The organism is Ensifer sp. 2TAB8 (assembly GCF_052115125.1).
Classification (GTDB): Bacteria; Pseudomonadota; Alphaproteobacteria; order Rhizobiales; family Rhizobiaceae; genus Ensifer.
Genome location: NZ_JBFRGB010000012.1, coordinates 1 through 110,680 on the forward strand (window position 1 = coordinate 1; position 110,680 = coordinate 110,680).

116 protein-coding genes, 1 tRNA gene and 10 pseudogenes (1 of these 127 cut by a window edge) are annotated in these 110,680 nt (G+C 58.8%); 67 read left to right on the forward strand and 60 right to left on the reverse strand.

Features of this window, described 5'->3' with window-relative positions; translation table 11 throughout:
* Positions 1-898: 898 nt before the first annotated feature.
* Both AB4Z53_RS19615 and AB4Z53_RS19620 read left to right on the forward strand, forming a co-directional pair.
* On the forward strand, positions 899-2,053 hold the full coding sequence (locus AB4Z53_RS19615) for an amidohydrolase (protein ID WP_441597331.1): 1,155 nt from the start codon (positions 899-901) through the stop codon (positions 2,051-2,053).
* A gap of 119 nt (positions 2,054-2,172) precedes the next feature.
* Positions 2,173-2,454 carry a hypothetical protein gene (locus AB4Z53_RS19620; protein ID WP_441597333.1) on the forward strand — a complete coding sequence of 94 codons (282 nt, stop codon included), beginning with the start codon at positions 2,173-2,175 and terminating at the stop codon, positions 2,452-2,454.
* Positions 2,455-2,511: 57 nt separating this feature from the next.
* On the opposite strand, the gene AB4Z53_RS19625 is transcribed toward AB4Z53_RS19620, so the two are convergent.
* The 8 genes from AB4Z53_RS19625 to AB4Z53_RS19660 all read right to left on the reverse strand — a co-directional run bounded on the left by AB4Z53_RS19625 (position 2,512) and on the right by AB4Z53_RS19660 (position 9,220).
* Positions 2,512-3,324: a plasmid partitioning protein RepB C-terminal domain-containing protein gene (locus tag AB4Z53_RS19625; protein WP_441597335.1), complete on the reverse strand. Its 813-nt coding sequence runs from the start codon at positions 3,322-3,324 to the stop codon at positions 2,512-2,514.
* Positions 3,325-3,388: 64 nt separating this feature from the next.
* Positions 3,389-4,291, reverse strand: coding sequence for a ParB/RepB/Spo0J family partition protein (locus AB4Z53_RS19630; RefSeq protein WP_441597337.1), 903 nt, complete (start codon positions 4,289-4,291; stop codon positions 3,389-3,391).
* Entirely contained in the window at positions 4,291-5,868 is a 1,578-nt protein-coding gene (locus tag AB4Z53_RS19635; protein WP_441597339.1) for a recombinase family protein, read from the reverse strand. Before AB4Z53_RS19635 ends, AB4Z53_RS19630 begins: the two co-directional genes overlap by 1 nt.
* 415 nt (positions 5,869-6,283) lie before the next feature.
* Complete coding sequence (locus AB4Z53_RS19640; RefSeq protein ID WP_441597341.1) at positions 6,284-6,565, reverse strand: helix-turn-helix domain-containing protein; 282 nt, start codon at positions 6,563-6,565, stop codon at positions 6,284-6,286.
* Between the two features lie 227 nt (positions 6,566-6,792).
* Positions 6,793-7,035 (reverse strand): hypothetical protein, encoded by a 243-nt coding sequence (locus AB4Z53_RS19645; RefSeq protein ID WP_441597343.1) that lies wholly within the window; start codon positions 7,033-7,035, stop codon positions 6,793-6,795.
* Between the two features lie 8 nt (positions 7,036-7,043).
* On the reverse strand, positions 7,044-7,766 hold the full coding sequence (locus AB4Z53_RS19650; RefSeq protein WP_441597345.1) for a hypothetical protein: 723 nt from the start codon (positions 7,764-7,766) through the stop codon (positions 7,044-7,046).
* 618 nt (positions 7,767-8,384) lie between these two features.
* Positions 8,385-8,948: a cytochrome b/b6 domain-containing protein gene (locus tag AB4Z53_RS19655; protein WP_441597346.1), complete on the reverse strand. Its 564-nt coding sequence runs from the start codon at positions 8,946-8,948 to the stop codon at positions 8,385-8,387.
* Positions 8,945-9,220 (reverse strand): PepSY domain-containing protein, encoded by a 276-nt coding sequence (locus AB4Z53_RS19660; protein WP_441597348.1) that lies wholly within the window; start codon positions 9,218-9,220, stop codon positions 8,945-8,947. Before AB4Z53_RS19660 ends, AB4Z53_RS19655 begins: the two co-directional genes overlap by 4 nt.
* A 131-nt stretch (positions 9,221-9,351) precedes the next feature.
* On the opposite strand from AB4Z53_RS19660, the gene AB4Z53_RS19665 reads away from it, so the two are divergent.
* From AB4Z53_RS19665 to AB4Z53_RS19680, 4 genes are read left to right on the forward strand one after another with little or no spacing between them, the layout of a single operon-like run.
* Positions 9,352-9,693 carry a PepSY domain-containing protein gene (locus AB4Z53_RS19665; protein ID WP_291158361.1) on the forward strand — a complete coding sequence of 114 codons (342 nt, stop codon included), beginning with the start codon at positions 9,352-9,354 and terminating at the stop codon, positions 9,691-9,693.
* Positions 9,690-10,361 (forward strand): response regulator transcription factor, encoded by a 672-nt coding sequence (locus AB4Z53_RS19670; RefSeq protein WP_291158393.1) that lies wholly within the window; start codon positions 9,690-9,692, stop codon positions 10,359-10,361. Before AB4Z53_RS19665 ends, AB4Z53_RS19670 begins: the two co-directional genes overlap by 4 nt.
* Positions 10,358-11,728, forward strand: a complete 1,371-nt coding sequence (locus tag AB4Z53_RS19675) for a sensor histidine kinase (RefSeq protein ID WP_441597350.1) — start codon at positions 10,358-10,360, stop codon at positions 11,726-11,728. The genes AB4Z53_RS19670 and AB4Z53_RS19675 overlap by 4 nt, the downstream gene beginning before the upstream one ends.
* Positions 11,729-11,731: 3 nt before the next feature.
* Positions 11,732-13,576: a heavy metal translocating P-type ATPase gene (locus AB4Z53_RS19680; protein ID WP_441597352.1), complete on the forward strand. Its 1,845-nt coding sequence runs from the start codon at positions 11,732-11,734 to the stop codon at positions 13,574-13,576.
* Between the two features lie 26 nt (positions 13,577-13,602).
* Here AB4Z53_RS19680 and AB4Z53_RS19685 read toward each other — a convergent pair whose 3' ends face one another.
* The 6 genes from AB4Z53_RS19685 to AB4Z53_RS19710 all read right to left on the reverse strand — a co-directional run bounded on the left by AB4Z53_RS19685 (position 13,603) and on the right by AB4Z53_RS19710 (position 17,064).
* Positions 13,603-13,803: a hypothetical protein gene (locus AB4Z53_RS19685; protein ID WP_162768648.1), complete on the reverse strand. Its 201-nt coding sequence runs from the start codon at positions 13,801-13,803 to the stop codon at positions 13,603-13,605.
* A 155-nt stretch (positions 13,804-13,958) separates the two neighbouring features.
* Positions 13,959-14,345 (reverse strand): DUF302 domain-containing protein, encoded by a 387-nt coding sequence (locus AB4Z53_RS19690; protein ID WP_441597354.1) that lies wholly within the window; start codon positions 14,343-14,345, stop codon positions 13,959-13,961.
* Between the two features lie 97 nt (positions 14,346-14,442).
* Positions 14,443-15,234 carry a sulfite exporter TauE/SafE family protein gene (locus AB4Z53_RS19695; protein ID WP_441597356.1) on the reverse strand — a complete coding sequence of 264 codons (792 nt, stop codon included), beginning with the start codon at positions 15,232-15,234 and terminating at the stop codon, positions 14,443-14,445.
* Between the two features lie 17 nt (positions 15,235-15,251).
* Entirely contained in the window at positions 15,252-15,704 is a 453-nt protein-coding gene (locus AB4Z53_RS19700; protein WP_441597358.1) for a DUF6691 family protein, read from the reverse strand.
* Positions 15,701-16,132 (reverse strand): YeeE/YedE family protein, encoded by a 432-nt coding sequence (locus AB4Z53_RS19705; RefSeq protein WP_441597360.1) that lies wholly within the window; start codon positions 16,130-16,132, stop codon positions 15,701-15,703. The genes AB4Z53_RS19700 and AB4Z53_RS19705 overlap by 4 nt, the downstream gene beginning before the upstream one ends.
* A 5-nt stretch (positions 16,133-16,137) precedes the next feature.
* Positions 16,138-17,064, reverse strand: coding sequence for an MBL fold metallo-hydrolase (locus AB4Z53_RS19710; RefSeq protein WP_441597362.1), 927 nt, complete (start codon positions 17,062-17,064; stop codon positions 16,138-16,140).
* 119 nt (positions 17,065-17,183) lie between these two features.
* Between AB4Z53_RS19710 and AB4Z53_RS19715 the strand changes: the two genes are divergently transcribed.
* The 4 genes from AB4Z53_RS19715 to AB4Z53_RS19730 all read left to right on the forward strand — a co-directional run bounded on the left by AB4Z53_RS19715 (position 17,184) and on the right by AB4Z53_RS19730 (position 19,900).
* A complete protein-coding gene (locus AB4Z53_RS19715) occupies positions 17,184-17,828 on the forward strand; it encodes a peroxiredoxin (RefSeq protein ID WP_441597364.1) in 645 nt (214 codons plus the stop codon).
* The gene (locus tag AB4Z53_RS19720; protein ID WP_441597366.1) at positions 17,825-18,253 is read left to right on the forward strand and encodes an ArsR/SmtB family transcription factor; all 429 of its coding nucleotides are present in this window, start codon (positions 17,825-17,827) and stop codon (positions 18,251-18,253) included. The genes AB4Z53_RS19715 and AB4Z53_RS19720 overlap by 4 nt, the downstream gene beginning before the upstream one ends.
* Before the next feature lie 233 nt (positions 18,254-18,486).
* Positions 18,487-18,849 carry an EF-hand domain-containing protein gene (locus AB4Z53_RS19725; protein WP_113536149.1) on the forward strand — a complete coding sequence of 121 codons (363 nt, stop codon included), beginning with the start codon at positions 18,487-18,489 and terminating at the stop codon, positions 18,847-18,849.
* 349 nt (positions 18,850-19,198) lie between these two features.
* Positions 19,199-19,900: a DUF4010 domain-containing protein gene (locus AB4Z53_RS19730; RefSeq protein ID WP_441597555.1), complete on the forward strand. Its 702-nt coding sequence runs from the start codon at positions 19,199-19,201 to the stop codon at positions 19,898-19,900.
* 209 nt (positions 19,901-20,109) lie between these two features.
* Here the strand turns inward: AB4Z53_RS19730 and AB4Z53_RS19735 are convergent, their stop codons facing one another.
* The 4 genes from AB4Z53_RS19735 to AB4Z53_RS19750 all read right to left on the reverse strand — a co-directional run bounded on the left by AB4Z53_RS19735 (position 20,110) and on the right by AB4Z53_RS19750 (position 25,082).
* Positions 20,110-20,766, reverse strand: a complete 657-nt coding sequence (locus tag AB4Z53_RS19735; protein WP_441597368.1) for a BON domain-containing protein — start codon at positions 20,764-20,766, stop codon at positions 20,110-20,112.
* Positions 20,767-21,322: 556 nt separating this feature from the next.
* Positions 21,323-22,156 carry a universal stress protein gene (locus tag AB4Z53_RS19740; protein WP_441597370.1) on the reverse strand — a complete coding sequence of 278 codons (834 nt, stop codon included), beginning with the start codon at positions 22,154-22,156 and terminating at the stop codon, positions 21,323-21,325.
* Positions 22,157-22,434: 278 nt separating this feature from the next.
* Positions 22,435-24,309 (reverse strand): PAS domain S-box protein, encoded by a 1,875-nt coding sequence (locus AB4Z53_RS19745; RefSeq protein ID WP_441597371.1) that lies wholly within the window; start codon positions 24,307-24,309, stop codon positions 22,435-22,437.
* A gap of 17 nt (positions 24,310-24,326) precedes the next feature.
* Positions 24,327-25,082, reverse strand: a complete 756-nt coding sequence (locus AB4Z53_RS19750) for a Crp/Fnr family transcriptional regulator (RefSeq protein ID WP_441597373.1) — start codon at positions 25,080-25,082, stop codon at positions 24,327-24,329.
* Positions 25,083-25,215: 133 nt separating this feature from the next.
* On the opposite strand from AB4Z53_RS19750, the gene AB4Z53_RS19755 reads away from it, so the two are divergent.
* On the forward strand, positions 25,216-25,962 hold the full coding sequence (locus AB4Z53_RS19755) for a response regulator (RefSeq protein ID WP_113536154.1): 747 nt from the start codon (positions 25,216-25,218) through the stop codon (positions 25,960-25,962).
* A 22-nt stretch (positions 25,963-25,984) separates the two neighbouring features.
* On the opposite strand, the gene AB4Z53_RS19760 is transcribed toward AB4Z53_RS19755, so the two are convergent.
* Positions 25,985-26,425 (reverse strand): hypothetical protein, encoded by a 441-nt coding sequence (locus tag AB4Z53_RS19760; RefSeq protein ID WP_113536155.1) that lies wholly within the window; start codon positions 26,423-26,425, stop codon positions 25,985-25,987.
* A 210-nt stretch (positions 26,426-26,635) separates the two neighbouring features.
* Between AB4Z53_RS19760 and argF the strand changes: the two genes are divergently transcribed.
* Genes argF through AB4Z53_RS19775 form a run of 3 tightly spaced genes read left to right on the forward strand, consistent with a single transcriptional unit; the run spans position 26,636 to position 29,561 of the window.
* Positions 26,636-27,643 (forward strand): ornithine carbamoyltransferase, encoded by a 1,008-nt coding sequence (gene argF / locus AB4Z53_RS19765; protein ID WP_441597376.1) that lies wholly within the window; start codon positions 26,636-26,638, stop codon positions 27,641-27,643.
* 15 nt (positions 27,644-27,658) lie between these two features.
* Positions 27,659-29,254 (forward strand): MBL fold metallo-hydrolase, encoded by a 1,596-nt coding sequence (locus AB4Z53_RS19770; protein ID WP_441597378.1) that lies wholly within the window; start codon positions 27,659-27,661, stop codon positions 29,252-29,254.
* 55 nt (positions 29,255-29,309) lie between these two features.
* On the forward strand, positions 29,310-29,561 hold the full coding sequence (locus AB4Z53_RS19775) for a CBS domain-containing protein (RefSeq protein WP_441597380.1): 252 nt from the start codon (positions 29,310-29,312) through the stop codon (positions 29,559-29,561).
* 107 nt (positions 29,562-29,668) lie between these two features.
* Here the strand turns inward: AB4Z53_RS19775 and AB4Z53_RS19780 are convergent, their stop codons facing one another.
* The 4 genes and pseudogenes from AB4Z53_RS19780 to AB4Z53_RS19795 form a co-directional block, all read right to left on the reverse strand.
* A complete protein-coding gene (locus AB4Z53_RS19780; protein ID WP_113536159.1) occupies positions 29,669-30,499 on the reverse strand; it encodes a universal stress protein in 831 nt (276 codons plus the stop codon).
* 68 nt (positions 30,500-30,567) lie between these two features.
* Positions 30,568-31,090: pseudogene (locus AB4Z53_RS19785) on the reverse strand (Hsp20/alpha crystallin family protein).
* 209 nt (positions 31,091-31,299) lie between these two features.
* A complete protein-coding gene (locus tag AB4Z53_RS19790; RefSeq protein WP_291164131.1) occupies positions 31,300-31,842 on the reverse strand; it encodes a CYTH domain-containing protein in 543 nt (180 codons plus the stop codon).
* Positions 31,843-32,044: 202 nt separating this feature from the next.
* Complete coding sequence (locus AB4Z53_RS19795) at positions 32,045-32,365, reverse strand: c-type cytochrome (RefSeq protein ID WP_113536162.1); 321 nt, start codon at positions 32,363-32,365, stop codon at positions 32,045-32,047.
* Between the two features lie 522 nt (positions 32,366-32,887).
* On the opposite strand from AB4Z53_RS19795, the gene AB4Z53_RS19800 reads away from it, so the two are divergent.
* Positions 32,888-33,229, forward strand: a complete 342-nt coding sequence (locus AB4Z53_RS19800) for a DUF5335 family protein (protein WP_441597383.1) — start codon at positions 32,888-32,890, stop codon at positions 33,227-33,229.
* Between the two features lie 269 nt (positions 33,230-33,498).
* Here the strand turns inward: AB4Z53_RS19800 and AB4Z53_RS19805 are convergent, their stop codons facing one another.
* Positions 33,499-34,125: an adenylate/guanylate cyclase domain-containing protein gene (locus tag AB4Z53_RS19805; protein ID WP_441597386.1), complete on the reverse strand. Its 627-nt coding sequence runs from the start codon at positions 34,123-34,125 to the stop codon at positions 33,499-33,501.
* A 733-nt stretch (positions 34,126-34,858) separates the two neighbouring features.
* The gene (locus tag AB4Z53_RS19810) at positions 34,859-35,362 is read right to left on the reverse strand and encodes a hypothetical protein (protein WP_441597388.1); all 504 of its coding nucleotides are present in this window, start codon (positions 35,360-35,362) and stop codon (positions 34,859-34,861) included.
* 609 nt (positions 35,363-35,971) lie between these two features.
* Between AB4Z53_RS19810 and AB4Z53_RS19815 the strand changes: the two genes are divergently transcribed.
* Both AB4Z53_RS19815 and AB4Z53_RS19820 read left to right on the forward strand, forming a co-directional pair.
* Entirely contained in the window at positions 35,972-36,217 is a 246-nt protein-coding gene (locus AB4Z53_RS19815; protein ID WP_441597390.1) for a hypothetical protein, read from the forward strand.
* A 169-nt stretch (positions 36,218-36,386) separates the two neighbouring features.
* Entirely contained in the window at positions 36,387-37,103 is a 717-nt protein-coding gene (locus AB4Z53_RS19820) for an IS6 family transposase (RefSeq protein WP_441597392.1), read from the forward strand.
* Positions 37,104-37,297: 194 nt separating this feature from the next.
* On the opposite strand, the gene AB4Z53_RS19825 is transcribed toward AB4Z53_RS19820, so the two are convergent.
* The gene (locus tag AB4Z53_RS19825) at positions 37,298-37,906 is read right to left on the reverse strand and encodes a hypothetical protein (protein ID WP_441597394.1); all 609 of its coding nucleotides are present in this window, start codon (positions 37,904-37,906) and stop codon (positions 37,298-37,300) included.
* A gap of 427 nt (positions 37,907-38,333) precedes the next feature.
* Here AB4Z53_RS19825 and AB4Z53_RS19830 point away from each other — a divergent pair, with 427 nt between their 5' ends.
* Entirely contained in the window at positions 38,334-38,684 is a 351-nt protein-coding gene (locus AB4Z53_RS19830) for a hypothetical protein (RefSeq protein ID WP_441597564.1), read from the forward strand.
* A gap of 224 nt (positions 38,685-38,908) precedes the next feature.
* Here the strand turns inward: AB4Z53_RS19830 and AB4Z53_RS19835 are convergent, their stop codons facing one another.
* Entirely contained in the window at positions 38,909-39,256 is a 348-nt protein-coding gene (locus AB4Z53_RS19835; protein ID WP_441597396.1) for a hypothetical protein, read from the reverse strand.
* Complete coding sequence (locus AB4Z53_RS19840; RefSeq protein ID WP_441597398.1) at positions 39,211-39,525, reverse strand: hypothetical protein; 315 nt, start codon at positions 39,523-39,525, stop codon at positions 39,211-39,213. The genes AB4Z53_RS19835 and AB4Z53_RS19840 overlap by 46 nt, the downstream gene beginning before the upstream one ends.
* Positions 39,526-40,119: 594 nt before the next feature.
* Between AB4Z53_RS19840 and AB4Z53_RS19845 the strand changes: the two genes are divergently transcribed.
* Positions 40,120-41,190, forward strand: coding sequence for a medium chain dehydrogenase/reductase family protein (locus tag AB4Z53_RS19845; protein ID WP_441597400.1), 1,071 nt, complete (start codon positions 40,120-40,122; stop codon positions 41,188-41,190).
* A gap of 533 nt (positions 41,191-41,723) precedes the next feature.
* Here the strand turns inward: AB4Z53_RS19845 and AB4Z53_RS19850 are convergent.
* From AB4Z53_RS19850 to AB4Z53_RS19860, 3 genes are read right to left on the reverse strand one after another with little or no spacing between them, the layout of a single operon-like run.
* A complete protein-coding gene (locus tag AB4Z53_RS19850) occupies positions 41,724-42,455 on the reverse strand; it encodes a hypothetical protein (protein WP_441597402.1) in 732 nt (243 codons plus the stop codon).
* A complete protein-coding gene (locus AB4Z53_RS19855) occupies positions 42,445-43,164 on the reverse strand; it encodes a hypothetical protein (RefSeq protein WP_441597404.1) in 720 nt (239 codons plus the stop codon). The genes AB4Z53_RS19850 and AB4Z53_RS19855 overlap by 11 nt, the downstream gene beginning before the upstream one ends.
* Entirely contained in the window at positions 43,161-43,730 is a 570-nt protein-coding gene (locus tag AB4Z53_RS19860) for a hypothetical protein (RefSeq protein ID WP_441597406.1), read from the reverse strand. The genes AB4Z53_RS19855 and AB4Z53_RS19860 overlap by 4 nt, the downstream gene beginning before the upstream one ends.
* Before the next feature lie 302 nt (positions 43,731-44,032).
* On the opposite strand from AB4Z53_RS19860, the gene AB4Z53_RS19865 reads away from it, so the two are divergent.
* From AB4Z53_RS19865 to AB4Z53_RS19875, 3 genes are all read left to right on the forward strand, one after another.
* The gene (locus AB4Z53_RS19865; RefSeq protein ID WP_441597407.1) at positions 44,033-46,183 is read left to right on the forward strand and encodes an McrB family protein; all 2,151 of its coding nucleotides are present in this window, start codon (positions 44,033-44,035) and stop codon (positions 46,181-46,183) included.
* Positions 46,184-46,242: 59 nt separating this feature from the next.
* Complete coding sequence (locus tag AB4Z53_RS19870) at positions 46,243-47,430, forward strand: McrC family protein (RefSeq protein WP_441597409.1); 1,188 nt, start codon at positions 46,243-46,245, stop codon at positions 47,428-47,430.
* Positions 47,431-47,677: 247 nt separating this feature from the next.
* On the forward strand, positions 47,678-50,341 hold the full coding sequence (locus AB4Z53_RS19875; protein ID WP_441597411.1) for a UvrD-helicase domain-containing protein: 2,664 nt from the start codon (positions 47,678-47,680) through the stop codon (positions 50,339-50,341).
* Positions 50,342-50,496: 155 nt separating this feature from the next.
* Here the strand turns inward: AB4Z53_RS19875 and AB4Z53_RS19880 are convergent, their stop codons facing one another.
* Both AB4Z53_RS19880 and AB4Z53_RS19885 read right to left on the reverse strand, forming a co-directional pair.
* A complete protein-coding gene (locus tag AB4Z53_RS19880) occupies positions 50,497-50,880 on the reverse strand; it encodes a type II toxin-antitoxin system VapC family toxin (protein WP_441597413.1) in 384 nt (127 codons plus the stop codon).
* Positions 50,877-51,077, reverse strand: a complete 201-nt coding sequence (locus AB4Z53_RS19885) for a type II toxin-antitoxin system VapB family antitoxin (protein WP_017958375.1) — start codon at positions 51,075-51,077, stop codon at positions 50,877-50,879. Before AB4Z53_RS19885 ends, AB4Z53_RS19880 begins: the two co-directional genes overlap by 4 nt.
* A gap of 501 nt (positions 51,078-51,578) precedes the next feature.
* Between AB4Z53_RS19885 and AB4Z53_RS19890 the strand changes: the two are divergent.
* A pseudogene (locus AB4Z53_RS19890) lies at positions 51,579-52,801 on the forward strand (ATP-binding protein).
* 308 nt (positions 52,802-53,109) lie between these two features.
* On the opposite strand, the gene AB4Z53_RS19895 reads toward AB4Z53_RS19890, so the two are convergent.
* Positions 53,110-53,949, reverse strand: coding sequence for an alkaline phosphatase family protein (locus AB4Z53_RS19895; RefSeq protein WP_441597415.1), 840 nt, complete (start codon positions 53,947-53,949; stop codon positions 53,110-53,112).
* Between the two features lie 65 nt (positions 53,950-54,014).
* Positions 54,015-55,598: an ABC transporter substrate-binding protein gene (locus tag AB4Z53_RS19900; protein WP_441597417.1), complete on the reverse strand. Its 1,584-nt coding sequence runs from the start codon at positions 55,596-55,598 to the stop codon at positions 54,015-54,017.
* A 205-nt stretch (positions 55,599-55,803) separates the two neighbouring features.
* Here AB4Z53_RS19900 and pdxR point away from each other — a divergent pair, with 205 nt between their 5' ends.
* The 5 genes from pdxR to AB4Z53_RS19925 all read left to right on the forward strand — a co-directional run bounded on the left by pdxR (position 55,804) and on the right by AB4Z53_RS19925 (position 61,085).
* The gene (pdxR, locus tag AB4Z53_RS19905; protein ID WP_441597556.1) at positions 55,804-57,255 is read left to right on the forward strand and encodes a MocR-like pyridoxine biosynthesis transcription factor PdxR; all 1,452 of its coding nucleotides are present in this window, start codon (positions 55,804-55,806) and stop codon (positions 57,253-57,255) included.
* Positions 57,256-57,944: 689 nt separating this feature from the next.
* Positions 57,945-59,033, forward strand: coding sequence for a nucleotidyltransferase family protein (locus AB4Z53_RS19910; protein WP_441597419.1), 1,089 nt, complete (start codon positions 57,945-57,947; stop codon positions 59,031-59,033).
* A 405-nt stretch (positions 59,034-59,438) separates the two neighbouring features.
* On the forward strand, positions 59,439-60,086 hold the full coding sequence (nthA, locus tag AB4Z53_RS19915; RefSeq protein ID WP_441597421.1) for a nitrile hydratase subunit alpha: 648 nt from the start codon (positions 59,439-59,441) through the stop codon (positions 60,084-60,086).
* The gene (nthB, locus tag AB4Z53_RS19920; RefSeq protein ID WP_441597423.1) at positions 60,086-60,742 is read left to right on the forward strand and encodes a nitrile hydratase subunit beta; all 657 of its coding nucleotides are present in this window, start codon (positions 60,086-60,088) and stop codon (positions 60,740-60,742) included. The genes nthA and nthB overlap by 1 nt, the downstream gene beginning before the upstream one ends.
* Entirely contained in the window at positions 60,729-61,085 is a 357-nt protein-coding gene (locus AB4Z53_RS19925; protein ID WP_291164218.1) for a nitrile hydratase accessory protein, read from the forward strand. Before nthB ends, AB4Z53_RS19925 begins: the two co-directional genes overlap by 14 nt.
* Positions 61,086-61,532: 447 nt before the next feature.
* On the opposite strand, the gene AB4Z53_RS19930 is transcribed toward AB4Z53_RS19925, so the two are convergent.
* Genes AB4Z53_RS19930 through AB4Z53_RS19940 form a run of 3 tightly spaced genes read right to left on the reverse strand, consistent with a single transcriptional unit; the run spans position 61,533 to position 62,922 of the window.
* Complete coding sequence (locus AB4Z53_RS19930; protein WP_441597425.1) at positions 61,533-61,856, reverse strand: helix-turn-helix domain-containing protein; 324 nt, start codon at positions 61,854-61,856, stop codon at positions 61,533-61,535.
* On the reverse strand, positions 61,846-62,205 hold the full coding sequence (locus tag AB4Z53_RS19935; protein ID WP_441597557.1) for a type II toxin-antitoxin system RelE/ParE family toxin: 360 nt from the start codon (positions 62,203-62,205) through the stop codon (positions 61,846-61,848). Before AB4Z53_RS19935 ends, AB4Z53_RS19930 begins: the two co-directional genes overlap by 11 nt.
* A 57-nt stretch (positions 62,206-62,262) precedes the next feature.
* Positions 62,263-62,922, reverse strand: coding sequence for a hypothetical protein (locus AB4Z53_RS19940; protein ID WP_441597565.1), 660 nt, complete (start codon positions 62,920-62,922; stop codon positions 62,263-62,265).
* A 143-nt stretch (positions 62,923-63,065) separates the two neighbouring features.
* On the opposite strand from AB4Z53_RS19940, the gene AB4Z53_RS19945 reads away from it, so the two are divergent.
* On the forward strand, positions 63,066-63,977 hold the full coding sequence (locus tag AB4Z53_RS19945; RefSeq protein ID WP_441597427.1) for an HNH endonuclease: 912 nt from the start codon (positions 63,066-63,068) through the stop codon (positions 63,975-63,977).
* 181 nt (positions 63,978-64,158) lie between these two features.
* On the opposite strand, the gene AB4Z53_RS19950 is transcribed toward AB4Z53_RS19945, so the two are convergent.
* Positions 64,159-64,680: a DUF6428 family protein gene (locus AB4Z53_RS19950; RefSeq protein WP_441597429.1), complete on the reverse strand. Its 522-nt coding sequence runs from the start codon at positions 64,678-64,680 to the stop codon at positions 64,159-64,161.
* Positions 64,681-64,723: 43 nt separating this feature from the next.
* Between AB4Z53_RS19950 and AB4Z53_RS19955 the strand changes: the two genes are divergently transcribed.
* The 3 genes and pseudogenes from AB4Z53_RS19955 to AB4Z53_RS19965 all read left to right on the forward strand — a co-directional run bounded on the left by AB4Z53_RS19955 (position 64,724) and on the right by AB4Z53_RS19965 (position 67,123).
* The gene (locus tag AB4Z53_RS19955; protein ID WP_441597430.1) at positions 64,724-65,065 is read left to right on the forward strand and encodes an ArsR/SmtB family transcription factor; all 342 of its coding nucleotides are present in this window, start codon (positions 64,724-64,726) and stop codon (positions 65,063-65,065) included.
* 13 nt (positions 65,066-65,078) lie between these two features.
* Positions 65,079-66,280, forward strand: a pseudogene (gene arsK / locus AB4Z53_RS19960) (arsenite efflux MFS transporter ArsK).
* A 56-nt stretch (positions 66,281-66,336) separates the two neighbouring features.
* A pseudogene (locus tag AB4Z53_RS19965) lies at positions 66,337-67,123 on the forward strand (sulfite exporter TauE/SafE family protein).
* Positions 67,124-67,178: 55 nt separating this feature from the next.
* Here AB4Z53_RS19965 and AB4Z53_RS19970 read toward each other — a convergent pair.
* From AB4Z53_RS19970 to AB4Z53_RS20020, 11 genes are all read right to left on the reverse strand, one after another.
* A complete protein-coding gene (locus AB4Z53_RS19970; RefSeq protein ID WP_441597431.1) occupies positions 67,179-67,949 on the reverse strand; it encodes an SDR family NAD(P)-dependent oxidoreductase in 771 nt (256 codons plus the stop codon).
* 259 nt (positions 67,950-68,208) lie between these two features.
* The gene (locus tag AB4Z53_RS19975) at positions 68,209-68,400 is read right to left on the reverse strand and encodes a DUF6494 family protein (protein WP_060583661.1); all 192 of its coding nucleotides are present in this window, start codon (positions 68,398-68,400) and stop codon (positions 68,209-68,211) included.
* 107 nt (positions 68,401-68,507) lie between these two features.
* A complete protein-coding gene (locus AB4Z53_RS19980; protein WP_441597558.1) occupies positions 68,508-68,735 on the reverse strand; it encodes a GDCCVxC domain-containing (seleno)protein in 228 nt (75 codons plus the stop codon).
* 236 nt (positions 68,736-68,971) lie between these two features.
* Positions 68,972-69,700 carry an arsenical resistance protein ArsH gene (arsH, locus tag AB4Z53_RS19985; protein ID WP_441597559.1) on the reverse strand — a complete coding sequence of 243 codons (729 nt, stop codon included), beginning with the start codon at positions 69,698-69,700 and terminating at the stop codon, positions 68,972-68,974.
* The gene (gene arsC, locus AB4Z53_RS19990; RefSeq protein WP_441597432.1) at positions 69,675-70,097 is read right to left on the reverse strand and encodes an arsenate reductase (glutaredoxin); all 423 of its coding nucleotides are present in this window, start codon (positions 70,095-70,097) and stop codon (positions 69,675-69,677) included. Before arsC ends, arsH begins: the two co-directional genes overlap by 26 nt.
* Before the next feature lie 2 nt (positions 70,098-70,099).
* On the reverse strand, positions 70,100-71,158 hold the full coding sequence (gene arsB, locus AB4Z53_RS19995) for an ACR3 family arsenite efflux transporter (protein ID WP_441597433.1): 1,059 nt from the start codon (positions 71,156-71,158) through the stop codon (positions 70,100-70,102).
* Positions 71,158-71,685: an arsenate reductase ArsC gene (locus AB4Z53_RS20000; RefSeq protein WP_441597434.1), complete on the reverse strand. Its 528-nt coding sequence runs from the start codon at positions 71,683-71,685 to the stop codon at positions 71,158-71,160. The genes arsB and AB4Z53_RS20000 overlap by 1 nt, the downstream gene beginning before the upstream one ends.
* A 15-nt stretch (positions 71,686-71,700) precedes the next feature.
* Complete coding sequence (arsN2, locus tag AB4Z53_RS20005) at positions 71,701-72,141, reverse strand: arsenic resistance N-acetyltransferase ArsN2 (protein WP_441597435.1); 441 nt, start codon at positions 72,139-72,141, stop codon at positions 71,701-71,703.
* On the reverse strand, positions 72,138-72,491 hold the full coding sequence (locus tag AB4Z53_RS20010) for an ArsR/SmtB family transcription factor (protein WP_441597436.1): 354 nt from the start codon (positions 72,489-72,491) through the stop codon (positions 72,138-72,140). The genes arsN2 and AB4Z53_RS20010 overlap by 4 nt, the downstream gene beginning before the upstream one ends.
* A gap of 297 nt (positions 72,492-72,788) precedes the next feature.
* Positions 72,789-73,088: a HigA family addiction module antitoxin gene (locus AB4Z53_RS20015; protein ID WP_441597437.1), complete on the reverse strand. Its 300-nt coding sequence runs from the start codon at positions 73,086-73,088 to the stop codon at positions 72,789-72,791.
* Positions 73,089-73,118: 30 nt separating this feature from the next.
* The gene (locus AB4Z53_RS20020; protein ID WP_441597438.1) at positions 73,119-73,397 is read right to left on the reverse strand and encodes a type II toxin-antitoxin system RelE/ParE family toxin; all 279 of its coding nucleotides are present in this window, start codon (positions 73,395-73,397) and stop codon (positions 73,119-73,121) included.
* 245 nt (positions 73,398-73,642) lie between these two features.
* Here AB4Z53_RS20020 and AB4Z53_RS20025 point away from each other — a divergent pair.
* The 11 genes and pseudogenes from AB4Z53_RS20025 to AB4Z53_RS20075 form a co-directional block, all read left to right on the forward strand.
* Positions 73,643-73,777, forward strand: a pseudogene (locus AB4Z53_RS20025) (amidohydrolase); the annotation flags it as partial.
* A 350-nt stretch (positions 73,778-74,127) separates the two neighbouring features.
* A complete protein-coding gene (locus AB4Z53_RS20030) occupies positions 74,128-75,123 on the forward strand; it encodes an MsnO8 family LLM class oxidoreductase (protein WP_441597439.1) in 996 nt (331 codons plus the stop codon).
* A 21-nt stretch (positions 75,124-75,144) separates the two neighbouring features.
* The gene (locus tag AB4Z53_RS20035) at positions 75,145-76,494 is read left to right on the forward strand and encodes an LLM class flavin-dependent oxidoreductase (RefSeq protein ID WP_441597440.1); all 1,350 of its coding nucleotides are present in this window, start codon (positions 75,145-75,147) and stop codon (positions 76,492-76,494) included.
* Between the two features lie 22 nt (positions 76,495-76,516).
* Positions 76,517-77,704 (forward strand): M20 aminoacylase family protein, encoded by a 1,188-nt coding sequence (locus AB4Z53_RS20040; RefSeq protein WP_441597441.1) that lies wholly within the window; start codon positions 76,517-76,519, stop codon positions 77,702-77,704.
* A gap of 10 nt (positions 77,705-77,714) precedes the next feature.
* The gene (locus AB4Z53_RS20045; protein WP_441597442.1) at positions 77,715-78,278 is read left to right on the forward strand and encodes a GNAT family N-acetyltransferase; all 564 of its coding nucleotides are present in this window, start codon (positions 77,715-77,717) and stop codon (positions 78,276-78,278) included.
* 42 nt (positions 78,279-78,320) lie between these two features.
* Positions 78,321-80,096, forward strand: coding sequence for an amino acid ABC transporter permease/ATP-binding protein (locus AB4Z53_RS20050; protein ID WP_441597443.1), 1,776 nt, complete (start codon positions 78,321-78,323; stop codon positions 80,094-80,096).
* 71 nt (positions 80,097-80,167) lie between these two features.
* Positions 80,168-81,112 carry an ABC transporter substrate-binding protein gene (locus AB4Z53_RS20055; protein WP_441597444.1) on the forward strand — a complete coding sequence of 315 codons (945 nt, stop codon included), beginning with the start codon at positions 80,168-80,170 and terminating at the stop codon, positions 81,110-81,112.
* A gap of 67 nt (positions 81,113-81,179) precedes the next feature.
* Positions 81,180-82,115, forward strand: coding sequence for an ABC transporter substrate-binding protein (locus tag AB4Z53_RS20060; protein ID WP_441597445.1), 936 nt, complete (start codon positions 81,180-81,182; stop codon positions 82,113-82,115).
* Between the two features lie 11 nt (positions 82,116-82,126).
* Positions 82,127-83,158: an LLM class flavin-dependent oxidoreductase gene (locus AB4Z53_RS20065; RefSeq protein ID WP_441597446.1), complete on the forward strand. Its 1,032-nt coding sequence runs from the start codon at positions 82,127-82,129 to the stop codon at positions 83,156-83,158.
* A 56-nt stretch (positions 83,159-83,214) separates the two neighbouring features.
* Positions 83,215-83,812, forward strand: a pseudogene (locus tag AB4Z53_RS20070) (2-hydroxychromene-2-carboxylate isomerase).
* A 39-nt stretch (positions 83,813-83,851) separates the two neighbouring features.
* The gene (locus AB4Z53_RS20075; protein WP_441597447.1) at positions 83,852-85,042 is read left to right on the forward strand and encodes a cystathionine beta-lyase; all 1,191 of its coding nucleotides are present in this window, start codon (positions 83,852-83,854) and stop codon (positions 85,040-85,042) included.
* Between the two features lie 158 nt (positions 85,043-85,200).
* Here the strand turns inward: AB4Z53_RS20075 and AB4Z53_RS20080 are convergent.
* Positions 85,201-85,276: transfer RNA gene (locus AB4Z53_RS20080), tRNA-Ile, on the reverse strand.
* 131 nt (positions 85,277-85,407) lie between these two features.
* Between AB4Z53_RS20080 and AB4Z53_RS20085 the strand changes: the two genes are divergently transcribed.
* Both AB4Z53_RS20085 and AB4Z53_RS20090 read left to right on the forward strand, forming a co-directional pair.
* Positions 85,408-85,653 (forward strand): CopG family ribbon-helix-helix protein, encoded by a 246-nt coding sequence (locus AB4Z53_RS20085; protein ID WP_441597448.1) that lies wholly within the window; start codon positions 85,408-85,410, stop codon positions 85,651-85,653.
* A pseudogene (locus AB4Z53_RS20090) lies at positions 85,650-85,912 on the forward strand (type II toxin-antitoxin system RelE/ParE family toxin). Before AB4Z53_RS20085 ends, AB4Z53_RS20090 begins: the two are co-directional and overlap by 4 nt.
* Positions 85,913-86,362: 450 nt before the next feature.
* On the opposite strand, the gene AB4Z53_RS20095 reads toward AB4Z53_RS20090, so the two are convergent.
* Both AB4Z53_RS20095 and AB4Z53_RS20100 read right to left on the reverse strand, forming a co-directional pair.
* Entirely contained in the window at positions 86,363-86,641 is a 279-nt protein-coding gene (locus tag AB4Z53_RS20095; protein ID WP_441597449.1) for an HU family DNA-binding protein, read from the reverse strand.
* Positions 86,642-86,825: 184 nt separating this feature from the next.
* Positions 86,826-87,197: a hypothetical protein gene (locus AB4Z53_RS20100; protein ID WP_441597450.1), complete on the reverse strand. Its 372-nt coding sequence runs from the start codon at positions 87,195-87,197 to the stop codon at positions 86,826-86,828.
* A 555-nt stretch (positions 87,198-87,752) separates the two neighbouring features.
* Between AB4Z53_RS20100 and AB4Z53_RS20105 the strand changes: the two are divergent.
* The 3 genes and pseudogenes from AB4Z53_RS20105 to AB4Z53_RS20115 form a co-directional block, all read left to right on the forward strand.
* Positions 87,753-87,878, forward strand: a pseudogene (locus AB4Z53_RS20105) (SyrB-like regulator); the annotation flags it as partial.
* 120 nt (positions 87,879-87,998) lie between these two features.
* Positions 87,999-88,517, forward strand: a complete 519-nt coding sequence (locus tag AB4Z53_RS20110; protein ID WP_441597451.1) for a hypothetical protein — start codon at positions 87,999-88,001, stop codon at positions 88,515-88,517.
* Positions 88,518-88,549: 32 nt separating this feature from the next.
* Complete coding sequence (locus tag AB4Z53_RS20115) at positions 88,550-89,089, forward strand: hypothetical protein (protein WP_441597452.1); 540 nt, start codon at positions 88,550-88,552, stop codon at positions 89,087-89,089.
* 799 nt (positions 89,090-89,888) lie between these two features.
* Here the strand turns inward: AB4Z53_RS20115 and AB4Z53_RS20120 are convergent.
* The 4 genes from AB4Z53_RS20120 to AB4Z53_RS20135 form a co-directional block, all read right to left on the reverse strand.
* Positions 89,889-90,092, reverse strand: a complete 204-nt coding sequence (locus AB4Z53_RS20120; RefSeq protein WP_441597453.1) for a hypothetical protein — start codon at positions 90,090-90,092, stop codon at positions 89,889-89,891.
* Between the two features lie 71 nt (positions 90,093-90,163).
* A complete protein-coding gene (locus AB4Z53_RS20125; RefSeq protein ID WP_441597454.1) occupies positions 90,164-90,574 on the reverse strand; it encodes a fatty acid desaturase in 411 nt (136 codons plus the stop codon).
* Positions 90,575-90,684: 110 nt separating this feature from the next.
* Positions 90,685-90,825, reverse strand: coding sequence for a hypothetical protein (locus AB4Z53_RS20130; RefSeq protein WP_291157218.1), 141 nt, complete (start codon positions 90,823-90,825; stop codon positions 90,685-90,687).
* A 999-nt stretch (positions 90,826-91,824) separates the two neighbouring features.
* Positions 91,825-92,058: a hypothetical protein gene (locus AB4Z53_RS20135; RefSeq protein ID WP_441597455.1), complete on the reverse strand. Its 234-nt coding sequence runs from the start codon at positions 92,056-92,058 to the stop codon at positions 91,825-91,827.
* Between the two features lie 413 nt (positions 92,059-92,471).
* On the opposite strand from AB4Z53_RS20135, the gene AB4Z53_RS20140 reads away from it, so the two are divergent.
* The 17 genes and pseudogenes from AB4Z53_RS20140 (at position 92,472) to AB4Z53_RS20220 (ending at position 101,475) form a co-directional block, all read left to right on the forward strand.
* Complete coding sequence (locus AB4Z53_RS20140; RefSeq protein WP_113536173.1) at positions 92,472-92,753, forward strand: hypothetical protein; 282 nt, start codon at positions 92,472-92,474, stop codon at positions 92,751-92,753.
* Between the two features lie 11 nt (positions 92,754-92,764).
* A complete protein-coding gene (locus AB4Z53_RS20145) occupies positions 92,765-92,983 on the forward strand; it encodes a hypothetical protein (protein WP_113536174.1) in 219 nt (72 codons plus the stop codon).
* Positions 92,984-92,991: 8 nt separating this feature from the next.
* Complete coding sequence (locus tag AB4Z53_RS20150; RefSeq protein WP_441597456.1) at positions 92,992-93,177, forward strand: hypothetical protein; 186 nt, start codon at positions 92,992-92,994, stop codon at positions 93,175-93,177.
* A 585-nt stretch (positions 93,178-93,762) separates the two neighbouring features.
* Positions 93,763-94,054 (forward strand): annotated as a pseudogene (locus tag AB4Z53_RS20155) (alpha/beta hydrolase-fold protein); the annotation flags it as partial.
* 306 nt (positions 94,055-94,360) lie between these two features.
* Positions 94,361-94,552 (forward strand): hypothetical protein, encoded by a 192-nt coding sequence (locus AB4Z53_RS20160; RefSeq protein WP_441597457.1) that lies wholly within the window; start codon positions 94,361-94,363, stop codon positions 94,550-94,552.
* 188 nt (positions 94,553-94,740) lie between these two features.
* Entirely contained in the window at positions 94,741-94,950 is a 210-nt protein-coding gene (locus AB4Z53_RS20165; RefSeq protein ID WP_113536179.1) for a cold-shock protein, read from the forward strand.
* A gap of 679 nt (positions 94,951-95,629) precedes the next feature.
* Positions 95,630-96,406 (forward strand): hypothetical protein, encoded by a 777-nt coding sequence (locus AB4Z53_RS20170; protein WP_441597458.1) that lies wholly within the window; start codon positions 95,630-95,632, stop codon positions 96,404-96,406.
* A gap of 366 nt (positions 96,407-96,772) precedes the next feature.
* On the forward strand, positions 96,773-97,078 hold the full coding sequence (locus AB4Z53_RS20175; protein WP_113536182.1) for a hypothetical protein: 306 nt from the start codon (positions 96,773-96,775) through the stop codon (positions 97,076-97,078).
* A 1,203-nt stretch (positions 97,079-98,281) separates the two neighbouring features.
* Positions 98,282-98,491 carry a cold-shock protein gene (locus AB4Z53_RS20180; RefSeq protein ID WP_113536183.1) on the forward strand — a complete coding sequence of 70 codons (210 nt, stop codon included), beginning with the start codon at positions 98,282-98,284 and terminating at the stop codon, positions 98,489-98,491.
* A gap of 123 nt (positions 98,492-98,614) precedes the next feature.
* Positions 98,615-98,887, forward strand: coding sequence for a cold-shock protein (locus AB4Z53_RS20185; protein ID WP_113536184.1), 273 nt, complete (start codon positions 98,615-98,617; stop codon positions 98,885-98,887).
* A 45-nt stretch (positions 98,888-98,932) separates the two neighbouring features.
* Positions 98,933-99,169 (forward strand): 30S ribosomal protein S21, encoded by a 237-nt coding sequence (rpsU, locus tag AB4Z53_RS20190; RefSeq protein ID WP_113536185.1) that lies wholly within the window; start codon positions 98,933-98,935, stop codon positions 99,167-99,169.
* Positions 99,170-99,208: 39 nt separating this feature from the next.
* The gene (locus AB4Z53_RS20195; protein WP_441597459.1) at positions 99,209-99,430 is read left to right on the forward strand and encodes a hypothetical protein; all 222 of its coding nucleotides are present in this window, start codon (positions 99,209-99,211) and stop codon (positions 99,428-99,430) included.
* Positions 99,431-99,535: 105 nt separating this feature from the next.
* Positions 99,536-99,877 (forward strand): hypothetical protein, encoded by a 342-nt coding sequence (locus AB4Z53_RS20200; RefSeq protein WP_291157235.1) that lies wholly within the window; start codon positions 99,536-99,538, stop codon positions 99,875-99,877.
* Between the two features lie 77 nt (positions 99,878-99,954).
* Positions 99,955-100,104 carry an ABC transporter permease subunit gene (locus AB4Z53_RS20205; RefSeq protein ID WP_291157237.1) on the forward strand — a complete coding sequence of 50 codons (150 nt, stop codon included), beginning with the start codon at positions 99,955-99,957 and terminating at the stop codon, positions 100,102-100,104.
* Between the two features lie 346 nt (positions 100,105-100,450).
* Positions 100,451-100,717 (forward strand): hypothetical protein, encoded by a 267-nt coding sequence (locus AB4Z53_RS20210; RefSeq protein WP_441597460.1) that lies wholly within the window; start codon positions 100,451-100,453, stop codon positions 100,715-100,717.
* A 159-nt stretch (positions 100,718-100,876) separates the two neighbouring features.
* Complete coding sequence (locus tag AB4Z53_RS20215) at positions 100,877-101,185, forward strand: type II toxin-antitoxin system RelB/DinJ family antitoxin (RefSeq protein WP_441597461.1); 309 nt, start codon at positions 100,877-100,879, stop codon at positions 101,183-101,185.
* The gene (locus tag AB4Z53_RS20220) at positions 101,182-101,475 is read left to right on the forward strand and encodes a type II toxin-antitoxin system RelE/ParE family toxin (protein WP_441597462.1); all 294 of its coding nucleotides are present in this window, start codon (positions 101,182-101,184) and stop codon (positions 101,473-101,475) included. The genes AB4Z53_RS20215 and AB4Z53_RS20220 overlap by 4 nt, the downstream gene beginning before the upstream one ends.
* Positions 101,476-101,619: 144 nt before the next feature.
* Here the strand turns inward: AB4Z53_RS20220 and AB4Z53_RS20225 are convergent, their stop codons facing one another.
* Both AB4Z53_RS20225 and AB4Z53_RS20230 read right to left on the reverse strand, forming a co-directional pair.
* Positions 101,620-101,769 (reverse strand): hypothetical protein, encoded by a 150-nt coding sequence (locus AB4Z53_RS20225; RefSeq protein ID WP_441597566.1) that lies wholly within the window; start codon positions 101,767-101,769, stop codon positions 101,620-101,622.
* A gap of 175 nt (positions 101,770-101,944) precedes the next feature.
* Positions 101,945-102,187 (reverse strand): helix-turn-helix domain-containing protein, encoded by a 243-nt coding sequence (locus AB4Z53_RS20230; protein ID WP_441597463.1) that lies wholly within the window; start codon positions 102,185-102,187, stop codon positions 101,945-101,947.
* Positions 102,188-102,213: 26 nt separating this feature from the next.
* Between AB4Z53_RS20230 and AB4Z53_RS20235 the strand changes: the two are divergent.
* Together AB4Z53_RS20235 and AB4Z53_RS20240 are read left to right on the forward strand one after the other, a co-directional pair.
* Positions 102,214-102,660, forward strand: a pseudogene (locus AB4Z53_RS20235) (ABC transporter ATP-binding protein); the annotation flags it as partial.
* 786 nt (positions 102,661-103,446) lie between these two features.
* Positions 103,447-110,163, forward strand: a complete 6,717-nt coding sequence (locus tag AB4Z53_RS20240) for an autotransporter outer membrane beta-barrel domain-containing protein (protein ID WP_441597560.1) — start codon at positions 103,447-103,449, stop codon at positions 110,161-110,163.
* Positions 110,164-110,407: 244 nt separating this feature from the next.
* Here the strand turns inward: AB4Z53_RS20240 and AB4Z53_RS20245 are convergent, their stop codons facing one another.
* A protein-coding gene (locus AB4Z53_RS20245; protein ID WP_441597464.1) for a response regulator transcription factor crosses the window boundary here: on the reverse strand, positions 110,408-110,680 show its 3' end. Its footprint extends 420 nt past the window's final position; the window shows 273 of its 693 coding nt (coding positions 421-693); its start codon lies beyond the right edge, outside the window; its stop codon occupies positions 110,408-110,410.

The following is a 110,680-nucleotide window of genomic DNA, read 5'->3' on the forward strand; positions in this document are numbered from 1 at the left end:
GCGTCCTCGCGGCAACAATGGCTCGATCCGAGCCCACTCCGCATCGCTCAACCAGGTCAACTGCCGCTGCTTCATCAAGGCCTCCAACTCCAAGACCTTGAATCACAATTTGGCAGAACCCGGAATCCCTATTGAGTACAGACCCTAGCGAAGGTTCGGGGGGCGGCGCTTATTCTGTCTTCGGTCGACCTGATCGGCGTCAGCGGCTGAACTTACTTCCCCGGAACTGTCCGCCCGCAACTGAACAGCCAGGGACCCTACCTCCTCAGGTCTACAGAGCGCGCTCGTTTGATTTTTCAGACTATTGTTGGACTAAATGTCCTCGGTCTGCCAAAAGTCCTTGAGGACGCGATTGCCGTTATCTTTAGAACGGGGTCGGGCGACCGATTGACGTCACGTTGCTGCCGCGAGATCACGCTGGCCGTCCTACTATTTTTTGCCTTCTGACTCCGATCGGCAACGGTAACGGGTACGTTTTTCCCGTCGGATCGATCTGCTGGACCCTTGCAGCAACCCGGGTCGCTTTGGCGGTCAGTATCGTGGTATCGCCGGTGTCGGCAATGACCGCCTGAAAACCGCATCGAGGAGAGAGATCGACATATGGTGGGCCCGGAGGGACTCGAACCTGCAACCAGTCCGTTATGAGCCGACGTCTCTAACCTTTGAGCTACGGGCGCTACCAGAAAAGCAGCAAACCGATTGAGAAAGCGAGTCGCGATGAGTTTATTCGCAAGTCTGGCACGACGAGGGGAGAGGTCCACGCGGCCGCCGTCGGCGATATTCCCTTCCGACCCGGCCGACTGCCTCGCAGCCCCTTCATTCAGTAGAGAATTGGTGATCTAAGCTAGCATCTGCCTGAGTTTTGAAGTGCGGCGGACAGCGCTAACGGAGGTCAACATTGTATCTGATTGAGCAGGAACTGGAGGCGCTTGCCGCCTTTCGGCGCCACCTGCACCGGCGGCCGGAGGTTTCGGGCGAGGAGAGGGAGACGGCGGAAACGATCGTGGCGGCGCTTGCTGAGACGAAGCCGGATGCGGTGGTGACGGGGCTTGGCGGGCACGGGGTTGCGGCGGTCTTTGAGGGCCAGGAGCCGGGACCGACTGTCCTGGTGCGGGCCGAGCTCGACGGGCTGCCGATCGAGGAAATCTCGGAGATCGCGCATCGCTCGCAGATCGCGGGCAAGGGGCATCTCTGCGGCCATGACGGGCACATGACGATCCTGATGGCGCTTGCCAAGGGACTGGGGCGCAAGCGGCCGGCGAAAGGCCGGGCTATCCTGATGTTCCAGCCGGCAGAGGAAAACGGCGCCGGGGCGGCCGCCGTGCTTGCCGATCCGAAATTTACCGCGATCACGCCGGATCTCGTCTTCTCGCTGCACAATTTTCCGGGATTAAGCTTTGGCCATGCGGCGCTGCGCAGCGGGCCAGTGAACTGCGCCTCGCGCGGCATGCGGATTTCGCTTTCGGGCAAAACGGCGCATGCCTCGACGCCGGAGGACGGGATTGCGCCGACCTTTGCTGTTGCTTCGCTGCTTTCCGGCCTGACGGCGCTTGGCAACAACGGGCCGCTTAACGAGAACTACATGCTGGTGACCGTGACGCATGCCCGGCTCGGCGAAGCGGCCTTCGGCATCAGCCCCGGCCATGCCGAAGTCTGGGCGACGCTCCGCACGCTCACCGACGAACGCATGGCCGACCTCGTGGCCCGCGCCGAGGCGCTTGTCGCCAAAGAGGCGGAAGCTGCCGGGCTGAAGGTTCAGATTAGCTACGAGGACGTGTTCCACCAGTGCAGCAATGCGGACGTTGCCGTGACCGCGCTCGAGCGCGCCATGGATGCGGAGGGCGTCAGCCATGACGAGGGCGAGGACGTCCTGCCGATGAAGGGCTCCGAGGATTTCGGGCTTTTCGGCCGGGTCGCGCCCGCGGCGATGTTCTTCCTGGGCGCCGGCGAAAACCATGCGCGGCTGCACAATCCGGACTATGATTTTCCCGACGATCTGATCGACATCGGCGCACGGGTGTTCATGCGGGCGATCCGCAACGAACTTGGGTGAGGGCGGCGGACGGCCGCTTGCGCGGCAGACGTTGTGACGGCAATCTTTGAAATTGTGCAGTCCCGGACGGAAAGCCGTTTAGCGCCGCGTCCGGGTTTACGCTCAGGAGGAGCGGGGGGATGACGCAGTCCAGCTTTCGTATGGCGCTTTACCTGGCGCTTGCCGTCGCGGGCGCAGCGACTGCTCGCGCGGCCGATACGCCCGGCGCCGGTTCTGTTCCTGAGCGGCAGCAGACCGTGAATGCTAGCCTCAAGGACTTTATGAAGGCCAATCCGGACTGCCTGGAGTTCACCGATCAATGCTCGCACTGCGCGGTCGTGAATGGCATCGCCGAATGCTCGACGGCGGAGATCGCCTGCATCAAGCAGCAGAACCAGTGCACCAGGCGGGCGGGAAAATAGGGCAGCGCCCGGTAGTTTTTGATACGGGCGATCCGTAGCCTACAGGGGGTCGGGCCGCTAAGCTGCCTTTCGCAGCTCCGAGATCTTTTGGAACTCTGCCAGGATATCGGGGAAGTTTTGTGCGAGATAGCGAACGACCCGAGCATTGCTGAGCAGGCGGGTCAGATACCCGGTCGTCAACACCAGATCGAGATGATCGGTGCCATAGTCATGTTCGATCGCCTTGAATTCACGGTCAAGGCTGGCTGCCTCGTTCTCCATCAAGGCGATTTGGTCCACTGTTAGGCCTCTGATCGGCTTCTTCGGGCGCACCAGCATGGCTTCTGGCGTCGCAGCCACCAGGGACCGAGCGTAGGCGACTGTGTATTTGTTCATTGCGGCCATCAATTGGGCCGCTTCGATCTGGCGCAACGGCTTCATCTTCTTGAACTGGACAAGCGTGTTGATCGGCACGTGCTTGTCCTTGAACAACTCCACCGCCTCCGGGCAGATTCCGTCAAGCAAGTTCTTCTTTTGCCGGATACTGGAAGCATTGACGTTGAGGACGCGCGCAATCCTCTCTTCCGAGACCCCCTTCTCGATCGCGGTCAGGATCATTTTGTGCTCCTGGATTGTCGCCAGCCGGCTAATACGGCGATTATAGGTAAATGACTCGTCTTCGGTTGCAACGAGACAGACGACTTCCGTTTGGCCAAGTTTCTTGAGGACGTCGACGCGAACATGGCCGTCGAGCAGATGAAACACCGTCGGATCCGCGCGATCGCGGATGACGACCGGAGGCTCAATCAGGCCCAGCTCAGCTATCGACGCAGCAATCTGCGTGTACTTGATCGATCGGATCGCCGTTTGTGATAGCTCCTTCAGTGCCAAGATCTCGGCAATGGGAATGCGAAGGCTCGTAGTCTCGAAAGCAAGTGGGACTGCTGGCCTCGGATCAGTGTCTCTCATGCTGCGGCCCCCTCTCAGCGATAAGCCGCTTGGCGAGTGCTTCGGGAAGGCTGATGAGACCTTCTTCCTCAAGAATGTTCTTGAAATCGGTATCGCCGATCAATCGGCGCACAGCTTCGGTGATGAACGTCAAGCGTGCTTTTGCGGCCTCGGCCCGTCGAATGAGAATTCGCTTGCGATCCGCATCGTCCTGGAACGCGCGCAGCAGGGCCTCCGAAGAGATGGTTTTTTGCGGAGCGCTACGCCGATAGCTGAGCGATTTACCGCTGTTGCGACGCGCTTCGACGACCCGTTTGGCGATCATCAGCTTCTTGCCGCGAAGAAGTTTGTTTTCATAGGCGTTTTGAAGCGCGGACTGAACCTCATGATCTTCAGCCTCAGCAATCTCCAAAGCGACCGTAAATGGGATCTGCCCTGCTTCGGCGGCCCTCAGAAGCCGATCTTCGCCCTTTTCCAGAAGACGCACAACGGCATAGACGTATTCGGTGGACAGTCCCGTCATCCGCGCGATGGCGGGCACGTTATGGCCGCGGTCCTTCATACCGCCAATGTCGCGCAGAAGATCTAATGCTCGGTGTTTCCGCCGCGCGCAGTTTTCGACAAGGCTTGCCACCAGGCAGTCCTGAGAGTTCGCGTTCACGACGATTGCGGGAACCTCTTTTTGACCAAGCGCGATGAAAGCTTCGAGGCGTCCTTGTCCGCATACGAGATCGTAGAACGGGCCTTCCGCATCCATTCTGCGCGTTACGGTAATCGGTCGTTTCAGGCCGATCTGACCGATATTGGCGATGATCTCCTTGAACTGTTTCTTGTTTCGAATTCGCGGATTGACGACAACAACACGGTCGATCGGGATCATATCGATCTTCTGGGCGGGAACGGCGACCATCAGGCGACCTCCAAAAGGCTCGTGCGAGCGGCCATCACGTAAAAGCGCTCGAGCGTTTCGCAGCGATAGGCATCAAGGGAAAGTCCGTTGCTGTCACAGAGGCGCAGAACAGCCTCTGGCATGTCGAGCAGYGGAAGCAGGTAATAGTCATAGGGAGCAGCATTATCGGCATCCATGCGCACCACGACCGTCACGTCGGGCTTAAGGGCCGCGTCCAGTCGAACCTTCCACCGCAACGTGCCCGCGCTCGTCTGGAAGCATCGTGAGATCAAGATGGAGGCGGTAAACTCGCTATTGATGGTCAGGAGATCCGTGTCGTCGTGACGAAAGACGGTGCCACCTGCCGCTTGCAGCCCGGCGACTATGGTGGCCAGCACGTCAGGAAACATGCAGCGGAGAGCACGGTTAATCTCAAGATAGCGATAATCGTGATCGGGGATAAATCCGACCAAGGCGTAGGCCCTGAGAAGCGTGCCGAACCGTCCAGCGTATGAACTGCTCGATGGGCAGCCCTCCGCCTCGTCGATAATTAAACCCGTCAGATATCCGTGGTGGGCAAGCACAGTGGCCAACTTGTCGAGCATCGCCTCATCTGACAGCCGTGCGGACCTTGCCGCGATGATCTCACGTGCTTTGCTGAAGGTCTCGAAATCGACAATTGCCTCAAACGCTCCATCGGCGCGAACCCAAGTTGCTTCGGGATTTTTCACATGGGTTTGCTTCAACTTAAAAGACGTCCGGGCCCAAACGTTGTTGCCGACATATTTCTCGTTGATGAGGACCTGATGCACGGAGCCCCGAGACCACGGACGCCCTAGATCGGTGCATAGACCCTGGTTGTTCAAGATCTCAGCGATCTCGGACTCGATGCGTCCCTCAGTCACAAACAGCTCGTACATTCGGCGAACCACACGGATCTCGTCTGAGGGACCGGGTACGAGGATGACGCGATCGGTCGCGATGCTCTTATGCTCTCCTCGAGTGAGAAGCGCCTTTGAGTTCCCGGCGTGGTCGATGAGAAGGCGCCGCAAACCGTACCCGGGCGCGCCGCCTTGGCGAAAACCGAGCCGGATGAGATTTGCCTGACCCGCAAAGACCTTTACCGAAAGTTCACGGCTGTACTCTCCTGCCATCGCCCGCTTGACCGTCTTTATGATTGAAGAGCCGATACTGCCGTCATTGCTGAACTGCTCGGCGCAATAATGCACACGAATGCCATGACGTTTGCAGCGCAGTTCGATTTCCGCTGCTTCATCAGGGTCCTGAAACCGGCCCCAGCGACTGACATCGTAGACAAGGATGACCTCATAGTCGGCGGTCTCCTCTTCCACATCCCGAAGCAGCGCCTGCAGCGCATCTCTTCCAACCAGTCTCAGTCCGCTTTTGCCTTCGTCGGCGTAGGATCGCACGATTTCGAAGTGGTGCTTGGCGGCGTAGCGATTGATGGCGGCGGTCTGATTGTCGGTCGAATACTTCTGATGCTCGGTCGACATCCGCACGTAAATCGCCGCGCGAACCATGGGTTGCTCGGCCGGGGATGGTTGGTTGTCGCCGTTCTCAGTCCAAACAATGACCATGGCGTGCCGGTATATCGCGCGTGAATTGAGGCCAGAAGGCGCGATTATAGACCGGGGAGGTGGGCAGTATGGTTCCGAATACCGGCACAATTGTTCCAGCACAGACGCGGGGCGCAAGGGATGACTACGTTGCCGCCATCGCCGCGGCGCTGCGCCATGAGTTGGGTGGGGGAGGCCGTGCCATAAAGACGATCATGCGCTGGACAGGCGCGAGTGGCCGAACGGCCAGGTATTGGTTAGCCGGCGATCGCGGCCCAGATGGATGGCACCTCATTCTGCTGGCCAGACATTCGGATGAGGTGTTGCAGGTTGTGCTCTCACTAGCACGCCGCGACTTGTTATCTGTCTCCGTTGAACTGCGTGCCGCCGAAGCTTCACTGGCACGCGCAGGCGCAATTCTGAGGGCGCTGCGCTCCTAGGTGCATACATGTGCAGCGCCAACGATGCCGCGTTTCCGGACAATCGAGAGCAGTTTTAGTGCGGGGCCGCTCGGCCGCTTTGCGCCGGTTTCCCACTTTTGCACTGTCGACTCGCTGGTGTTCAGGTAGCGCGCGAAGACTGGCTGGCTGACATGATTATTCTCGCGCAGCGCCTTGATCTCACCCGGCGTCAGCTCCTGCGGGATGGACAAGCATCGCGCCGGACTGGCGGCTCGTGGCGGTCGGTTCACCTGAGTATTTCGCACGAAGCCCGACACCCAGGATCCCGCAGGAACTGGCGGGGTACAATTGCATCAACCATCGCCATGCTGGTTCCGGCGGCCTTTGCGCCTGGGAGTTCGCCAAGGACGACCGCGGCTTGTCCCGGCATCTGTTTCGCGCCGGAACGGACGAAGCATCTGCCGAACCGAGGCTTCTAGCTCAAGCTGGTGCGCAGCGTTGATTTAGAGACTGGGTTTAGACGGACAACATAAACATCGCTCGATTATGTCGTGGAGGCGTCAATGCCTGCTACCCATTCTATGATCATGCGATATTGCACCTTGGCCTGCGAATACGTCCGATAGAAATCTAACAGATCTCCTGTCGGATCGGACAGGCGCTGAAACCCGGAAACGAAAGCCATGACCGTTCCGATAGTCGTCTGTCCTTTGATCACGAGATAACCGCCGGCCATAAGCACCATAAGCGAGCCGAGCGAGTTGGCGATGTTGAGCAGGGTCTTCAATCCGAATTTTAGCAGGTAGAGCTCGATCCGGTTCCAAAGATCGTTCGGATGGTTCGATGCGTGGCATGGAGCATGGCTGCTTTTCTGGACGAATGGTCAACAGCCTGATCGCCAAGTTTGCGTACCAAGCCGATCTGCCGCTCGACCCGCTTGTTGAGGCTCTGTTGCAGGTACTTTGCGAGAAGAAACTGAGGGATCACGGCGCCAACGCTGAAAAGGGCGATCACCGGCTCCATGTAGATCATATAGGCTACGACAGACAGCATCATGCTGGTGTTGACAACAAACTCCGAGATGCTCGTCCCGACGAACCCGCCCACCGTATCGACTTCGTTGCCAAGTACATTGGCAGTCTGCCCGCTTACTTCGGTCGGTTGTTTCACACGGTTGCACGCGACTGAAGCCAGATGATCGCGAGTGGTCTTGATTGCGCTTTCGGCAATCCAGCCCTGATAGATGGACAGTACATATTTCAGGCAGGAGTACACGCCCAGAACTGCGAGGTAGACAAGGCCCAGAATGGCAAGTCGCCTCATATCTTTGGTGGCAACGGCTTCGTCGATTATTCTGCGCTGCAACTCAATCGGAATGAAGTTGAAGAGCGCTACGCCAATAGCGACGGCGCCGACGTAGAATTGATGGAGGCCGGTGACACTCCAGATGAATTTTCCAAAGGTCTCGGTGAGCTGAACCGGCGCGAAAGGGGCGAGTGGCCTTAAGCGACGCACCATCGTCCTCGAAAAATTCCTGCGAGGACGGGGCATCGGTGGACTTTCTATTCCTGTCGTCATGTCGCCTCTCGATCGCGTCGCAGTTGAACATTCGCATTGCTCCGCCGACCTATTGTCGGGCGCTGGGCATAACTGTTCTTTGCGTGCATGTTGCTCCACCCGGTATTGCTGTTGATTGGATGGCCAGTCTTTTGGTAACTGCTCGCGCCGAAACGTTGGCGAAACTAACGTGCACGCTATCGAGCCCCGGCATCTGTGTCCTTGACGCCGCTCAATGCATCTTCATTATTGGAACTCTGGCCGTTGCGGCATGTCTTGGGTGTTCCGCGCGCTGATCTTCGAGGCGATCTACCCGACGTTGGCGCATCGGGGCAATGCGTCTGCAGGGTACGATGGAAAACGTAACTTTACTGCTCGCCGAGGACGAGGCTCTGCTTCTGCTGGAATTCGATCGGCGCTCGCCGACGCGGGATTTGAGAGGCCGATGCTATGGTAAAAGCCGTCGCACGGCCGTAAACTCCTCCGAGGATGTGGCGGGCGCGGCGGCGTCCACTTATGCCAGTGGGTCCGGCGCGGAGCCGCTCTCCCTTTGATGACAGTCTTCTTCTTCCGTCCTCATCAGTTGGCGCGCTTCCGGCCCGTGATCATCGCTCGGACGAGGTTTTCCTTGTGTTCGATGCTGGCGAGGAGCACGCCTGCGATATGAAGGGCAACGAAAGCAAGCGTAATGTTCACCAGCACCTCGTGAACCTCTTCCACCCATTCAACGCCCCAGTAGGCGTCGGTCGTCATCATGTATCCGGTCGCGACGATTCCGGAAATCGCCGCCAGCAACACAATCACCATCGCGCCCCCGGCAGGATTGTGCCCAATATATCGCTTGGCGCGCATCCTGATGCTGTCCCGGATAAACCCTAACGTGGTGGCAGGGCTGTAAATGAAGCTCGAGAAGCGTGCATGATGGGTGCCGACCACGCCCCAGACAATCCGCACGACCAGGAGGCAGATGATGGCATACCCGGACACGAAATGGGCCTGCTTCCATTCATCGCCAGTGAGGTAAGAGAATGCGAAGAGCCCAACCAGGCTCCAGTGAAACACCCGGACCAGATGGTCCCAGACCTTAACCTGCGAAGGCGAGCCCCCGCTCGCCGTCTTGAGCTCCCTCCTGTCCATGGTCATTCGCTCTCTTTGCCGACCGATGCGCCGGTCTCGGGATTGAACAATGTCTCAACCTTGTTGCCCTTGGCATCGATGCCATAGATCTCGTAGCAGCTGCCCTCGGTCTTGACCCGGCGCACGTCAATTCCAGAGGCTTTTGCCTTGTCCTTGATCGCGTCCTCGCTCAACCATTTATCCTTGGCGGCTTGCGTGCAATTTTGTCCTTCCTCGGCATGGGCGCTGCCGAGCAGGCCGGTCGCTACCAGGATCGTTGCGAGAATGATCTTTTTCATGGGTCGGTCTCCGTTAGCTCCAGGAGCGGTGTTGCTCTTCTGGTCGGCTCTCAACCTATGAGGGGCGACCTGACGATCACCTGAGCGAATTTGTCAGCTTCTTGTCATCTCGGTAATGGTATTGCTCGACGATGTATCTTTTTCACAAACTTGGCCTGGTGTTGCTCGTGGTGGGTCTGTTACTCCCCGTGTCAGCCCTGCGTGCCGGCGACGATCGCGTGTCCGCAGGAAATTCGGCTGTGCCGTCCAACGACGAGCTGGCCCGGCAGGTGCGTGAGGGACGAATTCTGCCCTTGGCGGTTCTGAAGGAGCTGGTTCTGCGCCGAATCCCCGGCGAGTTGATCAATGTCAGTGTCGAGCGTGAAGACGAGCGCTTAGTCTACGAATTCCGGGTCTTGAGAAGCGGCGGCCAAGTCACCGAAGTAGAGGTGGATGCTGCCGTCGGCAAGATCGTCGAAATCGAGAACGAATAATGCGCGTGCTGCTTGCCGAAGATGATCCGCTCATCGCCCGTGATGTCGTCACACATCTCACGAGGGCCGGGTTCAATGTCGTGCACGAGTCCGACGGCGAAGCTATATTGTTCGCGGGCGAGCATGACGATTTCGCCGCCGTGATCTTGGATCTCGGTTTACCCAAGATTGACGGACTTACGATCCTCAAGAAATGGCGGTCGAACGGCCGCGACATGCCCGTTATCATCCTAACGGCGCGAGGTAACTGGGAGGAGCGCGTTGAAGGTATCAACGCGGGCGCGGACGATTATCTTGGCAAGCCGTTCCGCATCGCAGAGCTTCTGGCCAGGCTAAACGCTGTCCTTCGGCGATACTCCGGCCAGGCCAGCGCTGTTCTCTCGTCGGGCGGCATTTCCATCGACACGCGGCAAAGGACAGTCTTGGTAGATGGCTTGCCTGTCGACGTCACCCCGCTTGAATACAAGTGCCTTTCGGTCCTGATGCAGAACCGACACCGAGCGGTCTCACAGATGGAACTGACCGACCAGCTTTACTCCCAAGACTTCGAGCGGGAAAGCAATTCCGTCGAAGTTTTGATAGGGCGATTACGGAAGAAACTGCGTCGAGATGCCATCGTAACGCGCAGAGGTTTCGGCTATCAGATTGCAACGGACGAGACCACATGATGTCGCTTCACGGTCGCTTCATCCTGACGTCTTTGATCGCCGTGTCGATCTGTCTCGCCGCGGCCGCAATAGCTCTGGTCCAAATATTCGCCAATAGCTACAGCAGCCGCATCCAGAACGAGCTAACGGGACACATCAACCGCCTCGCGGCAGTTATCCGCTTCTCCGCCGATGGAAGAACGCAGGTCTCCGCAAATCCCGAAGGCGACCGTTTCCTGCTTCCCTATGGTGGACTCTATTGGCAAATCGACGACCCCTTCAAGACAGATGTGCTACGGTCACCCTCGCTTTTCGACTATGCCTTGCCGCTGCCGGTCGAACCGCATCCTGTTGGCGCGATGCACCAGTATCGCCTTCCAGGACCTGAAGGAAAGGATGTACTCGTCCAGGAGCGTGTTCTGCTGTTAGCCGCGCCTGAGGGTAAAAGGCCACTCCGTATCGCGGTTGCGATCAATGCGGACGAGGTAGATGGCGCGCGCACAGCGTTCGCTCTCGATATCCTGCCCTACCTCGGCATTCTTGCTGTCCTCCTGGTTCTGATGTCCATCGGCCAACTCTGGGTTGGACTGCGGCCTCTCGACCACCTTGGACGGGACCTGGAAGCCGTACGTAATCGCAAGGCTATCGGCCTGACAGGATCGTACCCACGCGAAGTCAAACCGCTCGTCGATCGACTAAACGCGCTCCTGGAAAGCCAGGCCGTGGCGATCGAGAAGGCGAGGGGTAGGGCAAGTGACCTTGCGCACGGGCTGAAGACGCCCCTGACAGTGCTCGCGAACAATGCTCTCACCCTTCGCGAGAGAGGTGAGATTGAAATCGCCGATGAACTCGACCATCTGACGGAAACCATGCTTTCCCATGTCGAGCACGAACTTGCCCGCGCCCGGATTAGCCCCACGCCGGAGCAGCGTAGCGGTGACGCTGACGTCCAGAAAATCGTCGGCGAGACCATACGGATGCTTCAACACACCGAGGCAGGAGAGCGGCTGATTTGGGAGACCGACCTAGAAAAGGGCGTCATGGTGCCGATCGACCCGCATGACTTCCGGGAAATCGCAGGCAACCTTCTCGAGAACGCGTCCAAGTGGGCCAACAGCCGCGTATTCGTCACCGCCGCTTATCGTGGCGACCAGTGTCGCCTCGTGATCGAGGACGATGGGCCCGGTGTTTCGACTGAACAACTGCCGGAACTCCCGGGCCGAAGAGTCCGTCTTGATCGTCTAAAGCCCGGTTCGGGCTTGGGTCTGGCGATCGTGTCGGAAATCGCTGACCTCTATAGCTTGACCCTGATCTTGGAAAATCGATCCGAAGGCGGATTCCATGCGGAAATCGTCTGCCCGGATGCAACCTCCTCTGCGGAGACCTGACCCATGACACGTTCGGCTGAAGATCGATTCAAGGCCAGCCTGTTACTGTTCGCATTCGGCGGCCTGATTGTCGGACTTGGCCTTTATTTAACGGGTCGAATGGAAGGCGCTCAGCTCGCTTGGAGCATTGCCACTCTTCCGGTGCTGGCGGCCCTGTTCGTCGAGATACTGCGAAGCTTGTGGCGGGGAGAACTCGGCCTTGACATCGTTGCGGCACTGTCGATGTCGGCCGCGCTCGCATTCGACGAAACTTTGGCGGCCGCGATTGTCGCGCTGATGTACACGGGAGGCGCCTTCCTCGAAAGTTTCGCCGAGGGAAAGGCACGCCGCGAGATGCACGATCTGCTCTCTCGCGTGCCTCGAACCGCGACGCGTTATGTCGACGACAGCCTCCAGGAGCTTTCGGTGGATTCCGTTCGGCGCGGCGATCGTTTGTTGATCCGCCAAGGTGATGTCGTTCCCGTCGATGGAACCGTCTCGTCCGCCAGTGCCTTCGTCAACATGTCTGCACTGACGGGAGAGCCGCTTCCTGTTTCGCTGAAGCGGGAGGCTGCGGTACTGAGTGGATCGACGAATGCCGGTGATGCGTTCGATATGATCGCAAAGCACGAGGCGAAGGACAGTACCTATGCCAGCATCGTTCGTCTGGTAGAAGACGCCCAACGGTCGAAGGCTCCAATGTCGAGACTTGCGGATCGGTGGTCGGTTGGCTTTCTAATCGTGACCTTACTGATTGCATCTGCCGCCTGGTGGTTCACTGGAGATCCGATCAGGGCGGTTGCGGTTCTCGTCGTGGCAACGCCGTGCCCACTCATCCTTGCCGTCCCGGTTGCTCTTGTGGCCGGACTATCGCGTGCAGCTCACTTCGGTGTGCTGGTGAAGGGAGCTCGTCCGCTGGAGAGCATGGCCCGCGTTCACACACTGGTGCTGGATAAGACAGGCACGTTGACCGACGGGCGCCCTCAGATCGCCTTGGTCCACGCAGAGCCGGGGTTCAGCGAAGAAGATATATTGCGGCATGCAGCCTCCATCGATCAGGTATCGAAACATCCAATGGCCCAGGCTCTGGTTATGGCAGCTCTAGGGCGAGGTCTAGATCTTGTCTTGCCCATAGACGTTACAGAGTTCGCTGGCGACGGAGTGATAGGGTATGTCGACGGCCGGGCGGTGGCCGTCGGGGGGCACGACTTTGTGGCGAAGCAGTCCAAAGCCATGCCGATCGAAATTCCGGACACGGAAGCCGGTTCAGTTTTCGTCGCTGTGGCGGTGGACAACAAGATGGCAGGATACATCGCCATGGCAGATCCCGTGCGCACTGAGGTCGCAATGACCCTTGGTGGTTTGCGCCAGGAAGGCGTGAAACGCATAGTCCTGGCGACGGGTGACCGTGCCGCCGTCGCAGAAAGAATTGGTGAGGGGCTGGGCCTCGATGCAATCCGCTCCGGTTTGACACCGGACCAGAAAGTACTGACCGTACTGAGCGAGCGTAAGAACGGCCCCGTGATGATGGTCGGCGATGGCGTCAATGACGCACCGGCGCTTGCCGCTGCCGACGTAGGGGTTGCGATGGGTGCGCGAGGAGCCGCAGCGTCCGCAGAAGCGGCCGATGTTGTCCTTCTGGTTGACAGGATAGACAGGCTTCTCACCGGCATCGAGATCGCCAGGCGATCGCGGGGTATTGCTATTGAAAGCGTCGTGTTCGGTATCGGTCTCTCGGTCTTCGCCATGGTGGCGGCGGCGCTCGGCTATCTGCTTCCTGTCGAAGGCGCACTGCTCCAGGAGGCCATAGATGTCGCTGTAATCTTGAACGCCCTTCGTGCGCTAAGGATTTCACCGACAATCGCGTGACGACCACGCAATTTGGCGCGGGTCTGTCATCTGCAAGGGCTTCTGCAACGGCGCTTTGAAACAGCAAACAGTTCGGGCGTCGGCCCATGGCCTTCAGGGAAACGCCTGTCATAGACGCTTTGGACGTCCGTTACGTCGGCCAGTTCGGCTAATGCCAGATCGACATACACCATATCGGCAGCACTGAATCCACCAGCTTCTTCAAACAACGACATGTTCAAACGCACGCTTTGGCCTCTTCAATGGCTGGACAAAGATGCAACCGTCGCACCGACAGCTGGCGCGGGTTTGCCGACGACAACAAGGATTTGATGCTGCGTCAGTGCCGGCAGGTTTCGGCGGTAGGTGACAGTGGGCATGCAAGGCCGAACCGCGGCGACGGTCAAAGTCCCTCGATTACGCTCCGAAGACTCGACTGCACCCGTTTGGCCGTCTCCAAAAGTGTTAAATTGCCGATCGCCTGCATCGAGGCGACAGGATCAATGGCGGCAACCTCGGTCTGGCCGCCTCCAGTATCCTGTATGATGACGTTGCACGGCAGCATCGTGCCGACCTTATCCTCGATGCTGAGCGCCTCATAAGCCATGCGCGGGTTGCAGGCGCCGAGGATCCGGTAAGGACGGAAGTCCACTTCGATCTTCTTCTTCAGTGTCTCTGTGACATCGATCTCTGAGATGATGCCAAAGCCGGCTGCCTTTAAGGCTTCCGTCGTGCGTCGAACGGCCTCGTCAAACTCGCACGCCAAAGTCTTTGCGAAATAGTAGCTCATTGCACTTCCTCTCATCGGTTTTCGTCGGTGCATTGCAACTCGGTTCAAGCACTCTTGCAGGCGTCCCGTCAGAATTGATTTTCGGATCGCGCTGCAATCAACCCGCAATCATCTGGCACACGCCTTTGTAGATCATGTAGCCGGCGACCACGAAGATCAGTGAGGCGAACAGTCTATTGAGGACGCCTTTCCTGGCCGAAAGATGTGCTGCGACGAATGACCCAAGCGCTCCGCCTGCGACACCGCCGAGAATGAAGACTGCTGCTAACGTCCAGTCGACATAGCCAGAAAAGGCGTAGTTGAGGGTCGTTGTGAGCCCAAGTGCTGTGACGGCGACGAGCGAGGAGCCAATGGCATTAATGATCGGCATGCCTGTCGCCGCAATGAGCCCAGGGACGATCAGAAACCCACCGCCAATCCCGAAGAAACCCGAAAGAATACCGGTCATGCCGCCGAAACCGAGGACTTTAGATGCATTCTCGGTATTACATTGGGCTCCCGGATTGCCCTCGGCATCCCCTCGCTTGTACATCAGGGCGCCGATGATAAGCATCAGGAGGGCGAACAGCATCAACAAGTGCTGGCCGCTCACCATCTTGCCAAGTGTTGACCCGAGCAACGCCCCCGCGATCCCCGCGGCACTGTAGACGGTGGCACAGCGCCATTTGACGTTTCCGAGGCGCGCGTGGGCGGCCAGATTCGCCAAGGCGTTAGCTGCAACGGCGAGGGCGCTGGTGCCGATCGCCAGGTGCGCGCTTGGTACTCCGACAAGATAAACCATCAGCGGGACGGCGAGTATCGAACCACCGCCACCGAAGAGGCCGAGAGTGAAGCCAACGAGAACACCGGACAGCCCGCCGAGCAGATATTGTAGAGTGTCGAGATACATGGGCGGTTCCGTGGGCTTTAGGCCTTGGTGTTGCGGGAAGGGCTCATTTTCAAAGCGTTGCCGAGAGAAGCGCGATAGGCTGCCATTCCGAGGACCATCGCTGTAACGAACAAGACGGCCTCCCAGCGCCCGGTCGATAGTGCGGCAATCGCCGGACCGGGGCAGAGCCCCACCAATCCCCACCCCAGCCCAAAAAGGACCGCGCCAGCGACCAGCTTCCAGTCGATCGAGGCATTTGCCGGCACATGGAAGCGGCTGTCGAACAGGGGTGCCGCGCGGCGGCCGCGGATGATGTATGCGGCGGTTGAGGGGATGAGCGCTCCCCCCATGACGAGGGCGAGTGACGGATCCCAGTTGCCGGCGACATCGAGGAAGGCGAGCACCCGTGCCGGGTTGATCATGTCGGAGATGACCAGGCCGGCTCCGAAGATGACGCCGCAGACGATCGATGCGAGGACGCGGGCGCTCACAATAGCCCCTCCAGAAGATGGCGGGCCACGAAGACGGTGATGCCTGCGATGGCCATGAAGATTGCTGTTGCTGCGAGTGAACGGCGCGAAAACCGTGCGATCCCGCAAACGCCGTGACCGCTCGTGCAACCCGATCCAAGCCTCGTGCCGTAGCCGACGATTAGTCCGGCAACAATCAGCAGCGTGGGTGAGGAGGTGATGGCGATGTGGGGTTGTCGAACAAGGAGGGACGTGAACCAAGCGCCGGCAACGATGCCTGCGAGAAAGCCCAGTCCCAGCTTGCTGGTCCCGCCATCCGTCAGGCCCATCGCCGCGGCCGTAAGACCGGAAATCCCGGCGATCCGTCCGTCTAGCAGGAGGTAAAGGCCGGCTGACAGGCCGATTAGAAGGCCACCGGCCAGTGGCCAGAGATAGTTGATCTCATTCATCGCTGTTACAACCCGTTCACAGGGATTTTCAGATAATGCACGCCATTGTCGTCGGGGGGTGGCAAGCGGCCCGCGCGCATGTTGACCTGCACTGAAGGCAAAATCAGTTTTGGCATCGAAAGGGTCGCGTCCCGCTCTGTCCGCATCTTGACGAAGGCATCTTCCCCAATGCCCTCGTGCACGTGCACATTGCCGGTCCGTTGCGCGCCGACGGTGGTCTCCCAAGCATAGTTCTCGCGGCCGGGCGCCTTGTAGTCGTGACACATGAGCATGCGAGCCTCGTCGGGCAGAAGCATCAGTCTCTGGATCGACCGATAAAGCTCGCGTGCATCGCCACCCGGAAAGTCGCAGCGCGCGGTGCCATAGTCGGGCATGAAGAGTGTATCACCGGGGAATACGGCGTCGCCGATGACGTAGGCGAGGCAGGCGGGCGTGTGCCCCGGCACATGCAATACCGTCGCATCGAGACCACCAATCTTGAAACTGTCACCGTCCTGGAAGAGCTGGTCGAACTGGCTCCCGTCCCGTTGGAACTCCGAGCCGGCATTGAAGATCTTGCCGAAGACCTCCTGCACCCGGATGATCTCGCGGCCAATCGCGAGCGCGCCGCCGAGTTCGGCCTGCAGAAGTGGAGCTGCAGACAGGTGATCCGCATGGGCGTGCGTCTCCAGCAGCCACTGCACTTCGAGATTTTCGGATTTTACGTAATTAATGAGTGCCCGTGCCGAAGCATTCATTGTCCGCCCGGAGGCGGCATCATAGTCGAGCACACTGTCGATAATGGCGCAGGCGCTGGAGCCCGGATCGCGCACGACATGGCTGACGGTAAACGTAGCGGGGTCGAAGAAGGACTTTATGACCGGCCTTTTCGCCGGCTCGGCTTGAGCGATGAGGATAGTTTCGCGGGCGTGGGAAAGTGCGGCATCCGCCATGGCTGATCTCCTGGTTAAGGAATACATATATATTTACTATAAATATGCAAGTGTGTATCTGTTGAAGTTGCGCATGCTTCTGCGCTATAGCCGACGAAACAGTCTTCAGGAGGCTTGACGTGACCGACACCGATTCACGAGCCGAGACGCGCTCTCTCAGGATCAACGATAACGCGCCCGGTTTTTCGGCTCGATCGACGACGGGAGAAGTGTCGCTTGCCGATTACCGGGGCCGTTGGGTGTTGTTCTTTTCCCATCCTGCCGATTTCACTCCGGTCTGCACGAGTGAATTCATCGCCTTTGCGCGTGCAAAAGAACGTTTCGCCGCATGCGGATGCGATCTCTTGGGTCTCTCGGTGGATGGCCTCTACTCGCACCTTGCCTGGTTGTGCGATATCGAGCGGAGCTTTGGTGTCAAGGTGGATTTCCCGCTAATCGAGGATCCGTCGATGGTGATTGCGCAGGCCTACGGCATGCTCGACAGTGCTGCGCCGAGCAGCGCTACCGTCAGGGCCACATATGTCATCGACCCCAAAGGCGTCATCCGCGCTATTGTCTGGTATCCCACGAACATCGGTCGATCCGTAGACGAACTTCTGCGCCTTGTCGAAGCCTTGCAGGTCTCTCAGCGCGAAGGTGCATCCACGCCTGAGGGCTGGCGGTCCGGCGGCGCGCTTTTGGAACAGCCGGCAACGACGATAGAGGAAGCGGGAGCGACCGAGGGGCCGACAAGTGCCTGGTACTATAGGGAGCGGCCTGAATGAGCAGGAAGGACATCCCCATCGAAAGGCTGCAGAACAAGGCCACCGAGGCGGCTGAATTCATGCGCCTGTTCAGCACGCCAAGCCGGCTGATGCTGCTTTGCCACATAGCGCAGCGGGAACGTTCGGTAGGTGAAATCCAGAATGAACTTGGACTTAAGCAGCCGGCCCTTTCACAACAGCTTGCGGAACTGCGCCAGGCGGGTCTCGTCAAAACGCGCAGGCAATCGCGGGCCATCAACTATTCTATCGCCGATGAACGGGTCGAGGCGGTTATGGACCTGCTCTTGAAGCTTTTCTGCGGAACCGACGGCGATACTGAAGACCCTCGTAGTGGACAATCCTCCGCATCCTCCCCGTCGACCGAGGCGACCAAGTCTGAGCCCGGGGGGGCAGCACAATTCGCTCGGGTGGTGCCTGTTCGTTAGGTTATACGATGGTGAGTCCAGGGACGGGCGTTGATAGGCTGGACTGCAGCCTAGCGTCTCAAGGTCACGCCTCCCCCGACGCTATTGTGCTGTGATCCAGTTGACGCAGCGCAAGGAACTACACCTGCATCGGAGGTAACTTAATGGCGTTGATATGATTGCAGGTGCGCGCCACTGCGAGGCCGCAATTCTCGTTTCGGAGCGAATCTCCTGCATTTGGAAGGAGAAGTCACATGACAACTGCAAGACTCGCATCTATCGCGATCATCACTGCGCTCCTGTCAAGCAACATAGCGCCGTCATTCGCCCAGAAGGACGCAAAAGAGGGAAAGGGTGAAAAGGCTGATTGTTCCGTCGTGATGCAGGACGGGATGAACGGCGGAAGGCAATACGGTATGATGGGCGGCATGCGGCAAGGCATGATGCAAGGTCATATGATGAAGTTCATGTTTGCCATTGCCGACGCCGACAATGACAACGCCCTTTCGTTTGAAGAAGTTAGCGCGATCCATAAGCGTATCTTTGACAAGGTCGACGCAAACAAGGATGGGAAAGTAACGCCAGAGGAAATGAAGGCTTTCATGCGGGACCAGTAGAGGGGGTGGATAAGTTCCGACGCGCTGCCGTTGAGAAAACGGGCCTGGCCTCGAACCGGTCGTTTGCAGCCGACTGTTGTCAGGGTGCAAGTGGCCCTCCTTGCACTCCCCGACGGATCCGCAGACCGGTTGTTGAGGTTCGATGGTGCGGATAGGGAATAGATGAAGCCGGACCTGAACATCCGGAGAGGCGAAAGGCTTGAAGTGCTCAAGCCCAAATGGCAGGTGTGGAAAGTTGTATACCCGATCCGGGTTTCGCCTCAGCGAGTTTGCTGACTTTTAGTCATGCACTTACGGCGCGGTTCCGTGGGGCCGGTTCAACCTCCGTGAGATCTGGTTCCTCACCGTTCTGAGCGCCACCATTTCGTTTGCAGGCTATGTTGCGACGCGCCTTTTGGGTTCAACTCGGGGGCTTTTGATCAGTGGCTTTGCGGGCGCCCTCGTTTCCTCGACTGCTGTGACGGCAAGCTTCGGGCAGAAGGCGCGCAGCGGCGAGGCAGCGCGTCCGCTTGCTGGTGCTGCAAGCTTCGCTGCGGCGGTCTCCCTGTTGCGCGTGCTCACGGTGGTTTTCGCCCTGTACCCTCAAGTTCTTCCGATCGTGCTGTTACCGCTTCTCATCACCGCCTCAATTTTTGTGGCCTGTGGCGGTGGTCTCATGGCGAAGGGTGCTCCTGCGTCAGGTGAGGCCATTGTCGCGCGAAACCCGTTCGAAGTTGGGTCGCTTTTCATCTTTGCGGGCCTTTTCGCAGGTTCGGCGACGCTTGGAGCTGCGTTGATTAGTGGGATCGGCAATGAGAGCCTGATTGGCGTTGCGGTGGCATCGGGAGTTTTTGACGTCGACAGAGCGGTTCTAACTGCGCTGCGGTTCGGTGGCGCGATGCCACTGGAAACCGTGGGAACAGCCGTCCTTGCAGCCGCACTTGCCAACGCGGGCGGGCGGATATTTGTGGCGGTCTTATCCGGCCCCCCAAGATATTGGCTCCCACTCGCGCTCGTCTCATTATTCGCTGCGGGTGCCGGTGCAAGCGGATATCTCGTGATATTTCAATAACACATCTGCAAATCTGCGGTCGCAGGTACTCTCATCGCCATGAAAAGCCTGCCTCTGACCGAGGCAGGGCGTTGGGACCGCAACTCTATGGCCGATACAGGGTTCGATTACCGCTCAGTCCATTTAGGATATGGCCGCTGATACGGTGTTCCGCAAGGCGAGGTGGCGGAAAAGTCATCTTCGCCCGCTGATGGCGGTATATGACATCCTTACTTACCTACAACCTCCAGGTAGTCCGTCACGCCGCTCACTCCTTTGGCAGACCAGGCGGCCTGCTCAGCCACTGTTCGTTCACGCAGGCTTTGGACTTTCCCCCGGAGGGTCACGTGACTGCCTGAGACTTCGATGCCAATCTCTGCGGCTTGGATCTCCGCGTGGCGTCTCAACGCCTCCGTGATACCAAGCCGAATGTCGACGACATCCATTCTGGGACGAATTCTGAGTTGGTTGTCGATGCCCGTGACGCCTGTCAACTGGTAGATCGCGCTTTCTGCGGCCGAGCGTTGGAAATACCAATCGACAGTGCCGACGAGAGTCACGTACCCCCGCTCCACCTTGATCTGGATGTTGTTCGGTTCTGAGATTGCTGCACCCCAGTCGAGGATTTTCAGGACGCGGCTCGCTATTTCATCATCAGCGGTTCTCTTATGATCCGGCAATCGTACGACGATTTCCTCCGCAATCGCGCGAACACCTTTAACGCGTCGGGCAACGTGCTCGGCCGTATGCTTTTCCGGGTAACTTTGGACATGACCGGTTAAAGTCACGATTCCATTCTCAACCGTTACGCCGATGTTGGCGGCATCTATGCTGGGCTCATATTCGAGCTCGTCAAGGATGTCTTGTCGTAGACTCAAGTCGCTCATGGCGATCACCTCCAGGGCCTCGTCTTTATTGACGTACCGTGATTGTCGCTGATCAGCCGTGATCGGTCATTGAGGGGCGTCAAAGGCCAATAGCGACGGGACCTTATTTTTGAGTAGGGCATGAAATCGTTGAGCGAGGTGGAGCACGATCGTCAGGAATGTCCGTCAACGAAACCAGCCTCATTTTCCAATCCGGGCAAGTGACGCATCTTGTTTTGCTGTAAGCCAATCCGACTGGATGGTAAGAACCCGAGACGAGCTTTCCGGAAATGAGTGGAAAAGCGTCATCATCCAATGCGCCTTTTCAGGAGTTCGCGTCTAGCGGACGGCGACGTAGCGAATACCTGGCACGCCTGGTCCTCTCTCGAAACGAGGGCGAGTTGGGAGCGTAGCGTCTTGAAGGCCGGATCCGCCGGAGGTCGGTGATTGCTACCTGCATCTCTTTTTCAATAAAGATGTCGTTGAGCTGCTTGGTCGCGGTTCCCATCACGAAAAAGGGCTTGGCCGCCAAAACATATACGCCGCCCAAGGAACGGCACATCGTGGCGCTGCTGACTCAATGTATCATCAAAACAGGCACGACCGGCGCGTTTAACATGGCCTTGGTTACGCCGCCGAACACCCGTTCGCGAACGCGTGAATGGCCGTATGCGCCCATTACAATGAGGTCTGCGGCGATATCAATCGCGTGCTGGACAAGAACCTCGCTAACCTCGCGCCCGGAGCTTGGAAGACGATCGACAGTAACCTTGATGCCGTGTCGGGAAAGGTAGGTCGCTACATCCGAACCGGGTTCTTCCCCGTTCGCAGCCTGGGTGGCCTTGGGGTCGATCAGAACTATGTTGACGATGTCAGCGCCTTTCATCATTTCCAGTGCCTCCCTTAGGGCTCTGCTCGCCTCAATGGTAGAGTTCCATGCTAGAAGTATTTTCTTGGGGGATAGCGTCACCGACTGGCGGTTACCGGAAAGAAGGACCGGTCGAGCCGAATTGAAAAGCGCGCCCTCAACGACGTGCGAGCGAAGCCTCCGGTTTGCTAGCAGGCTCGTCCCGACGAGGGTCAGGTCGGCATAACGTGCGCGTTCTCCGACGTCGTCCTCCACCCATGCTTCCTCAGGATAGCTTCCATGGATTTCGAACGAAACACCAAGTGTTTCGAGCGTCGCGCGGGCACTCATGGCCGCTTTGCCAAGCCTCCCGGTGTCGCCATCACGAACCTCGATCCAGGCAACCGACATGGCTGCGTAATCTCCTAATGGCACCGGAGCCGCAAGCATCATCAAGAGGACGGTCAGATGGGCGTTTCCAGCCACGCAGAGATCCACCGCGGCCCTCAGATCGCTTTCATAGTTGTCGGCATCAGCGACGAGCAGGACAGTCTTGTACGTCATGGCTCTGTTCTCCCGAATTAGGAATTGAGCGTAAAACCAGTCTAGGCGTGTTATCGAAGCCGGCATTGACGCCAATCAAAGTTGGAATACGAAGCGGTTCGTGTGCTGAGCGTGCCGAGGCGCATGCACGACCTCCGGCAGAGGCCTTAGAGGTGTCACGATGATGGCAAAGCCGGGCGAGTGAGAATACTTCTAAACTTCGCTGAAACAGACTCCGAATATCGAAGGCACGCTGTCTCTTTGATGAACCGCCTCGGGGTCAATACGGATTTTACGTTTCAATCAAGCAACTCTCGTAGGCGTTTTGCAAGTTGACGTGCAGTATAGGGTTTCAGTAACCAGGCCGAACCATCCGGCAGTTGTCTTTCGGTAACACGCGGGGCGGCGTAGCCGGACGTTAGGAGTATCTTCATGTCGGGACGAAATCTGCGGATGTGGTGAGCGAGTTCGCTGCCGGTCATACCGCCGGGCATGATCATGTCTGTGAACACAAGTGAGACTTCTGGGTGTTCAGCAAGAAGCTGAAGAGCTTGTGTACCCGCCTCGGCCTCAAATACTTTATAGCCCGTGTCCAATAGACGCGCGACTACGATGCGGCGAACACGTGCATCGTCTTCGACCACGAGGATTGTTTCGTGCCCACGCGGGACCGCCTCGCGGACTGGGCCTTTCGCTTCACTTGCCGCGTTTGGTTGCGACGGTTGAGTTGCAGCCGGCAAGAACAGCCGTACTGTGGTGCCTCGGCCTTGTTCGCTATAAAGTTGAACATGTCCGCCGGACTGCATGACAAAACCATAGACCATGCTGAGCCCAAGCCCTGTTCCAGCGCCGGTGGCTTTGGTCGTGAAGAAGGGCTCAAATGCGCGGCGCCTGACATCCTCCGTCATGCCCGAGCCCGTATCGCTGACGGCTACGAGGACATACTGCCCCGTTCGAACATCCGGATACATCAGCACGTAATCCTGATCCAACATCGCCTTGGAAACCTCGACAGTGAGCGTCCCAGCAGACTTCATTGCGTCGCGCGCATTCAGTGCGAGGTTGAGTAGAGCATTCTGAAGTTGAGGAACGTCGACAAGGACAACGTTTTCGGACCCGCGAACCAACGTGGAAAGCTCCACCGTCTCACCCAATGTGCGGCTCAATAAGTTGGCAAAACTACTGACAAGCGCACCGACATCGATGAGTTCCGGGGCGAGGGGCTGGCGTCTGCCGAAGGCAAGCAATTGCGCCGTGAGCTTTGCACCATCATCGGCCGCAGCTTGTGCTTCCTGCAAGAGGTGCCGGAGATCCTGATCCTCCAGGCGTGCCTCGATCATTTCGAGATTACCGACGATAACTGTCAGCAAATTGTTGAAATCGTGCGCGAGCCCTCCGGTGAGCTGGCCGATGGCTTCCATCTTTTGAGATTGTCTCAATTCCTCGTCGATACGCTGACGACTGGTCAGATCTCTAATAAAGCCCGTAAAGATCCTACGATCGGCGGATCGAGCTTCTCCGACCGATAGCTCCATCGGGAAGGTGGTGCCATCCTTGCGCCTGCCGGTCACGACTCTACCTATGCCGATGATCCGCCGTTCCCCTGTGCGAAGGTAATTCGAGATATAGCGGTCATGCGCCTCTCGATCCGGAGAGGGCATGAGCACCCTGACGTTTTGGCCGCAGACCTCACTTTCCGCATAACCAAAGAGCCGTTCTGCCGCGCTGCTGAAAGATGTGATTACCCCAGTTTCGTCAATTACCACCATCGCTTCGGGGACGGTATCGAGGATCGACCGGAGATGAGCCTCCCGTGAGACAAGGTCGGCTTGGGCATGTTTCAAGTCCGAGATGTCGTTGTCGAACTGCGCTGTAAGGTCTTCTTGACCATTTTGAAGTCCTACCCAGAGGCTCACGACGAAGACCTTGCTTCCATCTCTACGCTTTTGTGCCAACTCGCCGGACCACGTTCCGTGCTGTTTCATGTATTCATGGATTGCTTCGATTGGCTCCGGGAAGGTCGTCGCGAGCAGCTGGTGGATCACTTCGCCTTCCGCTTGATCGCGTGGCCAACCGTAAAGTTCCTCGCAGCCCCTGCTCCAGTGACTGATCATACCGCTTGGCCCATGGACGACCAAGTTCGCGCCCCTGAGCAGATCTACGATCTTTGTCATCCGTGCCTGCGCCATCGTCAACCGCCACGTTCTTGAGCAAATCTTGTTCGCTCGCCTCTGCCAAACATGTGAGCCGACTGAAGATCTGTATCGTCACCGTCCGCGATCGCTTGAAGCGAGTTTCTTTTTAAAATTATGATCGAGCGCCGATCAGGCGCAACTATAATCCCGCAGTTCGCGAATTTCGTTATCGTACGAGACACGGTTTCTATTGTCATGTTCAAGTAGTCTGCGATATCGAGCCGCGTCATCGGAAGATTGACGAAGGGAATCGGATCGGCATGTTTGTCCTTCATCATCAAAAGCAAAAAATTGGCGACTTTCTCGTCAGCACTACGGCGGGATAAGAGCACCGCTTGATCCTGTGCCGCCGTCATCTCGTCACAGAGCTTGGATAGGAATTGTTCCCTCAGATGCGGCTGGCGCGCGACTTCGTCTTCGAAGCGATGACGAGAAAAGCGGCGCAGTCTCACTTCAGTGATCGCCTCAACTGTGTAAAGATAGCGATCCCTAAGGGACACTCCCAACAGATCTCCCGTATGGAGAAAGCCAACAATGACCCGTCTGCCGTCCCTAAGTACGCGCAGCGCCCGCAGCATGCCATCATCCACCTGGAAAACGTATCTGGCCTCATCCCCCTCCCAGAAGATTGCTTCGCCCGGCGCTGCCTCGACTAAAGGTTGCAAGCTGAACATTGAGGCTAAATCACCGGGAACAAGCGAGCAGCCCTCATGTCCCAGACCACCGCGTCTAGCAACTGATTGAAGGGTCATCGCGCATCCTCCATCTGACGTTGACGGATGATTTCAGCACGCATGCGTGAATTGGGATCGACGCGCCTGAGACGATTTGTGCTATTGTGTGACGGAATGTGACAGCGGCCGGGGCCGATATTCGGGGTAGGTTATGGCAAACGCTTGCAACGAGCCGGAGCTGGTCCTCGTTGTGGATGACGATCCACGAATTAGGCAGATGCTAGCGCGCTATTTCGAAGCGGAAGGTTACCGCGTGAGCCTCGCTGGCGACGGCCGGGAAATGCGCAAGTCCGTCGAAAAAGGCGACGTCGATATCATCCTGCTCGATCTGGGCTTGCCGGGTGAGGATGGACTGTCGCTGGCTCGAGACCTTCGGGCACACTCTGATATTCCGATCATCATGCTGACGGGACGGGCCGATGTGGTCGACCGTGTCGTCGGCCTTGAGATCGGGGCGGACGATTACGTCACAAAACCCTTTCATCTTCGAGAGGTTCTAGCACGGGTGAGGGGTGCCCTTCGTCGCCGCCGCTACTCGCCAATGCAGCCGCAGATCCGTGAGGAGCGGTTCGGTGAGATCTTCTGTTTCGAAGGACTGCGCCTCGACATCGCTTGCCGTCGACTGACCTCACAGGACGGAAAGGAAATTGCCTTAACCACGGCTGAGTTCGACATGCTCTCCACTTTGGTCGCGCATGCTGGCCGTGTCCTCAATCGTGACATGTTAATGGATCTCACCCGAGGCAGAACACTTGAAGCCTACGATCGCGTAATCGATGCCCAAATCGCGAGGTTGCGTCGCAAGATTGAACGCGATCCTCGGCATCCGGAGCTCATTAAATCCATTCGGGGAGTAGGCTACGTTTTTAGCGCGCGCACTGAAAAACAGGACGCTTAAGTTTCGCTTTAGTCCTTGCCTATCACACGGGAATGAAGATTCCGGAAGATGTACTATCGAGCGGTTCGCCTCCCACAGACCATTGGTCAGGTGTGGGATTTGCAATGTGAATGATGTTGCAGTGCTTGTTTCGCGCCGCAGTGGTCACATAACGCAGCATAGCACTTGAGACGCCACGCGCGTCAGCGGCGCTGGCGACAACAAAGACAGGGACAGAAAGGTGGAAACCAAGCCGGGCACTATGTCTGGCGCGCATTATGGCGATGCCATTGACGTAACCGAATGCGTTCTCACTAGTCACGATCTCTTCAACATAGGGGGATCGGTAGCGCGGGCGCAGGCCGACTGCACAATATTCGCGCCATGCATCTAGGCCAATGCCGTACCCAACGGCTTCAATCAAACAGTAGGCCTGGTCGACTTGCATCGGTCTGATTGGACCGACGGCGTAGGCGGAAGCCATTGTTCCCCTCCCATTGAATCGCTTGGGGAACGTGCCACTCAGCCTCAAGTGCCCCAAGGCGCTACGGCCTGGTGGATGATCGCACGCTCCGCTTGAGCGATAGTTCGTAGTTTTCTTGCAAAGCGGCAAGGCGTCATTGACGGGCATCAATGCCAGCGGTTGAATTTCCGTTTTCTATTCGTCCTCGGGAACATCGCAGGAGGAGACGTCATGCCAATCGATCTTCGCGGTCGTGACATGCTGACCCTTGATGAGTACACTGGGGAGGAGATACGCTTCCTTCTTCGATTGGCCGCGGAACTCAAAACACAAAAGCAGGCCGGTTGCGAAACCAAGCGATTAGGTGCGAAAAACATCGCACTTCTTTTAGAAAAAGATTCGCTTCATAGCCGCGCTGCCTTCGAGGTGGCGGCTCACGACCAAGGGGCCAATCTCACTTTGATCGGGCACGCGACAGGCTACGCACGGCGCCGGGATACGATCAAGGACACCGCCCGTTTTCTTGATAGACTATATGATGCAATTGGATACTGCGGACATTCGCAGACTGACATCGAAGAGTTGGCCCACTGGGCGACAGTGCCTGTTCTCAATAGTGTAACGGATGTGTTCCATCCAACCCAAGGCTTGGCTGACCTGCTGACGATGCAGGAGTGCAGCGACAAGCCCCTGGAAAAGTTAATCGTAGCTTTCATGGGTGACGGACGGAGTAATGTGGCAAGAACGCTCGCGGTGGTCGCGTCAAAACTTGGCATCGACCTCCGCATCGTTTCGCCGCGGACCTTCTGGCCGGAGGCGCCTTTTGTCGACCATGTTATGTCGCTTGCCAAGCAATGCGGCGGACAGATAACGGTTTTAGAGCATGTTGGCACCGGCATCCTCGGAGCCGACTTCGTCTGCACGGCTCCCTGGTTTGCCGAGGGAGATGTTCGCTGGGCAGATCGGGTCAGGCAGCTTGCACCGTTCGGGGTCAGAGAGAACGTGATGGAGGCCACTGATAATCCGCGCACCAAGCTGATGCACAGTCTGCCTGCCTGGCATGCTGCCGCAGATCAGGTTGGAGCACGTGTTGCCAGACGGTTCGGCATCGAGTGCCTGGAAGTGTGCGATGCCGTTTTTGAATCCAAGTCGTCGGTTGTGTTTACGCAAGCTGAAAATCGCATGCACGCCATCAAGGCGACACTGATTGCGACAATGGACGGTCAACCCGAAATTTGATCCGGAGTTTTTGCGATGACCACTTATCCGATCATTCGCTTCCACGGCGCTGCAGGAACCGTGACAGGCTCGTGCCAACTGATAGAGTCCGGCGAGACGAAAATACTGGTCGATTGTGGGCTCTTCCAGGGCTCCAAAACCGAAAAGGAACTTAACTATCGACCTTTCCCTTTCGACGTCGATACAATCGACGCAGTACTGTTGACACACGCGCATATCGACCACTCCGGACTTTTGCCGAAGCTTGCCCGCGCGGGATATAGCGGTCCGATCTTCGCGACACCGGGGACGACGGATCTGTGTTCCGTCATGCTGCCGGACTCTGCCCACATCCAGGAAAGCGAAGTCGACCAGCTCAACCGAAGAAACCTTCGACGCGGCCGGCGCACGGTGACTCCGATCTATACCGCAAGAGATGCAGCCGTTGCAGTTACACTTTTCAGACCAGTGCGGCTAAACACATGGGAGACGGCCGCCGACGGAATACGCTTCCGATTTTGGAATGCCGGTCATCTCCTCGGCTCGGCTTCAGTTGAAGTCGAAATCGGCACCTCTCCGTCATCTCTCAGGTTGCTCTTTTCCGGCGACATCGGACCCAGTCACAAACTCCTACAATATGACGCGACCGCACCTGTGGGATGGGACTATGTGGTTTGCGAAAGCACATATGGTGACGTCGAACGAGACGACGCGAGCGATGAGACGCGGCGGGGTATCTTGCGCTCGGTGGTGACCGATGCCGAGCATCCAAATGGCGCGTTGATCATACCGTCTTTTGCCGTGGAACGTACCCAGGAGCTGCTCACCGATCTGGTCTACCTCATGGAGGCCGGCACGATCGCCAACTGTCCCATCGTCATAGACTCTCCTCTCGCGACGAGGGCCAGCGAGATCTTTCGTCGTCATGCCGCCGAGCTCGAAAATGGTGACATGCTGTCCAGGGCCTTACGTGCCAAGAACGTGCGCTTTACGGAGACCCCGGAGCAATCCAAAGCTATCGACTTCATGAGGGGATTCCATATCGTCATCGCGGCAAGCGGGATGTGCGAGGCGGGCCGCATCAGGCACCGACTGAAGAACTGGCTTTGGAGGGATGAGGGAACAGTTCTGCTTGTTGGTTACCAGGCCGCAGGCACTTTGGGACGACTCCTCGAAGAGGGCGCATCCATGGTTCGCATTCAGGGCGAGGACATGCGCGTGCGCGCCCGCATACGGAAGCTAGACATTTATAGCGGGCATGCCGATGGTCGGCAGCTTGCCCAGTGGGTGCGGACGCGCTGCCCGATAAGTGCCGGCGTTTTTTTGGTACACGGCGAAGATGATGGCCTGGAGGGATTACGGCAAAGGCTGCTGGAGTTCCTTCCCGAAGACAAGGTGGTTCGTCCAAGTCTGGATGCCGCGTTCCGCTTGGAACCGACGGGTCCGGTCTCGATTTTCGAGCATGTGCCGCCTCCGCGCATCGATCCACTTCGTGCGGGACGGACGGATTGGAACAACGATTTCCAATCACTTGTTCTCGATCTTCAGGACGAGTTGGCGAAAGCTGCGGATGACAAGGCACGTGGCGTGGTCATTAGACGTATGCGGCGGGCAATGCAGGAAGATGCTTGACCTTTTTCCCGTATCTGACAGGTGAAATGGAGTACATGGGTCGCAACCGATAGCCATGGCCGAAGACAGCCACAACATGCCTGTCGTAGCTGCTATGCGGCGCGATATCCCCATCGTCGACGAGCGGTCCCACATCGAGGTAATCTTGCGGCTGATGCAGGATGCGAACGCCCCAGCTGCAGCGGTAGTCGACCGCAGCCACCGCGTCGTCGGCCTCATGAACTACGAAACGATTGGTGAATTGCTGATGCTCCGCAATGCCGATGCCCACTTTCGGCCCGGCAGCCGCGGTCTACACTTGCGGTAATCGCGTCGCAGCCCACGGCCTTTGCATCCTCGGCGCACCGCGGGTTGCTAGGTGGGGCGGCCACATCCACCGCCGCCTCAATGGGGCTTCTCAACCTGGGGTGAAGATCAATGGGCCATCAAAATTGGCAAGTTCGCTTCTTTGAGCATGGATTTTGTCACGCCGCCAAGAATTAGCTCCAGCAATTTTGAATGGCCGTAGGCGCCCATGACCATCATGTCTGCATTGATGTCCAATGCATGCCTTAGCAGGGTTTCCGTCACAGAACGGCTCGAGCTCGACAAGGTGGCGACCGTGACGTTGATGCCATGGCGCGCAAGATAAGTTGCGACATCAGCTCCCGGCTCGTCACCACTTGCTCTTGCCGCGGCAACCGGGTCGACCATCGTGACGTGAACCGACTGCGCCATCTTCATCATTTCAAGAGCGTGCCTTGAAGCGTGAGCTGCACTCGGCCGCGAATCCCACGCAAGGAGGATCATCTTTGGCCTCAGGGTCGCATTAACGTCTGGAGGAACGAACAGGACGGGACGCCCTGCTTGAAAAAGCCCGCCGCTGACGACCTGCGATTTCAACTCCTCACTCCCAAAGACGCCGGGTCCAGCCAAAACCAGATCCGCATAGAGAGCTCGTTCACCGATGTCGTACCCGGGGCCAGCAACCTCAGCATACAGGCTATCGACATCAAACGACAACTCGGCCCCAGTAAGACGTTCGCGGAGCATGGAAACGCGTTCTGTCAGCTTCTGCAGGTTGTGATCGCGCGCCTCCAGCCAACTCGGCGAGAGTGTCTCGTAGCGCCCCGTCGGCACGCGGGACATGGCAACGAGAAGAGCGCTCAAATGAGCTCTCACTTCGCCGCAGAGTTTCATTGCGACTTGCATGTCGTTTTCGATCCCATGCTCGCCAAGTATGCTGAGAATGGTCTTGAATGGCATGTCTTCCTCCTTTCGTGGATGCGCCGCTCCGCAAGTGCTTGTTCTGCTGGCGGAGCGGTGGACAATCCTCACATCGCGTTCACCTGAATTTTGCGATCGTTCTGTCTAGCCTCCTTGCTCTTTGGCAAGGTGACGGTGAGGACTCCCTTCGAGAAGGTTGCCGCGATTTCGTCCGCCTTGACGCCGTCCGGCATCTTGAAGCTGCGTTGGAACGTGCCGTAGCGTCGCTCCGACAGAACATATTCCTTGCCCTTTTCTTCTTTTGCTTCTTGTTTCTCACCTCGAATCGTCAGAATTTCGTTCGAGACCTTCACTTCGACGTCCTTCTCCTCGATGCCCGGCAACTCGACGGTGATCTCGTAGCTTGCCATTTTCGACGAGATCTACCGCAGGCGCGATCGCCCACGTCGACAGTAGGGATGATTGCTGACTGGAGGGGCCAAACGACCGACGCCAGAAGCTCGGTGTGAAATCATCGAACAAGCGATCGATTTCGGCTCGAAGGCTATTAAAGGGCACCCACGATTCCGCACGGGGCCGGGTTGCGGTTTCATCTTGTTTGATGGGGAGTTTAGTTGCTGTTTCAGCCATGGCTGGTTTCTCCTTCGCATGAAGTTTGGTGGCCGGCGGCCTGTGCAGAAAATGGTGGGCGGCATGATCGCCTTACGTTTCGACTAATCTGCCGTTCACCGCCTGACAGCAATATTGAACCGCGCCCGAAGGGGAAAAGCATTGACGGCCGTCAAAAAGGCCGCATGTTCATGTAAGAACATCGGGTCGATGCAGGTCGTTTCGACCCATCACTCGCCCTGTTTACCGCGCCCCTGAGACCGCACCGCTGAAGATGGACGCTGGTCGGTCGCTGAAGCGACCCTCAGATCCGACGGATTGCCATTTGTTGTGGCCAGAACCCGGTTCGAAAAATGTGAGTTCCCAGTCACCTCGGGCCCGAGCCAATCGGGAAGAACGGGACTGTCAGCGAGGTCCCTTAATTCAACTTCTGCGATTACGAGGCCGCGATGCTGCCCGGAATAGACATCGACCTCCCAGGTGTGGCCTTGATGTTCCACTTCGAAGCGCGTTTTCTCAATGACACCTTGAGCATACTGAAACATCTCCTTCGCATCCGCGTATGGAATGTCGTATTCGAACTCCTCGCGTCTGGCTTGGCCGCTTCTAATCTTTACCGTCAACTTGGCGCACCTGGCATCAATAATCCTGACCCGGACCGTTCTGTTCTTCGTCGCTACAAGGTAGGCTTGCTGTAGCAGAAATCCTTCCGAAGCCTGCTGCCGCCACCGATCATCAAGCACCAAGAATTTTCGTTCAATTTCTGCAGCCATGTCTGCCTCGTTGATTGAAGGTGCAGTGTCATTATAGCCGGAGACACTTCACCGAGGTCTTAGCGACGGTTCGAGTTTGAGTGCGGGGACCGAGCGCTTTCGCGAACATCTGTGATGAAGCCTGAAAACTAAGCGGCGCCTTGTATTCTCGAGAACATGAAAGTTGCACGACGCGCTTCACCGGTCATTGTTCGGCTGCCAATCATCGCGGGCGCTGGGCCTTGATGTAGGCGACAAGATCGCCAATCTCCGAACGCGTTAATGACAGATTGGGCATCCGTGAGTGCTGGGGTGCCGACAAAAAAGCCGACAATTTGGCCTCGTTAAAGTCCTTCGTCCGACTTATCTCCGCGAATGTCGGAACTGAGTCGGAGCCGTGCCCCTGTCCTGGTGCAACGATATGGCATTCGCTGCACCAGCGAACCGCTATTGTGCGTCCCTGGGCGAGATCAGCCGCGGCGACATGGCCGATGTGTAGGAGGATGGAAATCCAAATACCATTCAGAAAGATCAGCCGCTTCATTTTGGAGCGATCCCTTCTAAACTGAAGTCGGTGTTACATCGTCGACGAGCCGGGTTCCGCGTTGATGAACGCAGCTTGCCGTTTTCTTCTCAACGGGCGAGCCGACAAACCGTCGTAAAGCGAACGCGTTGGCCCCTTCGAGAGTGCAATGTTATCGGGGACCGCTGCTTGCGTCTTTGATGCCGATCAATGCAGCCTGATTTGGGACGCACAGTCACTGACCAGCACTGATGTGATCTGCCTGGTTCTCAACAAGAGGAGAGCCGGTCGAACAGGCGTACGCGCTTGGTGTTGCCAAAGATGCGCTAGCGGTGAGAACCGAGAAAGAGATCTCCCGTACTATGGTGGCGGCTGCGAGCCGAAATTAGTCCCGGCGTTTGATCGGCGACAAAGCTAAGTTCGCGCTCGCCGGCTACATTTGATCGTCGTCGGCCCCTGCTGACACAATGTGATCGTTACCAAAATGTGGCAAGGGGCGCCGGTCGGCTTTAGAGAAGCGCTTGCCGTCGAGGAGTCGTGACTATGACTAGCCGTGTCTTAGCCAAATCTGAATGGCATCTATATTTTGACCGGATTGCAAAGGCTCTCCAAGGCAAGCGCGTTCTGGTCGAAGTGATCGGACTGAATCTCGGCGACCAGATTCAAGCGAAATCAGTGATGTTGCTCGGCATCACGTTTGACCACAAAGGTGACTTGCTCGAAATCGCCTTGGAGGGCCTCGATCATCTCATTCACAAGCCAACCGCTATAACGGTTAGAGAAGGACCTGATGGGCTTAGTAATCTGGAAGTCGTGGACTCCGAGCAGCGTCGCCAGATCGTCACATTGGTCAGCCCACTCAGACTTTCCGCGCCTCACAACTAAGCAACCAATACTGGGAGTTTCGCGCTGCTACGGCATTTCAACAAGGGATTCCCCCGCGGCAGCGATGGTCGCCGTGAACATCAGTGCCGTCAATATCAAGAGCCGCGCGTTGCCAATTCGAATTGCACGGCCCCGGTTTTTGAAGTCGGCACGCTCGTGATCATGTGCACCTCCATCCTTCTCGAATTGCACAACCATAAGGAATGGAGGTTCGACCCAGCACACGGGCGGGCTTCCAACTACGCTTGAAGCCGACCAGTAAACCTCGGTCATTTGCCGGATTTCAATGCCTTCGCGGCAAAAAGAGCCACATGCTCTCCGCGACTGCCGAGGGGTTCTCGTCCGACCGGTTCCCACGCGTATTGGTGTCCCGCATGCAGCACCACCACCTCAGACGCAAGCAGCGAAGCGTCAAAGCGTTTTGTCGCCTGCTCTATCTTGGCAGCCGTCGCCAAGCACAGTGAATTCAAGCCGATGCTCATCACCCACGAGCCCATAATACACTTCGCCGCTGTGAATGCCGATCCCCACTCGGACAGGCGGGTCGAAACCACGTTTGCTGTTCCACAGATCGATAAGCTCAAGGATCCGGTACGCGCACGCAACTGCGCGAGGGCAATCGTCGCTCTGCGGCTCCGGAATACCAAAACAATCAGGGCGCCATCCCCGATGAATTTGTCCACCATTCCGCCAGAAGCCTCGGTTGCTCTCATCACGCGCCGCCGAAACGAGGAGATGAATACGGATAACTTCCCTGGATCCAGCTTTTCCGCATAGGCGGTGAAGCCTCGTATATCTACAAACAGGATGGTGCCATGCTGACGAGGCGATGACGAGGGACCAGCAATGACAATACCGGCCAGCACCGCTGACGCCGGCGGCAAGAGGTGATCCATAGCTTGTTGAAGATCGCAGCCCAGAAGAACGGCAAGCTAATGGTTTGCCGTGATCGTCGCCGGGGCCGGCCCTCCGATGTCGTCGAGAGGCGTTGCCAGGTGGCGGGCGGCTGCGATCCCCAGGTCGGCCGGAGCCACCATCGGGATCTTCAGATCAGCGCCGCGCCAGGACATTGATAATGCAATCGAACAGATCGGAACTTGTCGTCCACCAGACGGTTTTGTACTGGAAACGAGGGGATAAGCCCCGATGACTGAGAAGATTGCAGTTGCGCCAGGGAAGGACGATCCGAAAAAACCTGGAGCGGGTCGTCCTGATCGTCGGAAGCCCGAGGACCAGAAGCCACCTCGCGACACAAGCGAAGCCCCGGCAGAAAATCCGGACGGCAAATCCATCCGGTAAAGATGGTCGACCAGGGATCATAAAAGCAATGGCCCCGTCGGGGGTGACGAGGCCAGGGGCTACTTCGGACTTCACTCCGGGGATTGGTGGAGCCGGCCATGTGATCCCAAGGGGACATTTGGGATCCAGACAAGCGAGAAAACGCCCATGGGCTGAAAAGGTTCCTGTCGGACGGAAGCGAACCCAAAAAAAATGGCCCCGAAAGGCGACGACGGGGCCAAGCGAGCGTGTACCTGGCAGGCCCCGCACGGCTTCGCGTCGGGGCCCGGTCGATCATCCGGCGTCGTGGATCATCGGCAAATCAAAACGGCCAACGATCCGGAAAGTTCCCTACGCGTCCGGTCTATGCCACGCAGCGTCGGAGTGCTGCTCCTGCCACATGGCGCTCTCGAACAGTGCATCCCCATCGCTCACCCCGTGGCGAAATTGATCGGTTATGTACCGCGCCAACCGGTGGGCGCGCTTTCCGTAGCGTGGAATGTTGCACCAGGTGCATACCCTATCGAATGTTCGTTGGAGCATATCCAGATCGTCTGGGCTGATCTCGGTGGTTGGCTCTCCTGCAACCTCCTGCATCGAGATCTCCTGATTGCCGTGGACGAGTGCTTCCGCGTTCGCGTGCGCCACCGATCTTTTGTCGAAACCGGTCATGTATTTCAGGGCACTGCTCTCTCGGATGCCTCTCTGGTAACAGTTGAGAATGCGCCTTGCGATCACTTCTGCCGTCTCACAATCCCGCGACAGCCCGCGTTCGCGCAGGATGTCCTGGAAGATCTGATCGATCTCGTTCATTTCGTGAGGGAGAAGCGCCATCGATCTGTTCAGGGAATGCATGCGCGACCTCCTTATCTCAAAGGGGGCGGCGCGAGGTTCCCTCCGCCGGAGCCCCGTAGTTCGAAAATCGAGTGTGAAGAAAAAATAGTATCGGGCTGTCGATCCGACAAGATCACCAAAAGGGGCGAGGGGGTGACTTCGGCTGCTGGGAAACGGCCCGACCGGGCGTCAAGTCGATCAGCCGACTTTTGAGACCTACCAATTTGGCTGACTTGATGTCGTCATGCGCAATTTCCGCGTCGGTACGGCGTGACGATGACCCGATTTTCAGCCATAAGATGGCGCGTCTGTGAATTCGAACGCTCAGACGGAAGGCCCTGGATTCTACCCGTTTCGGATCTAAGGCCTTTCTTGTTTTTCATAGTCGTTGGCGGGTCACCTTTGTGGCTTCGCGGCAGATTTCCAGGACATCCTCTTTTCCCATGCTCCGGACTATCCCGCAGACCGAGCACCGAATCTCTTCTCTCGCCTCCATCTCGGAGAATGCGAGGTGCTCTCGCGCGCCGCATGTCTGGCACCGGCTTTCAAAGCTATCGGAGCAATTCATTACTGCCTCCCGTTGCTTTCGAAACACCCTTACAACCTGGTCCATCCAAAGGTGATTTCAAGATGACCTATCGTCCATCGCTGGAATGGCCCCAGCCGTCGGCGCTTATCAAGCCTCTGAACACGAACGCTCAGCAAGGTAGTTGGGGCATGCGATTTTCCCTTGCCTCTCCCGAGGCCGCTTTCAAACCCATGGAAATCCTTGCCGTATTGCCGGCACTGATATCCGGGGATGTGCCTGAAACGCCGGCAAGATTGGCGACCGCGCTCAATCAATCCAATGTGCGAAAATGGAAGGCCCGCCGGTAGGCGGGGCGAGTATCGCACCCAGATGGCTCACTGGGCGCGGGGAGGTTCAGTCCAACAGAAACTGCTCACATGCGCTAGGCGCGTAACTCGAGGGAGGGAAGGTCTGTTTCCCCGATTCCGGTACGCCCTCGCATAAAAACTCGGCTACTGGTGTCGCGGCGTTCGCGGCATGACGAAGATTGCCCGTGATCCACTTTATCGCCGCCACAGATTTCCCGCTGAGGTGATTGCCCATGCTGTGTGGCTTTATTTCCGGTTTCCGCTCAGCTTGCGAATGGTCGAGGATCTGCTGGCAGCGCGTGGCGTCATCGTCTCCCACCAGACAGTGCGTCTTTGGGCGGAGAAATTCGGAAGGCACTTTTCCAATGACATCCGCAGGCGCTCAGTCGGAAAGCTCGGCGACAAGTGGCACCTCGACGAGGCTGTCGTCATCATTCGTGGACAGAAACAATGGCTGTGGCGTGCCGTAGATCAGGACGGTTTCGTTCTGGACGTTCTGGTGCAAAGCCGCCGCAATACCAGGGCTGCCAGGCGTCTCATGCGAAAGCTTCTGCAAGGGCAAGGCCGATCGCCTCGTGTGATGATTACGGACAAGCTCCGATCTTATGGCGCAGCAAAACGCGATATCATACCCGGTGTCGAGCATCGCTCACATAAGGGCCTCAACAACAGGGCGGAGAATTCTCACCAACCGGTCCGACGACGTGAGAGGATCATGAAGCGGTTCAAGTCAGCGCGACAGCTTCAGCGCTTCGTCTCCATCCACGATCCCATCGCCAACCTCTTTCACATTCCGCGCCACGACGTTCCATCTGACCATCATCGCGAGCTGCGAGAAGCCGCGATGCGGATGTGGCGTGAGATCGCCCGTCTCCAGACTACCTGATCGTAGACCCCACAGACGGCACTGTGGCCGCCGCCGCTAAGTTTACAATGCCCAAGGGCGGTCTGTTTGGGGGCGGGTCGCTTCAACATGACCCAGTGAATCAAAAACCCCCGGCTAAAGCCAAGGGTTTGTCAGCAGTCTGAGAAACGGCCCCGATCGGGGCCGTTTCTTTTCGCTGTGTGCCTCACGGTCTCTTACATCGGCCCGGGCATCATCTTGGTCGGCTTCTCCAGCATCGGAAAATCGGCCCTGCTGCATTTCACCTTCGGGTTCGTCGGACTGAACATGCCGTTCGGGTTGTCCGTGAACAGCCAGGCGTGAAGATCGTAGTGCACGAACTCCTTCGGGATCAGCGGGTAGTGTCCCTCCATCGGCCCCATGAATTTCTGGCCGAACAGGCTTGGGGCTTCCTTGACGTCCGGCGTCAACGGCACCAGCCATTCCACGCCGACCAGTTTCAAGCCCTTCTTCGTCGGCTCGTAGATCAGGACGTTGGGCTTCATCGGGTCGAGCTTCTGGCCGATACTTGGGACGTTGACGAAATGGATGCCCATGGCGCCCTTCGGATAGTCCATCGCGCCGGCTATCTTCTCGCCGCTGTAGTAGACGCAGCCGACGGTCGACAGATAGAGGTCGCGCACAGCGGCCGTGTAGTCCTCATACTTGGCCAGCGATTTCTTCAAGGCTTCGAGGTCGGCCTTGCTCGTATCTTCGGCCCGCGCCGTAGCGGCGCCAAGCCATGCCCCCAAAAGACCGGTTAAAACGAGGACGCCGCAGCGCCCAAGGCGAGCTGTTCTTGTCATGCATTCCTCCCAGATATGATCTGGCCGTGCAAGACCGAGGCGGAGAATGCAATTGCGCGGCCCGTTGTGCTCGCCCCATCCCCTCTGGAACGGCACCAATGCTACTCTTTTCCCTGGTGTTGGAAAAGTATCAATTAGAACAAGCTAATGGACTAAGACTTTTGACCTAAAGCGCGTCGCGCTGAAACGAATTCAAGCGACGCGCTTCAGTCTTTGTTTTGATGCATGTCGCCCAAAACCGCTGCGTACTTTTGGGCGACATGCATTAATTTGCCGTCGCGCAAAAACACAAACGGCCTCGGCTGACCGGATCAGTATCGCCGACAGTAGTTGACGATCGAAGGTGCGTCTGCCCCAGGTAGGTGCCAAGATTGTTGATCAGCTCGTATAGCCGCCTGATTTTGCCGGGGGCGTCGCGAAATCCGGCATGGCGTTCTATCTGAAGGACGGAAAGCTGGCGGCTGCCCATAACTACATCGATGTCGAGCTCTATTCGGTGAAGGCCGACAAGGCTTTGCCGGCTGGCAGTCACAATGTGACGATGGCCTTTGTGTATGACGGAGCGAAGGAATACGGCAAAGGCGGCACCCTGAAACTGCTGGTCGACGGAAAAGAGGCCGCCAGCGGCAAGATCGAAAAGACGACGCCATTCAAGTATTTGCTTTCCGAAAACCAGGATATCGGCAGCGATACAGGCACGCCCGTCACCTATGACTACACGACGCCGTCCAACTTTGAAGGGGCGCTCAAAGAGGTCAAGGTTGAATTGCAACCCTGAAAACAATGCGGCTGGCCGACAGACCAAGCGCGGGCGAGGCCTGTTTCTTCAGCGGCCAGCTGCTTTCGTCGCCGAAGAAGGAGCAACTGGTCCTGAACTGGACAGGGTTTGCATTCCAGAACGATGGCGACGTGGGTATGAAACGCGAGTGAGCAAGATGATGGCAGTGATCCACCCTGTTCGCAAAATTTGGCCTTGCCCACACATGGCTTTCTGCGAAAATTTCAAACCAATCCGCAACCCTGGGGCGCTCCAAAATGACAGCCGAACGAGACCTTTCCTCGTGAATTCGGGACGCGCTGCCTGATCACGCAATGCACCTCGACGTCGTTCGTGAAGAAGTGAAAAGCAATTCTCGCGTCACGGCGGGCTAGGCCCTGGTCGTCGAGCCACTTCAGCACGAGCCCGACATCGTGGTCATGCTGCAGCATGCCCGAACCATGGAAGTCAGCCTCGGACGTATAGGTCTCGGCCGCATACCGCCATTCGTCGTTAAGCCGCGTATAGAGGTGCATGCGGCTGGTGTTCAGCCAGACGAAGAACGGTTCGTTCGCCTGTTTTGCGGATCCCATGAAATCGAGCGCCTTTGGGAGACCTCGCCGGCGTCGAAGTTCTTCATGCGCTCCTGGATGAGCGGACCGGTGTCCTCAATCGTTTGCTTGCCGACGCGCCCGAAACGGGGGTCTTCGGTCGGATCGTCCTTGTTACTCACCTTGCAATGGAGGACGCCCCTTGTTCCGAAGCGCTTCTCGTAGTCCTCGATGTTGCCCGAGAATGCCTTGCCGAAACGTTGGTAGTCCCGTTGCTCGGACTCTTCCTGCGTATTGAGGTGGTATGGCAACCAAATCTCCGCTTCCCGACGGTTTGACCGCCTTCTTTCAGTCCGTTCGTCCGCCAGGGACTGCGCTGACAAGCTAGCCGACATTTACCACTGATAACTCAAGGCGCCGCCCTGTGTTGCTTACTTAGTAGTCGAGCATTACGTCGATTGTGCCGCGGAGGCTAGGCTGTCCCTGGTTGCGAATTATGTGTGACTGTGGGCGGCGCTGGCCGCGCATTCATTCCCAAGCCGAGAATGGAACGGCCGACGCTTCAATTCCGCTGAAGGCGAAGGATAGGGGCGAGCGTCTTGACTGGGGCCGGAAACGGACTGGCGGCTTTCCGGCTTCGCAACGAAGATATAAGACGTTCAACCTGCCGGGTCGGGCTCGTGAGCCCAAACGGTCATTTGTTTCCACTCACGCCCCATGGCAGCTGGTCCAGCCACTGTAGTGGCTGCGTCCCAATCTCATTCTGCGCAAATAAGCAGCTATTCGTGGGTGGCGACCGATTTCTGGTGGGTTTGATCTGGAGCAAGTCGCTTCAGACCAGCGTACGCTACTTTTTAGACTGAGTTTGCCTCAGTGGGGGAGCCTAATCTGGACGGAGCCCGCCAATGAAGTCTCAGCGGATCGTTGTTCGCCACTATGGCGGACCTGAAGTTCTGGAGATCGTGGAGGAAGACGCGCCCCATCCGGTATCAGGTGAGCTGCGGGTGCGAACAATCGCCGCTGGCGTCTCCTTCGCAGAGCTATTGATGCGGGAGGGGATTCATCCGGAAAAGACGACCCTGCCATTCACGCCAGGATGGGACATTATAGGCGTCGTTGACGAGGCCGGAGAGGGAGCGTCCCATTCGATGGTTGGTAAAATGGTTGCGGCGCTGCCCATTCATGGTGGCTACGCCCAGTTCATCTGCCTGCCGGAAGATGAACTCACTCCGGTTCCAACTGGTGTTGATCCCGCCGAGGCAGTTAGCCTCGTGCTGAACTACGTTACGGCCTATCAGATGATGCATCGGCTTGGGCATGCCTCACCGGGACAACGGGTCCTTATTCATGGCGCGGCCGGCGGAGTGGGCACGGCTCTCCTGCAACTTGGTCGCCTGGCAGGTCTGGAGATGTATGGGACTGCATCTCTTGCAACTCATCAGATCGTATCCGATCTCGGGGCCACGCCGATCGACTACGAGCGGGCCGACTTCGTCAAAGAGATCCATCGCCTGACAAACGACGGCGTGGATGTCGTCTTCGACGGGGTCGGCGAAGCCAATGTCTGGCGTTCGTTTCGGACTCTGAGGCCTGGTGGCCGCGTCATAGCCTATGGCTTCACTTCATTTTTGCAGAAGGGCCAACTGGCCGGGGGCCTACGTTATCGTCTACGGGGGATATTGCGACCTGCGTGGTACGCGGTCCGCGCTTTCGTTTCACCAGGCCGACGACGCATACTCCCTTACAGCATACAATATTTGAAGCGGTGGAAGCTCGCTTGGTTCCGCGAAGATCTCGGCGCCTTACTCGAGCTGCTTCGCGACGGGAAGATCAAGCCGATGGTGGCCGAGCGGATGCCCTTGACCGAGGCTCGTCGCGCCCAGGAGCTGCTCGGTCTGGGAGGCGTCAAAGGCAAGCTCGTGCTGATCTGCAACTCACGCCCGACAAGGATTACCGAGCTAGAGCAGAGCTTTTGAAACGTGAAGGGCCGCCTCCGGCGTCGGGCTTGATCGCTTCAATGACTGCTTCGCGGCGCACTGCCTCCTTGAGCCCCCCGAAAGGATGGCGTCGGTCATGTGCCGAACGCGTTCGGCTGAGGGCCTAAGGGCAGTGTCCGCAGATGCGAAATCGAAGGCGGCTGCAGCGATCGCGGCGGAAAGATAAGTGAGGCGTCGGCTCCGCGAGCGGCGGCGGAACCAGGATATGTGCCAGCAGCGTCTACTTTAAGGATGAAGCGAAGTCCGCTTTAACGGCCGAACTGAGGGCGCAATGCTGTCGTGGGCCTAAGCGTGGACGCGCCCCTTACGGGCCGTACAGAATTGTGCTTCCACGAGCCCTGCGAGCCTTGTTGCTGTGATGTTCACCCTTTGGGCCAAAATGATCGCATAATGTATCGACTGGATTCGTCGATCGACCGCGCAAGGCGGACCTTAGATCGCTTTGCGGCAGGGAACTTAGTCGGCTGAACGACGGGTTGGTTGCATGTTCCTTTTTATCATCCGCGTCGGCCCTATGGTTGGGTTCGAAGATAGAGATTCGTTGAGGACTTATCGTGCATGGCAAACACGAGGTGATCGCTGAACGAAATGCGCAGCCGCAAAACGCTGCGATCGTCCCGGTCCGTCTCAGCCGATGATTGTTCGCCCGCAAGGAATTTGGCCTGATCTTTGTCGGGCAGCTCAGCCCAAAATCCGTCGGAGGCAAGCAGAAGCGTCCCCGAAAACTCGTCGCGTTCGAGGATGTCGGGGGGCTCGAACGCCCGAGAGCGGAAGCTTTTCGTCAGCAGGTGTCGGGTGGGGGATTGTGCGATGACCTTCAGGGGCATCTCGGCCAGAGCATTAGTCAAAGTATGCGGGCTGGTTTGCCAGGCGATGACATCGTTCGTGTCGAGTTCCCCGAGCACACAATCACCGGAATTAAAGACGGTGATGGAATTGCGCCCTTTCGCATGGATGAGGAGGACGCTGGCGGACCCTCTTGGAAACTGCTCGCGCAAGTTCTCATGCAATTGCCTGAGAACATTCACCATCAGATCAGCGGTTATCGCCTCGGCGGTTTCGACAAACCAGTCCACCAGCATCTGTACGATTGCCCGGGCGTAGCCACCGTTGGCTGCACCGTTCGTGGACCCGTCCACCACGACGCCCAAGAACTCATTCTGGCGCATGCCGAACCCAGCATGATCGCGATTGTCGGAGGTCCGGGTGCCTTGTTGAGTTAGCCAGAGGGCTTCAATGTCCATGTATGACACCATCCGCACTATGGCTTATTGCGACGAACCGATCCCGCACGATATCGACGCGACCGGCGGGACCACGGATGTTGCCTTCAAGGAAGTCATCGAAGTCACGGTGCTCCAGCAGCGTGCGAAATTGGCCGGCTATGAATTCCCGAACGTCGTCCTCTGTTGTGGTGATTTCGTCGAAGAGGCTTTCTCTTCCGTCGATGATAAGAAGGATGTCTTCCGCATCCCGGCTCATGAAAAGATCATTGTTTCCGCGCCCGGCAAAGGCTTCGAGCTTCGTCGCAAGAAACAACGCCGGCGTCAGCACCTGGATGGATAGGTCTTCTGAAAGCTGATGTTTCGTCGCCGTTTCGATGCCTTTCGCGTACCAGCGATTGCTGAAGCCGAGGATCTCTTCGTCGTCGGGCATGAAATCGACTTTGAGAGCACCAAGACGCATCCGGCATATCACCTCCTCGTCAGCCGCCTCCATAAAACCGCGCTGTCGAAGCTCTTCCTGGAGGTGCGCCCAGCCCGCTTGGCCTGTCAGATCAACGATGAGATCAATGTCATCGGTGGCGCGAACATCCTCGAGCGTTACGGGATCGGTGATGAATAGCGCGGTAGTACAGCCGCCGACGAAGACCAGGCGCTCACGCAGGTCCTCGCCTAGTGCGGCTGCAACGGCTTTGAGCATTTCTAGCAATTGAGCGCGGATCGCTGTCATTTACTCATGATCTTCGACTTGAGGTGATCGGTGGCGAGACCGACTTCCCGCTGGTTCCCGAGCCTAATCGCATCTACCAGTGCCAGGGACTCATATAGTCGCTCGTCTTTCAAAGCGGCCTCCGGCACGCTTTTGAAAAGGGGATCGACCGCTTGACCCATCTCTCGTCCAGCGGAGTAGGGCCAGACGTAGTTATAGGTCCCGCCGCTGACGAGAAGCTCTTGAAGCATCGGCGCAGCAAACGCGGTGGGGACGCCGCGTTGTATCGGCCCTACCTGTGCGGGAAACACGAACCTAAGGCCATGGGTGATGAACTCGAAAAGGTTTCGCCGATGTGGCCGTGGTTGATTAGTGCGACTATCTTTCCGCGCGATCCCGGAAGCGACGCTTCTCTTGATCGACTGCGCGATTTCGGTTTTGCTAATCCCGAGCAGAGCTTCAAGGTTTCGCACCGAATATGGGTCGCCCCCGAGAGATTCAGATCGCAGTTGATCTGTGCCCTTTGTGAGTTCCTGGTCTTGCAGGCTAAGCAGCTTCAGCAGGACGATTATGTCTTGGCTCTTCATGGTTGGTGTCCTCTGTCCTAGGACTGAGGACACTAAGCACGAACTTTCCCGCTTTGTCAAAGACAGAGTGGCCGAGATTTTAAGCATTGACAAACAGGGCGCGTAATCGAGTTGGCTACTACCGAGATAGCTGGTCGATTCCGTTCAAGGCGAAGAGGAAGAACCGAAGAACGGGCTTTTCTATTGCAACGCGATTGATCAGTAGTGGTCAATCGCGTGTGGCGAAATTTCTAGTTGCGAACTATGCGTCCCTGTCGGTATCCAGGTTACATCGCCCAAATCATCGGGCACGCTGGGGGCATATGACGAGATACAGTCCGTTCCATTCGAACTCCGAGGCGACGCTCAAGGCCGCCGCCGTATGGTTCGACCGTTGCCTGAAGGTTGATGGCTCTCTTTTCACCGAAGAGCCGCTTTGGACAAGCGAAACACTGTCCGAAGCCGATAGTTGTTTCAACGGTCGTCCAGATGGCAGCAAGGACAGCTTTCATGTCAAGCTCGAGCGCCAGTTTCACGATGCGTCGCCGACCACCTGCAAGCTGCTGGCGGAGATGCTTTGGATTTTGAACCTTTTTCCAACGAACATGGGGCCGGATGCCAAGCGGCGGCCAATCTTGACCGCATGGGGATGGTCAGGAGACGCCCTTTCGGGCGCCCTAGCCGATGAGTTGATGACCGACGACGTTTTGCGTGGCCTTGGTTCAGCTGGTCCCGGCTTCATGAACCACAAACCGCGTGAGCTTCGGTTCCTAATCAAGGCCATGATCGCGTTGAAGGCCATGGAGTCATCCGAGCGCAAAGATATCTTGAGCGACCCCTGGGCTTTTGCGGAGTGGATCGACGGAGTGCCGGACGAAGGCTACCGGCAACTACGGCACATCTTGCCGCATCTCATGTTCCCCGACGAATTCGAACGGATTGCGAGCCCCGGGCACGTCCGAAAAATCCTTCTAGAACTCGGCGGCATGGATCGCCAGACCCTTCGACGCATGTCGAAGGTGGAGCAGGATCGCGGGCTTTTGACTGTCCGGCACAACCTTGAGCGGGAGCGCGGTGGTCCAATCGATTTCTACCAGCCGGATATCAAAGAAGTGTGGCTGAAGGAGCAGGAGGTCGAGGAGTCCGCCACGAGCGAGGCCTTGGCGGCCGATGCTCCCACGTTCGTCAGCAAAGTCGCCGCTCCACTTAATCAAATCCTCTACGGACCACCTGGTACTGGCAAGACCTACCGTGTCGTCGATCGGGCCTTGGCTGTCCTTGACCCCGAATTCGCTGCCAAATGGGAGAACGATCGCGACGCACTGAAGGAGCGTTTCGATGATCTCGTCGCCGAGGGGCTCATTCGCTTTGTGACCTTCCATCAGAGCTTCAGCTACGAAGAGTTTGTCGAAGGATTGCGAGCCGAGACGACTCCGGAGGGTGCAATCCGCTACCACGTGCAGGACGGTATATTCAAAGCACTCTGCCAGCCGTCAGACGATCGCGCGCGTATCCCGGTCGGTGAGCGCTTCTCCAGCGGCTATGTGGTCACGAGGGCAACACCAGAGATCCTCTGGCTCGAAAAGCCAAACGGTTCGAGCCTGCCGCTTCCGTGGGAACTGCTTGATGAACTCGCAGGATTGGTTCGTCAGGGCCGCATCTCGATCGCGGATATTCGCGACAAGCTCATATTTGATCGGGTGCCTGAGAGCCGTCTCGAGAAGTTCCTTGTGAATGGCTACAACAACATCATCCCGCTGATCGTTGAGCGGCTGGTTGCGAGCGACGTGAGGACGGGAGATCACGAGCGCAAGAAGGTGCTGATCATCGATGAGATCAACCGAGGCAACATCTCCAAGATCCTTGGCGAGCTCATCACGCTGATAGAACCATCTAAGCGGCTCGGCGCTGACGAAGCGCTGACGACGATGCTGCCCTATTCCAAAACTCCCTTCGGAGTTCCGATTGGCGTACACATTATCGGCACGATGAACACAGCGGATCGGTCTTTGGCCTCGATCGACATGGCATTGCGCAGGCGCTTCGTGTTCGAGGAAATCGAGCCCCAACCGGAAACCTTGGACGAGATCGAGCTTGCTGGAGTTAACATTGGCTCGTTGCTAAGTGTTATGAACGCTCGCATCGAGGCATTGCTCGACCGGGAACACAGGCTAGGCCACGCCTATTTCCTGCACCTTGAGGCTGCGGACGACGTCAGCCAGCTGAAACAGCTTTTCTCTCGGCGTATTCTGCCCTTGTTGAAGGAGTATTTCTTCGACGATTGGCAGCGGATACGTCTCGTCTTGAATGATCACCGAAAGCCGGATCCGGCAGATCGATTTATCGTCGAGAGTGCTGATGGCTCCATATCACTTTTCGGGGCGGGCGAGGTTTCTGTTCCAACAAACAAAGTCTGGCGGTTGAACGCGGAAGCTCTGAACAGACCATCGGCCTATAAGCAAATCATCGGTTAGCTGTCGTGCTGACGGTCAGGGAGTTTGCCAGGCTTACGATTGACGAGGTTGCCGGGTCGATGGACCAGGCGACTATTCCCGTGAGCGCGTTCGAATGGCTCGCCCGTCACGGGCGCGATCGGGGAGGGGCGCCATCGCTTGTGAAACTCGAGGGGCCGCGAACCCTTAAGCTTCGCAACTATGTCGGCGTGGTGGAGACGCCGTGCGGAACTCGAATTGAAATCCTGCCAAAGCATATTGGCTCGTCGGAGGGAGTGGGACAAGCCCGCCGCCTCCTGTTCAGAATGATCTCCGAAGCGCTGAACCTCACGCCCAGGATCGGAGGTGGGGCCACGATCGAGGCGTTCGATCTCCCGATGACGGAGTGGTTGGCTGCGAGCTTCCTGGCGAAGGCGCTCGAACTGGCCAGGCGGGGCCCACGCCAGGCGTATTGTCTTGTCGAAGCGCGAGAGCCATTCCTTCGAGGCAAGCTCGATTTAAATCGCCAGCTTCGTGCGGCAGCAGGCGGCGCCCACGTGTTTCACATCACGCACGATGTCTATTCGCTGGATAGGCCCGAAAACCGTCTCATTCGTTCGGCCATCGAACACGTCGCCCGGCGATCGATCTCAAGTGATAACTGGCGTCTGGCGCGCGAGCTTTCGGTCTTGTTCGCCGACATTCCGGAAAGCCGAAATATTCAAGCGGACCTTAAATGCTGGGGACGCGACCGCCATTTGGCTGACTATGCCGATATCAGGCCGCTGTGCGAGCTTCTACTGACACATCGGCTACCATTCGCGCTGGCCGGAGACTATCACGGCGTGAGCATGCTGTTTCCGATGGAGCGCCTATTTGAGCGCTACGTGCTGGGCTCGCTGCGGATGGTTGCGCCCGATGATTTTGAGATCCATCCCCAGCATGGTGCCATGCATCTTTGCTCGCATGAGGGAGAGGATTGGTTTCAGATGAAACCGGATATCCTCGTTAAGAACGGCGACGAACGATGGATCATCGACGCCAAGTGGAAACGGCTGAGCACTGATCGCGACAAAAACTATGAACTGAGCCAAGCCGATTTCTATCAGCTCTTCGCGTACGGGCAAAAGTACCTTGGTGGCGCCGGTGAGATGTTTCTTGTCTATCCGGCAGTGCCCGATTTTCCGATGATGCAGGCACCGTTCAAACTGTCAGATAGACTCCTGTTGCATGTTTTGCCGTTCGACTTGGAGCAACGGGAAGCTCGCTACACGTTTCTCGCAAGCTGAAGCTGATGGCGCGCTCGTGGTCATATAGGATCAGGGTTTCGTTGCCGGCCTAGCGATGGTTTGGAACATCTCAATATGTTGATGCTACACGATTCCGAGGATTGCTATTCTGGGCATATCGAACGTGGCTTTAGGTAACTTATTCTCTGGCCGGGCGCGTACATATCGCCCCAGTTTCCTTGCGAGATTATTCTCTTCGAGGAGCTGGAAGCTGATTCTAGACCCTAGGCGATCAGACTCTGCCCGGTTGCGTCAGGATGGCGATCAAGAACTCCGCTGCCTCGATATTGTGTCGCTCTCCACCAGCAAGGCTCTACTCTGGCATACCGTCGAGATCAGATCACGGAGCAGAACAGATATCCTGTCGGGGCTAAGTGGTGAATCGGCCGCGCAGCTCGTCGCAGACGTGCGTGCTTTCATCAACACCTACCTCTTCAGCCTTATAGGCACAGAAAGAGAGCGCTTGTTCGATGTGGACGTCAAGATTCGGGAGATCACAGAGGGCAACCGACAATATCTCGCGCAAGCCGATTTAGGTCGAGCTATTGCAAGCGTTCCCGGCAATGCCGCCGCTGCCCTCTCGCACCCGCTTCTCGATCCGCAACTGATGCCGGTCGGCCTTAAAAACTCTCTCCCGGCTTCGTTCGCCATGTTGACCGATCCGGGCGTTCGCCACGCCTACAATGAAGCCTTCGTCATCTCCGAGCTGCACAAGTTCCAGCTCTTCTTCGATGATCTCGACGCGCGCTCCCTATCCGACCAGCAGCGCGAAGCCTGCATCCGTCTCGAAGACAACAATTTGCTCGTTGCTTCCGCCGGATCCGGCAAATCGGCGACCATGGTCGGCAAGGTCGCCTATGTGTTGGAAAAGAAGCTCTACCGTCCAGACGAGATTTTGCTGCTGGCCTTCAATAAGAGCGCTGCCGATGAATTGAAGGTCAGGATTGCACAACAGCTTCAGGTCGAGGAAAGCGCGCTGGAGTGCCGCGTCACCACGTTTCATGCGTTGGGGCGCGGTATCATTGAAGACGTTGAGGGGCRCCCGCCCCAGCTTGCGAACTGGGTAGACCACCCTGGCGGAGAGACCAGAGTACTGGAAGAGATTATCCGCGGTCTTGTCGAGGCGGACCTGGAGTTTGCCAGAATGTGGACCGACCTGTTGATTGTTCATCCTAAAGCGGACATCCCCGCCACCGTTTTCGACACTGACGCAGATTTTCGCCGCTATACATCGGACCGGGTCAGAAAGGGCGCGGCCAATATCGGATCGCTTCCCGGGGTCATCGTCAAATCGCTGCAAGAGCAAAAGATCGCCAACTGGTTATGGCTGCATACCGTCGCCTTCCAATATGAGCGGCAGATTGAGATCAAGAATGGCGACGGTACCCGCCTGCACGTGCATCCTGATTTCTACTATCCGCTGACCGACACGGTACACGAGCATTTCGCGCTCAATACGGACGGGAGCTCGCCTTTCGCAGACTATGCCCAGCACGCGGAGACCAAACGTCAGGCCTATCGCCGGAAAGGAATAGATTTCTTCGAGACGACCTCGGCGCAAGCTATCAGCGAAACGATGCTGAGCACGCTTGAAGCGGAACTGACGCGCCGCGCCATCCCGTTCGAGCGAAAGAGCTACAAGGAGATCATCAAAACGCTCGAGCCGGTGGTGATCAAGCATTACCACAAGCTCATTTCGACCTGTATCAAGCACATTCGCGCCAGCCACCTTACGCTGGAAATGCTGATCGAGCGCGCCAAAGCCCTTCATGACAAGGAACGTGCAAAACTCTTCGCGCGTGTCGTATGGATGATCACGTCTGAATATTCCCGCAAACTCGACGAATCCCAACGGATCGATTTCGACTCGATGATCGCCGATGCTGTAAGGCTGGTTCAGACGGGCCGGTATGTGAGCCCTTATTCTCTGATCCTCGTCGACGAGTTTCAGGATATCTCCGAGCCGCGCGCTAACCTCATCAAGGCGCTTAAACAGCAGAAGGCGTTCAGTAAGGTGTTTGCGGTGGGAGACGACTGGCAGTCGATCTACCGCTTTGCAGGCTCTGACATCACGATCTTCACTCAATTCGAGGCGAACTTTGGTGCCAGTTGGATGGGGCGCCTTGAGCAGACTTATCGCTGCAACCAGCTCATTGCGGAGACAGCTGCGAAATTCGTCCAACGCAATCCGGAACAGATCAGGAAATCGGTGCGGTCGATACGTGCTGCGGTTCCTCGCTCCATAAGGGTGATCCCCATCGAAGGCAAAGGTGACAAGCCCGACTTCGGATGGGCGTGTCATCGCCTTCTCGAGCGGCTCGACATGTTTTTGGAGGACATTGCCTCCAAATGGCGGACCGAACCAGGCATTAAGCTCAAGGTCATGGTGCTATGGCGTTACAACCACGTCGATCCGTTCCGTGAAAGCGTACCGACGTTCACAAACATCGAGGTTTCCGGCCAATCTTTTCATCGGGCGAAGGGACTCGAAGCGGACTATACGATCCTGCTTGATGTCAGCGAGGGCAACTATGGTGTGCCGAGCCGCATCGAGGACGATGAACTGCTCAACTTGGTGATTCCTCGCCCCGAAACGTTCGCGTACGCTGAAGAAAGGCGCCTGTTCTACGTCGCGCTAACACGTGCCAGCCGAGGCGTTTTCCTCGTCACGGACAGCCGCCAGCCATCACGATACATCCGGGAGCTCTGCGAGATCGCCGGCGATCAGGTCCGGTTCGAGACGACCGAAGGGACCGCCCTGCGGCAATGTCCCACCTGCCTCGTGGGGCAGATCGTCGAGATACGCAATCGGGACGGTTCGGTGTTTTGTGGGTGTAATCAGTTTCCCGATTGCAGTCGAACTGAGCGAGGTCCTGTGCGATCAGCGCCGAAACTTCGAAGAAGACGTTAAGGCGCGGCAGCTGTGCCTTCAACCTTGAGCGAAGGGCTTGTTCATTCGATGTTCCTGTTTTGTGCGTCTGGGATCGCATAATGTATCGACTGGCACCCGCCCTCGCGGCCCAACCCTCTGTCCACCATGAGAGACGGCTATCGTTCGCTCAGCGTTCAGTTTCGCGCATTGGCAGATGGATAAAGCGAAGCCCCTGCCTTTTCAGCGGCTGCCCGCAGACGTTTGTCTCGGGTCCACAAGGCCGCTCGCCGATCAAGGAGAATTGAGGCCAGCAAGTGGGCATCTGTGTAGCCAATACCCATACTGAAAATGGCGTGGCGATCAATCATCATCATGACTTCGTCGTGGGTTGCAACGAACGCTTCACGTTGAGCCGCCAGAAAAGCTATCACGCTGCCTCGATCCCGAAGGCTGCCAAGTGCCAATTCACCAATTACAGCCGGATGGCAGAGGAGACGATCGTCCTCAATAATCGCACGTAACTCTGCATCGCCGTGCCGGAAATGATCGATCCAGATGGAGGTGTCAGCAAGTATCACTTGGCCGCTGCGCTCCGGCGGCGCGGGGCTGCCTCCGCATCCGGCATAGTTCCCCCGAGCGCGATGAGGCGTTTTCCCGACTCAACACGAACAAGCGTCTCCAGCGCTTGGCGAACCAGAGCGGCGGTTTCTTTTGTGCCGGTTAGGGACCTAGCCCTTTCCATGAGCGTGTCGTCGAGATTGATAGTCGATCGCATCGTTGGCTTCCTGAGTTCGATGCTTACAAATAGCACCATTTGGTGATGAAATCCACGCCTAATCCGCGCTCTGAAAGATCCCTCCTGGACGTGCAAGCCAGGAACGCGGACATGTTTGCCCGTCGTGGAACCCTAGCGTAAAGACATCCCTGGAACTCACTATAAGAAGGGGTCGCGGGTTCGCTTCCTTTCAAGAGCTGCGTTCTTTCCGTTTGTTCAAGGCTGGTAGGCCTGGCGATGCGATCGAAATATGCACAAATTTGCTTTTGCTTCTCTTCTGATCAGATACCCCTCATAGAGGACCAGCTGGGTCAGTTCCGGCGACCAATCAGCGAAAGCGGCACTTGCATGGCCTGTGGCTTCCCTCATGCCGCAATCTGACATGCCACCCACTTCTGGTTTCGAGTTTCAATCAGCCGCCACGTAGATTTCAAATAGTCACGTCTTGGCTTTCAATTGGTCATTGCTGTAGTTTCAAACAGTCATCAAAGGAATGAAGCTGTGGCGCTGTATCCAAGGCTCGTTGAGCAACGCGTTGCCGACGCCATGTCAGACACGCGAGTCGTACTGATCGTAGGTCCCAGACAATCAGGAAAAACGACGTTGGCTAAGAAATGGCCAACGAGGGGATGGAGTATTACACGCTGGATAATGCAACGATCCTGGACGCAGCGCGACAGGATCCAGTTGGCTTTGTAAGAGGTATGGATCGCGCCATCATCGATGAAATTCAGCGCGCGCCCGAACTGCTGTTGGCCATCAAGGAAAGCGTGGATACCGACCAGCGCCCAGGGCGGTTCCTTCTGACCGGCTCAGCCAATCTCATGACGTTGCCACGCGTGGCAGACTCGCTCGCAGGGCGAATGGAGGTCGTTCGATTGCTGCCGCTTGCGCAAAGCGAGATCAGAACCGCCGGCAGCAGCTTCCTGCGCGACGCGTTTCAAAACGAAGCCAAGGCCGGAGAGCCATTCTTCGGAGACGACCTTATGGCTGCGGTTCTGGCCGGTGGATATCCCGAGGCGCTGGCCCGCAAAACCTTGAACCGCAGACAGGACTGGTATGCGGATTATATCCAGGCGATCGTTCAACGCGACGTTCGCGATGTCGCGCAAATCGAGCAGATTGCTCAAATGCCGCGCCTGCTACGCATTCTGGCAGAGCATTCGGGACAGCTCGTGAACTATTCTGGAATTGGCGCGGCCATTGGGATGAACCACATCACAACGAAAAAATATGTCGGCATCTTCGAGAGCCTGTTCCTCGCTCGAACCGTACAACCCTGGTTTTCGAACAAACTGAAACGCCTCACGAAAACACCGAAAATACATTTCCTCGATTCTGGTCTTCTCGCATCCCTTCGTGACCTCTCTCTCGACCGCCTCCACGACGACAGGGGTCAGTTCGGGGCATTGCTGGAGACGTTCGTTTTTGCCGAGATCCTTAAACTCGCCAGCGGCGGGCAAACCCGTTTCGAGTTTTCGCATTTTCGAGACAAGCAGCAGAACGAAGTCGATATCGTCATCGAAGATACAAGGGGGCGGATCGTCGGTATCGAAATAAAGGCGGCAGCATCCGTCTCGAATTCCGATTTTTCCGGATTGCGAATTTTGGCCGAAGCATCCGGAGAACGGTTTGTTTCGGGCATGGTCTTGTATGACCACCACAAAGTGGTCCCTTTCGGAGAACGTTTGTCCGCTGTGCCAATATCGGCGTTGTGGCGGTAGCGCGTGAGAATTTCGCTCAGTCTTCAGACCCGAGCATTCTTGAGACTTCCAAGGTCTCGATAACCAATAGGCCTCAGGTTCGATTCCCTTCAAGGCGAAGGATCCTGTGATCCGCAGCCGCCCGGTTGAGAGAACCTCGTCGTGTCTTTTAGGTCGCGACGAGGTCAATGCCTGATCGTCGCCGTGGCGACGCGGCAGTGTCACGCAACGAGGTTCGAAATCCGGCAACTTGACCCAATTCGATTTGTTTGATGTTCGCAGCTTTGCGGGCTCGGTCCCGGTTTCTGACCTTTGCCGGCGCCTGTGAATCAAGTTAGAAACGCCTTGAACTTCATGCCCTCCGGCTGCGGTACACCAAGACGCGACAGCACCGTCGGAGCGAGTTGCAGCTGGTTTAGGAGCGTGTCAGCAGATGGACCGTCACCGCCGCCGAACCAATAGAGTGCAAAGTCCTGCATTTCTTCGTCGGCACCGCCATGATGTCCCCGGCTTGTCTGGCCGTGGTCGGCCGTTACGATGACCTCGTAGCCGTTCTTGCGCCAACGGGGTAGGAACGCCGCAAGCTGCGCGTCGATTGTGAAGCAGGCATGGTCCATCTGCGAACAATCGTGGCCGTAGCGATGCCCCATACTGTCGAGCGTGCAGGTGTGCAGGATGCCGTAGTCTATCGCGTGGCGCTCGGTCAGCATGGTCAGTGTCGCGAAGAGGTCGAGATCGCTGGGGGTCATCTGGTTCTGGTGATTGTACCCTGCCATGGTATGGAAGCGACCATGATGAATGGGTCCTTCCGCATCGTCATATTCGATGTCGCGCACCATGTCGAAGGGCGCGCGCTGAAAGAAGATCGACCAGAAGGAATGGGTTACGGCGCCCGTCTTGCCGCCGGCGTTGGTCACTTCGGAAAAAATGTCCGGCTGCTCGACGCGAAACAGCGTTTCATTCGAAAGAACGCCATGTATCTGCGGCGGCACACCGGTGTGGATCGACGCGTAGCAGGAGGCGGACGTCGATGGCAGAACCGAGCGCATCTTCCACACACGCGCCTCGCCGGCTTCGACCCATCCTTCCAGATTGCCCATCAGCCGGCGCGCGTTACGCCAGGGCTGGCCGTCAAGGATGATCAGCAGAAGTTTGTTGCGTAGCGGCATCTCGTTGTCCTTGGCATGATGTGACGCGCCGCCGCCAGGGCGACGCGCTTGATCCTTGTGTTCGCTCAGGCGCTAAGCCAGCAGCGTAGCGGCGCATCGCCGTTCATAAGTTCGCCGGCGGGATTGTCCATCCAGCCCTGGATGCTCTCGCCGACACCGTCGATGAAGTCGTTGAACATCGGCGCAATCAGGCCGCCTTCGTCGCGCATCATTTCCGACATGTCGCGGTACATTGCCCGCCGCTTTGCTTCGTCCAGTTCCGCGCGCGCGGCGATGACCAGCTTATCGAAAGTCTCGTTCTTGAAGCGTGTGTCGTTCCAGTCCGCCGACGAGATGTAGCCGGTGGAGTACATCTGGTCCTGCGTCGGTCGGCCACCCCAGTAAGACGTTGCGAAGGGCTGGACATTCCAGACGTTCGACCAGTAACCGTCGCCGGGCTCGCGTTTGACCTCGATATCGATACCGGCCTTCCTGGCGCTTTGCTGATAGAGGACCGCAGCGTCAACCGCGCCGGGAAACGCCACTTCCGACGTGCGCAGCACAATACCGCCGCTATGTCCGGACTTCTTGAAGTGGAAGGCGGCTTTGTCGGGGTCGTAGGTCCGTTGCTCGGTTTCCTCGTAAAGCGGATAGGCCTTGTTGATCGGCGCATCGTTCCCGATCGAGCCGTAGCCGTGCAGGATGCGCGCAATCATGGCCTCCCGGTCCATCGCGTATTTGAGCGCGAGGCGCAGGTCATTGTTGTTGAAAGGGGCCGTGTCGCAGAACATGTTGAAAGGATAAAAGCCGCGGCCCGACACGTTCCGGATCGTCACCCGCGGCATGTTCTTGAGTAGCCCGACGGTTTTCGGTTCGATCCGGTTGATCATATGCACCTGGCCGCTCTGCAGGGCGGCGATGCGCGCCGTTGCGTCATTGATGACGACAACCTCCACCTGTTCGGCGAAGCCGACCGTTTCGCTGGCCCAATAGCCTTCAAAGCGCGTCGCGTTGTAGCGCACACCCGCCTCTCGGTCGGCCAACGTGTATGGGCCCGTGCCGACCGCCGCCTCGGGATCGTCCTTGCCGCCGTTTGGCTGGATCACCAGATGATAATCGATCATCAGGAAGGGCATGTCAGCGTTCGCTTCCTTCAGCGTGAAGACGACCGTATCCCCGTCTGCCTTGACGGTCTCGATCCCCTTGAGAACACCGAGCGCGCCTGACTTTGCGCTTTCATCCGAATGCCGCTCGATGGTCGCGACCACGTCATCGGGCGTCAGCGTCTTGCCGTTGTGAAACTGCACGCCCTTGCGGATCTTGAAGGTCCAGGTTCTGGCATCGGACGAAGCGCTCCATTCTTCGGCAAGCATGGGAATTGGCGCACCATCCGGCCCGAGCCAGACGAGCGTCTCGCCCCATAGATGGTTGATCATCGCCGTGACCTGATTGGTGGCAAGGCCGGGGTCCAGGCTGTCGGTCGATGCGCCGCCTTGCATACCGATCTTGATCGTTCCGCCGCGCACCGGACCTTCGGCCCTTACGGCCTCCGACAGCAAGGATCCAGCCGCAACGAGGCCGACCCCAAACACGGCACTACGCCCCAGGAAGTCGCGGCGTGACATCCGGCCCTTCGCAACGAGGCCGGAGAGATATTTGAGTTCATCCATCGATAGTCCCCCGATACGGCCGAATTGGCCTGGCCCGCGGTCAGTCCAACGGCGCCTGTGCTTGATCGGGATGGATATTAATCGGCAAGAGTACTGTATACATGTCCAGAAAACGCAAAAATGACCAGTCCACTTGTCACGGCTGGGACACACCGCATGGAGGCGCAATATCGCCCGCACGATCGACGGATTCAGCCTTGATGGATTGATACTGGAAGCCGACAGCGCACGGCCTCTGTACCTCCAGCTCTATGACGGCTTGCGGGGGATGATCCTGTCGGGCGCGCTTCCTGGCGGGATGCGCATCCCCTCGTCACGGGTCCTGTCGGAAAGTCTTGGCATGTCCCGTTTCACTGTGGTGACCGCGCTCGACCAGCTTGTTGCGGAAGGCTATCTCAAGTCTGTGCGCGGCAGCGGCACCTATGTGGAGACAGTCCCGCGACGCCAATCGGGCAAGACCGGCACATCCTGCGAAAGCGGTACTACGGCGCCCGATCGCTTCGAAAAGCTGCTTTCCCAGCGCGGGCAGGCGCTGACATGGCGCACCTCGCTGACCCTCAATGACGGGTCGCAGCTTCTGCACATGGCGACCCCTGATCACCGGCTGTTTCCGGTGCAAATCTGGTCGCAGTTGACAAAGGAGGTCTATGCGCAATGCGATTTCCGGATTGTCAATTATCGCGAGATCCTGCGTCCATCCCTGCTCGAAGAACAGATTGCCCGGCACATTGCCGTGAGCCGCGGCATCCAATGCGAGCCAGAGGAAGTGGTGACCACGCTCGGGGCGCATCATGCCGTCACGCTTTTGGCCGAGTTGCTGCTCGACCGCGGCGATACTGTCGCTTTCGAAGAGCCCGGGATGGCGGCGATACGATCGATCTTCCAGTCGTCCGGCTGCAAGATCGAGCCAATGTACGTCGATCAGTCGGGGCCTGACCCGAACACCATCGCCAGCCGCGAAGTCAAGCTCGCCTTCGTCACGGCCGCCAAGCAACAGCCAATGACCATTGCGATGCCGATGAAGCGAAAGCTGGAATTGCTGCATTGGGCGGCCGACCGCGAGACACTGATCATCGAGGACGATCTGGGCAGCGAGTTTCGCTATCGAGGTGGTCCCATTCCACCACTGAAGGCGCTCGATCAGGCCGGTCAGGTCATCTACATCGGCGCCTTCAGCATGACGCTGCTGCAATCCCTTCGCGTTGGCTACATGATCATGCCAAGGGCGCTTGCGGAAAAATGCCGCCGGCTGATCCAGGTTCGCTACAGGGCATTACCCCAATTCACCGAACAGATCGTCGGCCGCCTAATCGAGGACGGTCATTACGCGCGTCATCTTCACCGGATGCGCCGGATCTACGCTAAGCGCCAGAACTGTCTTCTCCAAATCCTGAGGTCCGATTTTGCCGATATCTTCGAGCCGCCCGAGTTCGCATCGGGATTCTACAATCTTTGCTATTACAAGGATCAGTCGTTGGATGAGGATGCCGCCCTGATCCGTTGCCGGCACAACAATCTCGGCGTCGAACAACTATCTTACTACTATGCAAACCGAAGGTCGCCGCGAAAGGCACTTCTTGTCGGCTTCGCCGCATCGACCGAGGATGAAATTGGATTCGCGACGAGACTGCTGAGGCGCTGTTTGGACGCGGCATAACGGCGCCGTGAACGCGCGCATTCCCGTGCGAACGGCGGAGGACCTTGCGAGCGCCGTCCGCCAGAAGCTGCTGCTCGAAGTGAGTGGGCTGGCGCCTGGATTGACTGCCCAGCCAGCGGTTGCGCGCGCCTCAGTAGACTGCTTAGCCGACGGCTCTAACCATTGAGCTACAGGCCCTACATGAACTCTACCTTCGGGATTGCGACCGAGCTCTTCCACGAACTGCGCCTTCTGGGCCTGCGGTAAGCTATCGAGTTGCTTCAGGATGCCCTCACTGCGCGGCGAGAGCCCTGGCACTTCGACCACATCGCGCTTGTCCCGCTGCCAGGTCTCAGCGTCGCGCTCGGCTTCAAGTCGCCGCGTCCGGTCGAACGAGGGCCCGAGACAACGAGCTGTCGCACATGCGTCAACATAGTCCAGAACTCAAGCATTCCCTGGGCAAAGGATTAAAGTGACTTGGGGCGGGGTAGCCGAAGACTGTGCGAAGCTCAAGGCGGCCATCGCGACTCTTGTTACCCAGAACTGACATCGTACGGACAGTCCTTGCGGCCAACGCGGCACTATATTATACCTTTTCGCAATAACGGTATAACGCGCTGTCCATCCGACAGTCCGTGCGACATAGCCCTTGCATCCTCCTACGGACCCCGTTATTCCTTTCCACGGAAAAGGTATAACGGGGTCCGCCGGTGAAGTCGATAGATATCATGTACCAGACGATGCTGGCCGAACTGGGCCAGCGCTCGATCGACGCCGCATGGACGGCCGACTTCCCACCGGAAGGCAGGTTCACCCCTGTTAAGGTGAAGGACCGCAAATACTGGTATTTCGACATCCCGGATGGGAGGGGGGGTAAGACACGTCGCTATGTCGGTCCTGCGGACGATCCGGACATCGCCAAGCGGGTCGAAACTCATCAGAGGGAGAAAGACGACCTTCGCGCCCGCAGGCGCATGGTGGCATCGCTCACCCGCGAAGGCGGCATGATCGCGCCCGACGCCATGACGGGCGATATCGTCGAGACGCTGGCGGCTGCAGGCCTCTTCCGGCTCCGGGGCGTCCTGATCGGCACGGTCGCCTTCCAGACCTATGCAGGAATACTCGGGGTGCGCCTGCCCATGGCCGCCCTCCTGACAGGCGATGCGGATATCGCCCAGGACTACGCCATCTCTCGAGAGGTCAAGGACACTCTGCCCCCGATCATCGATCTGCTGCAGTCGGTGGATCCGACGTTCACGCCCGTGCTCCATCGATCCGGAGCCGCCGCCTCGTCCGCATTCAAGACGGCCAGCGGCTACCGTGTGGAGTTCTTGACGTCAAACCGCGGCTCGGACGACTACCTCGACCAGCCCGCCAAGATGCCAGCGCTGGGAGGTGCGAGCGCCGACCCGCTCCGCTTCCTCGATTTCCTGATCCGCGATCCGGTGCGGACAATGCTGCTTCACAAGTCCGGTGTCCCGGTGACTGTCCCAGCGCCTGAGCGATATGCAGTCCATAAGTTGATCGTGGCCAGTCGCCGGCACACTGACGGGCAGGGGGCGGCAAAGCGCGACAAGGATATCCGGCAAGCGGAGCTTCTATTCGAAGCCCTGCAGCAGACACGACGGACGTCGGACCTGGCCCTCGTCTACAACGAGGCGTGGGAGCGCGGACCGCACTGGCAGGAAGCCATCAGGGCAGGGGCTGGCATGATGACGGCAGAGGGGCTGGACCGCCTTAGAGACAGTCTCACCTACGGTGCCATCCAGATCGGTGAGGATATCACCACGCCGTTCTGACGAAGCTGGGAGGAGGAGGTTAGATAAGTCATCCTCTTCCCTTCATGTCCCGAACAAGTTCTGAAATTTCGGTGAAATCGAGAAAGTCTCGGCTCCGAGAAGAAGGATGATGGGCGGAGATGCTCGTGGCCTTCAAGGAACTGCTTGGCGAAATTGGTCATGGCGCTCATGAGGGCAAGACGCGGCCAATGGAATTTGCGGGGTTCGCCGAATTATCCCGACAACGACGTGGTGAGCGAATACCAGAGACCTTCGCCTTCCTGGGTTTGGTACGATTGCCTCGTGATGGCCGGTGCAACATTGCTTGACCTTGGTGAAAAACCGCTCGATCATTCACGCCTCGACCCGCCTCAAAATGGTAGGGTCGCTTGTTGATTTGGCAGACTACGCTCCTGGAGCAAGGCGATGACAAGCTTCGATTCGCGACGCATTTCCAGTATTCATCACGACCTGCATCAGCACTTGCCCTCCGAGTCCGTGCTGAGAACCAAAGCACTCGAAAGCCTTCTCGTGGAAAAGGGGCTGATCGATCCCGCTGCTATGGACGCCTGGATCGAAATGTACCGCGACGAGATCGGACCCAAGCGCGGGGCGAAGGTCGTGGCGCGGGCCTGGAGAGAACCGTCGTTCAAAAGGGCTCTTCTCGAAAATGCGACCGCTGCAATCGAGCAGTTCGGATTTGCTGGGCACGGAACGGGTCACCTGCAGGCGGTTGAGAATACATCAGAGATACACAATCTCGTCGTCTGCACCCTTTGTTCCTGCTACCCATTCTCGATTCTGGGAATTCCGCCTGCGTGGTACAAGTCGAACGAATACAGGGCGCGCGCTGTGCGCGAACCGCGTGCCGTTTTGTCGGAATTTGGCGTGGAAATTCCCCCGACTGTCGAGGTGCGGGTCTGGGACTCGACGTCGGAGAGACGATATCTGGTGATACCGCAGCAGCCCAACGGTGTGGAATCCTGGAGCGAAGAGCAGCTCGCGGAGCTGGTCTCGCGTAATTCTATGATCGGAACGCAAAGGGATCTTTCTCCAACCAGGAGGGCAGCCTGATGGACGGCGTTCACGATCTTGGCGGGCGCGAAGGATTTGGCCCCATTTTAGGCAAGGATGACGAGCGTCCCTTCCGTTCGGATTGGGAAATGCGAGCTTTCGGTCTTGCCCAGGCTGCCGCTGGCGATGCGGACTGGTCGATTGATTGGTTCAGGCATTGCCGCGAGTTGATCGTTCCGGCCGAATATTTGACGCGGCCATACTTCGATCAATGGGTGGTGACGATTACAGCCCAAATGATTGATGCCGGCTATCTTACATTGGAGGAACTCGATGCTGGCCGGTCGTCATTTGTACGCCAGCCTGGCTATCCGCCTGAAACCGCGGACGAGGCGCGCGCCTACGTCCAGTCCGCGCGCAGCTACGCGCTTGGTTCCGAGGCGCCGCCGTTGTTCGTCGCGGGCGATGCGGTGCGCGGCAAATCCATGGGACATCCCGGACATACGCGATTGCCGTCCTATGCCCGGGGAAGGCGTGGAAGCGTAATTGCGCATCACGGCGCCCATGTACTGCCGGATGCGTCAGCCGCCGGAACGCCCAGAGGCGAGCACCTTTACACGGTTGGCTTTGCCGCGTCCGAGTTGTGGCCGGAAGCCCACGACAGCCGCGATCAAGTTTTCGTCGATCTCTGGGAGAGCTATCTTGAGCGAATCTGATCCCAGGACGGCCCACCTGACGCAAAGGGACGGCGAACCGGCTTTCGCCGAGCCGTGGCATGCTCAGGCTTCCGCGATGGCAAGTTTGTTGGTTGCTTCGGGCGTAATATCAGGAGCGCATTGGTCTGAAACACTGGGAGCGAAGTTGCGCGAGGCACATCTCGCCGGACAGTCGGATGACACCGAGACCTACTATCGTGCCGTGTTGTCCGCGCTCGAAAGTCTCCTCGATCAAGTACACGCGATTTCCGGCAATGAACTAATCCAGCGGCGAGACGCCTGGGAGCGCGCATATTTGCGGACGCCCCACGGACGGCCCGTCGTGCTGCATGGGGACTTGTGACCAATCGCTCCTGCTCCTAACAGATGTCCGTCACCTTCGTACCGCAAGCCCAAGCGGTGATCCTATTGACCCGCACACGGACCCGTGCCCGAGCGCGCTTGGTAAACTGGTTCGCGAAAATCCATCGCGGAGGCCGTGAAACATAGGTGGGGTGTATTGGTGGGCCCGGCAGGACTCGAACCCGCAACCATTCGTTATGCGCCGACCGCGTTGCTTTCTTTCTGGCCATATTTAAGCCCCGGGGGCGTCTTGTAAATTTCCGTAAAGTAGAGGCGGCGTCGATCGGCCAGATTCAGCTGCGAATAGCGTCGGGACATGCCAAAATCTCCAAGGGGAAACCATTGAAATCATTGGCATGTCGCACTTCAAATTAGAATGTACCCTCTGGGCCAAAATGATCGCATAATGTATCGGCTGGAACTGCGCACCTTCCGTCGCAGCGTCCTTCTAAGACAGCATCTCGAGACCGTGTTTCCGGACGATCGAGAGCAGCTTCAATGCGGGGCCGCTCGGCCGCTTCGCACCCGTCTCCCACTTTTGCACTGTCGATTCACTGGTGTTGAGGTAGCGCGCGAAGACTGGCTGGCTGACATGATTATTCTCGCGCAGCGTCTTGATCTCACCCGGCGTCAGTTCCTGTGGGATGGACAGGCAAGTCTCATCGAAGGTCTTCATGGTTTCCTTGTCGATGGTGCCTGCCGCATACATGTCTTCGACGGCGCTATGGATCGCCTCAAAGGCATCGCTCTTGAACTTGCGCTTAGTCGCCATTGCAAATCTCCAATAGGGCGCCGGTCCCGATTTCGGCATCAAGCTCGGCCTGTGTCTTGCGCCGATAGAGTTCAGCGAGCTTCCGGAAAGCCAAGAACTCGTCGTCATCGATGTTTGCGCGTTTCCTCTTCGCGAACAGATAGGCGAACACCCAGTACTCACCGGCTTTTGCCAGAACGATCGAACGGTGCATGTTATCGTTGAGCCGCTTCTTGAACACGCCGCCACCGAGATCGTCAGCCTGTCCGCGTGCGACTTGCTCAATCGCCTTGCAAAGGGCCTTGTCGGAGATCCGCGCCTTCTTCGCTGCCTTGGAAAACCACGCCGTTTTGAAAGTCCGTTCTGACATCGCTTCATATAGCACTGGGTGCTACACCTATCAAGTTGTCGGGGAAAATTGGGGAGACTATGCTGCTTCCCATACCTGATTCAAAATCCTGGCAGCAAGCGCTGCCTTGTCCTGTGGTAAGAAGCGGCCGTAATGGCTGGCAACCATCTCCGGTGTGTCCTGGGTGGCGTAGCTTGCCTGCTCGTAGGATCCGGTCTGCTTCAGAATATGAGTGGCAGGGACGTCTAAACCTGACGGGTCTTCAGTCCAATCGAAGAGAGGAGTCGGATGTTCCTCGATCGCCCGTGGTGGGCCACCTGGCTTTGTCTTCGGCTGTGTCGGCGGTGTTGGTCGTGCTGCGCTCGAAGATTTGCTCGCCTTCACGTCAGGTTCGCGGGTCGCGCTGCGGGCCCTTTCGATCGGCGGTGTAGGCATCGGTCGGTCGTGCTCGACCGGTCGCTCCTGATCGATCCAGCGGCTGATCGCTTCGAGCCCGGATTGCAGGCCCTTTTTGAGAGCGGGGGTCATCTCGTCTTCCAAGCCGCAGGCATCAGAAACGGATCGCCAGTCGATACGGCCCATCCGCGTCGGCGGATATTTGCGGTAAAGGATCAAGCTGGAGAGGTAGGGCTTTATGTTCTCTAGTGTCCGCCGGGAGACAAGCGGCGCGATGCGGACATCGCAGAAGTCGGAAATCTTACGCTGAAAATGAAGTGATGAAGCAGATTGGGTTTTCATGAGATCCAGAATTCGTATCGCTGATCGGCACGGGTGCCGGGGCGTGGCCTGCTAAGGCCATGTAGTAAACGAACTCTAAATTCGACTTAGAGATGCGTGTGAAATCGTATCGGCAAACGCTGAGGCTGTGCTAAGCGTCAATCATGGGATTCGGGGTCTTCATTCATCGCTCAGATTCGATCTACGACGACAGCCCGGCAGAACAGTACCAGTTTCCAAGCCAATATCTTGGAAGGGTGCGAGCCTGCCTTGGCGATTGGATCATCTACTACGAACCGCGCAAGATCGTGGCCACTCGAGGCTACTTCGCTGTTGCCAAGGTGGCCGAGGTCATCCCAGACCCGAAGGCACCGGGCATGTATCTCGCGCTCATCGAACCGGGTAGCTATCTCGACTTCATCAATGCGGTTCCATTCAGCGGAGCCGACGGTGTGGTTGAGCGCGGCCTCCTGAACGAGGAGGGGCGGATATCGGGCAGGGCGCAGTCGGCGGTAAGGCCCATTTCAAGCGCGGACTTCAATCGCATTGTGGGCATTGGGCTAGATGAGCAAGTGCCAGAGTTGCCTCGGACCGGAGAATTGGACGCCAGGATCTCCGTTGAAGGATTTGGTGAAGGCGCCCAAGCGCCGTTCGTGCTCGAGCAGGAGCGCGATCGCGTCACACAGCTCACGTCCCGGATTGTTCGTGACCGTCTGTTTCGCCGCCTTGTCGTTCAGGCCTACGACAAACGCTGTGCAATCACTGGCTTGAAGCTCATCAACGGCGGGGGACGCGCCGAAGTCGATGCAGCGCACATACGGCCGGTTGAGGCTAATGGGCCTGATATCCTGACCAATGGCATCGCCCTGTCAGGCACCGCGCATTGGATGTTTGATCGCGGCATGATCAGCCTTTCCGATGACCTTGACATCCTGGTTTCGAGACATGCCAACGATCCAGACAGCATTCAAGGGCTGATCAACAAGACCGGGCGGGCGATCGTGCCGACGCGGGCATTCGAGAGGCCGCATCCACATTTTCTGCGCTGGCATCGCGAGAATTGTTTCAAGCAGTAAAGCTGGTGCAGAACACCATAAACGTCGCCGACGGTTCGGATCGGGTCAAGGCGAGGGTTTGAAAGTCCGCTTAGGGGCCGGAATCGGACTGTCCGCCGCTAGGACATCCAACACGACAAGCGGACACCGAACTTCTTGACGCCAAGGTCCCGAAATGACACCCCAAGCGTACATGGCTTGACTAAGGGCAACACTTCCTGTCCGCCGAAGGGCCGCAGCATGGGTTCTCGGTGGACGTTCGCTCTGCAAGCCAACGGTCCCGAGGCTTGCAACTCGCGGGACGCGGCGTCAACGCGACATGGAGAGCGCCGTCTTCCCTGATAGGAGCGTTCGCGCAGAACAACTGCATCGGCCGGACGCCATCGCTGACTTCGAAGGTCAGCTTGGCAGAGCCGTCGAGGCGGAGGTGTTCGGAAATTTTGCGGACGATGGCTGTGAACTTCCCGGCTGTCATATGGGTCCGCTCGCCCTCCTCGATGTCCCACAGCTGCACGAAAATCTCCGACCAGGCTTCCGGATTTGCCCCGCAATCAAGCGCGGAGAACTGGCCAGCCTTGACCTCTGTCACGTGATAGCCGGGCTTCACGGGCTTTCCGTCATACAGGAAGACCAAGGGCAGGTCCGGTGTCTCTGCGGCTCTGCCGAGCAACTCCCCAAGCGAGATATCGGGTTTGTCGGATTGGCTATTGTCGATCGTGCTCATTTGCGGTTATCCTCGATTTCAATAATTCAAGGATTATTAAAATATGGATGATCGTCAAGCCCTCTCTTCCTTCGCCGCGCTTTCGCAGGAGACCCGACTTTCCATCGTGAGGACCCTGGTGGTCGCCGGCCCTGAAGGTCTGGCCGCCGGCGCGATTGCCGAACGTATGGGCGTCTCTCCATCAAACGTCTCGTTCCACCTCAAGGAACTCGAGCGCTCCGGTCTCATCTCCCAGCGCCGGGAGTCGCGCTCGATCGTCTATAGCGCAAGCTACGACACACTGGCCGACCTGGTGACGTTCCTAATGGAAGACTGCTGCGCGGGGCATCCCGGCATCCGTGGGTCCGTCGAGCGATCTGCTAGTTGCTGTTCAAGCGAAGCATAGACGGCCGAGAAATATGTCATTGCAAACCATCAAGGTTCCGGCGGGCATCGTCTTCGCTCTCGGTGTCACGCAGATCATCGGCTACGGCACCCTCTACTACTCATTCAGGTCGCCCCCGGAATGGCCAAGGACCTCGGCATCAGCCTGGAGCGGGTCTTCGCCATATTCTCGGCCTCGCTGTTCATCGGTGGTCTGTCTGCCCCGTTCATCGGCAGGCACATGGACAAGATCGGCGCGGCGACGGTGATGACGCTGGGGTCCGCCCTTGCGGCGTTCACGCTGGCGCTGTGTGCATGGTCGCCGTCTGTGTCGCTCTTCGCCCTTGCGATTGTCCTCCTCGAAGTGTCCTCCGGGATGGTCCAGTATCAGGCAGCCTTCGCAACACTGGTCGAAAGCGAACCTCGCACGGCGTCCCGCAGCATCACCTATCTGACACTCATCGGCGGCTTTGCCTCCACCATCTTCTGGCCGATCGCCGCGACACTGACCGGATATCTGACCTGGCGGGAAATCTATCTGGTGTTCGCCGTCCTGAACCTTATCGTCTGCATGCCCCTACACTACTGGATCATGCGTGCCGGAAGGCTGAGTTCCAAGACGGACGAGACAAGAACCCGCGAGGTCGTTGTCGGCGCTCTCGAACCCCAGGCGCGTCGCCGTGGCATGCTGCTGGTCTCCTTTGCCTTCTCTCTTTCGGGCTTCACCCTCGCCGCGATCCTTGCCCACATGGTGCCGATGCTCGGCGCGATCGGACTAGGCAGTGCGGCGGTCGTGATCGGCTCCTTGTTCGGTCCGGCCCAGGTCATGAGCCGCCTGATCAACATGGTCTTCGGAAAGAGCCTGTCACCGCCCGCGCTTGCGATTGTCTCTGCCGCTCTCATGGTCGCCGGTGCGGTAATACTCGGGGTGTCAGGTGATTGGCTGCCCGGTGCGGTGGCTTTCGCCATCTGTCTTGGCCTTGGGTCAGGGATCAACAGCATCGCTCAGGGGAGCCTCCCGCTCTATCTCTTCGGGTCCTCTGGCTACGGCGCGATCACGGGCAGGATGGCTGCGGCAAGGTTGGCGACTGGCGCGGCCGCCCCGTTTGCGTTCGCGGCCGCTATGAACCACTTCGGGACAACCATCTCGCTTTTCGTGATCGCCGCGCTGGGTACGCTTGGAATCCTGGCGTTCGTGGCTGTCGCCTCATCGGTGCGTCGCGACCGCGTTGCCTGATAATGCAAGAGCGTACATAAGGGTCCGCGGATCACCGCCATGAAAGCCGAGCCTCCGTGAACACTCCGATCAAATCCACGACGTCACGCAGTCATCCGGCCGCTTTCGGCGGCGGTGCTACCATCGGCGCACTCGGCGGGTTGATAGGGCTTGGAGGGGCGGAATTCCGTCTGCCGCTGCTCATCGGCGCATTCAATTTTGCGGCCCTCGAGGCGGTGATCCTGAACAAGGCAATGAGCCTTGTCGTCGTGTCCTCCGCCCTGCCTTTTCGAGCAGGCACGATCCCTTTCAGTCAGATCGCATCGAATTGGCCGATCGTACTGAACCGTGCCTGGTTCGGCGCAGGATGGGCCACACGGTTGAAATCGGAGACCCTCTACAGGGTGATATCCGTTCTTCTTGTCGCGATCGCCGTCGTGCTGGTGCTTGGCCACGGCACCTCGGCGGGGCAACCGCTTCTGACCGGAAACTGGCAGATTGTCGCCGGAATATCCGCCGGCTTCGTGATCGGCATCGTCGCCTCGCTACTGGGCGTCGCCGGAGGCGAATTGCTCATTCCGACACTTATTCTGCTCTTCGGCGCGGACATAAAGCTCGCCGGGAGCCTTTCACTGGCGGTGAGCCTTCCCACAATGCTCGTAGGCTTTACCCGCTACAGCCGCGACCAGAGCTTTTCGGTTCTGGGTCGCAACAGGGTGTTCGTCCTCATCATGGCCGCGGGATCGGTGGTGGGGACGTTTGTCGGCGGCCTACTCCTCGGTATTGTCCCGAATTCGATCCTCCTTCCCGCACTCGCCGTGATCTTGTTGCTGTCAAGCCATGAAGGTCTGGCGGCACGGCTGATAGCATTTCTTCCCTAGATCAATTTGACGCGCTTTTCGAGTTCGGCCCCGTGGCCTCAAGCGACGGACCATCCGCCGTCCACCAGCAGGTTCGCGCCGGTGATCAGGCTCGCAACCGGCGATGCAAGGAAGACTACGGCACCCACCACATCATCGGTTTCCCCGATCCGGCCGAGTGGAATGTGATCGACCGTCGCTTTGCGATTTTCGGCATCGGATAGAAACGGCGCTGTACCATCCGTGTGGATGAACGTCGGCGACACGGTGTTTACGGTGACATTATAGCGTGCCCATTCGGCTGCAAGGCAGCGCGTGAGGTGATTAATTGCCGCCTTGCTCATGCAATAGATTGCCTCTCCGCGCAGTGCGACCGTACCGGCCTGTGAGCTAATACTGATGATCCGGCCACCATTTCGCGCGATCATGTGACGGCCCACTGCCTGTGTCATCAGGAAGGTGCCCTTGATGTTGACATCGAGTATCGCGTCAAGATCCTTCTCCTCAACGAGTTCCGCGAGATTGCCCGGGGCCACTCCGACATTGTTGACAAGGACGTCGATCCGACCGAATGCAGAAACCGCCGCGTCGACGGCTTGCGCGATATGGGCCTTGTTGGGAATGTCCAGTTCAACGGGGAGAACCTTTCGTCCCGCGCCCTCGAGTTCGGCGATCAGGCCCGCTGATGCTGCGACATCGCGGACCCCCAAGACAATATCTGAGCCTGCTGCAGCACAGGCAAGTGCGCAAGCACGTCCAATGCCACGGCTCGCGCCAGTTACCAAAGTCACCTTGCCCTCAAGGCTGAAATCCGGCGCACTTTTCCGCATCATTGCCTCCCTCGATGAAGCTCAATTATTGCAGCGTCGGCGTGCGGTTGCCAGTTGTTCTGCTCATGTCGCGCACACGAAGTCCGTCCGACCAACGTCACGCTCGTCGAGAACGACCTTGGGGCAGTGGTGCGCGGGCTGTAGGCTTGGCTCGGTGGGGAGATTGAAGCTTCCGGCTCAGTGCGGGCGCGATGCCTGACCGATCTTGGTCTCATTGATGAGTATCGGCCTGGGCGTTTCGATCTATGCTTCGCCAGACCTATGGAAGTTCGATCTCACCGTTCACCACGTGGTTGAGACCGGTGCCCTCCGCCGTCAGCGTCATGCGCACCTTCAGCTTCTCGCCGCCGAACTGCCCCTCGCGCACCGCCTCTTCGATCTTACGCTGCGAGGTGACACCGACTTCTTTCAGGAACTTGCGGATCGACATGTTGAAGGCGTCTTCGCTCATCGTGGAACTCCTCGGCGTCCGTGAGGGAGCAGCGTGGGCGCTTGTCTATCGCCCGGAATGCGCCGGCATAGTCCAATAGGGATGTCAGCCTTGCCTCTCATCCCACGTTAGTAACCGACGCAACAACTTGCGGCTCCGTTGTTATGTTTGGCCTCCTGGATTGGCGGGCAAGGCACGTCGCCAAAGGAACAGAACACACAGCAGTCCCCGGATTTTGGCCGGAGCATCGTACCGCATCCATTGCAATCATAGAAAAACTGACAGGCGTCGGTGGGCATCGTTTCCGTAGCCCGCTGGCCGCAATTCGGACAGGTGAGGGTTGATCGAAGCTGTATGGTCACTCTTTGTGCCTCGGCAACGGATGCTTTCAGATGACGCCCGCCATCCATTGCTAAATAGCCTATTGGAAATATCGCCTCGTGCATAGTTTTGCGTCATGGGCGCTAGGTAAGTCTTTCGAAAGGCTGCAATGGGCCGCCATAAGCGGACAAGGCGTTGGTTCGGTTTGGCCAAATAGCGGCCATTGCGATTGCAAGATGACCGCTATCGGAACATTGCCGATGGCCTTTGACTAAATCGACCTCAGTGACACCCGCTTCTCCAACTCGGCCGCATGCTCCTTCCGCTCGCTGTAGCGGTCGGTCAGGTGAACCGAGGCGTCCCGTGTCAGCAGCGTGAACTTCACCAATTCCTCGCAGACGTCGACAACACGGTCGTAGTAGGACGACGGCTTCATCCTGCCGTCGGCGTCGAACTCCTGGTAGGCCTTGGCGACGGACGACTGGTTGGGGATCGTGATCATCCGCATCCAGCGGCCGAGCACGCGCATCTGGTTCAGGGCGTTGAAGGACTGGCTGCCACCGGACACCTCCATGATCGCCAGCGTCTTACCTTGCGTCGGCCGGATCGATCCCAGCGACAGGGGAATCCAGTCGATCTGGGCCTTCATGATGCCCGTCATCGCGCCGTGGCGCTCGGGGCTAACCCAGACCTGGCCTTCCGACCATTGCGACAGGTCGCGCAGCTCCTGCACTTTCGGATGGCTGACCGGAGCCTCGTCGGGAAGCGGGAGCCCCCTCGGATCGAACATCCGCACCTCGCACCCCAACCGCTCGAGCAGACGTCTGGCTTCGTGCGCCAACAGGCGGCTGTAGGAAACCTCCCGGAGCGAGCCGTAGAGGATCAGGATGCGCGGCTTATGCGTCGAAAACGCTGGACGCAACGCGTCGATGTCAGGCTGATGAAGATGCCGCTCCTGCAAGGCGGGAAAGGTCTCAGACAACGCGCTTGCCCTCCTGATCGAGCACCTGCTCGCCATCTTCCTTGAAGAAGGCTCCCTTGAAGGCGTCCGGCAGAATGTCGAGCACGGCCTCGGAGGGTCGTGCAAGCCTGGTGCCGAGCGGCGTGACCACGAACGGACGGTTGATGAGGATCGGGTCCTTCAACATAGCGTCGAGCAACTGGTCGTCCGTCAGCTTGGGATCGTCGAGGCCCAATTCCGCATAAGGCGTACCTTTCTCGCGGATCGCCTGCCGGACGGTCAGCCCGGCGTCAGAGATCATCCTTGCCAACTCGTCGCGCGCCGGCGGTGTCTTGAGATACTCGATCACGGTCGGTTCGATCCCGGCTGCGCGGATCATCTCCAGCGTGTTGCGGGACGTGCCGCAGGCGGGGTTGTGATAGATGGTGACGTCCATTGTCATGTCCTTTCGGTGATGGTGTTGCGGGATACGGCGGGTGCTGCCTCGTACCAGCCCTTGGTGTGGTTCACGGCCCAGACGACCGTGAGCATCACGGGAACCTCGATGAGCACGCCGACGACGGTCGCCAGCGCCGCGCCGGACTGAAAGCCGAATAGGCTGATGGCTGCGGCGACCGCGAGTTCGAAGAAGTTGCTGGCCCCGATCAACGCCGAAGGCCCGGCGACGCAATGGCGCTCGCCCGACATCCGGTTCAGGAGGTAGGCCAGGCCTGAGTTGAAGTAGACCTGGATCAGGATCGGGACGGCCAGCAGTGCGATGATCGTCGGCTGCGCGATGATCTGCTCGCCCTGGAAACCGAAGAGAAGGACGAGCGTCGCCAGCAGTGCCACAAGCGAAAGCGGCTGCAGCTTCGCCAGCATGGCGTCCAGCGCCTTCGTCGTGCCATCGGCGGTCAGCCGCCTTCTTAGGACCTGAGCGATGATGACCGGGACCACTATATAAAGGACGACCGACAGAACGAGCGTGTCCCACGGTACGGTGATCGCCGACAATCCGAGAAGCAGTCCGACGATTGGGGCGAAGGCGACGACCATGATCGCATCGTTGAGTGCTACCTGGGACAACGTGAACAGCGGCTCGCCGCGCGTCAGGTTGCTCCAGACGAACACCATCGCGGTACAGGGCGCAGCCGCAAGGATGATAAGGCCAGCAATGTAGGAGTCGATCTGATCAGCCGGCAGATAAGGACGGAACAGCCATCCGATAAAGAGCCATCCGAGCAACGCCATGGAGAACGGTTTGATGGCCCAGTTGATGAACAGGGTCACGCCGATACCGCGCCAGTACGTGCTGACCTGCGCCAACGAGCGGAAGTCGATCTTGATGAGCATCGGGATGATCATCAGCCAGATCAGGATGGCGACTGGCAGGTTCACCTTCGCGACCTCCGCCGCGCCGATGACCTGGAAAACTCCGGGCATCAGATGGCCGAGGGCGACGCCGACGACAATACAGAGGAAGACCCAGATGGTGAGGTAGCGCTCGAAGGTAGACATCAGGCGGACTTTCCTTGGATTATCGTCGAGCCTTCCATCGCACCGATCTGGCTGAGCTTCGTTTCGAGCGCCAGGCGGTCGATCGATGCCAGCGGAAGACTGATAAAGGCCATGATCCGGTTCTTGAGGAAACGGGCGGCCGTCGCAAAGGCGCGCTGGATTTCGACCTCGGAACCGACAACGGCCGCCGGGTCCTCGACACCCCAATGCGCGGTCACCGGATGACCGATCCAGACCGGGCAGGCCTCGCCGTGGGCGCTGTCGCAGACAGTGAAGATGAAATCCATCTCAGGCGCGCCTGGTTCGGCAAAGAGTTCCCAGCTCTTCGACGAGAAGCCAGTCGCAGAATAGCCGAGGGCTTCGAGTTCGTTCAGCGCATGCGGATTGACTTCGCCCTTGGGCTGGCTGCCCGCGGAGAAGGCCCGGAAGCGCCCGCCGCCTTCCTTGTTGAGGATGGATTCGGCGAGAATAGAACGTGCGGAGTTGCCCGTGCACAAAAAGAGCACGTTGTAAGTCTTGTCGGTCATGGTTCTGATCCGTGGTTACGTCGGAGGTCTGTTGAGTTTCATGATCGTGGCCGATGCCGGGCAGATGCCCGACAGCTGACGGGTCGCGAGAACGGCGTGCGGCACATCTGCCCGCTCGATCACAACGAAGCCAAGGCTTTCAAAGAAAGGCGTGGCGGAGGTCGTCGCCAGGAAGACTGTAGAGCTGACATTGACGGCCTTCAGCGTTTCCCTGGTCAGCGATTTTCCAAGCGCCTTGCCACGATGCTCGGGCAAGATGACCATCGACCTGACAAGCACATCGTCGCCGCACGCCTCGATGCCAGCGTAGCCAACCGTGCCGCCATCGGAGGAAACCGCCCTGAAAAACGAGCGCCCAGCGTCTTCGAGGTCTTCGGTTGGAAGACCGGAAGCCGACAGCGCCAGTTTCAGGTTGGGATCGCTCCCCGGAACTGGCTCCAGCCTGATGTCGCTCATGACGGCTTCACCTCGGGAGCACAGCAGGGCGTGAGTTCTGCGATGAGCGGCGCACAGAGTTCCGCCGATCCGCCGCAGCAGTCTTTAAGCAAGAAGAGGGTCAGGCCGCGCAGTCCCTGGAGGTCTGCCCGGTAGATGATCGAACGGCTCTGACGTTCGCTTGTCACGAGGCCTGCGCGCGATAGCGTCGCGAGGTGTGCCGACATGGTGTTTTGCGGCACGTCGAGAAGGCGGGCGAGTTCGCCGGCAGGAACGCCATCAGGCTCGTGCCGAACGAGAAGTCGAAACGTCTCAAGCCGGGTGGTCTGGGCGAGTGCGGCAAGTGCCGCGATTGCTTCGTTGTTATCCATATATCCAGACTAATGGATATGACGCCTTTGTCAACAGGCGGCTATTCTTTTCGATGTCTTCTCTGGCGCAAATTAAGTCGTCCAGCCAAACGTCTGCTTTTGGGGCAGTGGCCAAGTTGGGCTCCACGGCCGACATGGGCGCGCAATGCTGCCGTTCACAGACCTAAGCGTGGACGTCGCCTTAGGGGCGGACAGAATCGTGCTCCCAAGAGCCTTGCACGGCGCGTTGCTGTGATGTTCACTTTTTGGGCCAAAATTATCGCATAATGTATCGACTGGAAGATGCCGCACTTCCGACTATGCTGCCCTATCGATTTCCGGAATCAACTCCAGTTCGCCATGGAGCGCTACTTCCTCCGTCTTGAGGTTGAAGCTGGTCTGCATGTTCATCCAAAATTCCGGTGTTGTCCGGAAATACTTGGCGAGGCGCAGGGCGGTATCTGTCGTTACCGGTGTTTGCTCTGCTGCAAGACGTTCGATGCGGGTGCGTGGAACATTGAGCTTTTTCGCGAGTGCACCTGCACTCATGTTGAGAGGAAGCAGGTACTCCTCGCGGAGGACTTCGCCCGGATGGATCGGCGGAAGGATATCGGTCATCTCAAGCTCCCTGTCTGCCACGCTTGGCCTTCAATGGTAGTCAACTACAACGTCCTCGATACCGGCATCAGTCCATACAAAGCATATGCGCCACTGATCATTGATCCGGATCGAATGTTGGCCTTCTCTATTCCCCTTAAGCGCTTCTAGTCGATTGCCGGGAGGAGAACGCAGGTCCTCAAGAGCTGCAGCGCTGTTCAGGATTGTCAGTTTGCGAACGGCCGACCCCACGATGTCTGAAGGAAAGCCTTTCGGCGCTTTGCCGTGGGCAATGGCTTCAGTTCTCGCATCCTTAAATGACCTGATCACGCCTGGCTCTTAATGTTTGTATCATATGGTGATACTGGTGAAAGTCAACCAACATGTATCATTGCACGATACAGATTCGCAATCGCGTTCCTGTTTACGCGATCTGAACGTGGTCGATCTCCGGTTCAGATCCCTTCAAGCCGTAGGACACTATTTCAAAAGTGCTCAGATCACCGGTTTTGCTGGAGGATGGTCTCCGCCGGCGAAGACGAGCACGGCCGCGTTCTCGGTGCCGGCGACCCCGACCCTCGGCGATGTTCTTCCTGGGGGCCGGCGAGAACCATGCGCGGCTGCATAATCCGGACTATGATTTTCCCGATGATCTGATCAGCATCGGCGCCAAGGTCTTCATGCGGGCTATCCCCAACGAACTGGGGTGAGGGCGCCGGACAGCCGCTTGCGCGGCGAAAACTATGCTTTCCGATCAGATCGCGGGAGTCGCATGCCAAACGGGTTCAAGACGTTGAACCTAGTGAAGCAGCGCCTTGCAGATCCAACGCCGGTCGTCTTCGCCATGCTCCCGTCAGTCCTGGCGGCATGCCGAAAGATGTTATGGTTCGATAGCGCCTGGCAGAGGTGGCTTCCAGGACAGCGAAAAGTGTGTCCTGGGGCGTGATGGGAGCAACAGCTTTTCTCGTTTCGGGCAGCCAAAGAGAACGTCATTTCTATAATCTATAAAAATTATGTATTTAATGTATTGATGTCATCAACCGTGGTGGAACTGCAAACCATGCCCTATCTGCTGAGCCTTCTCGACAAGAGTCCGGTCGATCCTGGAGGCACGCCGACACAAGCGCTGCATGCGACGGCCAACCTTGCTGCCAAGGCTGAAGAATGGGGCTACCACCGCTTCTGGGTCGCGGAGCACCACAACATTGCCGGCCTTGCGAGCTCTGCGCCGGAAATCCTGATCGCGTACCTCCTCGCCAATACGTCGAAAATCCGCATCGGCTCTGGTGGCGTCATGCTGCAGCACTACAGTGCCTACAAGGTCGCCGAGACCTTCAACCTGCTTGCCAGTCTCGCGCCGTCCCGTGTCGATCTCGGCGTCGGCAAGGCGCCTGGTGGTTTTCCGTTCTCCACCAAAGCGTTGCAGGTCGGTGTTGATCCGGCTTTGCGGCCGAGCTTTCCCGAGCAACTAGCTGATCTCAATCGCTATTTGCTGGCAGAAGGCGGCTCGGCTTCGGAGCTGTTGGCGACGCCGCTACCGCCCGTCGCGCCGGGCCGTTTCTTGCTGGGAGCGAGCGTCGACAGCGCATTGCTTGCTGCCGAAAAGGGCTGGAAGCTTGTCTTTGCCGGTCATCTCAACGGCGACCCGGACAATCTGCAACGAACCTTCGACGCCTATGACCGCGCAACGAACGGCGAGCGGCCGCTCCTTGCTCTCGCAGCTTTCGCGGCCGAAAGCGACCAGCGGGCGCGCGAGCGCGTCGCAGACCTGAAAATCTTCAAGGTGCTGCTTGCAAATGGCCAGAGCGTCAATGTCGGAAGCGAGGAGCAAGCTGCCGAATTCGCCCGGCAGGCCGGAATCGCCGACTTCCGCGTCGAGGAGAAGACGCCGAGCGTGCTCACCGGTACTGCGCGGCGGGTTCGCCAGGAACTCGATGATCTGCACCGACGCTACGGCATCAAGGAATTCGTCATCGACACCCCCGCCGTCAGCGCCAGCGAGCGCCTCGCCTCGATCGAACTCATCGCGCGCGAACGGCTTTCTCTCGCCGCCTGAATTTTCCGGGAAGGATCTGTCATGACCAAGAAGAACGTGACTTTCGGTATCATGCTGCAAGGGCCGGGCGGGCACATGAACGCCTGGAAGCATCCAAGCGGCCCGGCGGACGCAAGCGTCAACTTCGACTTCTTCGTCGAAACGGCGCGAAAGGCGGAGGCCGCCGGCATCGCCTTCGCCTTCGTTGCCGACGGCCTCTACATCAACGAACAGTCGATCCCGCATTTCCTCAACCGCTTCGAGCCGCTAACCATCCTGTCGGCGCTCGCCGCTTCGACTTCGAAGATCGGTCTCGTCGGCACGGTTTCGACCTCCTACAGCGACCCGTTCACGATCGCCCGCCAGTTTGCCTCGCTCGACCTCATCAGCGGCGGCCGCGCCGGTTGGAATGCAGTGACATCGCCGCTCGAAGGGTCCGGTCGCAACTACGGACGCGAACATCCGGAACATGAGCTGCGTTACGAGATCGCCGACGAGTATCTCGATGCGATCAAGGGGCTCTGGGACAGTTGGGACGACGACGCTTTCGTGCGTGACCGGGCAACCGGCGTTTACGCCGACAAGACGAAGCTCCGTCGGCTCAACCACAAGGGACGGTTCTTCCGGATCGAGGGGCCGCTCAACATCGAGCGCTCCAGGCAGGGACAGCCGGTGGTGTTTCAGGCAGGCGCATCCGATTCCGGCGTCCGGCTTGCGGGCAAGCATGCGGATGCCGTGTTCACCAATGGCGGCCCGATCGAGGACGCCAAGACATTCTACAAGCAGGTCAAGCAAAGTGCTGTGGCGCAGGGTCGCCGCGCCGCCGAGATCGGCATCTTCCCGGGCATTGGCCCGATCGTCGGGGCTACGGCCGAGGAGGCGGAGGCCAAGTACCGCGCAATCCGCGATCTCGTGACGATCGAGGAGGCGTTGCTCTATCTCGGTCGCTTCTTCGATCATCACGACTTCAGCGCCTATCCGCTGGACGCGCCGTTTCCGGATATCGGGGATATCGGCAAGAACAGTTTTCGGGCGACGACCGACCGCATCAAGAAGACGGCGCGCGAAACTGGAGCGACCCTGCGCGAGATCGCACTCGATGTCGCAACGCCGAGAACTGCCTTCATTGGCACGGCCGAACATATCGCCGAGGAAATCATCCGCTGGATCGACGAGGATGCTGCCGACGGCTTCATCCTCGGCTTCCCGGTGATTGCCGAAGGTCTCGCCGATTTCGCCGCGTATGTGCTGCCGATCCTGGAACGTCGTGGCTATTTCAGGCCCAAGCTCGAAGGCGAAACACTGCGCGAACATCTGGGGCTCTTTTATCGCGAGAGTCGTTACGCCGCCCCGGCAGCGGATGTCGCGCGCGGAAGGGCCGTCGGGGCCTGACGGCGTCGGCGGAGACGGGCCCATGAACCTCATCCTCACCGATACCCAGAGATCTGCCGCGGTCGAACGAGGCCTTGCCACCTTCATCGACGAGCTCGTCGCGATAAGGCGCGACCTGCACCAGCACCCGGAACTCGCTTTCCAGGAAAAGCGTACCAGCAGCGTGGTCGGTGATCTGCTCGCCTCCTGGGGTTATGAGGTCAGCCGCGGTATCGCCGGAACCGGTATCGTTGCCACGCTCCGGCGCGGACAAGGAGAGAAGGCGATCGGCCTGCGCGCGGACATGGACGCGCTGCCGATCGAGGAAGCGACCGGGCTAGCCTATGCCAGCCGCCACAAGGGCGTCATGCACGCCTGCGGCCATGATGGGCATACGGCGATCCTGCTCGCCGCTGCCCGGTTTCTCGCGACCGAGGGGCGGTTCGACGGCACGTTGAGGCTGATCTTCCAGCCGGCCGAGGAAATCGGCGCCGGGGCCCGCAAGATGCTGTCGGAGGGCCTGTTCGAACGCTTCCCCGTGGACGCCGTTTTCGGCCTGCACAACTGGCCGGGTGTGACGGCCGGCCGTTTCGGCTTCGTCTCCGGGCCGGCCATGGCCTCTGTCGATCAGGCAAACATCACCATCGTCGGCAAGGGGGGACATGGGGCCGAGCCGCATCTGACCGTCGACCCGGTGCTGGCGACGGCATCGCTGATCACCGCGTTGCAAAGCCTGGTGTCGCGCAATGTTGATCCGCAGGACATGGCCGTCGTCACGGTCGGCTCCATTCACGGCGGCCAGGCATCGAACGTCATTCCCGAGAGCGTTTCGCTGAAGCTGACCTTGCGCGCCTTCAATGGCGATGTCCGGCGTCTGCTCGGGGAGCGTGTCCAGGCACTGGCGTGGGCACAGGCCGAAAGCTTCGGTGCCACCGCGAATGTCGACTACCGGCTGGGCTTTCCGGCGCTGGTCAACCACCCGGACGAAACGGCCTTCGCCCGCAACGCGGCGCTCCAGGCTCTTGGCCCCCAGGCGGTCGTCGCCGACTTCAGGCCGCGCACCGCCAGTGAGGACTTCGCATTCTTCCTGGAGGAGAAGGCCGGCAACTACGCCTTCGTCGGCAACGGCGACAGCGCGTCCCTCCACAGTGCTCAATACGATTTCAACGACGCGATCATCGCACCGGCCGCCCGCTACTGGGTTCGGTTGGTGGAAACCTTCCTCGCATGACGACCACGGGATGGCGAAAGACATGAGCGACACGTTTCTCTACACCACACCCCTCAATCCGAGCGCCAAGCCGCTGATCGACGAACTTATTTTTGAGTATGACAGCCGCTACGGCACCTACTTCAGCGAAGAAGGGGCGGCCGCCGAGATGAATCGATATCCGCCGGAAGCTTTTGCGCCACCGCATGGCAACTTCGTGCTGTTGATCCGCGACGGGCAAGCGATCGGTGGCGGCGCCTTCAAGCACTACGACGACCGCACCGCCGAGTTCAAGCGCATCTGGACGCGGTCGGATTTGCGCCGCCAAGGCCTGGCGCGAAAGGTACTGCTTGAGCTCGAAGCGCAGGCGGCGCGGCAAGGCTATTCGCGCATTTATCTGACGACCGGATTTCGCCAGCCCGAAGCCGTCGGCCTCTACCTTGCGAACGGCTACGCCGCGCTCTTTGACGTCGAGGCCGATCCCGAGGTCTACAAGACGCTGCCGTTCGAGAAGGACATCACGCATCTCCTCGTGTCGCTCGAGCTCATCGGCGAAACGCCTCGGTCAAATCCCCAAGCCGTGAACCACATCTAGCGCCAACGGCCGCCTCAACAGATTTCAGGAGAGGAATCCATCATGGCAGTTCTGACCGATCTCGCCGGCGTGCCCGGCACCAGGCGGAGCAGCGAGCCGAACCCCGGCTACGCCCACTACCGCATCGTGCCGGCGCGCCACCCGGGGCGTGCGCTCGGGACGCTCTTTGCGGCTCTCGTCATTGCCGGCGTGCTTTATTCAGTCTTGACCAATCCGCGCTGGGGATGGTCGGTCTTCGCGGAGTGGTTTTTTGCCGAACCGGTCCTGGCAGGCCTCGGCCGCACCCTGCTTCTGACGGCGCTTGCGACCGTCTCCGGCTCGCTGCTCGGAACGGCGCTGGCGCTCGCCCGCGTGTCGAGGTCGCCGCTGCTGTCGGGTCTTTCCTTCGGCTACATCTGGCTTCTTCGTTCCATCCCGCTGATCGTGCTGCTGCTGGTGCTCAACAATCTCGGCTATCTCTACGAGACGATCAGCATCGGCGTGCCATTTACCGACGCCGTGTGGTTCAACTACCCGACGACGCAGCTTCTCACCCCCTTTGCCGCGGCTTTCCTGGGGCTGACCCTCAACCAGGCTGCCTTCTTCGCCGAGATCGTGCGCGGCGGCATACTGGCCGTCGATCAGGGACAGCATGAGGCGGCAGCAGCTCTCGGCCTGCCTCGCCACCGCCAGGCCTTTCGCATCGTGCTCCCGCAGGCCATGCGCTCGATCCTGCCCACGGGCTTCAACGAGATCATCGGTCTCGCGAAGAGTACGTCGATGGTCTACGTCCTGGCGTTGCCCGAGCTCTTCTATACGGTCCAGGTCATCTACCGCCGCAATCTCGAAGTCATCCCGCTGCTGATGGTCGCGACCGTCTGGTACCTGGTTATCATGACCGGGCTCTCGATTGCCCAGCACTACATCGAGCGCTATTTTTCAAAAGGGGCTGTCCGCAATCCGGTGCCCCTGCCGTTCCAGGCGCTGATCGCACGTTTCCGCCAACCGTTGCCGGATGTCGCTCCCCAGACCACTGCCGTGGTTAAGGCCGGCTTTCGCGACGCGCAGGCCTTCCGCTCCGGCGGTGCCGTGCATGTGCATGGCATCTCCAAGAGTTTCGGATCTCTCAAGGTTCTGGATGACGTCGAGCTGAACCTTAGGGCAGGCAGCGTCACCGCCATTCTCGGTCCCTCCGGTTCGGGTAAGTCCACGCTGCTTCGAACGATCAATCATCTCGAACGCGTCGACGACGGCTTCATCTCGATCGACGATGAACTCGTCGGCTACAGCCAGAAGGGCGACACCCTCTACGAGCTCAAGGAAAAGGACATCCTGAAGCGTCGCGCCAATATCGGCATGGTGTTCCAGAACTTCAATCTTTTCCCACACTTGACCGTTCTCGAAAACCTGATTGAGGCGCCGCTGCACGTGCGCGGCCTCGGGCGAGACGAGGCGGTGCGCATCGCCCAGGAACTGCTCGCTCGCATCGGTTTGAGCGACAAGATCAATGCCTATCCGCGCCAGCTCTCGGGCGGGCAGCAACAGCGCGTCGCGATCGCCCGTGCCTTGGCCCTCAAACCGAACGTGCTGCTCTTCGACGAGCCGACCTCCGCACTTGATCCGGAACTCGTCGGCGAAGTGCTGGATGTGATCAAGGAACTGTCGCGAACCGGCACGACGCTGGTGATTGTCACCCATGAAGTCGGCTTTGCCCGGGAGGTTGCCGACACCGTGGTCTTCATGGAGGCGGGCCGGGTACTGGAAGCAGGTCCGCCGGCCGAGATCTTCACTCATGCGAAACATCAGCGCACCCGCGAATTTTTAGCGCGCGTTCTTTGAAGACCCTGGCTGCCTATCCCACAGACGAGCCTTGTCGAAATAGTCAACCAAGGATTGAAAAGGAGTAGAAAATGAGAATGCTTGACACTGCGAAGTTGCTGCTTGCCGGCGTCGTCACAGCTGCGACGCTCGGTATCGCCACGGCCAATGCTGAGGAAAAGTTCGACCTCAGCCCCGATACCTCCAACCGCATTCGCGCCGAAAAGAACGAGGCGGCGGTCACGGCGATCGCTCCCGACTTCAAGTTCGTGAACCCCGGCAAGTTCACCGTCGCCGTCAACCCGTGGGATCCGCCGATTGCGACCTATGCCTCCGACTCCAAGACCGTGGTCGGCGCCGATCCGGATATCGCTTCGCTGCTTGCCGACTCCTTCGGGCTTGAGCTGGAGCTTGTTCCCGTCGCCTGGGCGGACTGGCCGCTCGGCGTCAGCTCCGGCAAGTACGATGCTGTCATCAGCAACGTCACGGTGACAGAGGAACGCAAGGAGAAGTTCGATTTCTCCACTTACCGCAAGGACGTGCTCGGTTTCTTCGTCAAGTCCGATAGCAAGATCAACGAGATCAAGGAACCGAAGGACGTTGCAGGGCTCAAGGTGATCACCGGTGCCGGCACCAACCAGGAGAAGATCATCCTGGAGTGGGACCGGCAGAACGTCGCCGCCGGGCTGAAGCCGATTGAGGTGCAGTACTACGACGATCGCGCCGCCGGCGACCTGGCGCTTCAATCCGGCCGTGCCGATGTTGAGTTCAATCCCAACGCGACGAGAGCCTATGCCGCTTCGATCAAGAACGACACCAAGGTGGTGGGTATCGCCAGCGGTGGCTGGCCGCTCACCGCCGAAATCGCCGTCACGACGCGAAAAGGAGCGGGCCTTGCCGACGCCGTCACCATCGCGCTCAACGATCTCATCAAGAGCGGCAAATACGGCGAAGTGCTGAAGCGCTGGAGCCTCGGCGCCGAGGCTGTCGACGCGGCTCAGACCAACCCGCCAGGCTTGCCGAAGAGCGGTTCCTGATCCGACCTCAGCGGATCGGCGGCGTCGCCGCCGGTCCAGCTTCCGCACTCATCCGGAGACCTACAGTATGAACGGCACGCCCCGCCTTCGCACTCTTCTCGCCGCCGCTGCGGCAGCTCTTCTTCATGTCGGGTCGGCGCAGGCCGATACCGGCTTTGATCTCAGCCCCGAACAGCCCGGTCGGGTCCATGCCGTTCGCAATGAAACCGCGGTCGCGGCCATCCCCACGGACTTCAAGTTCGTGACCCCAGGCAAATTCACGGTTGCCGTCAGTCCGGGCGGGCCGCCGCTTGCCACCTATGCGACCGACGCACGCACGGTGATTGGCGCGGATCCGGAATATGCCGGTGCAGTTGCCAACAGCCTTGGCCTCGAGCTCGAACTCGTTCCCGTCGCCTGGATCGACTGGCCGCTTGGGCTGACCTCCGGCAAGTACGATGCCGTGATCTCAAATGTCGGTGTCACCGAACTGCGCAAGGAAAAGTTCGATTTCTCGACCTATCGCCAGGGGTTGCATGGTTTCTTCGTCAAATCCGATAGCGGTATCACTTCGATCAAGGAGCCGAAGGATGCCGCGGGTCTCAGGATCATCGTCGGCGCCGGCACCAACCAGGAGCGCATCCTGCTCAAATGGAGCGACGAGAATGTCGCCGCGGGATTGAAACCGTTGGAATTGCAATACTATGACGATGAGGCGACGAGCCTCGTGGCGCTTGCCTCCGGGCGGGCCGACGTCATTGTTCAGCCGCATGCGCAACTCGTCTTCATCGCCGCCCGCGACAACAACATCAAGCGTGTCGGGACCTTGAGCGCTGGTTGGCCGGAGCGTTCTGACGTGGCGATCACCACACGCAAGGGCAGCGGGCTCGCCAACGCTCTGACGATCGCCACCAATGGCCTGATCGAGGACGGCACCTACGGCAAGGTACTGGAACGCTGGCACCTCCAGGAGGAGGCCTTGCCGAAATCCGAGACCAATCCACCCGGCCTTCCGAAATTCTAAGGAGCCTTGGCGTGACGCGAAACAAGATATCGATCAGTCATATAGGCTTCCTGAGTCCGGGCAACTACCCGGCGGACGACCCGTTGGACGGGCTGGAGAAGACCCTGGCGTTGCTGCAGTATGGCGAGGCGCTCGGTTTTGCCAGCGCCTGGGTGCGCCAGCGACACCTGGAGCCCGGCATATCGTCGGCCGCCGCTTTTCTCGCTGCCGCGACGCAAAGGACGAGCCGCATCGAGCTTGGCACGGCGGTTATACCGATCGGCTACGAAAGCCCTTACCGGCTCGCCGAGGATCTCTCGACGGTCGATGTGCTTTCGCGGGGGCGCCTGAACATTGGTCTCAGCGCCGGACGGCCACTGCATGCCGACCTGATCGGCCGCCTCGTCTTCGACGATGGTTGGGAGAGTTTCGACTTTACCTACGGGCGGGTTTTGCGCTTTGTCGAAAATCTGCGCGGCCGGCCGATCGGCGACGAAGACGCCTTCATCAAGACGCCGTTCGGCCCGCAGCGGCCCCGGCTTCAGCCGCATGCAAAAGGATTGACGGATCGCATCTGGTACGGCGGTGGCTCACTGAAGTCCGCCGGCTGGGCGGGGCGCAATGATCTCAACCTCCTGATCGGCAACGTTACGACCGGGGAGGGGACCGACGATTTCTTCGTCGCGCAGCGGCGCCAGCTCGAGACCTATCGCGCGGCCGGCGGCGCGGACAGAAGGGTCGCTTTGGGTCGGGTGATTGTTCCGCTCGACAGCGCGGATGCGAAAACGCGCAGGCGCTATCTGGACTATGCTGACGGGCGTACTGAACGAACGCTGACGCCGCAGGGTGAACGACGAACGCTTTATGCCCGTGACCTCGTCGGCACCTCGGAAGAGATTCTCGAACGGTTGTTTGCAGACCCGATCCTGCCGCGTGTCCACGAACTCAGGCTCGAACTCCCCTACGAGTTCGAAGACGACGACTACCGCCAGATCGTTCATGACTTCGTCACCCGCATCGCTCCGGAACTCGGGTGGTTTCCGGCCGACCAAAGGGCGGCCTAGCAAGAGGAGGGAGAGACACATCTCGTGTGGAATGAATGGCAGACAGGAATACAGGAATGACAAGGACGATCGCCTACTTTTTCTCCATCGGCTCGCCGTGGTCCTATATCGGATTCGACACCTTCGTTGGCCTCGCGACCCGCAATGGCGCAGAGATCAGGCCGTACTTGGCCACCGTCATCGAAGAGAATGGCGGGATTTTCTCCCGAAATCGACCGGATGTCCGCCGCGCCCATGGGACGCGCGACCTTACCCGGTGGGCGCGAGTGCGCGGAAAGCCGTTGCAGCTTGAAGGTCGAGGCGGACTTTCCGACCCGACATCCGCATCGCTGATCGTGATTGCGGCCTTTCTCGACGGGAAGGACTGGGTTGGCGCTCACAAGCGCGCTGCAGCATGCCTTCTGGGCCGAAGCCAGGGATATCGGCAGTCCGGATGTGCGCGAAGCGTTTGCGCGGACCGCGGGTCTTGACGGCGCGGCGCTCGTGCGGCGCGAGGCGGATGACGATGTCAAGGCAAAGTGGGCCGATGATCGCAATCACGCCATTGCAAGCGGCGTATTCGGGTTCCCGACCTATCGCTATGAAGATGAGCTCTACTGGGGACAGGACAACCTGTCCTTCCTCGAGCGCCATCTCGCCGGTGATCGGCCATAGTTTCCAAATCGAGCCTCCTTCCTTCAAAGGCATGCGATCATGAATGACAAAGCAAACGCCGGCGTTAGGCCAGGTCCGCAAACGCAGTTGATCAAGGCCGGATATGACCCGGCCAGCCAGCGCGGCTTCATCAATCCACCTGTCGTCCACGGGTCAACGGTGCTTTTTCCGGACGCACATACGATGGAAACGCACGGGCAGAAATACACCTATGGCACACGCGGCACGCCGACCACGGACGCGCTGTGCGATGCGATCAATGAACTGGAGGGGGCAGCCGGCACGATCCTCGTGCCCTCGGGGCTTGCCGCCGTCACGGTGCCGCTGCTTGCCTATCTCTCTCCCGGCGATCATGCGCTGATCGTCGATTCCGTCTATGGCAATGTCCGTCAGTTCTGCGACGTCATGCTGGCACGCCTGAACATCGAAGTGGATTACTACGACCCCTCGTTGGGGGCGGACATCGAGGCCCTTTTCAAGCCGAACACGTGTCTCGTGCATACTGAGGCACCGGGCTCCAACACGTTCGAGATCCAGGACATTCCCGCAATCGTCGCAGTGGCGCACCGTCGCGGCGCGCTCGTCACGATGGATAACACCTGGGCGACACCGCTCTATTTCAGGCCGCTCGACTTCGGGGTCGATGTTTCCATCCAGGCCTCCACCAAGTATCCGGCTGGCCACGCCGACATCCTGTTCGGAACGGTGTCGGCCAGTGCCGAACACTGGCCGCGCTTGAAGGAGGCAAACGGGTTGATTGGTCTTTGTGCCGCACCCGATGATGCCTACCAGGTGCTTCGAGGCCTGCGGACACTGGGAATCCGACTGCAGCGACACCAGACGAGCGCCTTTGAGATCGCCAACTGGCTTGAAAGTCGCAACGACGTCGCACGCGTGCTGCATCCCGGCCTTCCGAGTTTTCCCGGGCACGAGATCTGGAAGCGTGATTTCAGGGGCGCGAGTGGTGTCTTTTCGTTTGTCCTTCGCACAGAGCATGAAGACAGGTTTAAAGCGAAAGCCCAGGCGTTTTTGGATGCCCTATCGATATTCGGCTTGGGGTATTCCTGGGGCGGGTTCGCTTCCCTCGCGCTTCACGTCAATCTTGACGAGCGCAAGGTGACGCCCGTGCCGACCGACGGGCCGGTCCTGCGCCTTCAAATCGGACTGGAAGATGTCGACGACCTCAAGGCAGATCTGGAGCAGGCACTCACGGCTGCTCGAGCAGCCTAGCTGGAGTGTTTCCATCCGAAATCTGAATCGCCTCCGTTTCGGGGCGTTCAAAGTCGCACAATGCATCGACCTCCACTTGAACCGCTTCCCCGCGAGCCGGCGAGCTCACTATTTGAACAATTGGGTGACTGCGCTGTTTTGCGATGAGTTTGGTAGAATGGTGGGCCCGACAGGGCTCGAACCCGCAAGCAGTCGGTCATGAGCCGACGGCTTTAACCATTGAGCTACAGGCCCCACCAGGACGTTCTAAACACAGAAAAACCGATGGATCAGTCGCGTAGCGGATGCTTTGAAGAAGTGTTTTGAACCTTGACGCACCAGTGCGGTTCATTGATGTCAAAGTGAACCAAGGAAAGTTGGGTCCCATGACAGCGTTTACCGTGCGTATAAAAGACGAAACGGCGAGCAAGCTGGATCAGCTCGCTGAGAAGCTGGATCGGTCCCGCTCTCACATGGCTGCCGAGGCCATCGAAGCCTTCGTTGAGCAGCAGGAATGGCAGCTTGCCGAGATTGAAGCCGGATTGGCCGAGGCCGACCGGGGGGAGTTCGCCAGCGATGAAGATGTGGCGAAAGTCGTCGGGAAGTCCCTCAAATCTGCCCGCCAATCATGAGTGGGAAGCGTACTCGCTGGACGCTTCGGGCGTTGTGGCGGGGCGCGTATATCGAGAAAGACAATCCGGATGCGGCGGCCCGCGTCGTGGCGCGGATTGTCACTGCCGTGGATGCGTTAGCCGAGTACCCTGCCAGTGGGCCTGGTCGTATCAAGAGCACGCGCGAGCTCGTGCTAGCCGACATTCCCTACCGCATAAGTCGGGACGTCGAGATCCTCACCGTCTGCACGCTCACCAGCAATGGCCGCAGGTTCGCTAGTCACGACCAACAAAACGCGTCGGCGCGATGAGCGATGATCCGCTCATCAGCCTGCCCGTTACGGCAAGGTGACCTATTCCCGGCTCCGTCCGAAAAGCACGGCGCTCCTGCTATTCCAATCCCGGGACATATCACGGCTAGGTAAAATTAGACGGGAAGTGCAGGTTTTCGACGGAAAACTGGAAGCGGTCAGTCCAATCCTGGTTTCCAGCTGCGAATGGTTCACATGACGATTGTGCCACGTTTGTTCCCATTGAGCGTTCAGGAACGCATAATATATCATCGGGAGCCGCGTGCGGCGGGACCTATAGCCATCGCGGGTCCCACATCGCTCAAGTGCCTCAGCCGACCGGCTCTGCCGCACAATCCGCAAGTCGTTTAAGGTTCGAGGCGACCAGATTGCATCACCGTGAGGTGGTGCGCTCTCTCGCCCCGAACCTCCCAGTCGTATCAGCCGTTCAGCGCGTCCTTGAGAGCTTTGGCCGGCGCGAAGGTCAATTTCTTCGCAGCAGCAACCTTGATGGCCGCACCGGTTGCCGGATTGCGCGCCTCGCGCTCAGGCGTGTCCTTGACCTTGAATTTGCCAAAGCCCGGTATAGACGTTTCCGCGCCGGATTTTGCGGCGGCGGTCACGGCGGCAAAGACCGCCTCGACAACCGCCTTGCTCTGGACTTTGGTCAAGCCGTGCTCGGTCGCGATCTTATCTGCAATCTCATTGGTTGTTGTCATTCTTTTCCCCTCATGATGACGGGGAAGTCTCGCCCGACGAAATCCCTTTTGTCATCTGGCGTCCCAGCGAGGAGGAGCGAAATGCCGAGGATTTCCACAACGCAATCGCCGCTTTTCGGTGAAGTTGGCTCCCGAGCCTGTGAGTGCCCGTTCGATCGACGGCGAGATATTCAGATGTGTCTGGTCATCTCATGCAGCAAGGGATCGCCCGCCAACCAGAATGACGCGCGTTGAGCAGAGTCGAATTCCCATCCAGGACGAGCCACAACTCGTTGCCCAACGACTGAACCGTGAGGGGTTTGCGTTTCTCCAGACTGCCTTTCACTGCCGCCACCATGTGGCGGTTGGCATTGACGATGCCTCTTTCGCGCGCGCGCGCGTTTACCAACTGCCGGAGCGGAATAAGGAGATGTGGTTCGCTCAGATCGAAGTAAAGCGAAGGGTCATCCGGGAGCCGCGCGAGCGTTGCAGCGATTTCCTGATTGAACTCGATCTCCACAACAGCGCCGTCGGGCCGGAGAGTGGGATACTTTAGCGAAGTTTCCTCAGCTTTCATGCAGTGCCTCTCGGAGTATCCTGATGCCTGGCTCTAGCGACGAGAACTCTCGTGTCGGAAAGATAGGCCGGTAGGCGGGGCGAGTATCGCAGCACATGGCTCACTGGGCGCGGGGAGGATTGCAGTCCAACAGAAACTGCGCATATACGATAAGCGCATAGCTAAGCGGATAGAAGGTCTGTTTCCTCGATTCCGGTACGCTGCCGCAGAAAAACTCGGCCACGAGCGTTGCAGCGTGAACTGCCGCATTCGCGGCTGGCGCCTGTTCCGCCTTCGGTTCCCGTATTGACCGGCAACGGTGTCATGCGCCAACTGATAGATGATGTCGCGATGTGTAGTTGTTGACTCTGCGATCCGCCCAATGGAAAAAGATGATCGGTTCGAGAGGGAAACAATCATGGCAGACGAGAGCAATACCGAAATCGTGGAGACCGCGCCGCCGGCCGAAGTCGCGCCGCCTAAGAAGCGTCGGGGGCCACGACCCAAGAACGTCGTTGCGGAGACGACTGCAGACGTACCGGGGGCAGCTGCTGCCCAGCCGGTGAGGGGGCAGCTCCAGTCCTCGACGACATTGCAGATCTTCTCCAGCTCGAAGAAGAGAACGCGCGGCTGCGCAAGGCGCTGGCCGAAAAACTGCGGGCCGAGAACGCCGACCTGCGCAAGCGGTTGGGCCTTGCCTGATCAATTGATAAAGGGCCGATCGGATAACTTGATTGGCCCTTGTCATCGCATTCTGGCTGGAGTTCCTTTGAGGGTTGCGGCCAAGGATGCCGGTGCCATTGATCAGTTTGGCGGCGCACTATGAAATCACCGTGGAAATATCTGGCCCAGCTGGCGTCCCTGGGAAGAACGGTCAAGACGTCGGAGAACGCTCCTGAAATCGAGACCGAGGACCCGGCAGGCGAAGTTGATGACTTGGTCGTTGAAGCCTCGAACGAGGAGCCAAGCAGTCTCGACGCTCGGAACATCGACACCGAAATTGCTGCGGTTGACCAAAATGACGGGACGCTCGCTGCAATCGTCGACCGGTCACCTGCCGACGCTCAGGGGATGCTTCCGGAACCCGCCGGGCCACCACAGCCACCGCCGACCAAAAGGCGAAGGCGCAGCCGGAAAACAAGCGCTGGCGATGTTGCAGTGGCCGAAGTCGTCGAGTATGGAGATCGCAGTTCCGGTGCCCCACAGCCGCCGATGACCTTCGTCGATGAGATGACCGCACTGGACGAGGACGTCAGGCAACTAAGACGCCGGCTTGCAGAAAARTTGCGGTTGCAGAATACGCAGCTCAAAAAAATGCTTGGGCGGYATGACACGCCCTGAACTGATATCGCACCCYTAAACGTTGGAGCCGCATGAAACCGCAGCAGCGAAAGTTTATCGTCGAAGTCAAATCGGCTCGCCGGCGGTCGACTACCAGCCAGTCTTCAATTTGGGGAGACACGGACCTCAAGGCCCTCGTGCGCGCGGCTGAGACAGAAGCACCGCATCTGTTCGAACCGGCTCAGCGTATGGAGCTGCCTTCTCCAGAGACCACTGCAGAAATTTTGCCAAACGAGGGCGCCGCGATCGAGGCTGCTGCGCCAATCGCAGATCTGGTGGACCCGACAGAAGGCGGCGCTGGTAGCGAGGATACTTCCGGTCCTTCTCTGATCCCGCCCTTGGAAGTGGATCGCCCGAAGGCTATCCCGCAAAAAACGAAGCTGAAGCGCCAGGGCTCGGCGCGCCGTGGTCGTCCTATTGGCAGTCGGACGGATATCGCTACTCCCCAAGCAATTGACGACCTTGCCGCACTCGAAAAAGAGAACCGCCGTCTGAAAGCGCTGCTCGCGCAACGGCTTCGGCAGGAAAACCTGCTGCTTCAAGAAATGCTTGAACGCTTCAAGACAAACTGAACGGTGGATGCTGACCTTTGCTTCGAAGACCAGTGAGTTCTTCGTAAGGCTTGACGATCCGGGATCAACGCAGGGGTTGGGCTTCGAAGCACACCCGGAAAACCCAGATGAACGCCAGCTCTTCCTGATGTAACCCCATAAATCCCAGACCTCGACAGCCATTGGACCTTCTAGGTGCAGGGCGGCGCGTGTCCTCCATAAATCTGCTGGGCGCAACATCAATATGACCGCGCCGGCCACAACGGGCATTGGCCGCGAACGTTTCTGAGCTGTGGCAAGAGCGACTACTCGAGATGCGGGCGCATGCCGAGAGGGCGGGCACGGTAGCTGATTTGAAGCTCGCCGAAGCTGTAGCGGCCAGTGCAGTTGATTGGTTCGGTTTGGTGCTTATCATCGAGCCCCGAGCGGAGCATCTTACCGCCTTACCAATCTTTCCGATGGATATTGTTGGCGTAGCACGTCGAATTGGCATCGACGCGCGCCATCCGGCTGCTTCCCCCTGCAACGTCGCTTTCGAAGAGGTGTGGCCCGCTCGCCGGCGAAAGGCTATTTCGGTCCCTCGATCGCACCACCCTGATGGGGAACGGCTGGTGGGTGCGATTCGTACACGCGACTGAATTCGTTCAGGAGCTCTGACTCGAATCCACGATCAACTCTTCACTGGATCGGGGGGCTGTGTTCGTACGCCTGTCTATAAATTGCGGGTGGCTGCCGGCCGTTGGTAGTGTCGCCCTCTTATCCGGCGCGCCATAATGCATGTTTTGGCTAGCGTTTGCCTAGCCTCGCTCGCCCCGTGGCCCTAATTGAAAGAGAAGTCAGACGAAAGACCGACAAGTCCAGCGCCAATGGCAGCTTCGAGCGTCTCGCTGTATTCTTTTCCAGCGAGCCCATGTTTTTTGGAATGATTCTCGGCCGCGCCGCGTGAGACGGATGGCGACACCCCATATCGAACACTGTGGAAGGCACCCAGAAGAATAAGAAATTTTTCGTCCAAGCTCTTCATTGTCTACCTTCAATCTATCCTGTGACGGAGGCGGCAATGACCACTAGATATGGCATTGGTCATCCGCGCGCTTAAACGGCGATATTCGTTGCCATAGTGGAAATCCATGACAGGGCGCCGGAGCGCATCACTCCGAACGGCGGCCTCTGTTTGAAAAGAAAGAGCCAGACGGGACCGATGTGGCTAATGAGCCGTCCTCTTCGCGTGAGAATTCTGCACTCGGCGCCGGCGGGCGTTGTGATGTCGCCGACACCGCGCTCGTCGAGATTGCCTGCCGCGGCGTGGTGTTCGACGTGGGCGCGGCGCCAGTCGTCATAGGGTGTCAATGTCAGCACGCCGATCGCCCGGCCCTTCCAGTCATTCAAGCTGCGCCGGCTGAAGAAGAAACTGTGACCGCAGTCATGTCGAAGCATGAACAAGCGCAAGAGAAATCCCGCCGCAGGGGCGACAAGGACCATGCTCAGCCAGTGGCCGAAGTGCATGGCGGCTCACGTCCCTGCCCATTGCAGAGCAAATGGCACTCGGCAGTCGGAAAGCTGGTTGGCTCTGGTTTTCTTCAAGGCGGTGCGCCACCGCCTCCGCTCCCATTGAGCTATTTCTGCTTCTTGCCGAGGCTGAGCCCGCTGTTGGCGAACTTGACCTGAGTGCCTTGCACGACGGCGGTCGGTGCCACGGTCTTGTCTTTTTTCGGCTTTCGAACTTCGCGATTGCTTCTTACTTGGCCTTTGGCCATCGGATACTCCTGGGTTTTCGGTTGATTGTGGGTTGCAGCACTTCAATGCTGCGGCATAACCCTGCTTTCAGGCCCACTCAGCAAGGACGAAACGTTGCGCCACGAAGGCAGGAAGGCCTCGGGTCCCGTGCTGTCGATCTGAGACGCCTGATGCGGAGCGCGACCGCAGGTTCACCCATACTAATTCGCTGAGTCCGGCCGTGTTCGCGGTATACAGCCCCGCTGACCCTGACGAGATTACGTGCGGTAGTGTCGAGGTGAAGGTCGGAAGACACGCAGTCCTCCTTTCGTTGGGGCCAGGACATTCGCGCCCCGAAGCAGCAGCGCCCTGAAAATGGCTGCTGAAGCTTCAGAGCATGTGCTATTTGACCGCCATACGCAATGGCCGTCGAACAACCGCGCCCAGATAAATGTGGCTATGACGTCTCGCCAAAAAACTCGAGATAGGTCACGCTGAAGGACGCAATGTCCTGCGCATCAAATAGGAAGCAGGATGCGTCTCCTACTCGGCTGGCCCGGTGCCGTTTGCAGCCAATGTCTGCACGCGTGATCGTTTTCGCCGCGTCCAACCTCAAAGCAATCCAGGATGCAGTCTGGGTGCTGGCTTGACGGATCACTTCGATCACATCAACGGGGTATGCTATCTGTTTGGTCGGCCTGGGCCGCTTTCGGTGACGTGCTATAGCCCGTAAGGGCCGTCGGGGCGGGTCTGAAGGCCCAGACCATCAGGATGCTCATGGAGACGATGAGAAGCGAGAAAACGAGACGACTGGACATGGCGCATCCCTCCTTGATGGAGCGCTGTGAATGCAGGATCGCATTCGTTGCCATTGTCAGTACGGCATTTCTGGCAATGAGACGCGCAAGTTCCATTTAAGGCCTCGCGGTCCGTGCGGTTTGGGAGAGATCGGATTGTCCGGTCGCCGCATGGCAACAGGACAACCGTGCCACAATTTATCGGTACGTGGTCGCAAGGGGGCAGGCGAGGGAGTTTCTGTGTCAAATTACCAACTGCACTATGTGGGCAAAGGGCGTCATTGCCCATTTGCCGCTATTATCCTTTGCGGTCTTGTAGATGATGAAGTCGCGTCCCACCGTAAACGTTCCGTGCATGGTGATCTCATTGCCAGTCGAGAGAATTGCCCGAAGTTCGTTTGTGTGGCGTTGCTCAATTTGGCCACTGATCAAGTMGGCCAGGACCTGGTCAAAAGTTGCTGGTTGTGTATCTGTCATGGTAGCCCCCGAGTTGTTGCGGCAGGAAGATTTTTGATGGCGCCACAAATGGAGACGGTAGGCAGAAGCTGGTGCTATTGCAAATCGGAGCCTCTGGGCACCTGAGTTTGCTCAGGAGCCAGCTGTTAATGTCGTTCGAGACCGGCCGGATGTCAGGGGGGCGTGAGGGGTTCCGGCTCCGGGCCTCGAAAGGTCTGCCTCATCTTGACCTTGAATTGACCTCAATTGACGCGCACCCTTGTTAAATCGATTTAAGCCTTCTTGGCTTCTCGCGGCGTCACAAACCCGACCCGCCATTTCCTCCTTAGATCGTCGCATGTAGCGCTGCCGCATGCAGCGGTATCGGCTCATCACTACCATCAGAAACGAGATCGCGTGCCGGCGACAAGCTTCCGGTATCGAGAGGAGATGTCATGTTCGACCGAACGGTTCACCGGACAATCCATTTCGACCGGCCGTTCAGATTGCCGGGCGTTGATGAGACGATAGTCGCCGGCGATTATGAAATGGATGACGACGAGGTGCCGATTGAAGGGCTTTCCTGGCTCGCCTATCGCCGTGTTGCCACCTTCATCAAGCTGCCCGCGACAGTCGAGAATCACTACCGCATGCGGATGATTCAAATCGAACCCGACGAGCTGGCGCGTTTGATCGCGCTTGGTGGCGCCGAGATATCAAATACGCCAGGAAAATGAGGACAAGAACCATGTCACAGCATCGCTATCCCGTGGGACTGTCCGTTCGCCTCAGGGACCGTAGTCATCTCTCACCGAGAACCGCAGAAACCTATCGCATCACGGCAATGATGCCGCTACGCGACAACGCCCCCCAATATCGAATTCGCAACGATGAACTCGGACAGGACCGCGTCAGCGCTGAAAACAATCTTGAACCGATCGACTGGGGAATGACCCGCAGCCACTGAGGAATGCCATGAGCTACGTCGAAACATTGAAGCGACTGTTCCAAGTCAAATCTGAAATCCGTCAACGCAATCTTCGGCGGACAACCGCAAAGCCGGCCATTCAGCAGGCCCGCGACAGCCAGCAGGAGCCCGATGACAGTTCCGGCACATTGAAACGCAGCCGGGACACGCAGGAGCGGCACCGGCTTCTGTAATGCAAGTGACCCGCGTCATGACAGGGAGATAGGCGCCAATGAAACCGCCCGATCGAAAACATGAGATTGTCATCGCGCGCTGGCAGCTACACGGTGGGGCACCCGACAACATGGGCGAACTCTATCAATACGGCAGGCGTGTGGAATGTGACGGGTCCTGGACGATCTACCACGTATTCACGGGAGTGCCGGTGCATATCGACTCCTGGACAATGATTGGCCTCGACCAACAACTAGCCTCCGATGTGCTTCAGATGCTTAACGAGCCACACCGGATCCAAAGGGAGGCGAGATAAGTGCCCGTGTTTAACGCGAATGGGAATGTCTTGATGAGCGTCGCGGAAATCGACCTGCTGAGGCGTGTGTTCGAAGCGACTTGCGCGGAGCATCAGATACCGAGGGAGGGAAACTGCGCGGAACATCTCGCCCGGTTTCTTATGTTCGAATTCAACATGTCTGCTTCAACCGAAAGCTCTCTCCTTGCAGCCGTCCATGCCGTCTATCTCGCGAAGGGTCCGAGCGACGAGGAGGGGTACGCAAAGAGAGGGTGAGGCCCCCGCAAGCGGCGTCAGGTCCACGACCTGTTTGACGTGCACCTATGCAAGTGTGATGGACAAGGGTGAAAATCGGCGGATAGCCGCAGAACCCCGGCGAGTCGTGGTATGTCCTGACACAAGCCCGCGGAGCGAGGTTGAGGACGTGCCCGATATTTGGCGGATCGGCAAGGGCGCGGGCTTTTTACGTTGACGCCACCGAAGAGTCATTTTCCAAGAACTATCGGATCTATTCCTATCTCATTGACGAATTGCCAGCCCTCGTCGAGGAGTCCTTCCCGGCAGACACGAGCCGACAGGCGATCATGGGGCATTCGATGGGCCTTAATAAACAAAGCAGCAATTCTGTTAATTAGCGTGCTCGCTTAATAAACAATGGGCATGGAAGCTGGTTCGAATCCTCGTCAAGGCGGCCGAGCAACAAAATCGACCTTGCGAAGCGCCTGTAGAAAAAGAATCGATCGTCTGGACTTGGCGTATGGGATCAAACGGAACGCCCGATAGCTACGCGTCTCATCATTCTTCTCAGTTGCCTGAGACAGGCCTCATCGCGGACCCGCCGAGGGTCGGTGAGCCGATCGAGATTCGCTCCCCCAAAGGGTGTGGGGGGAGCGGTTAGGGTCGCCGGGATGAAAAAGCAGGAAGACCTCCGCCCAGAATACCGCATGGTTGGCGGCATGCCAGCGACGGTGCGCGATCTCAGTGGTCGCAACACGATCAAACCTCTGGTCGAGTACGTCGGCGGCGTCGTTCATGTCGATGTCACCGCCTGCCGCCTGGCCTTATTGAGTCCCGAAGCGCCAGAGGCGACGTTGGAATGAACAATCGTCACAGACTTGTTGAGGACACATTGTGTATATAGCTACACCGTCATCGATCTTTGCTTGTTGAGCTTTGTTTTCTCGCCTTTCGCGTCCAAGCCGACCTTTCCTTTCAAAATCGATCTATCAGGCTCGGCTGTCATCTCGTTGGCCGGGTGACTCAATCATGATTTTGAAAAGGAACTGTCATGAACACTGGAACTGTAAAGTTTTTCAATAGCATCAAGGGCTTCGGCTTCATCGCGCTCGATAACGGCGAATCGGACGTATTCGTTCACGCGTCTGCAGTTGAGCGGGCCGGCTTGGGTTCGCTTGTCGAAGGGCAAAAGGTTAGCTTTGACATCGTTAAGGACGCTCGTTCCGGCAAGAACGCAGCCGACAACCTCGTAGCTGCCTAAAAACACGCTTCTGGCCATGTCCACGGATGTACTTGCTGTGGCCATTGAAGCGGTATTTAGAAGGTCGGGTCCGCCCGGCCTTTTTTTTGGCAACGATCGAATACGGATCGGCCTCTAAATCTTATGGGTGCCCCAATACCGGGGCAGCTATGGCGGACGTTCCGCCGTAGGAACGAATGCGGTTGCTATTCGAACGGCAAAGGCGCAGTGTCCAGCCTTCAGTAGCAGATGAAACGGGCGCTACTGCTTGAGGGCTCGATACCCTGGCCCCAAGCAAGGGAACGCCATGTCTTTCCCCGCACGCCAAATATCGCCTTCCGAACGAGCAAAGATGCAGTGGGTCCTGGATGATGCTGGTTACGGCGCCGACCTTCTTGTCCAAGATCCGGGGCTCTTTGAGACTGCTTCGTTGCTGGTAACTGTGCTGATGCTCGAGGGAGTTCAGTCCCGCTCGGGGCTAGCAGTGCGGCTCGAATGTCGGTTCGGGCGAGCCGGGAAGCACAGGCAACCACTGGGTTCTCGGTTAGGGCGCTACGCAATTCAAGGGCTGCCTGTCGAGCTGCAACACCTCACCAAGTGAGCGACGCGTACATGGTACGGAAGTGCCGTTCCCGCGAAGGAGCAGCCGCAATGGCTTCCCGTTCCCGTAATAATTTGAAGGCTCATTTGGAGAGATTAATTGATGCGCCAGCTATCCTGTCTTGCAGTGGCTCTCCAAATGACCCTGCTTCTATCTGCGACGTTGTTCGCCATCCCCGGCGCTTATGGCCAAGGGACGCTTACGTTGCCCGCGAATGCCGAAGCAAATCGCTATGGCTCAGGGTGGGAGTGTATTCGTGGCTTTAGAAGAGAAGCCGATTCCTGTGTTGCGGTGACGGCGCCCGACCATGGTTTCCTGACAAACGAGTCCTATGGCAAGGGCTGGGAATGCCACTACGGCTTTGCCGAAAGCGGCGACCAGTGCCTTGCAGTTGAGGTGCCTGCCAACGCCTATCTTGATCCGTATTCTGGCGACCGTTGGCGATGCATGCGTGGATATCGCGGCAACGGCACTGGATGCGACCTTATCGAGGTGCCGGACAATGCGTTCCTGACCGACTCAAGCTATAGCGAGGGTTGGGAGTGTGAGCGTGGTTACCAGGTTGTCGGTGGCAAGTGCGTCGCATTGGACGTTCCTGAGCATGCCTATCTGACAACCAGCGGTAATGAATGGCTATGCGACCGCGGCTTTGAAGTGAAGGACCAAGCGTGTGTTGCCGTAAAGGTTCCCAAAAACGCAAGCTTCGCGGACACTGCCTACGGGCAGAAATGGAAATGTGACCGCGGCTTTGTAGCAAAGGGACTCGCATGCTCAGAAATCAAGCTTCCTGAAAACGCACATCTCGATCATACCGGTAACGGCTGGGAGTGCAACCGGCCGTATCGGGTCAGCAACGAGGCGTGCCGTATGGAGTGATGACATCTGGCAATTTGCGGGCTTGCCTCCGGTATCTCTAGGCCCCATGCCTCTGGTATGGCAGAATTGCTTCGCGACTAGACGAGCCAGAGATCAATTTGCACGCCGAAGCAAAGGAATTGGCTTCGCCCGATTGTTCCGATTGATTGCAGTAGCAGCGACAGGAGATGGCCGGCGTCCTGCCGCCTTTCAGTCAAAGCGGCAGTTGTTTAATTGACGAAACGAGGGATGCTATTCGTCGGCAACATCACGCCCTTGGCTTCGATCGCTATTTGTTGGCGTATTCGGCTTTGAACAGTTCAACCGACATCGCATGCTCGCTCAACTCGTCGCGAGTACTCATATTCAAAGAGGTCTGAGACCGTTATGAACATATTATCTTTCACGAAACGCATCATCCGCGGTCCGCGCGACCGGACGCCGGTTCACCGCTTCCACGTTGGCCAGCTTGTTCGCGCCAAGGGGGCGCCGGTGAAAGACTCGATTGCCGGAGAAACCTATCGCATCACCGCGACGTTGCCGATCCGCGACAATGCGCTCCAGTACCGCATACGTAGCAGCGGCGAATGCCATGAACGGGTGACCGATGAAGGCAATATCGAGCTGGTCAATGTCGGCAATGATGGAATGGCGCTTGCCGGACGATCGCTCAACAGCCGGAGCATCCTGTAGCTCCAACCAACCGCAAACAGATCTCACTCGTTCCTTCTCCAGTGCGTCGCAGGGCACGCTCTGGCTAGCGTTTGCCTAACCTCGCTCGTCCAGCGGCCCTAATTGAAAGGGATGAGTCAGACGAAAGACCAATGAGCCCGGCACCGATGGCCGCTTCAAGGGTCTGGCTGTAATCGGCTCCCGCCAGCCCATGTTTTTTGGAATGATTTTCAGCAGCCCCCCGTGTGACGGATGGCGACATCCCATATCGAACACTGTGGAAGGCACTCAGAATAATATGAAGTTTTTCGTCCAAGCTCTTCATTGTCTACCTTCAATCTGTCTGGTGATGGAGAGGGGAATGACCACTGGAGGCGGGCACCCACCCACCGACGGTCACCCGCGTGTTGCGGTTTCTTGGCTGCGCAGAATCGTTACCCGCGCCAAAGCGTCTTCCTAGTTGATGGTCTGACATAATCGTCGTGGGCCGTTGCTACGGACGCATCAGGCAGCCTTATGATTTTGGGGCGACATCTCGCTCCACTTCGAAACCAGCTTTCGGCGTTCGACGAGCAGCGGGACCGCCGTGGAATTACCGGCAGACGCGTCGGCGCCTCCCTGTCAGGTTGGTAGAAGCCCTTAATGGGAGCATTTAACTGTACTGGTGATCATGACGAGCCCTTCCGCAGCAATACTGAAGCCCGCCGTGCGAAACAGGGCCTCGATGGCGATTTTGAAAGGAAGGTTCGTTCACAGCGCGATGCCAATCGCGCAATAACCAAAGCTAGCGAGCAAATTCGATAGATCGTTCTACCGGCATCTACACCTAGGCGTCAATCGGCAGTTTGAATGCGTTCTCTGCAACATGTTTGTGGAGGCGGGAAGACTTGCCCGTTGCGCCGGCCAGAGCCCGACCAAGACGGCTTTCATGCCTGTCGCGATACAGAATACTCTGGCCAGAACGACCGGGTAGGGTGCAATAAAAGTAAAATAAACACATGAAAAGCCCGATTTTTCAGGCTTTTAAAGAGCATTTCATCGGCATAGGAATTTAAAGAATTAATATTTTTATTGAATTTAAAAAAGTATCGTCTATATATCAGTTCATCGAATATTGCTTGTGAACTTTGACATGGCGCTTTTGCGCGGCCAGATCTCCTTTCAAATATCGATCATAGCCAGAGAAATATTTCTGGCAAACTCCGCGATTGAAAGGAAACCATCATGGCTTCAGGCACAGTAAAGTGGTTCAACAGCACCAAGGGCTTCGGGTTCATTCAACCGGATGACGGCAGCACAGACGTGTTCGTCCATATCTCGGCGCTTGAACGCGCCGGCCTGCGCTCGCTCGCCGACGGTCAGAAGGTGACCTTCGACATCGTCAGCGACCGCAAGTCGGGAAAGAATTCGGCCGACAATCTCAGGGCCGAATAGTTTGTCATTCGCCTTCTCTGACCACGGATGTACTGGCAGGGAGGCGCTTGGATGACGGGAAGAGGTCGGGGGAATAACCCGACCTTTTTGCGTCTTAGGACCCCTCGGTTTCAGGAGATTGTTATGCGCTTTGTGGCCTACGAGATTGGCAACAAGGTCACGTTGAGGGTGAGTGGGACGCAGTCGGTCTTAAAAAGCCGCGTCGGCCAGATTGTCGGCCTGTTGCCGGGAGATCGTGGCGAGGCCCGCTATCGCGTCAGGGTGGAAGGCGAGATGTTCGAACGATGTGTACTGGCGACTGACATAGAACACGCCGAGACCGCGACTGACGACGTCCCTGAAGCGACCGACACCGGGCCTTGGCTCAAGCCATTGAGCGCCAGGCGTGGCAGATAAGCACGCGGGCCATGGCCTTCCGCGACCAAAACAGGAGAACGTCTTTTGCAAGTCCTCGTCAGAGACAACAATATCGATCAAGCTTTGCGGATTCTGAAGAAGAAGATGCAGCGCGAAGGCCTGTTCCGTGAATTCAAGGCGCGCAGCAGCTACGAGAAACCCTCGCAAAAGCGTGTGCGCGAAAAGGCAGAAGCGGTGAGGCGCCAACGCAAGCTTCAGCGCAAGAAACTCCAGCGCGAGGGCCTGCTGCCGGCGCCCAAGAAAGCGGCGAGACCGCGCTGAGCTTTCCGTGTCGCGTTCGTCCGCATCAGGAGATAGGTCATGAAGCCAGACCCCAACGCCGCATTTAAGCCGGCCAAAACCTCTGCCAGCGAGAAAGCGGCGGCCACCGATCATACGGCGAGAGCAATCGTTGCCGCCGAAAAGATCGCCCGCGAAAAGAAGACCGAGAAGCTCAAGGCGCGGCGCCTTGAACATGCTGCTTGCGAAGCGGTTGTAGGGGTGCCCGAACTCAAGCCGGGTCGTAAACCGCGGCGCCGGTGAATGCGCCTGGTACGAAACGCGAAGCCTCCATGCACGCAGCGACCAGGCTTGGGGCTGCGGACCGTGCATCCGATACGATTTTTCCCGGCAACAGGAAGTGGCTTCATGTCATCCGCGCGCCAGCATTCATTGGCTCCTTCCGATCTGGCAATGCTAGATAGCGTATTGCGACGCGCCGGGTTTCACCAGCGCGTTGAGATCGATGATCACGAGAGCCTTCGCCTTGCCGCGCTCTTTCTGGTCGGACGGTTTCAGGCCGGCGTAATCGCGGCAGACACTTTGCTTGCCGAACTGCAAAGCCGGAATGGGCTGCGAACCCCGCGGCAGATTGAAACCGCAAATCTCGAACAGTGGGAGAACGACGGCGGGGCGCCACAAAGAGCCAGCGCAATCACCCGCTATACCGGTGCTCGACGCGTGTCTTGGCCCTCCCGGCGCAGCTTCTGAGCCGACATCGGTCTCCTGCAATTGCATCAGCAGTAAGGCAACGCTGATCGCGCAATGGCCGCCTCCGAGCGCTGATCATGCTCGTCATCGTTGGCGGGTCGTGGTTCGTGATGGAGCGCACGACCTTCGGTCGCTACCTCTATGCCGTCGGCGGCAATGCCCGTGCCGCCGAACTATCGGGCATCAAGGTTCGCTCCTACCGGGTCTATGGCTCCAGACAGCGTTGATCTCTTCGCCATAGCGTGTGGCGAAGTCCTGCACGGGGTTCAACGTTTGCGCGGTATCGACGCCGGGGAAACCGCTGATGAAGTCCGCCAACCTCCGAAATGGACGGGCGGCATCTGATCCTCGACGAGCCCACGGCAACGCTGCCTGCCAAGGAAAAGCAGAGCCTCTGGACGCTGATCCGGCAACTGTCCGATGCCGGCATGGCGGTCGTCCTCATCAGTCACTTCCTGCAGGAGGTGATCGATCTCTGCGACGAGATCACCGTACTGCAGGACGGCCGCAAGGTGAGCCACCTTTCCAACGCTGGCCACGAGGTCACCGAGCGTCAGCTGATCGACCTTCGGTGTGCCGATCCCTCTGTCGATCGTCGGCGCGCTCGTCGCCGGCCTTGCCGTCGGCCTCATCAATTCGGGGCTCGTCGTCGGCGTCGGTGTTCCCTCGCTGATCGCGACGCTCGCGGCCGGCTCCATTTTGTGGGGCATCAGCTTCATGATCTCAGGCGGCCGGGCGATCTACGGTGGCGTTCCCGTCGACTATCTCACGGTTGCAACATGTCGATTGTTCTTGAGAACATCACCAAGCAATGGCCGGGCACGCTCGCGCTTCGTATGACGCAAGGCGGACGCCTTGCCATAGGATGTTCCCGTTCTGTACGTCCAAAATCGCATAATGTATCGTAGGGAAGCGGCTGGCCTCGACGTCTCACCATTCGCGCTGATACTGGATTTTGTCATGCAGGCGAATTACATTGACTTGTGAAGGAGATTCGTCATGGCTGCAAATGCACTGGTCCAGACGCGGATTGATGCTGACATCAAGGACCGCGCCACGGCTGTCCTGCAAAACATGGGGCTGACTGTATCGGACGCCGTTCGTATCCTTCTGACGCGAACGGCGAACGAGGGCGCATTACCGCTCGAGATGGTCGGTAGCAGTGATGCCCACGATGCCTGGTTCCGCGCCAAAGTGTTGGAGGCTCTCAAGGATACGCGACCTGATTATGAGGATGCGGATGCTGAGGCTCGTTTTCGCGAGCGCCGGGCGGCCGCGCTGCGTAAGGCCGGGGCTGGCGACCGATGAGGCTTGTCTGGGCGCAATATGCGCTTGACGATCGAGACGCTATCTTCAGCTACATTGAAAGTGAAAACCCGAAAGCGGCGGTGCACGTCGACGAGGAGATTGCGCATGCAGTTCGACGTCTCCTCGACTTTCCCGAAAGCGGCCGCCCTGGTCGAATTGAGGGAACGCGGGAGTTGGTGATTCCGCGCACTCCCTACATCGCCGCGTACACGGTGGCAGTCGACCGCGTTCGCATTTTGCGTATTCTGCACGGTGCCCAGGTATGGCCCTTTGAATTCGGCGATGAGTGAATCCTAGGCCAATTCTTTTGGCTATCGCCGGTTCAATTCCTTTCAAGGCGATAGCTCTATACCACCTGCACAGGCATCTTGTGACACGAGTTAGGGTGACGTAACGGTTCAGAGAAAAAGGGGCGACAGCAGGCGCCCCTGACGTCACTTCACCTTCACCAGATCGTCCGGCTTCCAGGTCTGGTCGTAGAACTCGACCCCGGTTCCATAGAGACGCACCGTCGCGATGAAGTTGCGATCGGGCGCCGTCTGGATCCAGTTGCTGTCGTCGGCCTCGCGGGGAAGCCCCGCCACTCGCAGGTGAGGGCTCTAGCGGCCTGTTACTTGGCGGGTTGTACGCGACAAAGTCCAGCGCGTAGTCACTGGCGGCAGAGCCGACCGACCCGGGCGGGAGCTACGCGCCACTCCCGCCATCCTAGCAATTGTGGCACCCAAGCCGGATTTGACTCCAGAGAGCCGATGTTTGAGGTCATCCCTTGATGCGGGTGAGCTCATCCAATGCGTCGTGAGGGTCGAAGCCTAAGAGGTCGGCGAACGCCAGGAACTCGACGACGTCCACCCGACGTTGACCGCTTTCAAGGCGCGCCACGAAGGACTGATACTCCCCCAACTTTGCCGCAAGTTCTGTTTGCGTGAGTCCTGCGGCCTCACGCTTTTCAACAAGCAGCGCGATCAGCGCTCTATGCCGTGCCGTACCGAGAGTCTTGGCCACGATTTGCCCACCTGCCTTGAGATGGGGGTGGCCAGCGGCAGCGGATCGCCATCGCGCGGTCCCTTATGCTTGATCCGAAGGTGATCGTGGCCGACGAGGCCGTGTCGGCGCTCGACGTATCGATCAAGGCACAGGTCTGCAACCTGCTCCTCGACCTCCAGCAAAGCTTCAATCTTGCCTATCTGTTCATCAGCCATGACATGGCCGTTGTCGAGCGGGTTAGCCATCGGGTCGCCGTGATGTATCTCGGCGAAGTCGTCGAAATCGGCCCACGCCAGGCGGTATTCGAAAACCCGCAGCATTCCTACACCCGCAAACTGATGGCGGCTGTCCCCGTGCCGGATCCGGCTCGGCGCAACTTCAAGCGATCGATTACGACCGACGAGATCAGAAGTCCGGTGCAGTCTGTCGGCTACGTGCCGCCCAAGCGCCAATACCGGGAGGTTTCGCTGGGACACTTGGTCCAGGTTTGAAATCGGAGATATGTTCCAAAAACACAATCAAGGCTCTGCGCAGTTTGGTAAGTCTCGCACTGACCGGAACAAGACCCACAAACGCTCGATTGGATCATCGGATACACCTGCCGACGCTCGTGATGCCGCCGCCCGCATGGTCTCGCTCGCCGTCAACATCGCAGTGATGGGCTTCTGGCCTCACGACCGGGGCCGTTAAAGGCTAGGATGGTGGTCAGTCGTCGCGGTTAATATCTGTTGCGATTTCGAGGGAGGGGTTTTCTCCGGTCGCAAAACCATTTTGGGATTGCAAGCCTTCTTGTGCCGCGAGTCCCAACCGTCGGTGGGTTGTCGTTATTCAGCATGCCCTCGGACGGGCTCAAGCTCTCCCATGCAAGTTTTCATCAGAATTCGATAGTTTTGTTCTGTAGATTCCTTTCCCGAGTTTGGCTTACCGTCCCGTCACAGTGACTTTGCATTTTCTTGGTTGGAGTCGAGCCCTTCGCGCGCATCTTGCGTATGCGCCGGAGCCGACCTCGCTTGCTCCATTTTTTTAAGGGGGCTCGTCGCATGAAGTATGCCGAACGCACGGGGACAGTCTTGCAAGCATTTCGGCGTCGGTCGCGCGCCGCTTCGTCCCTGGTCCCGCAACAATCGCCATTCCTTCAAACTTCCCTTCCTCGAGTTTCTCTCGCGGATGCCGGCGTCCAGCGTGGATTAACCACCCGCGCGCCCAGCAATAATGGTTACCCGGTCAACGGTCATGGCGTTCACGTGCCGCACATTTTGATCGTGTTGGCGCTTGGCATGGGTGGAGCGGGCATTGCAGGCGACGCCTATGCAGGCTGCAGTGGCGATCCCAACCAGACAATTGGCCAGGGTAACTACGGATACACCTGGTCGGCCTGTTGGGGCGACAGCGGTGTCGATCACGACGATGAAAAGGACGGAGACGCCGGAGCAAACATAACGATCAACACGAGCGCGTCGTATACCGCCGGCGCAAGTCTCCCCTACGTCATGCCGTCGGGCTCAGCCGGCGGTGCCATCATGACATACACGATGGGTGGCGCCGGTGTCGACGAGGGAAGCGCTGGTGCCGGCGGGACCGTGACGATCACCAACTACGGCCCCATAACCCTGTCTCAATCCGCAGATCCGGGGTCCATCGGCAGTTTGATTTCGGCAACGAGTTTCGGCGGTTCGGGAGACGGAGACAATGACAATTACAAATCGAACGGTGGCGCTGGTGGCGCCGGAGGCGCGATAACGATCACCAACTATGGAATGCTGGCCGTGGAATCGCTCAAGTCGACCACGGCTAGAGGTATGGCTGGGATCTTCGCCGTGAGCAAGGGAGGCAGCGGTGGCGAACAAAACAGCGGCGCGACCGGCGACCAGGTTGGGGGCCGCGGGGGTAACGGCGGCACCATCGGCATCGTCAACACCGGGCAGGTTACTCTCGGCAGCCCTCCGAGCTCGCTGAACGGCCTCAACTATGCGTGGGGTCTTGCTGCCGAATCCATCGGCCAGCAGGGCGGCCACGACAACGGCGCGGGCGGTGCGGGTGGCTTAATCGATATCGCGAACGGTTCTTCCGGCAATACAACCGTCGGCGCGATCGGGATCTACGCGAACGATACCGACAGCGTGCGCGGCATCCATGCGCAGAGCCAAGGCAGCGATGGTACGGCTTCGCGCGACAGCTCCGATGAAGGCGGCGTGGGCGGAGGCGGCTCGGTCGTAATTGTCGACACCTACGCAGACATGACGATCGTCGCCACCGGCGAGGTGGTCGAGCTTTCGGGCGGCGTCGTTGCGGTCACGCGGGGTGGAGATGGTGGCGATGGCTGGAGTTCGAATGTCGCCGGTGCCGGCGGCGAGGGCGGCAGGCCCGGCAGTGGGATCGCCGCAACGACCGTGACGGTCCATTCGGGCGCCATTTCGACGAAAGGCGATTATCTTGGCGGCGTAATCGCGTTGAGCCAGGGCGGACGCGGCGGCAATGGCCAGGATGGCGAGAAGAACAGTTCCGGCGGGCGAGGGGGGAACGGGGGGCAGATCCAGTTGAACCTGTCCGGGGGCAGCGTTCAGACGGATGGCCGCTACGCCTACGGCCTGTTGGGCCAGAGCATTGGCGGCCAGGGGGGCAATGGCGGCGACGACACTGCCATTGTCGGCACGAGTGGCGGGGGCGGCTATGGAGGGGACGCCGGTAGCGTGGGCGCCTTTACAAGCGCCGCCTCCAGGATTTCGACAACCGGCGACTACTCCGCCGCCGTCACCCTGCATTCCATCGGCGGCGGTGGTGGCACTGGCGGCGACTTCACCGACGTGCTCGGTGGCGGAGCGGGCAATGGCGGCAATGGCGGCAGTGGCAACACTGCGATCATCAACAACAACGCAGCGATCGCGACTGCGGGCGCGCATTCCTACGGTATCCTGGTCCAGTCGATCGGCGGCAGCGGCGGCACGGGCGGCATTGCCGCCGGACTCACGCTCGAGCTGGGCGGCGATGGCGGCAGTGGCGGGGCGGCTGACACGGCCAGCGTCCTCAATGCCGGCATGATCACCACTTCTGGCTATTCGGCACACGGCATTATCGCGCAATCGATCAGCGGCGGCGGCGGCGCGGCGGGCATGGCTGGCGGAATTCTGTCGATCGGCGGCTCCGGCGGCTCCGGTAACTATGGCGGCAATGCGCAGGTTCAGAATTCTGGCGTCATCAGTACCGGCGGGGATGCCGCCATCGGCATCCTCGCGCAATCGATTGGCGGCGGCGGCGGTTCGGGTGGGGGGGCGGCGGGCATCGCCACCGTCGGAGGGTCGGGCAGCGCCGGCGGCGACGGCAGCGAGGCTGGCATATTTTTGACCGGCGGCTCGGTCACCACACGGGGTGAGATGGCGCATGCGATCATGGCACAGTCGATCGGCGGCGGTGGCGGCAATGGCGGCAATGCGATCGACCTGTCGGTCGGGATCCCGGCACTGGGTGTCGGCGGCAGCGCCTCGGGCGGCGGCAACGGCGGGAAGGTTTGCGTCTCCAATGAAAATACGGGCGACGAATGTTCCACGGGCTCCGGTGCCCCGCAGGTGGTTTCCATCGCCACGGCAGGGTCGGGCGCAGTCGGCGTACTGGCGCAGTCGATCGGTGGTGGGGGGGGCAATGGCGGCAATGCCACGGGTGGCGATGCCGGACTCGGCAGCTTTCAGATTGGTGGTGGCGGCGGTGGCGGCGGCTACGCGAATACCGCGAATGTCGGCTTTCAGGGACTGACGCTGACAACCCAGGGCTCGCACGCCGCGGGGATCGTGGCCCAGTCGATAGGTGGCGGCGGCGGCACCGGTGGTTCGGCAAGCTCCTATTCCGCAGGTCTCGGGTTCACGGCGTCGGTGGCTGTCGGTGGCACCGGCGGTTCCGGAGGTGCCGGCGGCGCGGTCTCCGTGGGCCTGACCGACAGCATTGTTCGCACAGGCCAGGACGGCGGAGATGTGACCGACGCCATCGGCGTGCTTGCACAGTCGATCAGCGGCGGTGGCGGCTCCGGCGGCTCCTCAATTGCCGAAGCGCTCACGGTGGCGGTTCCAACCGGCGAAGACGTCTCCCTGGCTATGAGCGTCTCCACGGCCGTCGGCGGCAGCGGCGGGTCGACCCATTCCGCCGATGACGTGTCGTTGACCCTGGACGGCAGCACCGCGGTTTCGACGAAAGGCGCTTCCTCGCATGGTCTCATGGCACAATCGATCGGCGGCGGTGGCGGCAATGGCGGAAGCGCGTCGTCGATGGCTGCGACCGCCGGCACAGTGGATACCGCCAGCGCCGATATCGGTGTCTCGGTCGGGGGCTCGGGTGGCGGCGGCGGCAATGGTGGTTCTGTCACGGTCACGCTTGAAGACAGCGCCTCGGTGACGACGGCCAACGACTATGCCAACGCGATCGTGGTGCAGTCGATCGGTGGCGGTGGCGGCAATGGCGGTGTCGGAAGCGTCAACAGCAAGCAGATCGGTAGTGGCTTCAACCTGACGGCCAATGTCGGGGTCGGCGGCTCGGGCAGCGGGGGTGCCAGCGGCGGGGCGGCGACTGTCGATCTTGACGCAGGCACGGCCCTAAAGACCAACGGGACGGGTGCGCGTGGCTTGCTCGTCCAATCGATCGGCGGAGGCGGCGGCACATCGCAGGGCGTCAGCGTCGGGCTGTCGGCCAGCGCCAGTTTGCCCGGAGGCGAGGAAACCGAAGGGAGTAGTGGCGATTTTTCCGCATCGGTCGGCGTTTCCGTTGGCCGGACCGGCGCCAGTGGTGGTTCGGCCGGAACGGTAAACGTCACCACCTCAGGCAATATTGCTACCTCCGGCGCAGATGCGGACGGAGTGCTTGCGCAGTCGATCGGTGGCGGAGGCGGGCTGGGCGGCTCGGTGGGGCAGGCGAGCTCCGGCGATACGGAGCCGCTCGATGATCAAGGCGGCAGTGATTGCCTGAGCGACGACGGCGATGGTAAATCCGGCTACTGCTTCGACGTCAATGTCGGTGCCGCGATCGACGACGGCGGGACCGGTGGCACGGCCGCAAACGGCAGCACGGTCACGTTGACGCATGCCGGCGGTATAAACACGACGGGCGATTGGGCCGACGGCATCGTTGCCCAATCGATCGGAGGCGGTGGCGGCGCCGGGGGTAGCTCCACCGCGTCTGGTAGCCAGGCAACAGCCAACATAACCGTCGGCGTCGGCGGTCGCGGCGGTGCGGGGGGAAATGGCGGCAAGGTCGACATTACCTTCGACGACAACCACGGCAACAGTATCAACACTTCCGGATACAGCGCCTATGGCGTGCTGCTGCAGTCGATCGGCGGCGGCGGCGGCCAGGGCGGCGACGGTTCGGATCAGGCGGCGGGCAAGATCACCGTCGGCGGCGGTTTCGGCGGCTCGGGTGGCTCAGGCGGTTCGGGTGGCCTGATTGAGGCGCAGGGCTGGATCAATCTATCGACCAGCGGCGACGATGCGCATGGTATCGCCGCACAGTCTATCGGGGGTGGCGGTGGCGTCGGCGGTGCCGGAAGCAGCAAGGCTGCCAAGGACGAAGACAGCCACGCGATCGACCTCATTGTCGGCGGTAGCGGAGGGGTCGGCGGTCGTGGCGGCGAGGTCGATCTGACGATCGGCACCGCGCTCAGCACCTCTGGCGACCGCGCGTTCGGTCTCGTCGCACAATCAATCGGCGGCGGCGGCGGAATAGGCGGCGCCGGTGAAGCCGACAGCATAGCCTCGATCGTGGTCGGGGGATCGGGCGGCAGCGACACAAACGGCGGCGCCGTCACGGTCGATTTGACGAGCGAGAGCACGGTCCACACGCGCGGCATCGGCGCACACGGCATCGTTGCCCAATCGATTGGCGGCGGCGGCGGCATTGGCGGCAGCGCTTCGGGCGCGCCGCTCTCCTTCAAAGGCAACAGTCCCGGCAGCTATGGTGACGGCGACGATGTCTCCGTCACCATAGACGGTGGCATTTTCACCGATGGCGACTATTCCTTCGGCGTGCTGGCGCAATCCATCGGCGGCGGCGGCGGTTTCGGCGGCAACGCAACCAGTGCCTTCATCGGCTCGAACGGCAATCTATCTTCGGCCGGAAAAAGCGGGGACGTAACGATCAAGCTTGATGCCGGCAATGAAATCCGAGCAACCGGCAAGGACTCGATCGGCATATTTGCGCAAAGCGACGCGGGCACGGCAAACAACGGCACGGTCAGCGTGACGGTGGATGGTTCGGTGACTGGCGGTTCGGGCGAAAATGGCGCCGGGGTCTGGATCTCGGGCGGGCAGAACAATGGATTGACCGTCAATTCTGGAGGTATGATCTCGGCAGCTTCGGGCGTAGCCGTGGAATATACAGGCGGAATGAACACTTCCCCAGTGGGTACGCTGATGGTTGTGAACAATGCCGGTGTCATCAACGGCAGTGTCAAAGGGGCAAGCACCGTCGACGCCAAAATATCGAAGACGGCCCGCGTCGGAAGCGATCCGGTGGTATCCGTTGTCAACAAGGCGGGTGGGTTGTTGACGGGTGCGGAGATCTACGAGGCTGATGTGTTCAATCATGGCCGGCTGGCGGTCGGGAATTCGGGGGCCATCGACGCCACGAGCATAGCAGGCGACTTCGTGCAGAGCGTGGACGGCGTGCTGGCGATCAACGCCGATTTCGCCGGTTTGCGCATCGATCGACTGGCGGTTGACGGAGACGTTACGCTTGCCGGCAAGTTCAAGGTGAGTGCCGAAAGCGTCTTGCCGGATATCACATTGTCGTTTCTCACTGCGGGCGGCACCCTGGATCACTCGCTGAGCGCGCAATCCGCGATCTTCGACTTCGTGCTCACCCAAACCGGAAACGAGCTGTCGGTCGCGGCGGGGGCTGCCCACTTCGCCGAGCCGGGATTCGAACTGAACGGAGACCAGGACAACGTCGCCGACCACCTGCAGGAGATCTGGGATGCCGGCGGCGGTCGCTTCGGCACGCTGTTTGGCACACTCGGCTCGCTTGCCGACGGTGATGCTGGTGACTACGGGTCGGCCCTGTCCGATTTGTCGCCTGGTGTCGCGGGAGCGGCCGCGGCCGGCAGCATCGCCACGACGCGGCAACATCTCGATCTGCTGCTGAGCTGCCCGATGTTTGCCGCGGGCACCTCGTTCCTGACGGAGACGGAGTGCGTGTGGAGCCAAGCAGGTGCACAGAGGCTTGACCAGAAGGCCAGCGGCGGCGTCTCGGGTTTCGGTACCACGACTTATGCGCTGCAGGCAGGCGCTCAGGTCGAACTGTCACCCGACTGGTTCGTCGGCTTTGCCGGGGGCTACGATCGCAGCGCCATTCGTGGTGACGACGGTCGCGTCAACGCCGACGGCGACGTCCTCTATGCCGGCGTCTCGCTGAAGCACGAGGCCGGTCCGTGGCTTCTGTCGGGCGCTGTTTCCGGCAGCTACGGCTGGTACGACAGCGAGCGTACGATCCGGATTCCGGGCTTCGCCGGCCAGGCGGAGGGCGATCCGGAGGTCTACAACGTCAGCGCCCGATTGCGCGCCGCCTACACCTTCGCACAGGGCGCCTACTATGTACGACCGCTGGTGGACCTTGATTTGATCTATTCGCACGCCAGTGGATACCGCGAGTCGGGTGCCGGTGCGCTGAACCTCCTGATTGACGACGCCCGCCAATGGAGCGTCACCACCACCCCGGCGATCGAGGTTGGCACGCGCGTGGATCTGAACGAAACGACGGTCATGCGGGCCTATGCTGGTGCCGGGGTGAGCTTCAGCAGTGCTGACAGCTGGGATACGTCAGCGCGGCTGGCCGATGCGCCGGCTGGGGTCGGCGCTTTCGACAGTAAGGTTCCGCTGGCCGATGTGACAGGTCGACTAACCGCTGGCGTCGACATCGCCAACGACGAAGGCTTCAGTTTGCGCGTGGGTTACCAGGGCGCGTTTTCCGGCACCTATTCCAGCCATGGCGGCACACTGCGGATTGGCTACAAGTTCTGAAGGAGGTTGAAGTGTCTTGGCGGCCTTATCATCATAGGTCCGGCCGCAGCAGGCGTGACTTCTGATATTCCCGTCCGTGCGGCAACAGAGAATTTGTCGCACCGCGATGCCAGCAATCTATTTTTTGCAGCAATACGTACGAGCGATACGCAAAACGCGCCTGCTCGCATCAATGATTTCGTTCTCGGCGTGGATCATCCCGAATGCTCGAGACGAACATCCGGCGCCACCGTTTTACGGATGCTCATTCTATGACTGCGGCCGCCGTGAAGGTGTATCCAACGCCGTAGACGACCTTGATCGGAGCCGTGAGGTTGGTGCCTTCCTCGATTTTTCGACGCAGCCGGCTGACGATGGCATCGAGATGCCCGTTGCCGAAATTCGATCTGGGGCGCGCGAGGATTTCCAGCAGGTCTTCGCGCTGGCAGGTGCCACCGCGGCTGCACAGTGCACGCATGAACGCGAACTCGGTCGCCGTCAACTTGAGCGAACGGTGGTTGGGGGCGGTCAAAAGCCA

Coding starts and splice junctions, on each gene's coding strand:
- AB4Z53_RS19620 (WP_441597333.1), top strand. CDS start 2,173: ATGACGCAGTCCAGCTTTCGTATGGCGCTTTACCTGGCGCTTGCCGTC.
- AB4Z53_RS20140 (WP_113536173.1), top strand. CDS start 92,472: ATGTTCGACCGAACGGTTCACCGGACAATCCATTTCGACCGGCCGTTC.
- AB4Z53_RS19950 (WP_441597429.1), bottom strand. CDS start 64,680: ATGAGCACGATCGACAATAGCCAATCCGACAAACCCGATATCTCGCTT.
- AB4Z53_RS19970 (WP_441597431.1), bottom strand. CDS start 67,949: ATGCGGAAAAGTGCGCCGGATTTCAGCCTTGAGGGCAAGGTGACTTTG.
- AB4Z53_RS19900 (WP_441597417.1), bottom strand. CDS start 55,598: ATGGATGAACTCAAATATCTCTCCGGCCTCGTTGCGAAGGGCCGGATG.
- AB4Z53_RS20175 (WP_113536182.1), top strand. CDS start 96,773: ATGAACATATTATCTTTCACGAAACGCATCATCCGCGGTCCGCGCGAC.
- AB4Z53_RS19770 (WP_441597378.1), top strand. CDS start 27,659: ATGACCACTTATCCGATCATTCGCTTCCACGGCGCTGCAGGAACCGTG.
- AB4Z53_RS20015 (WP_441597437.1), bottom strand. CDS start 73,088: ATGACCGATATCCTTCCGCCGATCCATCCGGGCGAAGTCCTCCGCGAG.
- AB4Z53_RS20180 (WP_113536183.1), top strand. CDS start 98,282: ATGGCTTCAGGCACAGTAAAGTGGTTCAACAGCACCAAGGGCTTCGGG.
- arsN2 (WP_441597435.1), bottom strand. CDS start 72,141: ATGAGCGACATCAGGCTGGAGCCAGTTCCGGGGAGCGATCCCAACCTG.
- AB4Z53_RS19825 (WP_441597394.1), bottom strand. CDS start 37,906: ATGACAAGAACAGCTCGCCTTGGGCGCTGCGGCGTCCTCGTTTTAACC.
- AB4Z53_RS20185 (WP_113536184.1), top strand. CDS start 98,615: ATGCGCTTTGTGGCCTACGAGATTGGCAACAAGGTCACGTTGAGGGTG.
- AB4Z53_RS20200 (WP_291157235.1), top strand. CDS start 99,536: ATGTCATCCGCGCGCCAGCATTCATTGGCTCCTTCCGATCTGGCAATG.
- AB4Z53_RS20100 (WP_441597450.1), bottom strand. CDS start 87,197: ATGAAAGCTGAGGAAACTTCGCTAAAGTATCCCACTCTCCGGCCCGAC.
- AB4Z53_RS20165 (WP_113536179.1), top strand. CDS start 94,741: ATGAACACTGGAACTGTAAAGTTTTTCAATAGCATCAAGGGCTTCGGC.
- AB4Z53_RS20035 (WP_441597440.1), top strand. CDS start 75,145: ATGACCAAGAAGAACGTGACTTTCGGTATCATGCTGCAAGGGCCGGGC.
- AB4Z53_RS19835 (WP_441597396.1), bottom strand. CDS start 39,256: ATGGGATCCGCAAAACAGGCGAACGAACCGTTCTTCGTCTGGCTGAAC.
- AB4Z53_RS20085 (WP_441597448.1), top strand. CDS start 85,408: ATGACAGCGTTTACCGTGCGTATAAAAGACGAAACGGCGAGCAAGCTG.
- AB4Z53_RS19710 (WP_441597362.1), bottom strand. CDS start 17,064: ATGGCGGATGCCGCACTTTCCCACGCCCGCGAAACTATCCTCATCGCT.
- arsC (WP_441597432.1), bottom strand. CDS start 70,097: ATGGACGTCACCATCTATCACAACCCCGCCTGCGGCACGTCCCGCAAC.
- AB4Z53_RS19660 (WP_441597348.1), bottom strand. CDS start 9,220: ATGAAAAAGATCATTCTCGCAACGATCCTGGTAGCGACCGGCCTGCTC.
- AB4Z53_RS20130 (WP_291157218.1), bottom strand. CDS start 90,825: ATGGCCAAAGGCCAAGTAAGAAGCAATCGCGAAGTTCGAAAGCCGAAA.
- AB4Z53_RS19845 (WP_441597400.1), top strand. CDS start 40,120: ATGAAGTCTCAGCGGATCGTTGTTCGCCACTATGGCGGACCTGAAGTT.
- AB4Z53_RS20030 (WP_441597439.1), top strand. CDS start 74,128: ATGCCCTATCTGCTGAGCCTTCTCGACAAGAGTCCGGTCGATCCTGGA.
- AB4Z53_RS19955 (WP_441597430.1), top strand. CDS start 64,724: ATGGATGATCGTCAAGCCCTCTCTTCCTTCGCCGCGCTTTCGCAGGAG.
- AB4Z53_RS19935 (WP_441597557.1), bottom strand. CDS start 62,205: ATGTCAGAACGGACTTTCAAAACGGCGTGGTTTTCCAAGGCAGCGAAG.
- AB4Z53_RS19820 (WP_441597392.1), top strand. CDS start 36,387: ATGACGAAGATTGCCCGTGATCCACTTTATCGCCGCCACAGATTTCCC.
- AB4Z53_RS19650 (WP_441597345.1), bottom strand. CDS start 7,766: ATGGTGCGTCGCTTAAGGCCACTCGCCCCTTTCGCGCCGGTTCAGCTC.
- AB4Z53_RS20095 (WP_441597449.1), bottom strand. CDS start 86,641: ATGACAACAACCAATGAGATTGCAGATAAGATCGCGACCGAGCACGGC.
- AB4Z53_RS20195 (WP_441597459.1), top strand. CDS start 99,209: ATGAAGCCAGACCCCAACGCCGCATTTAAGCCGGCCAAAACCTCTGCC.
- AB4Z53_RS20215 (WP_441597461.1), top strand. CDS start 100,877: ATGGCTGCAAATGCACTGGTCCAGACGCGGATTGATGCTGACATCAAG.
- AB4Z53_RS19855 (WP_441597404.1), bottom strand. CDS start 43,164: ATGACAGCGATCCGCGCTCAATTGCTAGAAATGCTCAAAGCCGTTGCA.
- AB4Z53_RS19945 (WP_441597427.1), top strand. CDS start 63,066: ATGGGATTCGGGGTCTTCATTCATCGCTCAGATTCGATCTACGACGAC.
- AB4Z53_RS20160 (WP_441597457.1), top strand. CDS start 94,361: ATGAAAAAGCAGGAAGACCTCCGCCCAGAATACCGCATGGTTGGCGGC.
- AB4Z53_RS19780 (WP_113536159.1), bottom strand. CDS start 30,499: ATGCCATTCAAGACCATTCTCAGCATACTTGGCGAGCATGGGATCGAA.
- AB4Z53_RS19695 (WP_441597356.1), bottom strand. CDS start 15,234: ATGTATCTCGACACTCTACAATATCTGCTCGGCGGGCTGTCCGGTGTT.
- AB4Z53_RS19800 (WP_441597383.1), top strand. CDS start 32,888: ATGACTAGCCGTGTCTTAGCCAAATCTGAATGGCATCTATATTTTGAC.
- AB4Z53_RS20040 (WP_441597441.1), top strand. CDS start 76,517: ATGAACCTCATCCTCACCGATACCCAGAGATCTGCCGCGGTCGAACGA.
- AB4Z53_RS19865 (WP_441597407.1), top strand. CDS start 44,033: ATGACGAGATACAGTCCGTTCCATTCGAACTCCGAGGCGACGCTCAAG.
- AB4Z53_RS20050 (WP_441597443.1), top strand. CDS start 78,321: ATGGCAGTTCTGACCGATCTCGCCGGCGTGCCCGGCACCAGGCGGAGC.
- AB4Z53_RS19690 (WP_441597354.1), bottom strand. CDS start 14,345: ATGAGCTACTATTTCGCAAAGACTTTGGCGTGCGAGTTTGACGAGGCC.
- AB4Z53_RS19860 (WP_441597406.1), bottom strand. CDS start 43,730: ATGAAGAGCCAAGACATAATCGTCCTGCTGAAGCTGCTTAGCCTGCAA.
- AB4Z53_RS19630 (WP_441597337.1), bottom strand. CDS start 4,291: ATGGTCGCCGTTCCCGCCCAGAAGATCGATATGATCCCGATCGACCGT.
- AB4Z53_RS19810 (WP_441597388.1), bottom strand. CDS start 35,362: ATGCATTCCCTGAACAGATCGATGGCGCTTCTCCCTCACGAAATGAAC.
- AB4Z53_RS19665 (WP_291158361.1), top strand. CDS start 9,352: ATGTATCTTTTTCACAAACTTGGCCTGGTGTTGCTCGTGGTGGGTCTG.
- AB4Z53_RS20075 (WP_441597447.1), top strand. CDS start 83,852: ATGAATGACAAAGCAAACGCCGGCGTTAGGCCAGGTCCGCAAACGCAG.
- AB4Z53_RS19755 (WP_113536154.1), top strand. CDS start 25,216: ATGGCAAACGCTTGCAACGAGCCGGAGCTGGTCCTCGTTGTGGATGAC.
- AB4Z53_RS20125 (WP_441597454.1), bottom strand. CDS start 90,574: ATGCACTTCGGCCACTGGCTGAGCATGGTCCTTGTCGCCCCTGCGGCG.
- nthB (WP_441597423.1), top strand. CDS start 60,086: ATGGACGGCGTTCACGATCTTGGCGGGCGCGAAGGATTTGGCCCCATT.
- AB4Z53_RS20220 (WP_441597462.1), top strand. CDS start 101,182: ATGAGGCTTGTCTGGGCGCAATATGCGCTTGACGATCGAGACGCTATC.
- AB4Z53_RS19790 (WP_291164131.1), bottom strand. CDS start 31,842: ATGGCTGCAGAAATTGAACGAAAATTCTTGGTGCTTGATGATCGGTGG.
- AB4Z53_RS19885 (WP_017958375.1), bottom strand. CDS start 51,077: ATGCGATCGACTATCAATCTCGACGACACGCTCATGGAAAGGGCTAGG.
- AB4Z53_RS19930 (WP_441597425.1), bottom strand. CDS start 61,856: ATGGCGACTAAGCGCAAGTTCAAGAGCGATGCCTTTGAGGCGATCCAT.
- AB4Z53_RS19895 (WP_441597415.1), bottom strand. CDS start 53,949: ATGCCGCTACGCAACAAACTTCTGCTGATCATCCTTGACGGCCAGCCC.
- AB4Z53_RS20150 (WP_441597456.1), top strand. CDS start 92,992: ATGAGCTACGTCGAAACATTGAAGCGACTGTTCCAAGTCAAATCTGAA.
- AB4Z53_RS19870 (WP_441597409.1), top strand. CDS start 46,243: ATGGACCAGGCGACTATTCCCGTGAGCGCGTTCGAATGGCTCGCCCGT.
- AB4Z53_RS20045 (WP_441597442.1), top strand. CDS start 77,715: ATGGCGAAAGACATGAGCGACACGTTTCTCTACACCACACCCCTCAAT.
- AB4Z53_RS20205 (WP_291157237.1), top strand. CDS start 99,955: ATGCTCGTCATCGTTGGCGGGTCGTGGTTCGTGATGGAGCGCACGACC.
- AB4Z53_RS19975 (WP_060583661.1), bottom strand. CDS start 68,400: ATGAGCGAAGACGCCTTCAACATGTCGATCCGCAAGTTCCTGAAAGAA.
- AB4Z53_RS19745 (WP_441597371.1), bottom strand. CDS start 24,309: ATGACAAAGATCGTAGATCTGCTCAGGGGCGCGAACTTGGTCGTCCAT.
- AB4Z53_RS19725 (WP_113536149.1), top strand. CDS start 18,487: ATGACAACTGCAAGACTCGCATCTATCGCGATCATCACTGCGCTCCTG.
- AB4Z53_RS19735 (WP_441597368.1), bottom strand. CDS start 20,766: ATGAGCGACTTGAGTCTACGACAAGACATCCTTGACGAGCTCGAATAT.
- AB4Z53_RS19655 (WP_441597346.1), bottom strand. CDS start 8,948: ATGACCATGGACAGGAGGGAGCTCAAGACGGCGAGCGGGGGCTCGCCT.
- AB4Z53_RS20010 (WP_441597436.1), bottom strand. CDS start 72,491: ATGGATAACAACGAAGCAATCGCGGCACTTGCCGCACTCGCCCAGACC.
- AB4Z53_RS19750 (WP_441597373.1), bottom strand. CDS start 25,082: ATGACCCTTCAATCAGTTGCTAGACGCGGTGGTCTGGGACATGAGGGC.
- AB4Z53_RS20120 (WP_441597453.1), bottom strand. CDS start 90,092: ATGAAGAGCTTGGACGAAAAATTTCTTATTCTTCTGGGTGCCTTCCAC.
- AB4Z53_RS20240 (WP_441597560.1), top strand. CDS start 103,447: ATGGGTGGAGCGGGCATTGCAGGCGACGCCTATGCAGGCTGCAGTGGC.
- AB4Z53_RS19775 (WP_441597380.1), top strand. CDS start 29,310: ATGGCCGAAGACAGCCACAACATGCCTGTCGTAGCTGCTATGCGGCGC.
- AB4Z53_RS19675 (WP_441597350.1), top strand. CDS start 10,358: ATGATGTCGCTTCACGGTCGCTTCATCCTGACGTCTTTGATCGCCGTG.
- AB4Z53_RS20000 (WP_441597434.1), bottom strand. CDS start 71,685: ATGACCGACAAGACTTACAACGTGCTCTTTTTGTGCACGGGCAACTCC.
- AB4Z53_RS19720 (WP_441597366.1), top strand. CDS start 17,825: ATGAGCAGGAAGGACATCCCCATCGAAAGGCTGCAGAACAAGGCCACC.
- nthA (WP_441597421.1), top strand. CDS start 59,439: ATGACAAGCTTCGATTCGCGACGCATTTCCAGTATTCATCACGACCTG.
- AB4Z53_RS19940 (WP_441597565.1), bottom strand. CDS start 62,922: ATGAAAACCCAATCTGCTTCATCACTTCATTTTCAGCGTAAGATTTCC.
- AB4Z53_RS19830 (WP_441597564.1), top strand. CDS start 38,334: ATGGCGTTCTATCTGAAGGACGGAAAGCTGGCGGCTGCCCATAACTAC.
- AB4Z53_RS20060 (WP_441597445.1), top strand. CDS start 81,180: ATGAACGGCACGCCCCGCCTTCGCACTCTTCTCGCCGCCGCTGCGGCA.
- AB4Z53_RS19850 (WP_441597402.1), bottom strand. CDS start 42,455: ATGGACATTGAAGCCCTCTGGCTAACTCAACAAGGCACCCGGACCTCC.
- argF (WP_441597376.1), top strand. CDS start 26,636: ATGCCAATCGATCTTCGCGGTCGTGACATGCTGACCCTTGATGAGTAC.
- AB4Z53_RS20115 (WP_441597452.1), top strand. CDS start 88,550: ATGAAACCGCAGCAGCGAAAGTTTATCGTCGAAGTCAAATCGGCTCGC.
- AB4Z53_RS19795 (WP_113536162.1), bottom strand. CDS start 32,365: ATGAAGCGGCTGATCTTTCTGAATGGTATTTGGATTTCCATCCTCCTA.
- AB4Z53_RS20055 (WP_441597444.1), top strand. CDS start 80,168: ATGAGAATGCTTGACACTGCGAAGTTGCTGCTTGCCGGCGTCGTCACA.
- AB4Z53_RS19680 (WP_441597352.1), top strand. CDS start 11,732: ATGACACGTTCGGCTGAAGATCGATTCAAGGCCAGCCTGTTACTGTTC.
- arsB (WP_441597433.1), bottom strand. CDS start 71,158: ATGTCTACCTTCGAGCGCTACCTCACCATCTGGGTCTTCCTCTGTATT.
- AB4Z53_RS20145 (WP_113536174.1), top strand. CDS start 92,765: ATGTCACAGCATCGCTATCCCGTGGGACTGTCCGTTCGCCTCAGGGAC.
- AB4Z53_RS19740 (WP_441597370.1), bottom strand. CDS start 22,156: ATGACGTACAAGACTGTCCTGCTCGTCGCTGATGCCGACAACTATGAA.
- AB4Z53_RS19705 (WP_441597360.1), bottom strand. CDS start 16,132: ATGAATGAGATCAACTATCTCTGGCCACTGGCCGGTGGCCTTCTAATC.
- AB4Z53_RS19760 (WP_113536155.1), bottom strand. CDS start 26,425: ATGGCTTCCGCCTACGCCGTCGGTCCAATCAGACCGATGCAAGTCGAC.
- AB4Z53_RS19815 (WP_441597390.1), top strand. CDS start 35,972: ATGACCTATCGTCCATCGCTGGAATGGCCCCAGCCGTCGGCGCTTATC.
- AB4Z53_RS19805 (WP_441597386.1), bottom strand. CDS start 34,125: ATGGATCACCTCTTGCCGCCGGCGTCAGCGGTGCTGGCCGGTATTGTC.